Source organism: Novosphingobium sp. (assembly GCF_965228995.1).
In the GTDB taxonomy this organism is placed as follows: Bacteria; Pseudomonadota; Alphaproteobacteria; order Sphingomonadales; family Sphingomonadaceae; genus Novosphingobium.
Genome location: NZ_OZ245852.1, coordinates 1,302,156 through 1,413,999, shown reverse-complemented (window position 1 = coordinate 1,413,999; position 111,844 = coordinate 1,302,156). Strand labels below are relative to the sequence as shown.

The following is a 111,844-nucleotide window of genomic DNA, read 5'->3' as shown; positions in this document are numbered from 1 at the left end:
GCGTTCCGGCCCCGTCGGCCAGCGCGCCCGCATCGCCTCTCGCGCAGCGTAGAGCGCCTCGGCCAGCGCCCCCAGCCCTTGCGGCAGCAGCCGCTCCAGCCGCAGGCGCAGCGCCTTGGCCAGCCCCGCCGAAGCCCCGCCGGTGCCCACCGCAATAATCACCGGCGCGCGGTCAATGATCGAAGGTGTGGTGAAATCGCACAGCGCCGGCTTGTCCACCACGTTGACCAGCAGCCCCGCCCCCCGCGCGCGGATCGCATCGGCCTGGCAGGCCCCCTCATCCTCATGCGCGATGAAGGCGAGGCGCGCGCCCGTATCGATGCCTTCGGCCAGATCCTCGATCACTTTGCCGCCCGCGCGGGTCACCAGCCGCCGCTTCGCCTCCGCCGCCTCGCCATGGCCCAGCACCACCACCGGTTGCCCGGCAAGGCGGTGGAACAAGGGTAGGCTGGGGAGGGTCATGCGTGTGGCCTATGCCGCGTCAGGCCCTTCGACAAGCTCAGGGCGAGCGGACCAAAGGGCAAAACCCCGTAACCGCTCGTGCTGAGCTTGTCGAAGCACCGTGCGCAGCATCCGCGTTAAAGGAGGAAGGACGGTACGCGTTCGGCAGACAGAATGGTCGCAGGCTCGATCCGGTCCGCCACCACCGCCCACTTCGCACCATCCACCATCACTTCAGGCACCATGGGGCGCGAATTGTAGGTGTTGGCCATTGTCGCGCCGTAAGCACCAGCGGTGCGGAACACGGCAAGATCGCCCCGCGCCACGACATCAATCTCGCGCGCCATGGCAAAGGTATCGCTCGATTCACAGATCGGGCCGACGATGTTGGCGGTCATCATCTCGCCGCCCGGCGCAACCGCGCTGAAATCGTGCCAGGCATCGTACATCGCCGGGCGCGCCAGATCGTTCATCGCAGCATCGACCACCACCCAGGGATGCAGCGCCCCCTGCTTCACGCGCACGACTTCGGTGAGCAGCACCCCGGTGTTGCCGGTGATGACCCGGCCCGGCTCGAACATCAGCGTCGCGTCCCAGTCCTGCGTCACGCGCGCGACCATCGCGGCGTATTCATCGGGCTGCGGGAAGATTTCCCCCGCCCGGTAAGGCACACCCACCCCGCCGCCGAGGTCCATGTGCGTCACTGCAAAGCCCTCGGCCCGGATCGCCCGCATCAGCGCCCCGGCCTTGATGAACGCCGCCTCGAGCGGATCGAGCTTGGCCAGCTGGCTACCGATATGGAGCGCAAGGCCGCGCAGATTGAGCCCCGGCAGCGCGGAGAGCCGCGCATAGATCCCCGCCGCCCGGTCATAGGGCACGCCGAACTTGTTCTCGGCCTTGCCGGTCGAGATCTTGGCGTGCGTGCCCGCATCGACATCGGGATTGATGCGCAGCGTCGCTGTCGCGGTCAGCCCCATGGCATGGGCGATCTCGGCCAGTTCGAGGCCCTCTTCCTCGCTCTCGAGGTTGAACTGCCCGCACCCCGCCTCGAGCGCACGGCGCATTTCCGCTGCTGTCTTGCCCACGCCCGAAAACACCACGTCCGCCGCCGGAATGCCCGCCGCGAGCGCCCGCTCCATCTCGCCTGCCGAGACGACATCGGCGCCGTAGCCTTCCGCCGCCAACACCTTGAGCACCGCGAGGTTGGGGTTGGACTTCACCGCAAAGGCGAGGTGCACGCGTGGCAGCACCTTCAGCGCATCGCGAAACACCCGCGCGTGGCGGGTCAGCGTGGCGCGCGAATAGACGTAGACGGGCGTGCCCACTTCGGCAGCGATCACGGGCAGCGGCACGTCCTCGGCATGAAGCACGCCGCCGCGATATTCGAAATGATCCATCGGGTATTCCTGAATTTGGGCTCCGGCCAAGGTCCGGAGAGAAAACCTGTTACTCGGGAGGCAGATCGAAGGGATCGTCCTCGCGGTCCTCCGAGCGGCTGCGCAGCTCGATGTTGCGCTGGGGTTTCGCCTGTACCGGCGGCATCAGCAGCATGTCGGGACTGGGTTTGTCCTCACGGCCATAGGGCGCAGGCGGCAGGGCATGGTCCTTGAGCGGCATGAGCTCACGCCGCGCACCGCAGCCCGCCAGCGCGGCAGCCATCCCGGCCAGCAGCAATAGGGTGCGAAGGGTGCGCATCAGGCTTCGATGTCCTCTGGCAGCCCCAGCGCCACGCGCGCCTCGGCGACACGTTTCCTTACCTCATCGGGCGCAGTTCCGCCATGGCTGGCACGCGCCGCTACGCTCGCTTCGACCGAAAGCGCGGCGAACACGCGCTCATCCACCCGCGGATCGATGGCCTTGAGATCCGCCAGCGCCAGCTGATCGAGCGCCACGCCCCGGCTTTCCGCCAGCTTCACCGCGCTGCCGGTGATGTGGTGCGCTTCGCGGAAGGGGATGTTCGCCTGCCGCACCAGCCAGTCGGCCAGGTCAGTCGCGGTTGCATAGCCCAGCTCTGCCGCGCCGCGCATGCGTGTCGTCCGGAAGGTCGCCTCTGCCACCATCCCGGTCATCGCCGCGATCGAAAGCGCGAGCAGCGAAGCCGCCTCGAACACCGGCGGCTTGTCGTCCTGCATGTCCTTCGAATACGCGAGCGGCAGGCCCTTCATCGTGATCATCAGCGCCGTCAGGCACCCCACGATCCGCCCCGCATGGCCGCGCACCAGTTCCGCCGCATCGGGGTTCTTCTTCTGCGGCATGATCGAGCTGCCGGTCGAAAGACTGTCCGGCAAAGTCACGAAACCGAACGGCTGGCTCGCCCAGATCACGAACTCCTCCGCCAGCCGCGAAAGGTGCAGCGAGCACTGCGCCGCCGCCATCAGGAAATCGAGCGCGAAGTCCCGGTCCGATACCGAATCGAGGCTGTTTGCCGTCGGCCCGTCAAACCCGAGCGCCGCCGCCGTGGCATGCCGGTCAATCGGAAAGCCCGTCCCCGCCAGCGCCGCGCTGCCCAGCGGGCACTGGTTCATCCGCACCCGCGCAGCGGCAAAGCGCGACCGGTCCCGCCCGATCATCTCGTAATAGGCCATCAGGTGATGGCCCAGCGTCACCGGCTGCGCGGTCTGCAAGTGCGTGAAGCCGGGCATGATGCTTGCCGCATGCTCGCCCGCGCGGGTGACCAGCGCGACCTGCAGGGCTTCCAGCGCCGCGCCGGTCTGGTCCACCGCATCGCGCACCCACAGCCGGAAATCGGTCGCCACCTGATCGTTGCGGCTGCGTGCGGTGTGGAGGCGCCCCGCCGCCGGACCGATCAGTTCGGCAAGCCGGCTCTCGGTCGTCATGTGGATGTCTTCGAGGTCCCAGTTCTCGGGCACCCCGCTCGCCTCATACTCCGCCGCGACCTGATCGAGCCCCTGCGCAATCAACGCAGCGTCCTCAGCCGTCACGATCGCCTGCGCGCCGAGCATGGCCACATGAGCCTTTGACGCGGCGATGTCCTGCCGCCACAAGGCCTTGTCGAAGGGAATCGAGGCGTTGATTTCGCGCATCACGGCCGAAGGGCCCGCCGCGAAGCGCCCGCCCCACATCTGGTTGGAGCCTGAATTGCCGCTCATATCGCCGCGTCCGCCTGCTGTTCTGGTCCTGCCCCTGGCGCTCCTTGCCACCGGGCTTCTCGCCGGGTGCGATAGGCAAACCCCGCCGGACACGCAACCGCAGAGCACAGCTTCGGCCCCTGCCGCTGCGGCAGAGGGTGCGGGACCTTTCAATGGCACGCTCGATATCTCCAGCCGCGGCGCCGCGCTTCCTGATTTCACCTTCACCGACCCATCAGGCAAGAAGGTCCGCACACTTGATCTCAAGGGCAAGCCGCTGCTGATCAACCTCTGGGCCACATGGTGCGGCCCCTGCGTGCTCGAAATGCCCACGCTGGATGCGCTGGCCGCCGCAAAGGCTGGCAAGCTCACGGTCCTCACTGTCTCGCAGGATCTTGATCAGGCCAAGGCGGTGGATGCCTTCTTCAAGGAGCGCAAGCTCACCCACCTCGCGCCCTGGCTCGATCCCGACAACGCGCTCAGCCAACATTACAACACCGGCGTGCTGCCCACGACCGTGCTCTACGATGCCAACGGCAAGGAAGTCTGGCGCATGATCGGCTCGCACGATTGGTCCGGCCCGCGCACCGATGCGATGTTGGCCGACACGGTGCACTGAAGACGCAGGCCATCCGTTTCGGCATGCGCCGCCAATAAGCAAAGCCTCTGGCCATGATGGCTGGAAGTGGGCGCATGGTGGGCGGTGAGGGGCTCGAACCCCCGACCCTCTCGGTGTAAACGAGATGCTCTACCAACTGAGCTAACCGCCCGGCGTGCCGGAAGCGGCGCTATTGCTAGGTTTTTCCGGTTCGGTCAACAGGAACCGAGCGGCAGGGAGAGGCAGCAAATTGCGTCCTGCGGCGCGGAAAGATGCCATCGATCCCCATTGGCTGAGTGACTTCGGCGCCATCGGCATTGTTGTGCTTGCGGTGCCCGTGGAACCCCTTCCCGCTTTACGCTTCCCTTACGCGGTCGGCGCCGAATGCCTCGCGCGGCTTAACGGGCATTTGTCCTAGGCGGTGGGTCCTAACCACCAAGAGGCCGCCCAATGTCCCTCGACCTAATCCTCGGCGCAATCACGCTCGCTGTCGTCCTGATCTACCTCCTCGCCGTGCTGGCGCGGCCCGAGCGGTTCTGAGGGGGCACGGGCAATGACACTCGCCGGATGGAGCATGATCCTCCTCTTCACCGCGCTCGTCGTGGCGCTTGCGAAGCCCGCAGGCGACTGGATGCATGCGCTTTATGCGCGCGAAAGCCTGCCGGGCGAGCGCGCGCTCTATCGCCTGGCCGGGATCGATCCCAAGGCTGACCAGACCTGGACCGGCTATGCGGTTTCGCTGATGCTGTTCAATCTGCTTGGCATCGCGTTCCTGTTTGCGGTGCTCAAGCTGCAGAATGTGCTGCCGCTCAATCCGCAAGGGTTTGGCAGCGTCGAGACGCTGCTCGCGTTCAACACCGCAGTCAGCTTCGTGACCAACACCAATTGGCAGAACTATGGCGGTGAAAGCACGCTGTCGCACCTCTCGCAGATGCTGGGGCTGACGGTGCAGAACTTCCTGTCCGCCGCCACCGGCATCGCAGTCGCCTTTGCGTTGATCCGTGGTTTCACGCGGCGGCAGTCTGCGGGCATCGGCAACTTCTGGGTCGATCTGACCCGCGTGACGCTCTATCTGCTGCTTCCCGCCAGCATCGTGCTTGCGCTGGTTTATGTCCTGCTCGGAGTGCCGCAGACTTTTGCGGCCTCCGCCACCGCAACAACGGTCGAAGGCGCAAAGCAGGTCATTGCACTCGGGCCAGTCGCCTCGCAGCTGGCGATCAAGATGCTCGGCACGAATGGCGGCGGCTTCTTCAATGCGAACTCGGCGCATCCGTTTGAAAACCCGGGCGCGATCAGCAATTTCATCCAGATGCTCAGCATTTTCGGGCTGGGTGCGGGGCTGACGATCACGTTCGGCAAGGCGGTCGGCAATGTGCGCCAGGGCTGGGCGATCCTGGCCGCTATGCTGCTGCTGTTTATCGGCGGGGTTGCGGTGACCTATGGCGCGGAAGCTGCGGGCAACCCGCTGCACCACGCGCTGGGCCTTGCCGGCGGCAACATGGAAGGCAAGGAAGTGCGCTTCGGCGTCGCGGCTTCGGCGCTCTTCGCCACGATCACCACCGCCACTTCGACCGGCGCGGTGATCGCCGCGCACGATAGCCTCACCCCGCTGGGCGGGATGATTCCCATGTTCAACATGCAGCTGGGCGAACTGGTCATCGGCGGGGTCGGCTCGGGGCTCTATGCCGTGCTGATCTACGCGATCCTGGCGGTGTTCATCGCCGGGCTGATGGTGGGCCGCACGCCCGAATACGTCGGCAAGAAGATCGAGGCGCGCGAGATGAAACTGGCCGTCATCGCTATCGTGGTGCCGCCACTGATGATCCTCGGGCTGACGGCGATTGCGGTCGTGCTGCCAGCCGGGCTGGCCGGGCCCCTCGCCAAGGGGCCGCATGGGTTCAGCGAGATCCTCTATGCCTTCACCAGCGCGGCGGCGAACAACGGTTCCGCGTTCGGCGGGCTGAGCGGTAACACCCCGTTCTACAATCTGCTGCTGGCGCTCGGCATGTTCGTCGGCCGGTTCGGGGTGATCCTGCCCGTGCTCGGCATTGCCGGAGGGCTTGCGGCCAAGCGGGTGATCCCGGCGGGTGCGGGCTCCTTCCCCACGACCGGTGCACTGTGGATCGGCCTTCTCGCCGCCGTGATCCTCATCGTCGGCGGGCTTACCTTCCTGCCCGCGCTCGTGCTCGGGCCAATTGCCGATCAGGCGCAAGTTGCCGCCGGCACGCTGCTTTAAAGGCTATTTGACATGGCAAACCAAACCTCCCCCGCGACTGGGCTGTTCACCGGCCCGCTGATGGCCGCCGCCGCGCGCGATTCCTTCGTGAAGCTCGATCCGCGCACCCTCGTCCGCAATCCGGTGATGTTCGTGACCGGGATCGTTGCGGCGCTTTCCACCGTGCTGCTGCTTAAAGGCATTGTCACCGGCGGCACCGGCCTCGCCTTCCAGGCGCAGCTCGTGTTCTGGCTGTGGCTGACCGTGCTGTTCGGCAATTTCGCCGAAGCGATGGCCGAAGGGCGCGGCAAGGCGCAGGCGGCTTCGCTGCGCTCGACCAAGGCCGATCTCGTCGCCAAGCGGTTGATCGGCAAAGGCGGCGGTTATGAAACCGTCGGTGCGGGCCTGCTCGCGGTGGGCGATCTGGTGCTGGTCGAAACCGGCGATCTGATCCCCGCCGATGGCGAAGTCGTCGAGGGCGTCGCCAGCGTCAATGAGGCGGCGATTACCGGCGAAAGTGCGCCGGTGATCCGCGAAGGTGGCGGCGACCGGTCGGCCGTGACGGCGGGTACGCGCGTCATTGCCGATTGCATCACCGTGCGCGTCACCGCCGCGCAGGGCCAGGGCTTCCTCGACCGGATGATCGCGCTGGTCGAAGGCGCCAGCCGTCAGAAGACGCCCAACGAGATCGCGCTGACCATCCTGCTGGCCGGTCTCACGCTGATCTTCCTGATCGCCGTGGGCACGCTGCCCGCCTTCGCTGCCTATGCCGGGGGCGCGATTGCCGTGCCGGTGCTGGTCGCGCTGTTCGTCACGCTGATCCCGACGACGATTTCCGCGCTGCTCTCTGCCATCGGCATCGCCGGGATGGACCGGCTGGTGCGCTTCAATGTCTTGGCGAAATCAGGCCGCGCGGTGGAAGCGGCGGGCGATATCGACACGCTGCTGCTCGACAAGACCGGCACCATCACGATCGGTGACCGTCAGGCGACCGCGTTTCTGCCTGTCCCCGGCGTTGCGGCAAGCGAACTGATCGCCGCCGCGCGCCTTGCCAGCCTTGCGGATGAAACACCCGAAGGCCGCTCGATCGTGGTGCTGGCAGGTGCCGGAGAGGCGATGCCCGTAGGTGCCGAGCCGATCAAGTTCACCTCGCAGACCCGCGTTTCGGGCTTGCAGATCGGGGAGCGCAGCTTGGTCAAAGGCGCGGTCGATGCGGTGCTGCGCCGCCTTGCGGGTCGCGTCGATCCGGCCGCTGCGGCAGCGCTCACGCTGATCTCGGACGAAATCGCGCGCTCGGGCGGCACGCCGCTCGCGGTTGCTGTTCAGGGCGCCGATGGCGCGCGGCTGCTCGGCGTCGTCCACCTCAAGGATATCGTGAAGGCAGGCATCCGCGAACGCTTTGGCGAACTGCGCCGCATGGGCATCCGCACGGTGATGATCACCGGCGACAACCCGCTCACCGCCGCCAGCATCGCCGCTGAAAGCGGGGTCGATGATTTCCTCGCCGAAGCCACGCCCGAGGACAAGCTGGCACTGATCCGCAAGGAGCAGGAAGGCGGCAAGCTCGTCGCGATGTGCGGCGACGGCACCAACGATGCGCCCGCATTGGCGCAGTCCGATGTCGGCGTGGCGATGAACACCGGCACGCAGGCCGCGCGCGAGGCGGGCAACATGGTCGATCTCGACAGCGATCCGACCAAGCTGATCGAGATCGTCGGCCTCGGCAAGCAGCTCCTGATGACCCGCGGCGCGCTCACCACGTTTTCGATCTCGAACGATGTCGCCAAGTATTTCGCGATCCTGCCAGCGATCTTCGTGGTGCTCTATCCGGGCCTCGGCGCCCTCAACGTGATGCGGCTGGGCAGCCCGGAAAGCGCGATCCTTTCGGCGATCATCTTCAACGCGCTGATCATCCCCGCACTCGTACCGCTGGCGCTCAAGGGCGTGAAATACCGCCCTGCGCCCGCCGGTGACCTGCTGGCGCGCAACCTTGCCATCTACGGGGTCGGCGGACTGATCGCGCCGTTCATCGGGATCAAACTGATCGATCTGGCCGTTACCGGCCTCCACCTCGCCTGAGGACCAGGACAATGTACAATGAACTGCGCAATGCGTTTCGCCCCGCCATCGTTCTCCTTCTCGCGTTCGCCGCGATCACGGGCCTTGCCTATCCCGCACTCATCACCGGGGTAGCCCAACTCGCCATGCCCGCGCAGGCGAACGGCAGCCTCATCACGGAAAACGGCAAGATCGTGGGTTCCGCGCTCATCGCACAGGGCTTCGCTGGCCCGGGCTATTTCCACCCGCGCCCTTCGGCAGCGGGCAAGGGCTATGACGCAAGTTCGTCCTCCGCATCCAACCTTGCGCCAGGTTCGAAGGATTTGCGCGATGCCATCGCAGCGCGCGTCGCCGAAGCGCGCGCTCAGGGCATGACCGGGGTTTCTGTTCCGCCTGACCTGGTCACCACTAGCGCCTCGGGGCTCGATCCCGATCTCAGCCCCGAGGCGGCCCTTTCGCAAGTGTCGCGCGTCGCCAGGGCGCGCGGCCTTGGTGAAGCGCAAGTGCGCGCGCTGGTGGAAAGCGCCACCGAATATCCCTTGCTGGGCATTATCGGCGATCCCCACGTCAATGTCCTGCTGCTCAATCGACAGCTCGACCGGATTGGGGTTACTTCAAAGGGATGACCGAGCCCGCCCGCCCCTCGCCGCAAGCGCTGCTGAAAGCCGCGAAGAAGGAGGCGCGCGGGCGGCTCAAGATCATTCTTGGCGCGGCCCCCGGCGTCGGCAAGACGTTCGAGATGCTGCGCGAGGGCGCGGAACTGCTCAAAGCCGGCACCGATGTGGTGGTCGGCGTTGTCGAAACGCACGGGCGGGCCGAGACCGAGGCGCTGGTCGCTCCGTTCGAAGTGCTGCCGCGCCGCACGATCGAACACGGCGCGCACCGGCTCGACGAATTCGATATCGACGCCATGCTGGCGCGCAGGCCCACCGTTGCGCTGATCGACGAGTTTGCCCACAGCAATGCCCCGGGCAGCCGCCACCCCAAGCGCTGGCAGGACGTGGAGGAACTGCGCGACGCAGGCATCCATGTGCTCACCACGCTCAACATCCAGCATCTCGAAAGCCTGAGCGATGTGGTTGCCGGGTTCACCCGGGTGCGGGTGCGCGAGACGGTGCCCGATGCCGTACTCGATGATGCCGACATCGAAGTGGTCGATCTGCCGCCAGACGAGCTGATCGAACGGCTGAAGGCGGGCAAAGTCTATGTGCCCCAGGAAGCGACGCGCGCACTGGGGCATTTCTTTTCCAAATCAAACCTTTCCGCCTTGCGCGAACTGGCGCTGCGGCGCGCGGCGCAGGCGGTCGATCGTTCGCTGCTCGATCACGTCGATCTCGCGGGCGAAGGCGGCAATTGGGCGGTCGGCGAACGCATTGTCGTGGCCATTGGCGATCAGCCCGGCGGCGAAGCGCTGATTCGCGCGGCCAAGCGCTTTGCCGATGGCATGCACGCCACCTGGACTGCGGTCAGCGTCGAGACCCCGCGCAGCGCGACGCTCAGCGAAGCCGCGCGGGACCGGATGGCAAGCGCGCTCAAGCTCGCGGCCAGCCTCGGCGCGGGGATCGCGACCGTGCCTGCACGCTCGGTGTTCGAGGGCCTGCGCGCGCATATCCTCGAAACGCGCGCGACCGCTGTGGTGATCGGCAAATCGCGCCGCAGCTGGTGGTTTCAGCTGCAGCACGGTTCGGTGGTCGATCAACTGGTCCGCGAACTCGAAAACGTCGCAGTCCATGTGGTGCCGATCAACCTTGCCCCAGCCCCCGAAGGCGAAACCTCGGTGCAGCGGCCTCCGGCCCTGCGCGGCATCGCCGCTGGGTTGGGGATGGTGGCAGCCACCACCGCCGGAGCGGTTGCGGTAAGCCCCGTGGTCGGCGCAAACTCGATCGATATCATCTATTTACTGCCCGTCATCGCCGCGGCCACGCTGTTCGGCTTGCGCGCTTCGCTCGTTGCCAGCATCGCGGCGGCGCTGGCCTACAACTTCTTTTTCCTGCCCCCGCTCTACACCTTCACGATCAGCGATCCGCAGAATGTTGTGACCCTGCTGGTGCTGATTGTTGTCGCCGTGGTCGCAAGCCAGCTGACAGGCCGCCTGAAGCGCGAGGCCACCATCGGCGCGCGCACCGCAACTGAAAACGCGGCGCTCGCAGCCTTCGGGCAGCGCCTCGCCGCCGTATCAGACGATGCCGGCACCGCCGAGGCCGTGTGCGAAGAAGTGGCGCGCTTGCTGGGTGTGGCGACGGTGCTGCTCGCGCGCGAGCGCGGCGGTATCGAACCGGTCTCCGCCAGTCCGCCGGGGCCGCTGCTTGGCTCGCTGGACATCGCTGCCGCCGAATGGGCGTTCGATCGCGGCGAGATGACCGGACGCGACAGCGGTACGCTGACCGCGAGCGACTGGCAGTTTCACCCGCTCGAAACCGCGCTGGGCGTGCTGGGCGTGCTCGGGGTGGCGCGGCAGGGCGGCGGGGACCCGGTGCCTCCCGATAAGCGCATCCTGTTCACCACGATGCTGGGGCAGGCAGCGCTGGCGCACGAACGACTTAAATTGGAGGCCAACGCCCGCGAAGTCGGCGCTCTCAAGCAGCGCGATGATCTGCGCGCAACTCTGCTGTCCTCGATCGGCCACGATCTCAAGACACCGCTCACCGCCGTGGTCGCCGCAGCGGATGAACTGGCCGCCGAGCACGGCGAAAGTGCAACGTCCGCCACGCTCAAGAGCCAGGCCCGCCGCCTGCGCCGGGTTTTCGATGATCTCGTCGAAATGACCCGCATCGAAGCAGGCGCGCTGGTCGTGAAACGTGAGGCGACCGACCTCACCGATGCAGTGGCCGCCGCCGCGCAGGACTTGCGCGCCGAACTCGCGGGGCATCCGCTGGTGCTCGATGTCCCGCCCAGCTTGCCGCTCGTCGATGCCGATCCGCGGCTGCTCCACCACATCCTGATCAACCTTTTGGGCAATGCCGCCAAGTTCTCGGCAGCCGGCAGCGAAATCACCGTGCGGGCGCGCCGGTCGCCCGATCATCTGGTGCTGGCGGTACTTGATGCAGGGCCGGGACTTCCGGTCGGCCGCGAAAGCACGCTGTTCGACCGCTTCATCCGTGTCGATGGCGATGATCGCAGCGGCGGCACCGGCCTTGGCCTTGCTATCGTCAAGGGCTTTGCCGAAGCAATGGGGCTGCGCGCGTCGGCGCGCAACCGGGCCGACGGCGGCTCGGCATTTGAAATCACCTGGCCCGAAGCCCAGATCCGCCGGCCCCCGAAATGAGCGCCCCGCAATTGAGCAACCTCGCATGACTGGCCGCATCCTGATCGTCGATGACGAACCCGCAATCCGGCGGCTGGTGCACGGAGCGGCCCTGCGCGCGGGCTACACCGTCAGCGAAGCCGGCACCGCCGCCGAAGCGCTGGCATTGGCTCAGCGCGAAGGCTGCGAGCTCGTCGTGCTCGACCTTGGCCTGCCCGACCGCGACGGCCTCGAGCTGGTGGCGTTGCTCAAAGCCATGGACCGCTCGGTTGTCGTGCTCACGGCGCGCGACGCCACTGCCGAAAAGGTCGCCGCGCTCGATCTCGGCGCGGACGATTACGTGGTCAAACCCTTTGATACCGAGGAATTGCTCGCACGGATGCGCACCGCCCTGCGCCATCGCGGTCCGTTCGGCGGCAGCGCCGCACCGCTGGCCATCGGAACCATCACGATCGACCTTTCAGCCCGCCGTGTGATGCGCGCGGGCGAAGAAGTGCGCCTGACCCGCAAGGAATACGCCGTCCTCGCCGAACTTGCGCGCCATCTCGACAGGGTCTTGACCCACGCAGCTTTGCTCCGCGCCGTCTGGGGCGAAGCGCATGTCGATGACGTCGAGTACCTGAGGGTCACGATGCGCGGCCTTCGGTTGAAACTAGAGGAGGACCCCGCGGCGCCGAAATTGTTGCGCAATGAGCCAGGGGTTGGCTACCGTTTGATTGCCTGAATTCGCCGACTGTTATCGCGCGGACCAGACCGGCAGCAATCTCTTGGCGAGCGGCCCACGAGCGGCGCCAAAATCAACGACCAACGGCGCGATCGCTGGCCTTTGGCGCGTCGTCGCGGCGATGAACGTCATCGCCGCTCACTCCGACGGATCGTCACCTCAGTGCACTTGCGCTTGCACCTTGGTTCAGTTGAGTCGCTCGGTGAAAACTTTATCGCGACACACTTTGTAACAAAAGTGGGTGGCGAAACATGACATTCGGTAAGGTGCAATTGATGGCAACGACCCTGCTCGCGGCAGGGCTTTTTGGCTCGGTCCCGGCGCTGGCGCAGGCCGCGCCTGATGCCCCGCCGCCCGCGCAGGCCGAAACCAAGTCATCCGAGCCGATCATTGTCACCGGTTCGTTGCTGCGCCGCAAGGAGACAGACGGCGCGCTGCCGATCACCTCGCTCTCTTCGTCGCAGCTGCAGGATCGCGGCATCAACACGATCGCCGATGCGCTCCAGTCGCTCGCCAACAACAATGCCGGCGCGCTGCCCACCTCGTTCAGCGCCAACGGCGCGTTCGCGGCCGGCGCATCCGGCGCTTCGCTGCGCGGCCTGACGACGTCCTCGACCCTCGTGCTGTTCGATGGCCTGCGCGCCGCCTATTATCCGCTGGCGGACGACGGCACGCGCAACTTCGTCGATCTCAACACCATTCCCGATGCCATCGTGGATCGCATCGAAGTCCTGAAGGACGGGGCTTCCTCAACCTATGGCGCCGACGCTGTCGCGGGCGTGATCAACATCATCATCAAGAAGGAAATCAAGGGCTTCCACGCTGATGTTTCGGCCGGCATCTCGGGCAAGAGCGATGCGGCCGAACGGCGGGCCTCGCTGACCTATGGCTATGGCGATCTCGTCGAGCGCGGGTTCAATGTCTACGTCAACGCCGAGTACCAGAAGAACGACGCGCTGCTCAACCGCGACCGCGGCTTCCCCTACAACACCTCGGACCTGAGCTCGCTTTGCGGCACCAGCGTCACCGATGGCTCACGAACTTGCCGCACCAACAACGTGACGAACGGCATCCAGGCCGACGGTTCGTTCCTCACGCCCGGCAATCCCACTTTCGCGACCACGGTGCCGGTGGTGCGTCCGATCGATGCAACCGGCATGCCCGCGGGCGCCTTCCAGCTGCTCAACCCCGCTGCTGGCTGCGGCGCGCTGCGTCCCGTTACGCTCACGCCCGATCAGCAGAACACCGATCCGGCCAATCCCTTCGCTGCCCAGCAGTGCCAGCAGGACAATGTCGCGCAATACGGCGTGATCTCGCCCAGCCAGGAACGCTTCGGCGCCACCGTGCATCTCACCGTGCAGACGGGTGACAACTCAAAGGCCTACGCGCTGTTCACCTATTACCAGAACCGGGTGGAATCGACCGGCACGCCGGCGAACGTGCTCAATATCACGCCGCCCGCCGCCTCTGGCGTGACGTATGACACGCGCCCCGGCTCCTCCACGCTGCTCACCCTGCCGGTCTATGTCTGCGCCGCGCGGGCCAATTGCAGCGCGGCCAACGGCACGCTCAATCCCAACAATCCCTTCGCGGCGGCAGGCCAGACGGCCGAGCTGCATTACATGCTGGCGGGTCCGCTGCCCGATACGATCACCTTCAGCCGCACCTATCGCGGCGCGGCGGGAATCACTGGCAGCTTCGGCAAGGATTGGGACTACACGCTTGATCTCACCGGCATGCGCACCGATCTCACGCAGACGACCACTGGCCAGATCTTCGTGCAGCATCTGCTCGATGTCGTGGCCGACGGCAGCTACAATTTCGTCGATCCGGCAGCCAATAGCGCGCAGATCCGCGATTATCTCACGCCCACCAACGTCAACCGCTCCAATTCGCAGCTCTTCCAGGCGCAGGCGAGCCTGAGCCACGCCTTCTTCACGCTGCCGGGCGGCGATCTGCAGGTCGGTGTGGGCGGCTCGGTCCGCTATGAATCGATCACGGCCCGCAGCGCCAACCCGGATAGCCCGCAGGGTCCGACTTACCGCTACTTCATCATCAATCCGGTCGGCGCGATCGGCCACCGCACTGTCGCCTCGGCCTACTTCGAAGCGGATGCGCCGGTCTTCAAGCAGCTCGATCTCAACGTCGGCGGCCGCTACGATCACTACAGCTCGGGCCAGAGCGCGTTCTCGCCCAAGTTCAGTGCGCGCTTCACCCCGATCCCCGAGATCGCGCTGCGCGGCGCCTATTCCCGCGGCTTCCGCATTCCGAGCTTTGCCGAATCGAATGGCCTGCCGACCACCGGCTTCATCACGGTCAACGCTCCGGCCGATTTCCAGGCGCAGCACGGCAACAACACCTACGGCCAGAACTACTACCTTGGCCTGACGACCACCGGCACCCAGGGCCTGCAGCCCGAAAAGTCGCGCAACTTCACCGGCGGCGTCGTGCTCACGCCCAAGCCCTGGCTCAGCTTCACGGCGGACTACTTCGATATCAAGAAGACCAACCTCATCGTCGGGGCAGACTACAGCACGGCGATCAACGCCTACTATGCCGGCCAGCCGATCCCGGCGGGCTTCGTCGTCACCCCCGATGTGGCGGATCCGCAGTACCCCAATGCCAAGCCGCGCATCCAGTTCATCCAGTACGGTTTCGTCAACGCCAACAGCCTCAAGATCAACGGCGTCGACTTCTCTGCCAACGCGCGCATTCCGCTCGGCCACGGCGCGCGGCTGACAAGCTCGCTGTCCGGCACCTATGTGATCAAGTACACCCAGAACGTGGGCGGCTCGATCCAGCGGTTCGATGGCACGCTCGGGCCCTATGTCATCACCTCGGCCTCGGGCACGCCGAAGTGGAAGGGCAACTGGCAGACCACGCTCGATACCCAGCGTTTCACCTTCACCACCACGGTCAACTACGTCAGCGGCTATGAAGGCGTTGCCGAAGACGTCGGCGGCACGCGGGGTGATTGCTTCGGCAGCGCGGCCAACACCGGCGTGCCGACAACCTATCGCGATGGTGTCACGCCGGTCGCCTGCCGCACCGGCTCCTTCATCGATGTCGATATGGTCGGCACGATCAAGGTGAACGATCGCTTCCTGCTCGACGCGACGGTCCTCAACGTGTTCGGCGCGAAGGCTCCCTACGATCCGACCACCTACGGCGGCTACCAGTATAACCCGGCCTGGGCCAATTCCGGCATCGTCGGGCGCTACTTCCGCATGGGCGCGCGCGTCAATTTCTGATCCGGCAGCGGGTGCCGCCCCGGCGCGGCACCCGCACGCCGAGTTGCCCCAAGAATAGTACTTGGGGATCAAACCCTTGGCATAAGCTTCACGCTCTCTCTCTTCGCGGAAATCGGGGTGCGAGACGGAGATCATCGCCCTCGTCCGCCCGGCGGCCGTCAAGGACTTGCGCGCAAGACACAATTCGTCACGAACCAGACGATTGCAGGCAATCAAATGTCATCATCGGAGCGGCAGTCCTACTTGCCATGGAGTCGCTCATGTTGCTTGCCTCGCTTCTTCTCATCTCGGCCCAGCCGCTGACTGCCCCCGCCACGGTCCATGCCGCGGCCGTGCCCTGCAATCCCGATGCCATGAAGAGCATCGCCTGCACGGCCCGCCGCCACAGCCCGGCCCCCCGCACTGCGGCGGCTCTGCCGGTGGTCTGCAATTCCGATCCGCTCAAGGGTGCCGCCTGTCATGCCCACCAGGCGCAGGCCCGGGCGGAAACGCGCAGCACCGGCACGCGCGGCGAAGAACTCGCGGCAGCTGACTGAACGACCCGCGCCAGGGGGGGCTTGCCGCCTCCCCTGCCCCCCTCTACGTTCGGACCCCGGCCATGACTGCACCTTCCATTCTGCTGGTTGAAGACGACGTTTCGCTGCGCATGCTCACCGCGCGGGCGCTGCGCGAAAATGGCTATGCCGTCCGCACTGCCGCCACCGGCGCCGAAATGTGGGTCATGCTGGAAGCCGAACCGGCCGGACTCGTGGTGCTTGACATCATGCTCCCCGGTGCCAGCGGGATCGAACTGTTCCGCAAGCTGCGCCGCCAGAGCGACGTGCCGATCATCTTCGCTTCCGCGCGCGGCAGCGAGGAGGACCGCGTGCTCGGCCTCGAACTCGGCGCAGACGATTACATCGCCAAGCCCTACAGCGCGCGCGAACTGATCGCGCGGATCGGCGCGGTGCTGCGGCGCGGCGGCGGCGAAGGCCTCAACAAGGGCGACGAGCGCACCAGCGAAGTCCATTTCGAGGGCTGGACGCTCTCGCTCTCGCGCCGCGAACTTCGCTCGCCCAGCGGCGCGATGGTCGATCTTACCGGCGCCGAATTCGATCTCCTCGCCACGTTCGTCAGCCACCGCCAGCGTGTGCTCGGGCGCGAGCGGCTGATCGAGCTCTCGCGCACGCGCCTTGGCGATAGTTCCGACCGCAGCATCGATGTGCTGGTCAGCCGCCTGCGCCGCAAGCTGTCGGCCAGCGGCAGCGAACCGCCGATCGTGACGGTGCGGGGGGTGGGCTACATGTTCAAGGCGGAAGTCCGGCGCGGTTGAAAGGCCCCAAACGCCTTGGCCTGCGCCGCCTTGGCCTGCGCCGCCTTGGCCTGACCGAGCGGCTGCTGACGATCCTGCTGCTTGTGGCGGCGGTCGATTTCCTCGCCAATACCTTCCTGTTCGATTCCGCCACGACGACCGCCGTCCAGCGTGACGATGCCGCGCGCATCGGTGAGCACCTCACTCTGGCTGCCAGTGTCATCACCCACGAATCGCCCGGCAGGCGGCCCGAAACGGTCAGCGCGCTCTCGACCCCGCGGTTCGAACTCGAATGGCAGCCGCGCGCGCCGGACGCGGCCGCCACCTCGCAAGACCCCGCTCTGGCGGCACGCATCCTTGCCGCAGGCCCGGCTCTGGCAGCAGGCGGCCAGCGCCTCTTCGTGGAGCACACACACTCCAGCCGCGATGTCTCCGGCACGCTGGTCCTCGCCGATGGCAGCGCGCTGCGCTTCCGCACATATGCCGGCGAAGTGCGGTTGCAGCTCTCGCTGTGGCAGATCCTGCCGATGCTGCTGCCCACGCTGCTGCTTGGCGCGCTGGCTTGGCTGATGTTCCGCGCCACGATGCGCTCGCTCCAGCGCCTCGTCAGTGCGCTTCGGAATATCGAGACCCCGAGCCCCGGCGGCCTGCCCGAGCAGGGACCCGATGAAGTGCGCCGCCTGATCCGCGCCTTCAACCAGATGCAGCGCCGCATCCAGCGCCAGCAGGCCGAGCGCACCCAGTCCATGCTCGCCATTGGCCACGACCTGCGCACGCCGCTGGCACGGCTCCAGCTCCGGCTCGATGGCGCGCGGCTGGAAGACGATACCCGCGCCGAACTCGAACACGATATCGGCGAGATGCGCCAACTGCTCGAATCGCTTCAGGCTTTCGTCGAAGCTGGCGGCACGCAGATCCCGCCGCAACGCATCGATATCGCGATCATGGCCGCCACGCTGGTCGATAGCGCCGCCGATCAAGGCATGGATGCGCACTACGATGGGCCGGAAAGCCTCGAGATCATGGCCCGCGCGGTATCGATCCGGCGCGCGCTGGCAAACCTGATCGACAATGCGCTGCACTATGCCGGCAACGTCCGCGTCTCGCTTTCGCAAGAGCCCGACGCCGTGGTCATCCGCATCGAGGACGATGGCCCCGGCATTCCGGAAGACCGTATCGAGGACGTGTTCCAGCCCTTCTTCCGGCTCGATACAGCCCGCACGCGCGATACACCGGGGATGGGGCTAGGGCTCTCGATCGTGAAGGCCGCGATCAGGCTCGAGGGTGGCTCGCTCGCCCTCATCAACAAGCGCCGCCAGGAGGATGAGGGCAGCGGGCTCGCCGCTGTGATCCGCCTGCCCCTGCCGGAAGACGCGCGGTCCGGCTGAACCGGCAGCTGTTGCAAAAACACCGCAGCATACGTTTTTTGCACCGCAGCAAGCTCAGCAACATTAAGACACCGCCCAGCAATCGAGCAGCAAACACGTTACCGTACGTTGCACGTCACCGAACAGGACGTGGCACCGGATGTTGAGATGCCACGCGAGCAGCGGCCGCAGGCAGGAACGGTATCCATAATCTCGGGCTCGGTCCCAGGGAGGTCGTTCCACATGAAGTTCCGTCTTGCCACCATGGCGCTTATGGCCGCCGTTTCGTCACTGGCAGCCACTGCGGCTTGCGCCGAGGAAACCGCGCCTCCCCCGGCCATTACCGTTTCGGGCAGCGTCGCGCTGGTCTCCGATTACCGCTTCCGCGGCGTCTCGCAATCGAATGGCGGCGCGGCCGTCCAGGGCGGCATCACTGTCAGCCATGAAAGCGGCGCCTACGCGGGCTTCTGGTCGTCGAACCTCGCCGGTTGGGGCACCTTCGGCGGTCCGAACCTCGAACTCGATCTTATCGCCGGGTACAAGTTCCCGGTGACCAAGTCTGTCGCGCTCGACCTCGGCCTGACTTTCTACACGTATCCCGGCGGCTCCAGCAAAACCGCTTTCGCTGAGCCCTATGTCAAGCTTTCGGGAACGGTCGGTCCGGCCAACCTGACCGCCGGCGTCGCCTATGCGCCCAAGCAGGAAGCGCTGGGCAAGTGGTACAACTCGGGCGCCTCGGCCGTTGCCGGTGTCTATGACAATCCGGGCGACAAGAAGGACAACCTCTACGTCTGGACCGATGCCGCTGCCGGCATCCCCTCCACGCCGATCACACTCAAGGGCCACATCGGCTATTCGAAGGGCAACTCCGGCCTCGGCCCCAACGGCACCAGCGTGGCACCAACGGGCAAGTACATTGATTGGCTGCTTGGTGCCGATGTCGCCTTCGGCAAGCTCACTCTCGGCGTCGCCTATGTCGATACGGACATCAGCGATGCCGAAGCCGCCTATCTCCAGCCCAACTTTTCCTCGACCAAGAACGGCAAGACAATCGCCGGCTCCAAGGTCGTGGTCTCGATCAGCGCGGCATTCTGATCGCATTCACGAGGTACGCAGCCTGCCCCCGGTTCCGAGCGGACCGGGGGTCTTTTTGTGCGGCAAGATGACCCTGTCCTACAGGTGCACCTTCGCAGTATGGCTGCGCAGATGGCTGCCAAACCTTGTAATTTCAGCGGAAAATGCCGCTCGGGCCATCGCCTTGCAGGTGCGCGCACGGGGCCGCAGGGTTCCGCCTCAGAACTGTGTCAACTGTGTCAACCTGACCTGAATCGGGCGGGCGGAGGTGGGTGCAAAGACCAAGGTGCGAACCTCCCGGTGAAGCGGGGGGGACCGAAAGGCTCGCACCCAGTTGCGACCGCGAAGAGGAGCTTTGCTCCATCGACCCGATGGTCAACAGGTGGGCTTCGGCCTCCCGGCTCTCAACCTGTCCCGGAGGGCAAAAGCAGCCGCGATGCAGGAGCGTTCAGAGCCCCGCTTCGATCGCCATGCGGATGGCATCCGCGCTGGTGCGCACACCCAGCGCCCGCAGCACGGCCGCGCGGTGCAGCTTCACGGTTCACTCACTCAGGCCCAGTTCATAAGCAATCTGCTTGTTGAGCCGCCCTGCCGCGATGCATTCGAGGATTTCGCGCTGGCGCCGCGAAAGCGAGGCGACCTTCTCGCGCGCCTCGACCGCACGCGCGCTCGGCACCGCATCGGCCGCGCCGGCGATTTCCACCTGGCTGCCGAGGAACCATTCAAGCTCGCCCGCCGCATCGAAGATCGGGGCGATCATCACCGCATTGCGAAACGGCGTTCCATCACGCTTGTAGTTGAGGAGTTCGACCATCACCGGCACACGCGCCGCGATCCCTTCGCGCAGCTGCGCGGTGAGTTCCGGTTCGGTGCCCGGGCCGCGCAGGAAGCGGCAGTTGCGGCCGATGATCTCCTCGCGGCCATAGCCGGTGAGCTCCATGAATGCCGCGTTGCAATCCACTATGGGATTGTCCGGTAGCCGCGGGTTGCTCACCACCGCAGCCACCAGGCTGTTTTCGATCATTGCGCCAATTGCCATATTTCTTCCCTTCGGCTCCGGCGCGCCGCGCGCAATTGCCCTTAGGTCCATGTTCCCAAAAACCGGCCCCGTCCCGATCCTTAGACCCAAGATTGCTGCATGGGTAAACCCATTTGCGACGGTGCTGCAAGATGTGCCGCGCGGACTTCCGCCCTTTTTCAGCAGCAAGTGCGTCGCCCACCTTGGCACGCAATCACCCTTTCGCCACGGAGCGCACGCATGAATTACGTCAACCACGAGTTCGAAGCGCGCGACGAAGATGGCAAACTGATCGTTCCCGAACCGGTTCAGGAAGCCATCCGCACTCTGCTGCGCTGGGCTGGCGATGATCCGGAGCGCGAAGGCCTGACCGATACGCCCGCCCGCGTCGGCCGCGCCTGGCGTGAGTATTGCGCCGGCTACGATGAAGATCCCGGCATCCACCTGCGCCGCACGTTCAGCGAAGTGGCAGGCTACGATGAGGTCGTCTTGCTGCGCGACATTCCCTTCCAGTCGCACTGCGAACACCACCTCGCCCCGATCACGGGTACGGCTTCCATCGCCTATCTCCCCCGGAACCGCGTCGTCGGCATTTCCAAGCTCGCCCGCGTGCTGCACGGCTTCGCCCGTCGCCTCCAGATCCAGGAGCGCCTGACCAGCGAAGTTGCCAACTGCATCTGGGACAATCTCCAGCCGCATGGCGTCGCCGTGGTGATTGATGCGCAGCACGGCTGCATGACCGGGCGCGGCGTGCGCACTCCCGGCGTCGGCATGGTCACCAGCCGGATGCTCGGGTGCTTCCTCGAAGATGACAGCAGCCGCAAGGAAGTGCTGTCGCTGATGGGCCGTAAGTAACGGTTGCCAGAGAGATGCCGAGCGTTGCCATCGTCGGGGCCGGAATTGCCGGTCTCTCCTGCGCAGACATGCTGGCCGAGCAAGGCTGGCAGGTTACACTGTTCGACAAGGGCCGCAGGCCCGGCGGGCGCATGGCCTCGCGCCGGATCGATACCGCGCACGGCGAGGCCAGCTTCGATTTCGGCGCACAATACTTCACCGTTCGCGATAACGCCTTTGCCGCCACTGTCGCGCGCTGGGCCGAGGCCGGGCTCGCCGTGCGCTGGCCCGAAGCGGGCGCGGATGCGTGGATCGGTGTTCCGTCCATGAACGTGGTTGTCCGCGATATGGCGGCGCGGCACGATGTGCGTTTCTCGCACCATGTCAGTGGCCTTGCCCGAGAGGGCATGCACTGGCGCCTGCTCGGTGAAGGCATGCCGACCGAGCATTTCGATGCCGCAGTGCTCGCGCTTCCCGCCGAGCAAGCCGCGCCGATTCTCACGCTCCACGATTTTGAACTCGCCCGCACGGCGCTTTTCGCCCGTTCGCAGCCTTGCTGGACCGGTATGTTCGCTTTCGAGCAGCCCCTGCCGCATGGCGAGCACATCCTGCGCAATCACGGTATTCTCGCGTGGGCTGCCCGCGACAGCGCCAAGCCGGGCCGCGCCGGACCGGAAAGCTGGATCGTCCAGGCCACTCCGCAATGGTCGACCGCGCATCTCGAGCGCCAGCCCGAGGAGATTGGCCCCCACCTGCTCGCCGCGCTGCACGAGGCAACCGGCGGCGAGGCGCTCGCCCCGCTCGCGCATTCGATCCATCGTTGGCGCTATGCCCTTTCGGCCGGCACCGGCCTCGGCTGCCTGTGGAATGCGAACCAGCAGATCGGCGCCTGCGGTGATTGGCTGCTCGGCCCCCGCGTCGAATGCGCGTGGGTTTCAGGGCGCATGCTTGGCGAGCGCATGCTCGGCGCCGCGCGCGAGGCCGCCTGACAACCGGCACCGGGCACTACCGGATCGCTCACATTCTCGCCACAAGGCCGCGCAATGCAGCCAGACGGCGGGAGTACCAGGCATGACACACAACGAGACAGGCGATGAGATCAGCATTCGGCCGGCAAGCGCCGCCGACGGCGATGAAATCGCAGCCCTTCACTGCGCAAGCTGGCGCGATGTCTATGCCGATGTGCTTGATCGGGCGTATCTTGCGGGACCGATCGAAGCCGATCGCCGCGCGGTCTGGAGCGATCGACTCGCGCACCCGTGCGCCGCGCAGTCGGTGCTTGTCGCGCAAACTCCGGAGCAGGCTATTGCCGGGTTTGTTTGCCTCTTCCGGGAGAGCGATCCGCGCTGGGGCAGCCTGATCGACAATCTCCATGTGCACCCCGCGCTGCGCGGCAGACATATCGGCGAAAGACTTCTTCACGCCGCCGTTGCCGAACTCGAGCCTGATCAGCCTTTCCACCTTTGGGTCTTCGAAGCGAATGTGGCCGCTACCCGGTTCTATCAGCGACTGGGCGGCGTAATCTCCGAACGCGCTCTCGACGACATGCCCGCTGCACGGGGCGCACCGATCCTGCGGATAACATGGCCCGGTGCGGCAAGCCTGCTCGTGCGGGATTGAGCAAGCCGCTCTGCGAAGCTAGACCATGCGCCATGTCCAACGCCCCAACGTCCCTCAAGCTCAAGCTCCAGATCCTGTGCGGTGATGCCATCGCCATGGGGCCGGGCAAGGCGGACCTGCTCGACGCGATCAGCGCCGAAGGCTCGATCTCCGGCGCAGGGCGGCGGCTTGGCATGAGCTATCGGCGCGCGTGGCAGCTGGTCGATCTGATGAACCGATGCTGGTCCGCGCCGCTGGTGGAAACGTCCCCCGGCAGCGCCCGCGGTGGCGGCGCGCGGCTGACTGCGGACGGCACCGAAATTCTCTCTGCCTACCGCGCCCTGCAAGCAGCGCTTGAGTATCGCGGCGCGGGGCCTGAGCTCACGGCGCTGGAAGCGAAGCTGCGGGCTAGGCCGCTCCGCAGCCAGGCCGACCGCAGCGAACTGGCGGACGAGGACTGAGCACCAAGGCCTTAGCGTCAACTTCCGGCCCAGACCAATCACGCGGTCCGTCCGCGCTCGTTGCGCCCACCCCGGCACCACCGGGCCGCCGCGTCCGCTTTCGCGAATCGAACGCGCTATCTTCGCCGCACGATTGCGAACCGGCCCACGGGGTACTCCGGAAAACTGAGGCACCCCGCCACGTCAGACCAAAGTCGCGGCTGAAGTGCCAAGTTCGGCGAAGTAGCGCGCCATGGCATCGGCAGCCTTGTCGGTCAGCGTGATGAAAGCGCGGCGGCGATCCGTTTCATCGTCGACGCGCTGGAGCAGGCCGGCATCTGTCATCTGGCCGATCCAGCGCAGCGCAGTCGTCGGCGGGACGCCCGAGGCGATGCAGAGCGAGGTGACCGACACACGGACATGTTCGGCGCGCGCGGCGGTCAGATCGAGCAGCATGTCCCAAGCGGGATCGGCGAAGAGATCGCCCTCGAAGAAGCGTGCACGCAGCTGGCGCTGGCGGATGATCTTGCGCACGAGGCGCGGATCGGGAAGCGGCGGGCGCGCTGCGCGAACGAGGCGATCCGTGCCATCATCAAGCCGCGCTTCTTCACCGGCTCCGTCGAAACGAAATGCCGAAGGTTGCGCCGCAGCCCCGCCCGAACTTGACGAGAGCGCCTCAAGCTTCTGAGCGATCTGGCCGACCTGCTCGGTCAGGCGCAGCAGCGCCAGCCGGTCCTCTTCCGAGAGTTCGCGCACGCGGTTGCCTGCGCGGGCGAGCGTACGACCCAGCGCGATCACCCGGTCCGCACGGGTTGGCGTGACGAGGATCTGCGCTTCGCTCTGGTCAAGGCAGCCGAACACATCATCGAGCGAGCCGATGCTCGTCGAGACGACAAGGTGCGAGCCGCTCTTGGCAGCGCGCAGATCGAGCCGCGCCAGTGCTGCGAGTTCCGCCCCGTCGATCACCGGACAATCGACAAGTACCAGATCACCAAGCGCAGGCCCGGCTTCTGCGCCAAGCAGGTTGCCGAGATCGGCCGTCTGCGCGATGCGCAGACCGGCGGCCACGGCATCTTCCTCCATCTCGGCACGCAGATAGCTGCGATCGGCAAAGATGGAGACCGCCAGCGCAGAGGTGCCGCGATCCTGCACCCGCCCCAAGGCACGGTCATGCCCCCGATCGCGCATTTCCACGACGCGAGGAGCCTGCGCATCGCCATCGCCATAGTCGAACTGCCTGGCAGCCTGTCCCATCGAAACCACACTCCGTAAATGTCCGTATGCGAACAAGAGTGGAACAAAACAGGCTCAGGTCAAGATCATATGCCTCCAAACTGGATGAAGGTGGCGCGCAGACCCCCCGGAGGTTCGCTTCAACCCGCGCAAATCCAACAATTTATGCAGTGCAGCGCGGATGCATTCCGCGCTGCAGCAAAGCGCCGACTGGAAGCCGGACACACGGCTTTGTCCCCAAGCCAGGCTGGCCGGAGGACCAATCACGCCCGATTCGGCGTCCGCTGGTCAGTCGATGAAAGGATCGCGCACGAGGATCGTGTCCTCGCGCTCGGGGCTCGTCGAAACCAGCGCGACCGGCGTTTCGATCAGTTCCTGCACGCGCTGGATGTACTTGATCGCCTGCGCCGGGAGATCGGCCCATGAACGCGCGCCTGCGGTTGTGCCCTGCCAGCCGTCCATTTCCTCGTAGATCGGCTCAACCGCAGCCTGATCGGCGGCATGGCTCGGGAAGTAATCGAGGACCTTTCCGCGCAGGCGGTAGCCGGTGCAGATCCTCACCTTGTCGAACCCGTCGAGCACATCGAGCTTGGTCAGCGCAATGCCGGTGACGCCCGAGATCGCGCAGGACTGGCGCACCAGCACCGCATCGAACCAGCCGCAGCGGCGCTTGCGCCCCGTGACCGTGCCGAATTCGTGCCCGCGCTCACCCAGCCGCTGGCCCACTTCATCCTCCAGCTCGGTCGGGAAGGGCCCCGAACCGACGCGGGTGGTATAGGCCTTGACGATGCCCAGCACGAAGCCGGTCGAATTGGGGCCAAGCCCCGAACCCGAAGCCGCCGTGCCCGATACGGTGTTGGACGAAGTGACGAACGGATAGGTGCCGTGATCGACATCGAGCAGCACGCCCTGCGCGCCTTCAAACAGGATGCGTGCGCCCGCTTTGCGCACCTTTTTCAGGCGTTTCCACACAGGCTGCGCATATTGCAGCACGAAGGGCGCGATCTCGCGCAGCTCATCGAGCAGTGCTTCGCGGTCCACCGGCGGCTGGCCGAAACCGGCGCGCAACGCGTCGTGATGGGCGCAGAGCCGGTCCAGCTGCGAATCCAGCGCATCGAGGTGCGCAAGATCGCAGACGCGGATCGCGCGGCGGCCGACCTTGTCCTCATAGGCGGGGCCGATGCCGCGCCCGGTCGTGCCGATCTTGCCGGAACCGGCGGCTGTTTCGCGCAGGCCATCGAGATCGCGGTGCAGCGGCAGGATCAGCGGGCAATTATCGGCAATCGCGAAGTTTTCGGCGTGGATAGTCACGCCCTGCGCGGTCAGCTTCTCGATCTCTGCCTTGAGCGCCCAGGGATCGAGCACCACGCCGTTGCCGATGATCGAAAGCGTGCCCCTGACAATGCCCGACGGCAGCAGCGAGAGCTTGTAGACCGACCCGTCTACCACGAGCGTGTGGCCGGCATTGTGACCGCCCTGGAAGCGCACCACGGCATCGGCGCGGCTTGCCAGCCAATCGACGATCTTGCCCTTGCCCTCATCGCCCCACTGGGCGCCGATCACGGTCACGTTGGCCATGTGCCTGCTTTTTCCATCCTGCCCTCAGCGGGCCATTGTACGGTGCATCCGATAGCGCTCCAAGCTTGGAGCGTGGCGAAACGGAGGAGCGCGTCCGGGCGGCGGGAAGCCCCAATTCGGAGCGCGCGTTAGGGGCTTAAGCGCAGCCAAGTCAAGGGCGCGTGCCGTGAGGGGTGCCAATTCATGCGCCGGTAAGCTGGGGCCGTGCAATCCTGTGCGCCGCCACTGCAAATCCGGGGGTTCCATCATGCGCAAGATGTAGATGGCAGGCATTCAGGCAGGCAGATGTGCTCGCCGCTGCGCTGCGCAAGGCAGGTACCGCCGGTTTCGCTCGCGACGGCCTTCAAGGACATCTCGAAATCAAGCGGCGGCTGGGCAAGCCTGATCCCTTGCGATGGTCGTTGTCGATCTTTGGCTCAAGGCGACGTTCGCCGGATAGTTGCCGAGCAGTTGGAATGGAGTTTCGCTGCATGCTTCCCCTGCCCCACGCGGTAAACCTGCTTTCGGCGTTGGCGCAAGAACACCGGCTTGCAGTGTTCCGCCTGCTGGTGAAAGCCGGGCCGCAAGGCCTGCCTGCCGGCGTGATCGCACGCGAAGTGGGCGCGCGCCCGAACACACTTTCCACGCATCTGGCGATCCTCGATCATGCCGGACTGGTTTCCGCGCGGCGCGAGGGGCGCTCGGTGATCTATGCCGCCAATTTTGGGGCAATGCGCGATTTGCTCGGCTTCCTGGTGGAAGACTGCTGCGGCGGCAATCCGGAGATCTGCGCGCCGCTCGCCGAACTGGCGCGCGATTGCGGGGCCTGCGCATAAGTTCTCGCGGGGGCTGACGGGCGCTTCGATCGCCGCGTTCATCATCGGAAAATTGGCCGGGGCGCTCGCGGCACTTGCGGTGCCGGGCCGGCTTCTGGCAGAGGATCCGGCATGACAGATACCTTTCCCATCACGATCTACCACAACCCCAAGTGCGGCACCTCGCGCAATGCGCTGGCGATGATCGAGGCGGCGGGTTACGCCCCCACGGTCGTCGAATATGTCAAAGCCGGCTGGACGCGCCCGCAGCTGGACACGATTCTCGCGGACATGGGCGCCGCGCCCCGCGACATCATGCGCGCCAAGGGCACCCCGGCGGAAGACCTCGGCCTCACCGATCCCGGCGCGAGTGACGAGGCGATCCTTGCCGCGATGGTGGAGCATCCGATCCTGGTGAACCGGCCCATCGTGGTCAGCCCCAAGGGCACCAAGCTGTGCAGGCCTTCGGAAGTGGTGCTCGAACTGCTCGATCACCGGCCCGAAAGCTTCACCAAGGAAGATGGCGAGGTGGTGAAGCTTTAAAGCTTCACCGGATCGCTGCCGCTGAGTTCGTGCGTGCAGGCGAGCGATGCCGCGCTGTCCGCCGCGCTCAGCGCCGCCACTGTGCGCCAGCCGATGCTGCGCAGGCGGGCGGCGACATCCCGGTCGTGGCCGAGCGGCAGGAACACGCTGTCCTCGCCGCGTTCGGCATCGGCCACTTGCGCGATCAGGCCATCGGGATAGAGCGAGAAGCCGGTGGCGACTTCGCCTTCTCCGCTGCCTGCGATCCGGTATGTGCCGCCCCGGCCCAGCGCGCCGCGCACCCCATCGGCGTAGAGCGTGAAACCCAGCCACGACTGATATTCAAAGCCGTGCCGCTCCGAAGGATCGAGCGTGAGGCGCGCCGCACCGCCGAGCGCGGCGGCAATGGCACGCAGCGCGGCAATGCGGCCGGCAAGCGCCCCGCCGGCGTCGATGGCGGCGAGCTTTTCAATCGCAGTATCGAAATCGCCGGTGGCGTATAGAAGCGGAACATAAGCTTCGCCGCCTGCATCGACGAGGCCGCCCGCATCCTTGGTATCGAGCTCCCGCCGCACCGCTTCGATTTGCTCGGGCGCCAGCGGGAAGGCCTTCTCCGCCAGCGTATCGACGAGATCGGGCAGCGTGAAATCGACGCTGACGCCCTGCGCGCCCGCTGCCTGAAGCGCCTCGATCGCGATGGACACCACTTCGCAGGCCGCTGCCACGTTGTCCGTGCCGATCAGTTCGGCGCCGCATTGCAACCGCTCGCGCGCCGGGTCCAGCGCATCGCCCTTGATGGTGAGCACCTGGCCCGCATAGCACAGCCGCAAGGGCCGCGCCGCGCCGGCGAGGCGGGTGCCAGCGATGCGGCCGATCTGCGGCGTATGATCGCTGCGCAGTGCCATCATTCGCAAGCTGGCCGGATCGACAAAGCGGAACATGCGCCGCTGGTTGATCCCATCCATCCGCGCGGCCAGGCTGCGCTCGAACTCGATCATCGGCGGCAGCACCCGGTCATAGCCGTGGCCATGCATGACATCCTGCAAACTGCGCATCACGCGCGTGGTCGCGGCAGCCTCGCGCGGCAGGCGGTCTTCAAGGCCCTCGGGCAGGAGATCGGGGTTCGGTTCGCTCATGACAGCCGCGCCCTAGCCCATGGCGGGCTGGATGCGAACCCCATTTGGGCGGGGTGACCTGTCGGGATTCCTTACGGTTGACACAGTTGACACAGTCCAGAGGATTGAATGCATTCGATCAGTGGGGCGAGTTTGATCGGCTGGAACGATTAATGGGGGTGTGGGCGCGGGCGTGGGCTTGCGGCATTTCCGGGCGGCCTTTGCGGGCTGGCGAGGAAAGGAAATGTCGCAGATTTGGGTGGTGTAGGAAAGCGATCAGCGTTCTGAAAAGGCTATGCCAAGGGATTACCGTGACACTTTGCCAGTCCGCCCAAACTCCGCCTCGTATCCTATGTCGGTCATTCAAATGAGGCGGCCTATCCGCAGCACTGGTCCGTCTTAGGGGTTCAGCAAGCCATCACTGCAACCTCTGATCCATTTTCCTACTCAATAAGTGACGACGACTCTTTCTTTGAACTGCCCGCTTGGTATGTACGGCGATGCGAGTACAGCTCTCCTGTCGAGAGCATAGATTCTCCGCCCTTTCCGCTGAACACGACACGGCTTCAAACCCAGCTTATCGGACCATCGCTTGCCATCTTCGGATGACGGCCAAGTTGCTATCTTATCAATATTCGGATTATCTCGAAGAAGCTGCGCAATGTATCGCAACATATCACGCATCAACATCGACCGATGGTCTGCATCATTTTCACTGCACACTTCAGATAAATATAGAACATAAACACTGGAATCATTTAGGTCAGGTATATCGCAAGGTTTTAGATTTTCTTCTTTAAGAGTTCCTTGAACGATCCTATCAAATTCGCCTTCCTTTAATGGCCATAGTGAATAATATCCTGCGATTCGCGAGATGCGCTCAGAGCCCATACCGAAATCTTCTTGCATCACTCGGACAAGAGTGCCTCGTTTCATCAATTCGAGGAAATCGGCATCGTCCATTGCTTGCTCAGGATCAAGTGTCGCGTCAAAAATTCGATCCATTCCAGCAAAATCGGTCGTTGTCACAAAACGGATTTCTGTACGCACTTTCTGGAGTGAATGAGGTGCTAGATGCGGGTGCAAAACCTCTTCAATTTGCGGCACCAGAAACCAAACGACGGCGACGGTAACAGCCTCCGCAAGCAGATATGCCGAACCGAAATAAAGTTTATCGACCGCCACCAACGGATATGCAGCCAGAGACAGACCAAGCAATACCGCACTCGCCCCAAAAGCACGACCTATGAAAACACGGGGGTTACGGTGACACTTTACTAAATCCCCAAACCCAACCATCGCCTGTGCCTCCCGGCCAACGCTCGCCAGTCTGACCGGGCGGGCGCATCACCTCAAGCCCTTTTGCACAAGCGTCGCGCCATTACCCCTCCACGACCGCCTGCAGCGTTTGTCCCCCTTCCCATATGTGCGTACCGCAAAGATGGGGAGGATCGGGTGTGGTTCGTTGCGTGCGACGTGATGGCTGGTGGGGGTGTTTGCGGCTCTGGATTCCCGCCTTCGCGGGAATGACGAGGTGGATATATTTCGGTGCGCTCAACAATGCTGCGCAATCGGGCCTGATTGCCTCTCTCCCAGCCCTCTCCCCTGAAGGGGAGGGGGGGGGGCGTCATAGCATCGGATGGAATCGTCGGCCCGGACTTGATCCGGGCCTTGGCTTTTCTTGGCGGGCGCTGCGCCGGAAGGGAAGCCTGACCCCGTGTCGAGCACGGGGTGACGGGAAGTGGGTTGGCGGGAACTCAGCGGCCCTCGGGTCGGCGCTCCGTCACCCCAGCACCGAAAAGCTGCTTGCGCGGTTGATGGGCCGCAGGCGCGAGAACGCTGCCAAGCCCACGTCCCGGCCCGTTACCGGCAGGCGGAACTGCAGGGGTGAGCGGTCGTGGTCGGCACCGTTTGCCACGCTCTCGATCAGATGGCCCATCAGCTGGCCGACAAGGGGTGCGTTCTTGAACTGGTTGCCGCTGGTGCCGATGGCGGTGAAGTAGCCGCCCAAGTCGCTCTTGTCGTAGACCGGAATCCAGTCCTCGCTCACGTCGTAGAGCGCGGCAAAGCCTTGCGCCGTGTTGGGAATGCCGAGGTCCGGGAAGCGCAAGGCGGCGCGCCAGACCTGGTTGGTCCATTGGTCGGTGAGGCTCGTCTCGAAGTCTTCTGTATCGAGGTATTCGAGGTGGTCGCAGGCCGGTTCGAGCGAGCCGATCAGCAGATGATCGGATTGCTCCGGGCGCATGTAGATGCCGCAGTCTGCATCGGTGAGGACGAAGCGCAGGCCGGGTCCCTGCGGGGTCTGCGGCATACGGACGTGGGCCACTTCCTGCCGCAGCGGGCGGGTGCTGATCTGGTCCGGGTGGTGCGCGCCGGCGAGTTCGTTCACCCGGCGGGAGGCGGGGCCGGCCGCGTTGATGACGATGGGGGCGTGGATCATGCCGCTGTTTGCCGTGGTGAGGCCGGTGATTTTCCCGGCGGACTGGTGGATGGCCAGAACGGTGTCATTGAACCGGAAATGGCCGCCAGCGTGCTCCACCGCTTGGGCGATCTGGGCGGTGGCCAGTTGGGGATCGCTGATATAGCCGCCGGTGGGGCAGAACATCGCGCCCGTGATCGGCTGGCCCGCGGTTTCGCCGAATTGGGGATCATCGATCCGTCGCGCGGGACTGAATTGGCGCAGGTCCGCGCCGGGTAGCCATTCGTGCAGTTCGTTTTCCGCTACATCCGTGAAAGGTACGCCGACCTCGCGCATGATGGACCGCGTGCCTGCAAGCTGGCGATTTTCCGCCGCCTCGAGGACGAGGCAGCCGCATTCGTTGTAGTGCAGCGCGGCATCGGGACGATAGCCGAGGTATTCCGTCCAGTTTTGCCAGGCGAAGTGCGCTTCGAAAGCCAGCGCGGTGCCGTCGGTCGTCGAATAATAGGGCCTGATGATGGCCGCAGACCATGATGTGGAGCCGTGCCCCGGTGCGGGACCGCGATCCACGTTCAAGGTCCGGAAGCCGCGCCACGCTAGATCGAGCGCGATCGCGCAGCCGATGATTCCCGCACCGATGACAACCGCGTCGTACGCACTTCTTTCGGCCATTACAGGTGGAGCCCTTCGTTGCGGGAAAGTGTTGGGGACGCGCACTGCATCCATGCCGGGCAGTCTGAACCAGCCGGCTCGCAGCCTCAAGGGCCCTTCGCGGCTGCTGCGGCCTGATACGCTTGGCCCTTGCGCATTGCATTTATTTGTCTGATTTGTCAGATCATACCTTGCCAACCGACAAAGGACCTGCCTGATGACCTTCGACCGCCGTACCGCCATGGGCATTGGCGCCGCCGGTCTCGCCGTGATGGCCGTGCCGGGGCTCGCCGCGCCTGCGGGGTCGCGGTTCCGGGTGGAGGGAAATGCCTTTCTGCTGGACGGCAAGCCGTTCCAGATCCTCGCCGGTGAGATGCACTATCCGCGCATCCCGCGTGCGCTCTGGCGGGACCGGCTGCGCAAGATGCGGGCGCTCGGGTTCAATACGCTGAGCGCCTACATGTTCTGGAACATCCATGAGCAGACGCCGGGCGTGTTTGATTTCGCCGACAACCTCGATGTCGCGGCGTGGGTGCGCATGGCGCAGGAGGAAGGGCTGTTCGTGTTGCTGCGGCCGGGGCCCTATGTCTGCGCAGAATGGGATGGCGGCGGGCTGCCCGCCTGGCTATTTCCCGATAGCGGCACACCGGCGCGCGCGCTGGATCCGAGGTTCATGAAGCCCTCGGCGCGCTGGCTGAAGCGGCTTGGCGAGGAGCTGGCACCGCTTCAGATCGACCGCGGCGGGCCAATCATCATGACGCAGATCGAGAACGAATATGGCGCTTTCGGCAGCGATCAGCGCTATCTGCTCGCGCTGCGCGATGCGACGCGGGCCGCCGGTTTTGCGGGCCAGCTCTATATGGTCGACGGTGCCTCCGTGCTCGACAAGGGCACGCTGCCGGGGATACCGGCGGGCATCAATTTCGGCACGTTCACGCAAGACGAGGCCGAGCGCGCGTTCAAGGAGCGCGCCGAGAAGGGCTTTGGCGGACCCGATTTCTGCTCGGAATTCTGGGCTGGGTGGTTCGACCACTGGCACGAGACCCATGCGACAACGAGCACGGAGAATGTCGTCGCCAATCTCAAATGGATGCTCGAGCGCAAGATGTCGGTGAGTTTCTACATGTTCCACGGCGGCACCTCGTTCGGGACCTGGGCGGGCGCCAATTTCGACCTGGACAAGAACCACTACGAGCCGACGATTTCGAGCTACGATTACGACGCGCTGCTCGACGAGGCGGGGCGGCCGACCGCCAAGTATGCGGCGGTGCGCAAGCTGCTGGCGGACTATCTGCCGGCGGACCGCTTCGGCGAGCTGCCGCCAGCGGAAAAGGCGCTGACGGTTGCGCCCTTTGCGCTGGATGAGGCTGCGCCGCTTGCGCAAGTGCTGGGCCCGGCGCAGCTGGCCGAGGACCCGCGGACGCTGGAAGGCTGCGGGCGCACGGCGGGGATGCTGCTCTACCGGCACCGCCTTGCCGAGGCGGTTTCGGGCGAGCTCAGCCTGAGCGAAGTGCGCGATCTGGCGCTGGTGAGTATCGACGGCAAGCCTGCTGCGACACTCGATCGCCGCCGCCATGATACCGGCTTCGCGATCGATGCGCCGGCGGGGGCCACGATCGAGGTGCTGGTCGATGCGATGGGCCATGCCAATTACGGCAAGGGCCTCGGCAAAGACCAGAAAGGGCTGATCGGCCCGGTCGCGGTGAACGGCGCACAGCTGAAAGGCTGGGAACATCGCCCGGTGCTGATCGAGGAACCAGGGCGGCTGGCGTTTGCGAAGCGGCGGGGGGCGGAGACTGGCCCGGCGTTCTACCGCGGCGCCTTCACCATTTCCGAGGCGGGATTCACATTCCTCGACATGCGCGGCTGGGGCAAAGGCTATGTCTGGGTAAACGGCCACAATCTCGGGCGGTATTGGTCAGCCGGACCGCAGCGCGGGGTGTTCGTTCCAGCGCCGTGGCTGAAGGTGGGCCGGAATGAAGTGGTTGTGCTGGACCTGTTCGGCCCGGCCGAAACCATGCTGGCCGGCGTCACCGAAATGATCTGGGACAGGGCTGCGAAACTGCCTGAGGCCTGATCCGCAGCCCCGGCCGATCAGTGGAAGATGTCGGTCCAGAGCATCCACTTGCCGTTCACCAGCTTGTAGACGACGACAGCGGTGACGTTGGCGTGGACCGACTTGTCACCCTTGGTGTCGTATTCGACGCGCGAGATTTCGCGGATGTAGGTGGGTGAGAGGCGCTCGGTTTCGAGGACGGTGAGCTTGAGATTGGTGAGCGCGCCGGTCGCGCCAACCCAGAAGGCGGTGATGTCTGCGCCCTTGTAGAGCTTGTTGTCGCCGGGGAGCATCGTGGCATCGGAGGCGTACATCGCGCCGACGGCAGCGCCATCGCCCTTGTTGAACGCGGCGGCGAGCGCGTCATCCGCTGCCTGGATCATCGCGTTATCGTTGGCGAGCGCCGGCGTGGCCGAAAACCCGAGCATGGCCGCGGCGAGAAGTATCTTGCGCATGAAGTAAACCCCCTTGGGAATAGTCCCCGAAGGCGGAGGCTATGGGGCTTTGGCGGCCGGGTCAAATGGCGCGCGTGGTTCGGCCCTTTTGGGCGGGTGTTGTCACGGGTGCTTAGACAAGCTCAGCATGAGCGGTTTCAGTTGGTATGAGCCCAACCCCGCTCATCCTGAGCCTGTCGAAGGATGCTGACGCTACGCCGTGATCAGAACTTCAGCGCGCGCACAGTGCGCACGCCCGGAACGGTGCGGGCTTCGGCCAGCACGGCCTCGCTCACGGGGCTATCGACCGAGAGCAGCAGCACCGCCTCACCGCCTGCCTCGCGGCGGCCGAGGTGGAAGGTGCCGATGTTGATGCCCGACTTGCCGAGCAGCGTACCGATCGAGCCGATGAAGCCCGGCGCATCGGTGTTGACGATGTAGAGCATGTCACCCGCGAGATCGGCTTCGATGCCGATGCCGAAGATCTCGACCAGACGCGGCTCGCCGTTGCCGAAGAGCGTGCCGGCAACCGAGCGGTCACCCTGCGCGGTGCCGACGGTGACGCGCACGAGGGTGTGGTAGATGCCTTCACGGTCATGGCGCACCTCGCGCACATCGAGCCCGCGTTCCTTGGCGAGGAAGGGTGCGTTGACCATGTTCACGGTCTGCGAATACTGCTTCATCAGCCCTGCCAGCACCGCGCCGGTGATCGGCTTCTGGTTGAGCTGCGCGGCGGCACCTTCCACTTCGATGGCGATCTTGGTGAGGTTATCGTGCGCCAGCTGGCCGACGAGGCTACCGAGGCGTTCGGCGAGCGCCATGTAGGGCTTGAGCTTGGGCGCTTCCTCGGCCGAAAGCGAGGGCATGTTGAGCGCGTTGGTAACACCGCCGGTGGTCAGGAATTCGCCCATCTGCTCGGCCACTTGCAGCGCGACGTTGACTTGCGCTTCGGTGGTGCTGGCGCCGAGGTGCGGGGTGCAGATGAAGTTGGGCGTGCCGAACAGCGGCGATTCCTTGGCAGGCTCGGTCTCGAACACATCAAGCGCGGCACCGGCGATGTGGCCGGCATCCATCAGCTCCTTGAGCGCGGCTTCATCGATCAGGCCGCCGCGCGCGCAGTTGATGATGCGCACGCCCTTCCTGGTCTTGCCGAGGTTTTCGCGGCTGAGGATGTTCTTCGTCTCACTGGTGAGCGGCGTGTGCAGCGTGATGAAGTCTGCCTTGGCGAGCAGCGTATCGAGATCGGCCTTCTCAACGCCCATCTCGATTGCGCGTTCGGGCGTGAGGAAGGGATCGTAGGCGACGACCTTCATCTTGAGGCCAAGCGCGCGGCTGGCAACGATCGAGCCGATATTGCCCGCGCCGATCAGGCCGAGCGTCTTGCCGGTAACTTCGACGCCCATGAAGCCGTTCTTCGGCCAGAGACCGGCTTGCGTCTGGGCATTGGCTTCGGGGATCTGGCGCGCGAGCGCGAACATCAGGGCGATGGCGTGTTCGGCGGTGGTGATCGAGTTGCCGAACGGGGTGTTCATCACCACCACGCCCTTGCCCGAGGCATAGGGGATATCGACGTTATCGACGCCGATGCCGGCACGGCCAATCACCTTGAGGTTGGTTGCGGCATCGAGGATCGCCTTTGTCACCTTGGTCGAGGAGCGGATGGCAAGGCCATCGTACTCACCGATGCGGGCGATCAGCTGTTCCGGGGTTTCGCCGGTGATGACATCGACCTGGCAGCCCTTTTCTTCGAAAATGCGGGCGGCGTTGGGATCCATCTTGTCGGAAATCAGTACGCGGGGCTTGGTCATGTTTAACTCCCTCTCCCCTTCAGGGGAGAGGGCCGGGGAGAGGGGAAATGGTCTCGTCCGGCCCTGTGATGGTTGGAAAAGTGGGGAGGCTGGGGTTCATTCCCCTCTCCCAACCCTCTCCCCTGAAGGGGCGAGGGCTATTCTGGTTCAGGCGGGTGCGTGGACTTCGGCCCAGGCCCAATCGAGCCAGGGGCCGAGATCGGCGATATCCGCGGCATCGACAGTGGCGCCGCACCAGATACGCAGGCCCGGCGGGGCATCGCGGTAGCCGGCGATGTCATAAGCCGCGCCCGCCTTTTCGAGCAGGCCGGCAAACGCCTTGATCAGCGCCTCGTCCGCGCCTTCGACGGTGAGGCACACCGAGGTCATCGAGCGCGAAGCGGGATCGGCCGCGAGGTGGCCGAGCCACTCACGCTCCTGCACCAGCTTGTCGAGCGCGGCGGCATTGGCGCCGCAGCGGGCCTTGAGGCCTTCGAGCCCACCGACCGACTTGGCCCATTCGAGCGCGAAGATCGCGTCCTCAACGGCGAGCATCGAGGGGGTGTTGATCGTCTCGCCCTTGAACACGCCCTCGGTGAGCTTGCCCTTGGAAACGAGGCGGAACACTTTGGGGAGCGGCCAGGCGGGGGTGTAGGTTTCGAGGCGTTCAACGGCGCGGGGGCCGAGGATGAGAACGCCGTGGCCGCCTTCGCCGCCCAGCACTTTCTGCCAGGAGAAGGTGGCGACATCGATCTTGTCCCACGGAATGTCGTAGGCGAAAACCGCGCTGGTGGCGTCAGCGAAAGTCAGGCCCTCGCGGTCGTCGGGGATCCAGTCACCGTTCGGGACGCGGACGCCCGAGGTGGTGCCGTTCCAGGTGAACAGCACGTCGGTCGAGAAGTCGATGGCGGAGAGATCGGGCAGCTGGCCGTAATCGGCGCGCACGATGGCGGGATCGAGCTTGAGCTGCTTGGCGGCGTCGGTCACCCAGCCCTCACCGAAGCTTTCCCAGGCCAGCGTTGTCACGCCGCGGGCGCCCAGCATCGTCCACATCGCCATTTCGAAAGCGCCGGTGTCGGAACCCGGGACCACGCCGATGCGGTGCGTATCGGGCAGCTGCAGCACCTCGCGCATCAGGTCGATGCACAGCTGCAGGCGCGTCTTGCCGATCTTCGAGCGATGCGAACGCCCGAGCACTTCGGTGGCGAGTTTGGCGGGATCGTATCCGGGCGGCTTGGCGCAGGGGCCGGACGAGAAGTGAGGACGCGCAGGCTTGCGCGCCGGGGTAGGTGCAGTCATGTAGTCTCTCCTTGCAGAGAGCACGCGCGGCGTTGGGACCGCGTGGCCCGGCGCTGTTCATAGTGGCGGGGGGCAAACTGTCAACCTGCGTTAGCGGGCGGGCACTCCTTAAGGATCAGGCTAAGCCAAACTTAACCATACCGGGCGCAGACTCGAACCATGGTCCGCCGCCCCACTTCGAAGCTTGCCGCCATGCTGTCGCTGGCCCTGCCGGTGCTGCTGGCAGGCTGCGTGGGCGCGCCCGAGCCGGCCCGCAGCCCGGTGCGGAACGCAACTGCCTGGACCCCGCCCGCAGCGCCCGAAGGCCGCATGTGCCTGGCCAATCTCAGCCGCAATTATGCCAGCTTCACCCCCCTGCCCGATCAGTATTATGGCGCAGGCTGCTCCGCCATCGGCGCAGTGCGACTCGCTTCGCTGCGCAGCGATGAGGGGATGCTGCAGGTTTCGAACCTTGGCCCGATCACCTGCCCGCTGGCAAACACGCTATCCGGCTGGGCCCGCTTCGGCGTGGACCGCGCGGCGAGGTCCATCCTCGGCAGTCCGCTGGTGCGGATCGAGACGATGGGCAGCTATTCCTGCCGCACCATCGCAGGCACCTCGCGCCTTTCCGCCCATGCCAGCGCCAATGCGGTCGACGTCAGCGGCTTCGTACTGGCGGATGGGCGGCGAATCACCGTGTTGCACGATTGGAGTAGCGAAAGCCCGCAGATCCGCGCCTTCCTCCAAACCATCCGCGACAGCGCCTGCAAACGCTTCGGCACCGTGCTCACCCCGCAATACAACGAAGCCCACCGCGATCATTTCCACCTCGAAGTGGGCGGCGGCCGGCCTTTCTGCCGCTGACCGGCGGTCCGGTTCGCGCCAGACCAGCCACCTCAGATCGAAACGCGGGAATTCCCTTACCTGCCGGGGCGCGCTAACCTTTGCATATGGCTCTTTCCCTGCTCGCAATGGCCCTTTCGGCCGCCACACCGCCCACCGCCGAGCCGACGAAGTCTGCGGCGGACGAGCCTTCCGTTTCCGTCAGCGAGAGTGATCCATTGGCCGCGCCCGAGCCCAAGCGCGTGGTCATCGGCCGGGACAATGTCGACCTTGCCGGAGCGGGGCGACTGGAATTTACCCCCGATGCCGGTCCGGTTATCGCTTCCTTGCCCAGCGGACCCTATCTGAACGTGCTGACCAGCCTCGGCGAAGGCGAGATCGCGTTCAATTCCGGAGGGCGAGCGATTGCTTGCATATCGGGGTCATCCGGAAAGCAGGGCCGCGCCATGGAAGTCCTCTGCCAGCAGATCGAGGCGCGGGCGCGGTTTCGTCGCAACGACGGGTTCGCTTTGCCCTACGAAGTCGGACGGCTGGCCTTTTCAGTCAGGGTCAAGCAGGTGCTTGCCCCGCGGAAGCCAATTGCCCTGCTGCCGCCGGGCAAGGGCTACGGACTTACGCTGGTGACGACCGGAAAGCCGGGCGTGGCAGGCTGTTCCATCCTGGGCAACCCGTTCAGCGCGGCTGACAGCGAAGCGATTTGCCAGACCTGGATCAGCGCAGGGCGGCCCGGTCTCGGCGCCGCACCGCCGCCACCGCCCGCCATGATGCGCAAGCGCTCGGGACTACCCGCTCCGGCCAGTGCAGCACATCGCCGGCCGGCAAGCGCTGCAGCGCGACCTGTAGCGCGACCGGCACCACGCCCGATCGTCCAGCCGCCAGCCGAGATGCCGAGCGGCGGCGATCTGGCCAATGTCGCGGTTCAGCTTGGCCATCCGAAGCAGGACCTCATTCTGGAAGAACGGATGATCTGGCGGGATGTGGAGATCGTCTACCCTGCCGTTCCGTTTGATGAACGCCCACCCATTGGCACAGGCAACGGTATGCTGGGAAACACGATCACCGCAGCGGACTATCCGCGCCTTGCGTTGATCGAGGAAATCGGAGGGCGGGTGAAGGTACTGATGGGATTTGCGCGCGACGGGTCGCCCGAGAGTTGTCGGCCGGTGGGATCGTCAGGTACGGCCTACCTCGACAACGTGACCTGCGAGGTCGCGATGCGCCGCCTGCGCTTTGCCTTCAGCAAGCGGATCTCCGACTTTTCGGGCTTGCGCTACTATGTGACAGATGTCCGCTGGCTCGTTCCTCTGGACTAGGTGCGAGCCCAGCCCCAGCTGCTCGGATACGGATCGAGCATCCCCGCAGCAGCCAGCCAGCCAGCCAGCGCCGTGAAGTCTACTCTTCCCTAGGCCGCAATATCTCCGAGCCCCGTGGCTTCGATGCGCAGGCGGACGGCTTCGGCGGCGTGGCGGGCGCCCAGTTTGCCCATCATCTTCATGCGGTGGATTTCCACGGTGCGCGGGCTGATTTCCAGATCGCGCGCGATGGCCTTGTTGCTGCACCCTTCGGCCAGCCGATCGAGCACTTCGCGTTCACGCATCGAGAGACGGGCGATGCGCTGGCGGGCTTCGGCGGCGCGGGCACGTTGCTGGCGCTGGGCGTCTGCCTCCCGGGCGCAGCGGGCGACGGCTTCATTCAGCGGGGCGATCTGTTCGGGCACGGTGAGATAGTCAAGCGCGCCGGCCTTGATCGCCGAGACCACTGCATTGATCGTGGGCTCCTCGGCAATCGCGATGATCGGCAGCCATTGCCCGACGCGCATCATCGCGGCGACTAGGCTGGCCACGCCCTCCCCCACCGGCTCATCCTGCGCGAGGACAAGTCCGCCCGACGGCGCATGGCTGAGCAGCTCATCCGCGTTGGCGTAGATTTCCGCATGATGCCCTGCGGCAAATGCGAGACGAGCGAGCTGTGCACGGCGGGCAGAGTCGCTATCGAGGATGTGGAGGGTGGCGCGTTCGATCATGGGTTAACCAAACCACAAGCACCGGCCCGAACGCCAACGAGGTTAGTTTCGTTCTCGATCCACAAGCGCCGCCTTCGCGGCACTCCTGCCCCGATACCTTAGGGAATTATACTCGGGAATGGACATTATTGCCCCGCATTGGCGCTAAGTACGGTCCCTTGGGCGCCGCCCGGATCGTGAACCGATATGGATAAGTATTTGCCCTAAGCGCGACTGCGTTAACCAAGCGGAGGGCAGTTCAGCTGACCTGATCGTCGAAGCTGTAGTCGGGCAGCGAGTAGAACGCCGAACGCAGCGCCTCGCCCCAGCGCGAAGAGATCAGCTTGAAAAACGGATCCTCGGCGGTGATCCGCTTGTGGTGCAGCGGCTCGAACTGATCGCGCTCGATCACCATGAGATCGAACGGCAGGCCGACCGAGAGATTGGCGGCGAGCGTCGAATCGAACGAGACCATCAGCAGCTTGACCGCGTCTTCGAAGCTCATGCCCTTGTCGTAGCCGCGCACCAGGATCGGGCGGCCGTACTTGGTCTCACCGATCTGGAAGAAGGGCGTATCGAACGAGGCTTCGATGAAATTGCCTTCGGGGTAGATCAGGAACAGGCGCGGTTCCATGTCCTTGATCTGGCCGGCGACGATCATCGAGGCGGTGAAGCGCGGTCCTTCGGTCTGGCCGCCGGCGCCCTGCATGCCCGCATCCTGCCGCCCCTCGATCACGTCGCTCAGCAGCCGGCCGACGATCGTCGCGATCTGGAACATCGTGGGCGCTTCAAGGATCGAAGGCCGCCGATCGCCGGGCGCCTTGGTGCGCTCCTCCAGCTGGCTGATCACCGCCTGCGTGGTGGCGAGGTTGCCCGCGGTCATGATCGAGATGATCCGCTCCCCCGGGACCGACCAGGTGAACATCTTGCGGAACACCGAGATGTTGTCGACGCCCGAATTGGTGCGCGTGTCACTCATCAGCACGAGGCCCTTGTCGAGCACCATCCCCACGCAATAGGTCATTGGTCCTGCCCCCTCATCCGTTCGCGCGCGCGGGTTCACTGTTCCACACGCTGCTGGGCGACGGCAAGCTTCACATGCAATGTTTCGTCATAGGCGCCGTAGCGAATGCCGGTGACGGGCGCAGCATCGCGGTAATCCCGCCCGGTTGCGACGCGGACATAGTGCGGATCGGGCGAGATGCCGTTGGAAATGTCGAAGCCCACCCAGCCGAGCCCATCGACCATGGCTTCGGCCCAGGCGTGGCCCGCATCCTGCTCGACCCGGTCCTTCATCATCAGGTAGCCGCTGACGTAGCGCGCCGGAACGCCCAGCGCGCGCGCTGCGGCGATGAATACGTGGGCATGGTCCTGACACACGCCGTGCCCCGCGGCGAGGACAGCCTCGGCGTTGCTTGCGGTATCGGTGTGGCCGGAGGCATATTCCACCGAGCCGCGCACAAGGGCGGAGAGCGTGTGGAGCTTTTCCAGCGTATCCTGCTTGCCCGAAAGGCCCGCAATCATCGCACGGAGGCGCGGGCCGCCGCTGGTGAGTTCGGTCGGCTGGCGGAAGTGCCACAACGGCAGATAGCCCGCGTGGCCGCCGACAATGCCCGCCTTGTCGTTGGTATCGACCACGCCCTCGCAGCGGATCGTCACTTGGGTTACGCCCGGTTCAAATGCGATCAGGGTAACGTGGTTGGCGTTCTCGTCGTCATATTCGACTTCCTGCCGCGCGCCTTCGAGCCCGATCTTCCACGCGACGATCGACTGCCCCGCGCTCGTCTTGGGTGTGAGGCGCAGCCGCTGCAGCCCCCGTGCGGCAGGGGCGGAAAACGTGTAATGCGTGGTGTGATCGACCCAGAGCCGCACTTGTTCGATATCCTTAGTCGATGAAGCGATAGTCGTGCTGGATCTGGTTGGCGAGCCGTGTGTTGCGGCTGATGAATTTTGCGATGTATTCGTGCAGGCCCTGCTCGAAAATCGCGTCGATCGTGATCGTATGCAGATCGCAATCCGCCTCGCTCAGGATCGCATGGGCATCGGTTTCGCAGCCATACTCGCGCGCGAGATGCGCGAGGTTGCTCCGCAGCTTGCCGTAGCAGAACGCGAGGCTGCGCGGGAACCGGCTATCGAGGATAAGGAACTCGGCAATCCCGCGCGCTTCCATGCGGCCGGCGTTGAGCCAGCGGTAGGCGCGCTCCCCGGCGAGCGAGCGCAGCACGTTTTCCCACTGCACGTTATCGAGGCTGGAACCGACGTAGGAAATCGAGGGCAGCAGCACGTAGTACTTCACATCGAGAATGCGCGCGGTGTTGTCCGCCCGTTCGATGAAGCTGCCGATGCGCGCGAAATTGTAGATCTCGTTGCGCAGCATGGTGCCTTCCATCGCACCGCGCACCTGGGTCGATTGGCGGCGCAGCGTATCAAGCACATCGCCCAGCCGCGTTTCGGTGACGGGCCGCGCGAGCAGATCCCGCATGCGCAGCCAGCTGTCGTTGACCGATTCCCACACTTCGCGCGTGATCCCGGCGCGGACCATGCGGGCATTGGTGCGCGCGAGTTCGCACATGGCGAGGACGTTGCCGGGGTTGTCCTTGTCGCGCAGGATGAAGTTGATCACGTTCGGTCCGGCATAGTCGGTGCCGAACTTCGCTTCGTAGAGCGAGCGCAGCCCGAGCGTGACGATGACCGAGCGCCACTCGTCACTCGCGTCGCGCGCATCGCGGGTGAGCGCCATGCGGAAACCGGCCTCGATCAGGCGCGCGGTGTTCTCCGCCCGCTCAAGACTGCGGAACAGCCAGAAAATGCCGTTTGCACTACGGCCTAGCATGGGGTGGCCAGCATATCAGTCATCCAGCACCCAGCTGTCCTTCGTCCCGCCGCCCTGCGAGGAGTTCACCACCAGCGAACCCTTCTTGAGCGCGACGCGGGTGAGGCCGCCAGGGGTGATGTCGATCCCGCCGGGGGAGACGAGCACGAAGGGCCGAAGATCGACATGGCGCGGGGTGAGGCCCGAGCGGCCGAGGATCGGCACGGTAGAGAGCGACAGCGTGGGCTGCGCGATGTAGTTGTGCGGCCGCGCGGCGAGCTTGGCGGCGAAGGCGGCGATTTCCTTCTTCGACGAGGTCGGCCCGATCAGCATGCCGTAGCCGCCCGAACCGTGGACTTCCTTGACCACCAGTTCGCTAAGATGCTCGAGCACGTACTTCAGCGCGTCCGGCTCCGAGCAGCGCCAGGTCGGCACATTGGGCAGGATCGGCTTCTCGCCAGTGTAGAACTCGACGATTTCGGGCATGAACGAGTAGATCGCCTTGTCATCGGCGATGCCCGTGCCCGGTGCATTGGCAATGGTGATCCCGCCCGCGCGGTAGACGTCCATGATGCCCGAAACGCCGAGCTTGCTTTCAGGCTTGAACGTCAGCGGATCGAGATAGTCATCGTCCACCCGGCGGTAGAGCACATCGATCGGCGTGTAGCCCTGCGTCGTGCGCATGGCGATGCGGCCGTTTTCGATTCTGAGATCGCTGCCCTCGACGAGTTCGGCGCCCATCTGGTCCGCCAGAAATGCGTGCTCGAAATAGGCCGAATTGTAGATCCCCGGCGTGAGCACCGCGACGACCGGCTGGTGCCCCTTGGCAGCGGGCGGGAGGCAGGCGGCGAGGCTGCGGGCAAGGCGGCGCGGATAGTCCGAAACCTCGCGCACGCGGACCCGGGTGAACAGTTCCGGGAACATCGCCATCATCGTCTCGCGGTTCTCCAGCATGTAGGAGACGCCGCTGGGCGTGCGCGCATTGTCTTCGAGCACCATGAAATCGTCCTCGCCGGTACGGACGAGATCGATGCCGACGATGTGGGTGTAGACCCCGCCGGGCGGCGTGAAGCCGACCATCTGCGGCAGGAACGCCGGGTTCTTTTCCAGTAGGCGCGCGGGCAGGCGGCCCGAACGCACGATTTCCTGCCGGTGGTAAAGATCATGCAGGAACGCATTGAGCGCGCGCACACGCTGCTCGATCCCGCGCGAGAGCCGGCGCCACTGGTGCGCGGTGATGATGCGCGGCACCATGTCGAACGGGATCAGCCGCTCTTCGGCGTCCTCGCTCCCGTAGACGTTGAACGTGATCCCGGTGCGGCGGAAGAATGCTTCAGCCTCCGTCCCCTTGCGGCGCAGCAGATCGGCAGGCTGATCGGCATACCATTCTTCGTAGCCGCGATAGGCCGGGCGCACCGAGCCATCGGCGGCAAACATCTCGTCGTAGGAGATCCCCGGTGACGGGGGCGAGGCGTTGGTCATGCGATCATCCCGATGCGCACGAAGCTTGCACAGCCCGCAGGCTTTGCCAAGCGTGATGCTGCACTTGCGAGACAAATTTGTAACCGATCCGCCCCGCAAAGCGTTTCCACGCTTCGCGCTTGCCATCGCCCTGGCATGGTGACACGTTTAATCGCACGGCTAATTTCCGGGAGAGAGCAAGCCATGGGCGAGATCCATCACCGCACCTGCCATATCTGCGAGGCCAATTGCGGCGTGCTGGTGGAGGTGGAAGGACGCCGCGTCCTCTCGATCAAGGGCGATCCCGATAACCCGCTCTCGCGCGGGCACATCTGCCCCAAGGCCACCGCGCTCGAGGACCTGCAGAACGATCCCGACCGCCTGCGCGCCCCGCAAAAACGGGTGGGCGAGGACTGGCACGAAATCAGCTGGGAGCAGGCGTTTCGCGAAATCGGCGAGCAGACGCGCGCCATTCTTGCGCGTGATCCCGCCTCTACCGCAACCTACATCGGCAATCCCAACGCGCATTCCTATGGCAACGCGCTCAACGCGCATCACCTCACCAAGGCGCTGGGAACGAAGAACCAGTTTTCCGCCAGCACGGTGGACCAGATGCCGCACCAGGTGGCGAACCTGCTGCTTTACGGCCACGCGAGCATGTTCGGCATTCCCGATATCGACCGGACCGAGACGCTGGTGATCATCGGCGGCAATCCGATGGCGTCCAACGGCTCGGTCTGGACGGTGCCGGATTTCCGCAATCGGGTGCGCGCCTTGAAGGCGCGCGGCGGCCAGCTTGTCGTGATCGACCCGCGCCGCACCGAAACCGCGAAGATCGCCGACCGGCATCTGTTCGTGAAGCCGGCCAGCGACGTGTTCCTGCTGATCGCACTACTCAGGGCGGTGATGGCGCGGCGGCCGTTCCAGCCGGTGCAGGATTTCGTGACCGGGCTGGACGAAGTGGCGGCGCTGCTTGCCCGCTTCGATGATGCGGCGTGCCTTGCCGCATCGGGCGTGGCGGCCGAAGAGGTTGCGTGGCTTGCCGAACGGCTCACCGCCGGACCTGCTGCGCTCTATGGCCGGCTCGGTATCGCGACGCAGCGGCATGGCACTTTGAACGCCTGGCTCATCGCGCTGATCAATATCGCCGCCGGGCAGCTTGACCGCGAGGGCGGCACGGTCTTTCCGATCCCCGCACTCGATACGCTTGCGATGCTGCCGCGCGGCTCGCTCGGCAAATTTACCTCGCGCGTTTCGGGCTACAAGTCGGCGCTGGGCGAGTTTCCCGCCGCCGCGCTCGCCGAGGAGATCGAGACGCCGGGCGAAGGGCAGATCAAGGCGCTGTTCGTGGTGGCGGGCAATCCGGTCCTCTCGACCCCCAACGGCCCTCGGCTCGACAAGGCGCTGGAGAGCCTCGAGCTGATGGTCTCGGTCGACATGTACCGCAACGCCACCAGCCGCCGCGCGCATTATATCCTGCCGCCTACGGGCCCGCTGGAACGCGATCACTACGGCCTGTTCCTGCTGCCGATGGCAGTGCGCAACGTGGCGGTCTATTCGCAGCCCACGCTGGAGCGCGAAGACCCGGCCTCGTTGCACGACTGGGAAATCCTGCGCGGCCTTGCGCAGGCGATCAATGGCAAGCCGGTGCAAGAGCCCACCCCGCGCGAGGCGCTGGACGGGATGCTGCGCGGCGGACCCTACAAGGTCTCGCTCGCCGAACTCGAAGCCGCGCCTTCGGGCCTCGATTTCGGGCCGCCCAAAGCGGACGTGCTCCCCGAGCGCCTGCGCAGCGACGACCAGACGGTGCGCTGCGCCGTGCCTGCCTTCATGGAGGCGCTTGCCGCGATCGAGGTGGAGATGCCCGAGACCGGCAAGCTCACCCTGATCGGGCGGCGGCACTTGCGGACCAACAATTCCTGGCTCGCCAACAGCCACCGCCTGACCAAGGGGCCGAACCGCTGCACGCTGATGATCCACCCGCTGGATGCCGCGCCGCTGGGCCTCGAAGACGGCGACATGGCCACGGTGCGCTCGGCATCGGGCGAAGTGACCATCCCCGCCGAAGTGACCGATGACATGATGCCCGGCACCGTTTCCATCCCCCATGGCTGGGGTCACGATCTGCCCGGCATGGCGATGCAGGTCGCAAAGAGCCGCGCCGGGGTCAGCGCCAATGCACTGACGGAATCCGGCGCGCTCGATCCGCTATCGGGGAACGCCGCGCTTTCGGGCGTGCAGGTGGAGGTGGAAGCGGTGGCGGCTTAGCCAACCGCGCCGGACTTGCCCTCTTCCTTGCCGGTGCATTCCCCGTTGTGCTTGGCGCTGAGGTCCATCTGCATGGACATGGCCTTGCCCTGTGGCCCCATGCCATTGATCGACATCGTCATCTGGTAGGTATCGGCGGTATAGTTGCCCACCATGGTCATGGTCTGAGGGCCCTGCTCGGCCTTGCAGGTCATCTTCGCATCGATCTTGCCGCCGCCCATGCTGAAGCTGTCATACTTGCAGCGCTCGTCGGCCTGGCCGAAGAACTTGGCATCGGGCTTTTCGGCTTCTTCCTTGGTCAGGCAGCTGGCGAAGGTGCGGCCCTTGCCGAGCATCTTGCCCATCATTTCCTTCGCCTCGGGCGGCATGCCTTCCATATCGAGCTTGACGAACTTCATCGTCGATTCCCACCGGCCCGGATTGAAGTGCAGCCCGGCGTCGGACACTTTCTTGGCCACGTCCGAAACGCTTTCATTGGTCGCGGTCACCGTCTTGCCACTGCCGCACCCGGCCAGCGCCAGTGCAGTCGATAGGGCCATAAGAGGCAGAATAGGCAGGCGCATGGGTTCGGGTCCTCTCCTCGTTTCATGACAGGGCTAACACTCGCGCCGCAGTTTTCCAATGATGCGCATCACACCTTCTGCCGATTGCATGGACGCGGTTTGTTCCCCATATCAGGCGCATGGCTGAACTCGTGATCCGCAGGGGCTTGGAAGAGCCCGATACTTCCGCCAATTTCGTGCCGCACAAGCCGGCGCGGCCCGAGAAATCGGAGGGCGGGAGGCCGTTCAAGGTTGTCTCCGAATACCAGCCGGCGGGCGACCAGCCGACCGCGATTGCCGATCTCGTCGCCTCGGCGCTGGACGGCGAGGTGACGCAGGTACTGCTCGGCGTGACGGGTTCGGGCAAGACCTTCACCATGGCCAAGGTGATCGAGCAGCTGCAGCGCCCGGCGCTGATCCTCGCGCCCAACAAGATCCTTGCCGCGCAGCTTTATGGCGAGATGAAGAGCTTCTTTCCGGAGAACGCGGTCGAGTATTTCGTGTCCTACTACGACTACTACCAGCCCGAGGCCTATGTGCCCCGATCAGACACCTACATCGAGAAGGAAAGCTCGGTGAACGAGGCGATCGACCGGATGCGCCATTCAGCCACGCGCGCGCTGCTGGAGCGCGACGATGTGATCATCGTCGCCTCGGTCTCGTGCCTTTATGGGATCGGCTCGGTCGAGACGTATTCGGCGATGATCTTCGATCTGAAGGTGGGCGACACGGTCGACAACCACGAGATCATCCGCAAGCTGGTCGCGCTGCAGTACAAGCGCAACGATGCCGCCTTCCAGCGCGGCAATTTCCGCGTGCGGGGGGACAACCTCGAAATCTACCCCTCGCACTATGAGGACATGGCCTGGCGCGTCTCGTTCTTCGGCGACGAGATCGAGGAAATAGCCGAGTTCGACCCGCTGACCGGAAAGGCCGGAACCAAGCTTTCCAAAGTGCGCGTCTACGCCAATTCGCACTACGTGACGCCGGGGCCGACGATGAAGCAGGCAGCGGACGCGATCCGCTTCGAGCTGACCGAGCGGCTCAAGGAACTGGAGGCGGAAGGCAAGCTGCTCGAAGCCCAGCGGCTGGAGCAGCGCACCAATTTCGATCTCGAAATGATCCATGCCACCGGCAGCTGCGCGGGGATCGAGAACTATTCGCGCTTCCTCACCGGGCGCCTGCCGGGCGAGCCACCGCCGACGCTGTTCGAGTATCTGCCGGACAACGCGCTGCTGTTCGTGGATGAAAGCCACCAGACCGTGCCGCAGATCGGCGCGATGTCCAAGGGCGACCACCGGCGCAAGATCACGCTGGCAGAGTACGGCTTCCGCTTGCCGAGCTGCATCGACAACCGCCCGCTGCGCTTCAACGAGTGGGACGCGATGCGCCCGCAGACCGTGGCGGTTTCAGCGACGCCGGGGCACTGGGAAATGGAGCAATCGGGCGGCGTGTTTGCCGAACAGGTGATCCGCCCGACCGGGCTGATCGATCCGCCGGTGGAGATCCGCCCGGTGGAAGACCAGGTGCAGGACTGCATCAACGAATGCCGCAAGACCGCGCAGGCCGGGTACCGCACACTCGTCACCACGCTGACCAAGCGCATGGCCGAGGACCTCACCGAGTTCATGCACGAGGCGGGGCTGCGCGTGCGCTACATGCATTCGGACGTCGAGACGCTGGAACGCATTGAGCTGATCCGAGACTTGCGCCTCGGCGTCTATGATGTGCTGGTGGGCATCAACCTGCTGCGCGAGGGGCTCGATATTCCCGAATGCGGGCTGGTGACCATTCTGGACGCGGACAAGGAAGGCTTCCTGCGCAGCGAGACCTCGCTGATCCAGACCATCGGCCGCGCCGCGCGCAATGTCGATGGCCGGGTGATCCTCTATGCCGACAGGATGACCGGCTCAATGGAACGCGCCATCGCCGAAACCGATCGCCGCCGCGAAAAGCAGCGCGCCTATAACGAGCTCCACGGGATCACGCCCGAATCGATCAAGCGCGACATTCACAACATCGTGGCGGACACCGCGAGCCGCGACGGCGTGCTGGTCGAGATCGAGGCGGAAGGCGGGGCGAACAACCTCGTCGGCCACAACTTGCGCGCTTACATCGAAGAGCTGGAACGCAAGATGCGCGCGGCGGCCGCAGATCTGGAATTCGAGACGGCAGGGCGGCTGCGCGATGAGATCCGCGCGCTGGAAGCGACCGAGCTGGGCCTGCCGGATGGGGAACGGAAAGCGCCGATCGTGGGGCGGAGCAACGAGGGCAAGCCTGGGACGCGCAAGACGCGGTATGGGAAATCGCAGCGCAAGTGGGGGAAGTGATGCTTGCAAAATGCATGCATTTTTGCTAAATATCGCTTGCAAGGAGACCCCGAATGGCAACGCTCACAGTTCGCGGAATTGATGACGGTGATCTTGCCGCACTGGCCGAGGCGGCCAGGCAGAACAACCGCTCGCTTTCCGCTGAGGTGCGCGTGATGATTGCCGAGCGCACCCGCAAGCAAAGCCGCGAGCAGGCAACTGCCGATTTCCTGAGTTTCACGAAACAGAACCCGCTGCGCTTGCCCGGGGGCATCACGAGCCTCGATATACTTCGCGCCGAGCGTGACAGCTGGTGACGGTGATCGACGCCAGTGTGGCGGTGAAATGGTTTGTCGAAGAAGCTGCAAGTGATCAGGCGAGGACCTTGCTGGAAACGATGCAGGGCCACTTGCATGTTCCCGATATCTTCGTTGTCGAGGTTTCCAGCGTGCTGGTTCGAAACGCCAATAGCGCCAAGGCGGAGCAAAGCTACTATCGCGCTGCACTGTGGCGCATGCTGGATCTGATCGACAGGCAGGCACTACTGCTGGAGCGCACATCACCGGGTGAAGTAGCCGATGCCGCCGGTCTCGCACTCGATCTTGGCCATCCGCTCAAAGACTGTATCTATCTTGCGCTGGCTATGAAAATGGGCTGCGAACTCGTGACCAGCGATCGGCGCTTTGCGGAAAGAGCGTTGGGGAAATGGTCAGGGATTCGGGTACTTGAAGGATAAGGCTGTAATGTCGCATGCGCCAAAGGGCCTGGTGCCCCCCCTGCTTGTGCTGCTGCTGGCGGCCTGTTCGGCATCGTCCGCGACGACGACCGCGGGCAAGGACGGTCCCGTCGATGCAGTGCGGGTCGCCATGCCGGTCGATAGCCCGGCGCCGCCGGCAACGCGCGCCAAGGATGCGAAGGGTGCATGGGCCGAAACGCCGGACGGCGCGCGTTTCGGCTATCCGGGCGAGGCACCGCTGCTGAGCCTCGAGTGCCACCAGGGCGCGCTTGTGGTGACCCGCAATGTCGCGGCGCCCATCGGTGCCGCTGCGCTGTTTGCGCTGCAGGGGAGCGGATATATCCTGCGCCTGCCGGTGGATGCGACTGCCGTGCCGGGCCGGCAGGGCTATGTGTGGCAAGGTGCGATCCCGGCTGACGACAGGCGCCTGACGCTGTTCAAGGCGAAGTTTGTCGGCACGCTCCCCGGTGGGGGCCATATCGAAGTGCCCGCAAGCGCGGTTCCGGGCGCTCTGGTCAGGCGCTGCGCGGGGACCTAGAGCTTGCCGAACTTCGCCTCATAGGCCGACGTATCGCCGCTCGATAGAAGCTTGGCCTGCTCGATCCAGTTATCGCGTGTAGCGCGGCCGGCAAACGCGCCTAGCTGCGCATCGATCCGCGCGACGTCGTCCTCACTCCACGCCGCAATCTCGGCATAACGTGTGACGCCGAGAGCCCGGAGCGCGGTGCTGATCTTGGGGCCGAGGCCCTTGATGCGGGTCAGGTCGTCGCCCTCATCCGCTGCCACGGGCGGCGCATCGGCGAGAACCGGCGGAGGCTCGATCGCGGCGGCGGGCGGCGCATCGATCAGCGCCGAATTGCGCGCAGCGGGCGCGGCGCCTTCGGAGAGGACATCGCGGTATTCGCGCTTTTCCGGCAGGGCCTTGCCGCGGCGCAGCAGGAATACCAGTGCCAGCACCAGCAGTACGGCAAGTGCGCCGACCAGCACCGCGTTTGCCTGAATCCATTCCATCATCGTCCATCCTCAGCCTTGCCGGATACACGGCGGCCTTTCCCACGCGCAGCAGCGAAAGCCAAGAGGGCGCGCCCTCCGCCCCCGGCACAGCCCGCACCGGGCCGGTTCAGAGCGCCTGCTTCTTGAACAGGATACGGTCTTCCGGCCCGAACCCGCGCCGCCAGATCACCGCGCCGTAAACCCCGAGAATCGCGGGGATACCGATGGCGAGCTCGATCCATTCGGGCATGAGCTTCATCAGCGCGCCGACCAGCACGGCAGGCGCGGCGGCCCAGATCAGCGGCCAGCGCCAGTTGCTGATCCGTTCGCCCAGCAGGCTGCCAAGCAGCAGGGACTTGGCCAGCGAGGCGCAGGCCAGCGCAATCGCCAGCGCCGCTGCCGCCCCGGCCGCCTGCATCAACGGATCGAGCCCGGCCCGGCGCGCTGCCACCATGAAGCCCACCGTCAACACACCCTGCAGCGCGATGGTGCCGAGGCTGATCCAGAGATTGCGCAGCCGCGCGATGTAGATCAGCGCCGCCTCGCTCACGACGGCGGTGGCGGCGGCCACTTCGGCGGCAAGCAACAGCCCGAGCGCTGCCGTACCCGCCACGAAGCCCGGGCCGACCAGCCCCATCACCGCCGCGCCCGGAATGCCCAGCGCCAGCGCCACACCGGCCTGCGCCGCGATGATCCAGAAGCCGACCTGGCAGACCTGCCGCGCTACGGCGGGGAAATTCCCGCTCTGCAGATTGCGCGTGATCACCGGGCCGAGGATCGGCTCGAAGCTCGTCTTCAGCTTCTGCGGCAAAGTCGCAACCTGCTGCGCGACGTAGTAGACACCCACGACCGCCGGGGGCGACTGGAACACGCCGAGCAGGAACAGATCGAGCTTGCGCGTGCCCCATTCGATGGCGTCCGCACCGGCCAGCGGCAAGTTGCTGCCCGCCAGCCGGAGGAGATCGATCGGGCGCGGCGACCACTGGCGCGGCAGGCCGTAGCTTCTGAGCAGGGGAACGAATGCGGTCATCGTCGCGGCGAAGATGGAGGCGACGTAGGCAAGGATCAGCCCGGATTCGCGGATGGGCAAAAGCGTAAAGCCCGCCAGCCACACCAGCCCCGCCACGATGGAAAGCGTCCACGGCTCCACCACCGAACGTGCCCGCACCGTTGCCCCCACATCGAAGCGATAGGCCAGCGCCGCCAGCGCGATATCGCCAAGCGCGATGGGCAACACAGTCAGCGGCAGGAGGCGCTGGAGCGGCGTGAAGTGTCCGCTCGGGAACATCGGCGCCGGGAAGGCATAGAGCAGCGCCGCCAGCACGGCTGCAACGAAGCCCGAAAGCAAGAGAGCATCGGCGACCACTTCGGCCCCGTCGCGATCATCGCTCGCCAGCTGCTGCGCAAGGCCGCGCTTCTGGCCCAGCGTGGCGAGCTGCGCGGCGAGTTCGACCGCAATCGTCGCAGAAGCGAACCGCCCCAGATCCTCCGCGCCATAAAGCCGCCCGGCAATGAACAGGAACGGGATGCGCGCAGCGAGCCGCAGCAGGAAGCCGAGAAAATTCGTCCGCCCGCCTTTGGCGAGCGCGGCGATGTCCTGCTGTTCGGCGGAGAGGGGCGAGATTTCAGCCAAGCGGCGCCTCCGCGCGCAGGGGGCGGGCCAGCAGCTGCGCGACCAGCGCGCGCGGCGAAATCCGTCCATCGAGCAGGGCGGCGACACCTTCGGCAATCGGCATGGCGATGCCGCGCTCGGTTGCGAGGCTTGCCAGCACCGGCGCGGTGAATGCGCCCTCTGCGACCGTACTGCGCTCCGCGAGCAAGCTCGCCGCGCCGCCGGTCTGATCGCCTTTCGCGCCCAGCGCCTTGCCGAGCGCAAAGTTGCGGCTTTCGGAGGAGGAGCAAGTGAGCACGAGATCGCCAAGGCCGGAAAGCCCGGCCAGCGTTTCCGCCTCCGCGCCCATTGAAATGCCGAGGCGCTGCATTTCGGCAAAGCCGCGGCTGATCAGCGCCGCACGGGCATTGGCGCCCAGCCCGAGCCCTTCGACCACGCCGCAGGCGATCGCGAGCACGTTCTTTACCGCGCCGCCAATCGAAGCGCCGACCACATCCGCGGAGTAGTAGGGCCGGAATGCCGGACGCGCGATGACGGGTGCGAGCCGAGCCCACTGCGCCTCTCCGCCCGCGCAGGCGAGCGTGACGGCAGTGGGCAGCCCATCCGCCACTTCATGCGCGAAAGTCGGCCCAGAGAGCACCGCCAGCGCCGCACCGGGCGCAGCGGCGGCGGCAACGTCGCTCATCAGGCGGCCCGTGCCTTGCTCGATGCCCTTGGCGCAAAGCACCACGTCCGCGCCGCGCGGGCCAAGTTCGCCCAGCACGGCGCCGAGATGCTGCGCCGGTGTCACCATCAGCAGCACCGGCAGCGCGGAGAGATCGGCAAGCGCGCCCGTCGCGCGGATCGAGGGATGCAGGTTCGCACCCGGCAGAAAGCGCGGATTGCGATGATCGGTGTTCACCGCCTCGACCACATCGGCCTCACGCGCCCAGAGCAGCACGGCGCGGCCATCGCTCGCAAGGACCTGCGCCAGCGCAGTGCCCCATGCGCCGCCGCCGACCACGCCGACCCCGGCGCCGACCTGAGGAACCGCGCTCACGCCTTCACCCCCGCACCGCGCACCGGCGCCGCATCCGGATCGAGCGGCCAGCGCGGGCGCGCCAGCACGTCGAGCGGATCGGTCAGCCCGGCGGCAAGGCGCTCGGCCCCGGCCCAGCCGATCATCGCGGCATTATCGGTGCACAGCTTCGGCGGCGGCGCGACGAGCGGCAGGTCCGCCTCATCCGCCAGCGCCATCAATGCGCCGCGCAGGGCCGCGTTGGCAGCGACACCGCCCGCGACGACGAGCGCCGTCACCGGCCCCGACATCGCCATCGCGCGCCGGGTCCGGTCGATCACACAATCAATCGCCGCCTGCTGGAACGAGGCGGCAATATCCGCCGAACGGTGGATACCCGCATCGCGCGCGCGCATCACCGCGCTCTTGAGACCCGCAAACGAGAAATGCGGCTCCGCGCTCCCCATCAGCGGGCGTGGCAGCGGGACGGCCTTCGGATCACCCTCGCGCGCCAGCCGCTCCACGGCAGGGCCGCCGGGAAATCCGAGCCCGAGGATCTTGGCGGTCTTGTCGAAGGCTTCGCCCAGGGCATCGTCGATCGTCGTGGCGAGGCGGCGATACTGGCCGAGCCCGCGCACTTCGAGGATCTGGCAATGGCCGCCCGAGGCGAGCAGCAGCAGATAGGGATAGGCGAGGCCCGGCTCCGCCAGCCGCGCAGACAGCGCATGGCCTTCGAGGTGGTTGACCGCCAGCAGCGGTTTGTCCGCCGCCATCGCGAGCGCCTTGGCCGTTACCAGCCCCACCATCACGCCGCCGATCAGGCCTGGCCCGGCCGTGGCGGCAATCGCATCCATGTCTGCCAATGTCAGCCCCGCATCCGCCAGCACCGCGCCGACCATCGGCGCGAGCGTTTCGGCATGGGCCCGCGCGGCGATCTCAGGCACGACCCCGCCATAGGGGCGGTGCTCTTCATCCTGCGAGGCAACGCGCTGCGCGACGATGCGTGCGGCGAGCGTGGTACCCGCCCCGTCGATCACGGCGACGGCGGTTTCGTCGCAAGAGGATTCGATGCCGAGGATCAAGGCCATGGGAGACTTTCCCTTAGAGACATTCCCGGTTACGGCAAGTCACGCATGAACACGCCCATAACACCTACCGCTGCAAACCCGCTCAAGCTGGGTACGCGCCGCTCCCCTCTCGCCATGGCCCAGGCCGAGGAAACCCGTGCCCGGCTCTGCGCCGCGCATGGCTGGGAGGAGGCCGCCGTCGAACTCGTGACCGTGGTCGCCAGCGGCGATCAGGTGCTTGATCGCCCGCTGGCCGAGATCGGCGGCAAGGCGCTGTGGACCAAGGAACTCGATGCCTGGCTGGCCGATGGCAGCATCGATTTCGCAGTCCATTCGATGAAGGACGTCGAAACAGAGCGCCCCGCAGCGCTGATGATCGCCGCCGTGCTCCCGCGCGAGGATGTGCGCGATGTGCTCGTCGGCGCGGAGAGCGTCGCCGCCATTCCCGCCGGGGCCCGTGTCGGCACCAGCGCGCCGCGCCGCGCTGCGCAGATGCTCCATGCCCGGCCTGATCTCACTGTGGTCGGCTTTCGCGGCAACGTCGCGACCCGTCTCGGCAAGCTCGAAGCGGGCGAGGCGGACGTGACGCTGCTGGCCGCTGCTGGCCTCAACCGGCTGGGCCAGAACGGCATCGGCAGCCCGCTGCCGGCGGACACCTGGCTGCCCGCCCCGGCGCAGGGCGCCATCGGCGTCGAATGCCTCGCCGCCCGCGCCGATCTCGTCGCGCTGCTTGATGCCATCGACGACAAGCCGAGCCACGCGGCCGTGATGGCCGAGCGCGGCCTGCTGCGCGGGCTTGGCGGCACTTGCCACAGCCCGATCGCGCTGCTGACCACGGCGGAGGGCACAAACCTCACCCTGCGCGCCGCGCTCTACAGCCCGGACGGCGCGGAGCGGGTCGAAGCCAGTGCGACGTTCCCTGCGGGCGACACCGAGGGGCCTGCCGCGCTTGCCCGCACGCTGCTTGCCGGCGCGCCCGAGGCGATCCGCCGCCACTTCACCGGCAGCTGAGGCCCCCGGGCATGCTCCCGGTCCTCGTCATCCGCCCCGAGCCGGGCAACGCAGCCACCGTGGCCGCCGCGCGCGCGCTCGGGCTCGATGCTCGCGGCTACCCCTTGTTCGATATGGCCCCCGCACCGTGGACCGTGCCCGATCCCGCGCCTTACCGCGCGCTGCTTGCGGGCAGCGCCAATGTCTTCCGCCTCGGCGGCGAGGGCCTTGCCCGGCTCCGGCGCCTGCCCGTCCACGCGGTCGGCGCTGTCACGGCAGACGCTGCGCGCGCAGCGGGCTTTGCCGTCGGCGCCATTGGCGAGGGCGGCTTGCAGCCGATGGTTTCCGCCCTGCCCCCGGGCCGCTACTTGCGCCTCGCCGGGGAGAAGCGCGTGCCGCTCGCCCTGCCCGCCGGCGTCGAGGTTGACGATATCGTGGTCTATGCTGCCGCCGGTTTGCCGATGCCGCCCGCGCTCGTCAGCGCGCTCGCCGGGCCAGCCGTGGTCCTGCTGCACTCGGGTGAGGCCGCTGCCCATTTCGCCGCAGAATCGGCGCGGCTTGGCGTTAGCCGTAACGTGATCGCACTGGCCTGCCTCGCCCCGCGAATCGGCCAGATGGCTGGCGATGGTTGGCAACATGTTGAAATTGCAGAGACACGCAGCGATCAAGCAGTGCTGGCACTCGCCGTTCAAATGTGCAAGAAAGTGTCACCTAGAGGACACTAACAACTGAAAAATGATCCTATGCAGGACATGACCTTTGGTTCGCCACTGGCTCTCCAGCGCTCCCGAACTGGTCGCGGTCGGGTTGTGCTGGTTGTCCTTCTCATCCTGGCAGCCCTTGCTGGCGGCGCCTGGTACGGCTGGAAAACCGGCTGGCTGGAGGTGCACGTCTCGAGCCTGTCCGTCTCTCCGGCACCATCCCCTTCAGCCTCGATGTCGCAGGCCGCCGCGCAGACCACCGCCAATCTTGCCGCAACCGATGCGGCGCTCACTGCCGCCGCCGCGAAGGTTTCCGCGCTTGAGCAGCGCCTTGCCGAACTCAACCAGCAGGCCACCGCCGCCGCCGGGCAGGCGAGCCAGGCCGAAGCCTTGCTGGTGGCTTTCGCCTCCCGCCGCGCGATCGAGCGGGGCCAGCCGCTCGGCTACCTTGAAGCACAGCTGCGCGTGCGCTTCGGCGCGACCCAGCAGGCCGCCGTGGACCGCGTGATCGCCGGGGCGCAGAAGCCGATGACACTCCCGCTGCTCAGCGAAATGTTCGAAAAGCTTGCCCCGCAGTTGATTGGCGGCGCGAAAAGCGAAGGTACGTGGGACTGGATGACCCGCCAGATGAGCGAGCTGTTCGTGATCCGCCACGCTGACAGCCCCTCGCCCACAGCCGAAAGCCGCGCAGAGCGCGTGCGCGAAGCCCTGGCCGGGAGCCGCATCGATGCCGCCATCGCCGAAGTGGAGCACATGCCGGGCAAGGATGCCGCGACCGAATGGCTTGCCCATGCTCGGGACTTTGCCAGCGTCGAGCATGCGCTAGATCAGCTGGAAACCGCTGCGCTTTCGTTCCCGCCGACGCCTCCGGTAGCCAAGCCCGATGCAGCGGCTCCTGCGGTCAGTGCTTCGCCGGTGGCGGACGCTTCGGACGCGTCGACCTAACGGGTTCGCGCAGAGGCGCGGAGGCGCAGAGTGACGCTGCGCTTTCCAGTCAGGCGGCCGAAGGCCGAACCAATTGATCGGCCTTTCGGATTCAAAAGCGGCATAGCCGCAAGTCCATTCTCTCTGCGCCTCTGCGCGAACACTGGTAACCCTAACGTTACTGCAAGCGGATCAGGCCGATTGCAGCAGGCTCGGCAGAGCGCCGCTCATGCCGCGGGCTTCGTCCATGAAGAAGCGCTTGAGCGCCGGGATGCGCTGCACGCCCGCCATGCCCAGCCGCCGGATCGCAGACGGGATGCGGCCCGGCACGCCGAACAGCCGCGTCAGCACATCGGTCGCAGCTGAGACCATGAAAGTATCCGCCGCACGCCAGCGCTCGTAGCGGGCGAGGAGCTGTGCATCGCCCGGATCGAGCCCAAGCCGCATGCCATCGGTCAGCACTTCCACCAGCGCCGCAACATCGCGCAGGCCCAGGTTCAGCCCCTGCCCGGCAATCGGATGCATGCCGTGCGCGGCATCGCCGACCAGCGCGAGCCGGTTCGAGACCATGCGCGCGGTGTGGTGGAAATTGAGCGGCCACGAAGAGCGCGGGCCCATCAGCCGCACTTTGCCCAGCACATCGCCCATGCGCTCCTGCACCGCGCTCTGGAACGCGCCATCGGGCAGCGCGAGAATGCCGGGCGCGTCCTTCTCGCCCACCGTCCACACCAGCGCGGAGCGGTGATTGCCCTCGGCATCATCGAGCAGTGGCAGCAGTGCGAACGGGCCGGCGGGATAGAAGATTTCCCACGCGACATTGCCGTGCGATTTTTCGTGCGCGAGGCCCACGATCATCGCGCGGTGGCCATAGCTCCAGCGCGCGGGGGTGAAGCCCGCCTCGTCACGCGTGGGCGAAGCGCGGCCCTCGGCGCCCACCAGCAGGCGGCCCTTGATGACACGGCCATCCGCCAGCGTGACACCCACGCCGTGGTCGTCCCGCTCGCGTGTCGCCACACGCGCGTTGGGCAGGAACGTGATCAGCTCTTCCTTCGCCGCCGCATCGTACATCGTGACCCGCAAGTCGCGGTTGGCGAACATGCGGCCGAGCGAGCCATCGCCGGGCGCGGGCTGGAAATCGATCCGCCCGGGCTTCATCCCGTCGGTCACCGCGATCGAATCGATCGGGCAGCCCAGGGGCTCGAGCGCAGCGGCGATGCCGAGATGGCTGTAAAGATTCCAGCTCGCGGTCGAGATCGCCGAGGCGCGGCCGTCGAAGCCTTCTGCCGTCTGCGCGGCGGGATCGGAGTTATCGATCACCACGCTCGGGATGCCGGCCTTGGCGAGGCCGATTGCCAGCGTCATGCCGACAAGTCCGCCGCCGAGGATGACGATATCGGACGTCAGGTTTTCGCTCATGGCTTTGCTCCGCACGTATCGCCGGTGCCCGCATCGAGATCGAGGCAGCGCCCGTCAAAAGCGCCGGCCGGAACCGGCAGGCCGATCAGTGCCGCAAGCGTGGGGGCGATGTCCACCGTCTCGACCGGGCTGGGCTGCTCGAACCCGGTCATGCCCTTGCGCCAGAACAGGATCGGCACGCGGCGATCATAATCCCACGGCGAGCCATGCGTGGCGACATAGCCGGGACCGGGCGTGGGGATCGGCACGACGCCGCGCTTGAGCATCAGCACCAGATCGCCCGAACGCGGGGCGTAGAACGAGGCCTTGGCGCGCGCGATCAGGGGCCATGTTTCGGGCGAGCCGGTGGGCGCGGGCGCGGCGGCGATCTCATCGGCGGTGAAAGCCGCGGCGACGTCAGGATTGGCAAGCAGCTCGGCCTTGAGCGCTTCCAGCGCGCGGGACTTGTCCGCCGGTGCAAGATCGCGGCGCAGCCAGATATCGCCGGAGGCGCCATCGGACAGCACGAGATCCTTGGCATCGAGCCCGGTCTTCGCTGCGACCGCCGCGCTGAGTGCTTCGGCCAGCAGGCTCTTGTTGACGCGGTGCGCGGCGGGCAGCGCCTGCTCGCCGAGCCGCTCGGGCAGATCGAACCCGCCGTGGTCGGCGGTGAGCACCACTTCGTAGTCGATCCCGCGCTGATCGAGCGCGATGAAGAAATCGCCGAGCGCCAGATCGAGCTGCTGCAGCTGAATGCACATCTCGGTGCCTTCGGTGCCATAGCCGTGGCCGACGTAGTCCGTGGCCGAAAGGCTGACCGAAAGCACATCGGGCGTCTTGCCCTTGCCGAGATGGTTTTCGTCGAGCAGTTCGGTTGCCAGATCGAGCGTGGCGCGGTCGATGCGCGGTGAGGCGCGGAAGCCGTTCTTGTCGCCCGGCGCCAGCGCAAAGCGGCCCGTGCCGACCGAGAACGTCGTGCTCAGCGGCACGGCGCGGTCCTTGCCCTTGCACCAGTCCGGCAGCGGAAGTTCGGGTGCGCCCGCGCTCAGCACATCGGCGAGCGACTTGTTCTCGTTGACTGCCGCCGGGGTAAGCGTGCGCCCGTCGAGCGAGGTGAAGCCCGCGCCCTTCCACCAGTAGACCGAATCGATCACATGGCCGCCCATCATCAGCGCGGCGCGGTCCTTGCCGGAGACGGCGACATTGCGGCTCGTCGGCCAGAGCGCCTTGACCCGCTCACCCAGCGTCGGGACGAGGAGATGGCCGACCGACGCGACATAATCCTTGGGGTCCGCTGCCGCCTTGGTCTCGTCCTCGGCGCAGTAGACTGTCTTCTTGCCGCGCGCGACGGACTGGTCGATCCAGGTATTGGCGATAATCCCGGTGCGCGCGGGATGAACGCCGGTGAGGATCGTCGAGTGGCCGGGGCAGGTTTCGGTCGCGGCATGGCTCTGGTAGCCTGCCGGAAACACCGCGCCGGACGCGAGGCGGGCAAAGCCGCCGGTGAAGTGCGAACGGTACTGCGCGAAGAGATCGGCGGAGAACTGGTCGATCGAGATGGCCACGATCAGCTTCGGCGCACCGGGCGCGGGCTGGACCACAGGCGCAGGCAAGGGCACCGGCTTCACGGCGGGACGGGCGATCCCGCCCGTGGGAAGGATCATCACGGCGGCGAAGGCGGCTGCTCCCAGAGCGGCGGACCGGAACTTGCGAAGCGACATATGGGTAACCTTTCTCGGTACTTGGCCGAACCGGACTCGCCTGCCCCGGCACGAACCGCAGCGTGATGGCCCCGGCAGCGCAGACGCGCAAGGGGCCTCGCGATGGCTCCTGCCCGCAGAGGCAACGCGCGCACCGTGGCCGGTGGGCAGGTGGTCAAAGTGATCGGGTTGGGATAGACGCGGCATATGGCAATCCTGCGAAACGTTTTCCTGCTGCTTGCAGCGTGCTGGCTCGTGCTGGTGGGTGCGCCCGCGCTCGCCCAGCTCGCGCAAGGCCCGGCGCATATCCGCGCCTCTCTCCTTGCCGAACGTCCGGCCGCACCGGGCGAGACGGTGACGCTTGCGGTGCTGATGCAGCCCTCCAAGGGCTGGCACGGCTACTGGACCAATCCGGGCGACGCGGGCCTGCCGATCACTCTCGAATGGACTTTGCCGCCGGGTGCGGGCACCGGGCCGCTGGAATTTCCCGTGCCGCAGACGCTGCTGGTGCAGGGCCTGATGAACCATGTGTACGAGCATGACTACGCCGTGCTCGTACCGTTTACAGTGCCCAAGGATGCCGCCCCCGGCACCACCCTGCCAATCAGCGCCAAGGCCAACTGGCTGGCCTGCACCGAAGCGATCTGCGTGCCGGAAAGCGCGACGTTGCAGGGCACGGTCACCGTGGGCAGCGGGCCCGCCGATGCCCGTTTCGATGCCTGGCGCGCCGCGCTGCCTGCGCCGCTTGACCGGCAGGGGACTTTCGCCGCCTCACCCACCGGGTGGCGCATCGCCGTGCCTTTCCCGGCGAGCGCCGCGATCGGAAGCCCGCACTTCTTCATCCAGTCCGAAGGCGTGGCCGACTATGCCAAGCCGCAGGCCTTCAGCCGCGCTGGCGATACGCTGGTGATTGAACTCGCCAAGGCCGCCTTCCCCGCGCCAGAGCCGCCCGCGACGCTTTCGGGCGTGCTTTCGCTGGGCACCGGCGCAAAGGGCGAAACGCTTGGCGGCATCGCCTTCACCGCCGCGCCGGGCCCGGTGCCGACGGGGGGTACGCCGCTCGGCAAGGGTGACAGCCCGGCGCCTTTCTCCGCCGCCACGCTGGCGCTCGCCATCCTTGGCGCGATGGTGGGCGGGCTGATCCTCAACGTGATGCCCTGCGTGTTTCCGATCCTCAGCCTCAAGGCGATGGCGCTGGCCCGCGCGGGAAGCCACAATGCGCATGTCGAAGGGCTTGCCTATACGGCGGGCGTGATGCTGGCCTGCATGGGCCTTGGCGCGGCGATGCTCGCCTTGCGCGCGGCGGGGACGCAGGTTGGCTGGGCATTCCAGTTGCAGGACCCCGGCGTTGTCGCGCTGCTGCTGCTGCTCGCCGTCGCGATAACCGCAAACTTCGCCGGGCTTTACGAACTGCCGGGCCTTTCAATCGAGAGCGGCAGCGGGACGGCCAAGGGCGGCTGGGTCGGCGCGTTCGGCACCGGACTGCTGGCAGCTTTCGTCGCGACACCTTGCACTGGGCCGTTCATGGCCGCTGCCGTGGGCGCGGCGCTGGTCCTGCCCGCCTGGGCCGCGATGGCGGTGTTTGCCGCGCTTGGCTTCGGGCTGGCGTTGCCGTTCCTGCTGCTGGGCTTCATCCCTGCGCTGCGGCGCCTGCTGCCTAGGCCCGGCGCGTGGATGGAACGGTTCCGCCGCGCCATGGCGGTGCCGATGGGGCTGACGGTGCTCGCGCTGTGCTGGCTGGCATGGCGGCTGGGCGGACCAGTCTACGCTGCAGGTGCCATTGCGCTAGCCGTGCTGGTCGTCGCGCTGCTGATCGCCATCGGGCGGACACAGCGGCAGGGCCTTGGCACCGCGAAGTGGGCGCTGCCGGGGAGCTTGCTGCTCGCAGCGCTGGCGCTGGCCGCCACGCCCCGCCTCGCTACGGCAGGCCCAGGCGGAACGGTCGAAGCAGGGCTGCTCGATGCCAAGCCTTTCAGCGAAGCCGCGCTCGCCGAGGCGCGCGCGCAGGGCAAGCCGGTCTTCGCCTACTTTACGGCAGACTGGTGCCTTTCTTGCAAGGTAAACGAGGCCGCGGCCATCGAGCGCGAGACAACGCGCGATGCCTTCCGCAAGGCCGGCGTGGTAGTTCTGGTGGGCGACTGGACGCGGCGCGATCCGAAGATCACCAGCTTCCTTTCGCAGCAGGGCGCCGCGGGTGTGCCGCTTTATCTGTGGTATCCGGCCAAGGCGGCTGAGCCGCAGAAGCTGCCGCAAGTGCTCAGCGCGGATTTCATGGCGGCGCTGCCGGGGGGCTGAGCACCCGGCTGCACCTGACACCCCACTCGTCATTCCCGCGAAGACGGGAAGCCAGGGCACCACGCACAACCGCCCTGGATTCCCGCCTTCGCGGGAATGACGAAGAGAGGCGGCGTGGTGGCTTGGGGAAAATAGGGACTGTCCCTATTTAAAGGCTCTGCCCGTCATCCACCGTGATGTGCGAGCCGGTCACCTGCCGCGCAGCGTCGCTGGCGAAGAACACCATCGGCTCGTCCAGCGCGGTGATGTCGGTCAGGCGGCGGCGGGGCCAGGTGTTGATCTGGGCTTTGCCGCCTTCTGTATCGAACCAGTCGCCGGCGATTTCGGTGCTGATGTAGCCGGGCTGGATCGTGTTGACGCTGATCCCCAGACGCGCCCATTCCTGTGCGAACTGTCGGCCGAGGTGCTGCACCGCCAGCTTGGTGGCAGCGTAGGAGGCATCGCCCTGCCCGGTCATGTGCGAGGTGATCGAGCCGATGAGGATGACCCGGCCCTTCTCGCTCTGCTTCGATCCGGCAGCGATCATCCGCCGTGCGCCTTCGCGGGCGGTGAGGTAGACGCCGGTAAAATTGGTTTCGACCACGCTGCGGATGCCTTCGGCGGGCACATCGATCGCCCGGCCCGGCACCACGATCCCGGCATTGGCGACGACCACATCGGGCACGCCGATCCGGGCTTCCGCCGCATCGAAGGCCGCGATGATCGAGGCTTCGTCGTTCACATCCAGCGCCACGGCCAGCGCCTTCCCACCGCCGGCATTGATTTCATCCGCCAGCGCCGCGATGCGCTCCACGCGCCGCGCACCGATCACAACCGCAGCGCCCTCGCCCGCATAGAGCCGCGCGAAATGCGCGCCGAGGCCCGAGGAAGCGCCGGTGATCAGCGCGATGCGTCCAGCAAGTCTGTTACCCGTCATACGAACCTGTTGTCCCTCGGAAAGCCGGTGGGCGGCAAGCGCCCAGCCGCGCCGCGCGCGACCTTCCACGGCAGAAGGTCCTTCTCGGTGCGCGTGCGTCCGCTTTCTCCGCCCATCGTCCACGAAAGGCCATCCGCAAAAGTGAGCGTGATGGCATCGGCGAGCCCGCCATCCTTGTAGCGCTGCAAGGTCACGCCCTGGCCCTTTGCCAGCACCGGCACCTCGCTCAGCGGGAAGATCACCAGCTTGCGGTTCTCGCCCACCACCGCGACGTGATCATGCTCGGCAGCAATCTCGCGCACCACGGTGAGCTTCACGCCCGGCTTGGTGGTGACGACGCCGCGCCCTTTGCGTGTTTCAGCGAGCAGTTCGTCCATCTCGGCCGCAAAGCCGCGCCCGCTATTGGCGGCGAGCAGCAACTGCCCCTTGGCCTTGTGCACCACCAGCGCGGCGATCTGCGCTTCGGGATCGATATCGAGCATGGTCCGCACCGGTTCGCCAAACCCGCGCGCGCCGGGGAGCTTGTCTGCGCCAAGCGTGTAGAACCGCCCGTTGTCGATGGCGAACAGCAGCTTGTCGGTCGTCTGGCAGTGGAGCGCGAAGGCGGGGCCATCCCCTTCCTTGAACTTGAAATCACCGTCCAATGCCAGGTGGCCCTTGGCTGCGCGGATCCAGCCGCGCGCCGAAAGGATCACCGTGACCGGCTCCTTCTCGATCATCGCGTCCATGCTGAATTCGCGCGTTGGCGCGGCTTCGAGCAGCGTGGTGCGGCGCGCGCCGAGCGCAGTCGTCTCGGCATATTCCTTGCGCAGCGCCTTCAAATCGGACTTGAGGCGCTTCTTCTGGAGCTTGGGATCATCGAGCAGCGCCTGCAGGTCGGTCTGTTCGGCGATCAGCCCATCGCGCTCTTTCCGAAGCTCCATTTCCTCCAGCTTGCGCAAGGAGCGCAGCCGCATGTTGAGGATCGCCTCGGCCTGCCGGTCGGTCAGGTCGAACTCGGCCATCATGATCGGCTTGGGCTCATCCTCGGTGCGGATGATCTCGATCACCCGGTCGAGATTGAGGTAGGCGATGATGTAGCCGCCGAGCAGTTCGAGCCGGTTCGCGATCTTCTCCAGCCGGTGGCGCGAACGGCGCAGCAGGATGTCGATCTGCGAGATCACCCATTCCTGCAGCAGGAGCTTGAGCCCGAGCACGCCGGGGGTGCGGTGCGCATCGAGCACGTTGAGATTGAGCCCGAAGCGCACTTCCAGATCGGTCAGGCGGAACAACGATTCCTTGAGCAGATCGGGATCGACATTGCGGCTCTTGGGCACGAGCACGATGCGGATCGCGGCATCGCTTTCATCGCGGACGTCCTCAAGGATCGGCAGCTTCTTGTCGGCAATCAGGGCGGCCATCTGCTCGATCAGCTTGCCCTTCTGCACCTGATAGGGGATCTCGCTGAGCACGAGCTGCCATTGCCCGCCGCCCAGCTTCTCGATGCCGGTGTCTTCCCAGCTGCCATCGTCGAGCGGCCCGGTGGAGAACCGGCCGCGCACGCGAATCGCGCCCTTGCCGCTTTCGTAAGCGGCGCTGATTGCGGCCTTGCTATCGACCACGAGGCCGCCGGTCGGGAAATCGGGGCCGTGGAACACGTCCATCAGCTCGGCATGGGTGGCCGCCGGATTGTCGATCAGCATCAGCGTGGCATCGACGATCTCTGCCACATTGTGGCTCGGGATATTGGTCGCCATGCCCACGGCGATGCCGCTGGAACCATTGGCGAGGAGATTGGGGAAGAGCCCTGGGAAGATTTCGGGCTCTTCCTCCTCGCCGTTGTAGGTGGGGTGGAAGGTGACGGTGCCTTCCTCGAGCCCCGCCATCAGCCGCATCGCAGTGCGCGTCAGCCGTGCTTCGGTGTAGCGGTAGGCGGCGGCATTATCCCCGTCGATATTGCCGAAATTGCCCTGCCCTTCGACCAGCGGGTAGCGCAGCGCAAAATCCTGCGCGAGGCGGACCATGGCATCATAGACCGAGGCATCACCGTGCGGGTGATACTTGCCGATCACATCGCCCACCACGCGCGCGGACTTCTTGAACGCACCGGTGGGATCAAGCTTGAGCTGCTGCATCGCCCAGAGCAGCCGCCGGTGCACCGGCTTCAGTCCATCACGCAGATCGGGCAGCGAGCGCGCGGTGATCGTGGAGAGCGCATAGACGAGGTAGCGCTCCGAAAGCGCGGCATCGAAGGGCGCATCGACGATGGCATCGAAGGGATCGGGTTCGGCGTCGGTGGTGGTCTTGGTCATGCGGAGCGAGCCATAGCAACTGCGCCCCGCTTCCGGAACCGCCCGGAACCCCGGCATCCCCCGATCATTACCCTTAGAGTTCCTCCCCCCACAGAAGGCATATCCCCATGGTCAAGCGCGTCCTCATCATCGCGACCAACGGTTTCGAGCAATCCGAGCTCATGGAACCCCGCAAGCTTCTCGAAGCTGCGGGCATCAAGACCACCCTCGCCAGCCCGACTGCCGGCAAGATCCGCGGCTGGAACCATGGCGAGTGGGGCGAGGCCGTCACCGTCGACAAGGATATCGAGGAAGTCTCCGCCGACGACTTCGACGCGCTGCTGCTCCCCGGCGGCCAGATGAACCCCGATATTCTGCGCATGGACGACCGGGTGATCGAACTGATCGAGAACTTCGATTCGGACGGCAAGCCGATCGCGGCGATCTGCCACGCGCCCTGGCTGCTGATCGAGGCCGATCTCGTTCATGGCCGCACTGTCACCGGCTGGCCCTCGATCCACACCGATCTCGAGAACGCGGGTGCCGACGTTGTCGATCAGGAAGTGGCGATTGACGGCAATCTCATCACCAGCCGCAAGCCGGACGATATCCCTGCCTTCACCCAGGCGCTGATCGAGGCACTCGAAGCCGCGGACGAGGACGAGGACGAGGACGAGGATGAGGACCCCGAGGACGCCGAGGAAGGCGAGACCGAAGAGCTCTGAGACCCGGCCCTCCCGATCAGCGCTGCCGGGCTGATCGGGAGAGGCTCGCCGCCCCTCATGCCGTTGCCAGCCGCTCCGCCGCCTGGCGCGCTTCGGCCTCACGTTCGGGCATGATCTGGGCAAAGCGCGCGTTGTAGGCCGCCAGCACGGCAGCCGGCGCGGTTGCGGGCGTCCCCGCATCGAACGGCGGTGCGGGGGCGTATTCGAGGCCGAGCTGCAGCAACTGCGCCAGTTCGGGGCCGCCAAGTTCGGCAAGGACGGCCAGCGCGAAATCGATCCCGGCGGTCACGCCGCCGCCGGTGATCACGTTGCCATCGCGCACCACGCGTGCGCCATCGGGCTCTGCGCCGAACAGCGGCAGCAAGTGGCGCCAGGCCCAGTGGCAGGCGGCGCGCTTGCCCTGCAGCAGCCCGGCGGCTCCCAGGATCAGCGATCCGGTGCAGACCGAAGTGACATAGCGCGCGCCGAGCGCAAGGCGGCGGACTTCGCCGACAAAGACTTCATCGAGCGCCGCCGCAGTCGCCGGGACTCCGCCGGGCACGCAGATCAGATCGCAGCGGTCGATATCGGCAAGCCGCGCGGTCCCGGCAAAGATCAGGCCTTCAGCGGGGACTTCCCCGCCATCGCGGCTCGCCACCAGCGTTTCGCTGCCGGGCATGCGCGAAAGGAACTGGTGCGGGCCGGTGAAATCGAGCTGGGTCATGCCGGGGAAGACGGCAAAGACGATGCGGAACGGCGCTTGGGTCATCATGGGCTCCTCGGTTGCGAACAGCGCCTTCATCCCGCAGCGCGGGCGTTGACGAAATGACAATGATCCCTCATTTTGAGCCATGCCTCGCACGATCGGCCTCTACTTTTTCGACGACTTCCAGCTGCTCGATGCCTCAGGCCCGATCACCAGCTTTGAAGTGGCTGGCCGACTGGCGCGCCGGCCTTACCGGCTCGTGCTGCTCTCGGCGTCCGGCGGCCCGGTGCGCAGTTCGGCGGGCGTGGTGATCGAGACTGTGGCGGCAAGTTCCACGCTGGCGGACGGCCCGCTCGATACGCTCATGGTCGTGGGCGGCGACGGCAGCCGCCGCGCGATGCGCGATGCCGAGACGCTGGCCTATCTGCGCGCCGCAGCAAGCGAGGTGCGGCGGCTGTGCAGCGTCTGCTCGGGCGCGCTGGTGCTTGCGGGCGCGGGCCTGCTCGACGGGCGGCGCGCCACCACACACTGGCGCCGGGCTCCGCAGCTTGCGCGGATGTTCCCCAAGGTCATCGTCAAGCCCGACCGCATCCACGTGCGCGATGGGCCGATCTGGACTTCGGCCGGCATCACTGCGGGCATCGACCTTACCCTCGCGCTGATCGCCGAGGATCTGGGCGAGGCCACCGCACGTGCTGCCGCGCAGGAAATGGTGGTCTATTATCGCCGTCCGGGCGGGCAATCGCAGTTTTCGGCGCTCGTCGATCTGGGCGGGGAGGCAGGGCTGTTCGCGCCATTGCTCGACTGGATCCGCGCGCATCTCGCAGAGCGGCTGACGATCGAGACGCTCGCTGCCGAAGCCGCGATGAGCCCGCGCAATTTCTCGCGCGCCTTTACTCGTGAGATGGGCCTGAGCCCGGCCAAGGCGATCGAGCGGTTGCGGCTCGAAGTGGCGCGCGAACGCGTCGAAAGCAGTTCCGTCCCGATCGAGCAGATCGCCGCCAACCTTGGCTTCCATGATCCCGAACGCATGCGCCGGGCGTTTCTGCGCGCGTTCGGCCAGCCGCCGCAGGCAATGCGCCGCCTGGCCCGGAAGGGGTGAGCGCCCCCTTAGCGGCCCTGCATATCGCGCGCTTCTTCCGGCACGCGCACTTCGAGTCCGTCAAGCGCGTCGGTGAGCACGATCTGGCAGGAAAGGCGGCTGGTCCGCGTCACCCCGGCGGCGAGATCGAGCATATCTTCCTCGTCCTCGCTGGCGGGAGCGAGCCGGTCGAACCATTCTGCCGCCACGACGACATGGCAGGTCGAGCAAGCCATTTGCCCCTCGCACGTGCCCTCAAGCGGCATCCCGGCGTTCTGGCCTACTTCGAGCAGCCGCGTTCCAGCCGCCGCTTCGGCGCTGATGCGCTGGTCCTGCGCGGTGATGAAAGTGACCTTGACCATGGCTTATGTCGCTCCCTGCAGCCCGGCGCGCACAGCGCGCCGCGCGCCTACTGACCCTTCGCGGCTGCGTTGATCGCAGCGGCGGCCTGTTCAAGCTCCTCAACCCTCGTATAGCGCCCGAAGCCGATCCGGATCGCGGTTTTTGCTTCCCTGTCCGAAAGTCCGAGCGCGCGCAAGACATGGCTGGGCCGACCCGAGCCGCTAGCGCAGGCAGATCCGGCAGAAAATGCGAGACTGCGGCAATCCGACATCAGTCGCGCCACATCGAGGCCATCGCGGCGGATATTGAGATTGCCATGCCAGCGCTGGTCTGCATCGCCATTCAGTGTCCACCCGGCGAACAGCGCGCGGGCCGTTTCCCACAGGCTTTCCACATGTTGTGCATCGCTTGTCCGCCGCTCCATGCACAGTGCGGCAGCCGCGCCGAAGCCGGCACAGAGCGCGGGGCTGAGCGTGCCCGAGCGCAGGCCCTGCTCCTGCCCGCCGCCGTGGATCAGCGGCGTGAGCGCCAGCCCATCGCGCACCCAGAGCGCGCCGATGCCCTTGGGGCCGTGGAGCTTGTGCGAGGAAATCGCGATCATGTCCGCATTCGCGGGCGCCGCGAACTTGCCCGCCGCCTGCACCGCATCGCACAGGAACAGGGCGCCTGCCGCATGCGCCGCTTCGGCCAGCGCTTCCACCGGCTGGAGCGTGCCGATCTCGTTGTTGACCTGCATCACCGCGACGAGCCGGGTGCCGGGCGGAATGGGCGTCTGCGGATCGACCAGCCCGGCCCCGCTTACCGGCAGCAGCGCACAATCCGGATCGGCAAAGCGAGCGGTATCGAGCACGGCCGCATGCTCGATGGCGGAGACGGCCATCCGCTGCGCCCCGGAGCCGAAGATGGCGAGATTGAGCGCCTCGGTCGCGCCCGAGGTGAAGATCACGCGGCCGCCCGGCGGCAGCAGCGCCGCGACTTGCTCGCGCGCGACTTCCACCGCCGCCGCCGCCGCGCGGCCCGGGCGGTGCGGACTGTGAGGGTTGGCGAAACCCCCAATGTCGTCGGCGTCGGATAGCCAGCGGAGCATGGCCTCCCGCGCCTCGGGGGCAAGCGGGGTGGTGGCCTGATAGTCGAGGTAGATCATCCGCGGATCTCCCGCCAGGCGGCCAGAAACGCGTCGATCTCGCCTTGCGTCGTCTCCCGCCCGATCGAAACGCGGATCACTTCGCCGGCATGAGGGTAGCCCATCGCGGTGAGCACGGGGCTGGCCTTGAGCGAGCCGGAGGAACAGGCGCTCCCCGCCGAAACCGCGATCCCCATGCCATCGAAGCGGATCAGCTGCGCATTGGCCGAGCGGCCCGGCATGCGGTATCCGGCGATGGTGGGCAGGCGCTCAGCATCCTGCGCAATCACTTCGCCGCCTGCCGCGATAATGCCTTCGTCGAGCTTTAGGCGCAGCTGCGCGGCCTCCTCCAGCCACGCGCTGCCTGCCTCCAGCGCGGCGGCCATCGCCATCGCACCGGGGAGGTTTTCCGTACCGCCGCGATAGCCGCGTTCCTGCCCGCCGGTGGGCTTCAGCATGGCCCAGTCGCGCACGAGCAGCGCGCCCACGCCAATGGGGCCGCCGAACTTGTGTGCGCTCACCGCGATCATGTCGGCCATGGGAAGTGCAATCTTGCCCGCAGACTGCGCGCAATCGGCAAGCAGCAGGCCGCCCGCTGCGCGCACCGCTTGGGCCACATCGTCCAGTGGCTGGATCACGCCAGTCTCGTTGTTCACCTGCTGCACGGCGACGAGGCCAGAAAGGTTTCCATCAAGCGCCACGCGCCCCACCGCATCGACCGGCAGCCGCGCGGCGCCCCCGGCCCAGCGCAGCGCCGCCTCATGCTCCACCGTAGAAATCGCCGAGACCGGGGTAGCGCAGTGCGTCATCGCCAGCGCCAGCGCCTCGCTCGCGCCGGAGGTAAAGATCAGTTCTCCCGGCCAGCCCAGCGCCGCCTTTACCCGCGCCCGCGCGCCCTCCAGCGCGGCCCGCGCCGCGCGGCCAGCCTTGTGCGGGCTGGAAGGATTGGCCCAGAGCGCAAAGCCTTCGAGCATGGCCTCGCGCGCCGCGGGGAGCAGCGGCGTGGTGGCGGCATGATCGAGATAGATAGGGTGCATGGCATGCTCTGGCGGGAATGATTGCTTTTGAGGCAACCGTTTCTATATAGCGGCCTCTCGCTTTTCCCAGCCCCGGCGTGCCGCGCGGCCCCTTGGCCCCACGACAGGGCTCGGTAAATCAGGACAGTCCATGCCCGCAGTCATCTTTCCCGGTCCCGATGGTCGCCTCGAAGGCCGCTTCCAGCCCGCCTCACGCCCGCGCGCGCCAGTCGCCATGATCCTGCACCCGCACCCGCAGGCGGGCGGCACGATGAACGACCGCATCACGCAGGCGATGTACAAGACCTTCGTGGCCCGCGGCTTTGCCACCCTCCGCTTCAACTTCCGCGGCGTGGGCCGCAGCCAGGGGAGCTTCGACAACGGCATCGGCGAACTTTCCGATGCCGCTGCTGCGCTCGATTGGGTGCAGTCGATCCACCCCGAAGCCACCACCACATGGATCGCGGGCTACTCGTTCGGCGCGCTGATCGGCATGCAGCTGCTCATGCGCCGTCCGGAAATCCGGGGCTTCATCTCGGTTGCGCCGCCGGCCAACATGTATGATTTCAGCTTCCTCGCCCCCTGCCCCGCCTCGGGCATCATCGTGCAGGGCGCGGCCGATACGGTGGTGACGCCGAACGCGGTGCAGAAGCTGGTCGACAAACTGCGCACCCAGAAGCACATCACCATCCACCACGACGAAATCCCCCGCGCCAACCACTTCTTCGAGAACGAACTCGACGAAATGATGCGCGCAGTGGACACCTATCTGGACATGCGCCTCTCGCCGGATTGCCCGATCCGCTGACCTTCCTCGCCCCCTCCTCTTCAGAGGAGGGGGTTGGGGGTGGTGCAGATCAGAACTGCACGCGCTTGGTGTAGCCGCCATCGACGACGATGTTCGCGCCCGTCATTGCGAGGCAAGCAGGCGAGGCGACGAACACGATCGCCCGGGCCAGCTCTTCGCCCGTCGCCATCCGGCCGATCGGGATCTTTGCCAGGGTGCTTTCGTAGAACGGCGTCATCTTTTCCTTGATGTAGGCCCAGGGCCCATCTTCGGTCATGATCGGGCCGGGCGTGATGCAGTTGACGCGGATGCCCTCTGGAGCCAGCGCCTGCGACAGGTCTGACGAATAGACCATCACCGCCGCCTTGAGCGCGTTGTAGGGCTGCACGCCCATGAATTCCTCGACCGCGCCGGTCGAGCTCATGCAGATGATCGAGCCGGCATCGGACTTCAGGAGGTGCGGCTTGGCCGCCGCGACGCCGCGGCGCATGGGGAGGATATCGGCCTGCATCACGGCATCCCAGCCGGCATCGCTATCCTCGCCGAGATTGGCCGAAGTGAAGCTGATGAAAATGTCGCAGCCGCCGAGCGCTTCGGCCGCCTTGTCGACAAAGGCCGGAACCGCCTCCGGATCAGTCACGTTGAGCGCCTCGGCATAGACCGTGACGCCGGTTGGGGCGAGCTCACCGACGATCTTGTCGACCTTCACCTGCGTGCGCCCGCACACCGCGACATGGCATCCCTCTGCCGCCAACGCGAGCGCCACCTGCCGCCCGATGCCGCCATTGGCGCCGACCAGAATCGCCTTCTTGTCCTTGAGCCCCAGATCCATTGCGCGTTCCTCTCTTTGCGTGATGTGATGCGCGACCATGGGTAAGCCACGCCGCCCCGGCCACTCCCGATTTGGGCAGGGGGTGTCGTGCATTACGGGATGGGTTGCAATGAGATTGCGCCCCCGGTTCCGGCCCGGATGATGCAAGCCGACTGGCTGCCCGGGGAGGGTGCGCCCCTTCCCCCGCAAAGGGAAGGGGCGCACCGGATCCGATCAGAACTTGATCGTCGCTTCGATACCGAACTGCTGGCGCGGGGCGACGACGCCGAAGTAGAACAGGCCCGCATCGAGCACGTTGGCAAGGCGCCCACCCTTGTTGAGCAAATCGCGCGCATAGGCCGAGACGCGCAAGTTCTTGAGCGTCGAGCCTTCGTGGAGCAGCGCGATCGAGGCATCGAGCGTGCCGTAGGCCGGGATCACATCGCGCCGGGCGCCGGTGGTATCGGCGAGCGGCGAGGCGGTCAGGTCGTCGATGTAGGCGTAATCGAGCGTGAAGGTCAGGCGGTCCGCGGAGCTGACCTGCATCCCGTAATCAACCCCGGCGTTGAACGAGAACTTCGGCGCGCGGCGGAAGTTGCGCTGGGACGAGACGTCGATGAACTGGCCGGGGTTGGCAAGGTCGGGGATCAGGAACGACTTGTACTTGGCATTGAGGTAGCCGCCCGAGGCACGCAAGGTGAGATCGGGCGTGGGGCGCGCCTGCATTTCGAGTTCGAGACCCCAGATGCGCGCCGAAGCCGCATTTTGCACCACCGTCTCGGTACCGGCACCGGCGGCGCGGATGATGTCTTCCTGCTTGTTGTCGTAGTTCACCCAGAACGCGGTCGGGTTGAAGCGCAGCTTGCCGCCGAACAGCTCGCTCTTCACGCCCGCTTCGTAGCTGTCGACCCGCTCGGGGTTGTAGGGCCCGATCGAGGTGGGCGATGTGGCGCGGCCGTTGAAGCCGCCCGAGCGAAAACCGCGCGACCAGCTGGCATAGAGCATCGTATCCGGGTTCGGCTTCCAATCGAGGATGACGCGGCCGGTGGGATCGCTGAAGGTCTTCTTGGCCTTGGCCGAGAACGCGCCGGGCACGGTGAAATCGATGTTGAAGTCCTTGGTTTCCCACGTGTAACGCCCGCCGACCGTGAGGCGGACATTGCTGCCCAGCTTGAAGATCGATTCGGCGAAGACCGCGAAGGAATCGAGCCTTTGCCCGGCGGTGAAGGTCTGCACGGGGCCATTGAGGATGTAGGCCTGCGCGGCAGCCACGCCGTTGTAGGGATAGGGTTTGATGAAATAGTTGGTGTGCAGGTAGTAGGCACCGGCGACGATATCGATCCGGTCGGTGATGTTCCCGCTGACGCGAACTTCCTGGCTGAACTGCTTGTAGGACTGGTCACGCGCGGCAACGAACAGCGGCAGCGCAACGCCGGGCGCCACGGGGATCGGCGGGGCGCCGGTGTTTTCCTCGAGCAGCGAGTCGGTGGTATTGCGGTAGCCGGTGATCGCGGTGAGCTTGAAGCCGCCGAGCTTCGTGTTGATCTCGAGGCTGCCGTTCACCCCGTCGATGAAGCTGCGGAACGGCAGCGAAGTGTTGGCGATCGTGTAGTTTTCCTTGGCCTGCTTCAGGTAGCCTTCGGAGGCGCAGCCGAGTTCCTTGAGCGGGGGAACCGCCGCAAAGATGGCATTGGTGAAATCGCAGATGTTGCCGCCCTGGCCGAAGGGAAGGCCGCTGGCTTGGGTGAGGTTGACCGTGGAAGGATAGCCGGAGCGATCCTTCTGATAATCGACCGAGAGCAGCGCGGTGGTATCGGGCCCGAGATCCAGCAGCACCGAGCCGCCGACATTCCAGAAATCGCGGCCCTTCTCGCGCTCGCCGGTGTAGCGGTTGCGGGTGAAGCTGTCGCTCTTGCGTAAGAGGCCGAAGAGCTTGATCGAGGCGACGTCACCGATCTTGGGCAGGTTCACCACCGCATCGAGATCGTAGGTGTTGTAGCTGCCGTAGCGGCCATGGATGGTCGCACCGAGTTCGCCGGTCGGCCGGGTGTGGCGCATGCTGATCGTGCCGCCGATGGTGTTGCGGCCATAAAGCGTGCCCTGCGGCCCGCGCAGCACTTCTACGGATTCCAGATCGAAAAAGTCGACGTTCGCGCCGGTGTTGGTGCCGAGGAACACGCCATCGATCGAGATGCCGATGGCGGGGTCGAAGGTCTTTTCAAGATCGGCGAAGCTCACACCGCGGATCGAGGCGGCAAGCGCGTTGCCGGCAAACGAAATGCGCGCGAGCTGCACGTTGGGAAGGAACTTCTGGATGTTCTGCACGTCGAGCAGGACGGAATTCTGGATGATGTTCGAATTGAGCGCGCTAACGGAGAGCGGCGTATCCTGAAGCTTCTCGTTGCGGAAGCGAGCGGTGACGACGATGTTGTCGACCCCGGTGGATGCGGGCTGGCCAGCGCTTGCGCCCTGTTCGTCCGCTGGCTGTGCCTGTGCCATGGCTGCGGCCGGAATGAACGCGCCGCCGATCATCATGAGCTTGAAAAAGTGCGCACCTTTGGCGCGTGCCAATTGCTTCATGCTGCCTCTCCCCACTTTTGTTTATTTCGGCGAGCAGCAGCGAGGCCGAACGCCGTGGGGAGAAGCTGAACCGGATCGGACCCTACGGCCACTGAGGATTTGAGTAGGGGGAAGTGCGGCGAAACGGGTCCGCCAGCTCGCTTTCAGAGCACGAAATGATCGCCCGAAGCGCGGACTGTGACTTCGGAGATCGAGACGCCCCAGGGCTGGTTGATCGCGTAGATGATGGCATCCGCGATGTGGTCCGGTGCCAGGCTGGCGTAGTCGATGGAATCGGGGCTCAGACGCTCGACGGGGAAAGTGCCGGCCCCCATCTGCTGCACCATATCCATGAATTCCGGCATGTTATGCGCCACGATGCCGACGCCGGCGGCGGGATTGACCACCGTGCCGGAAAGGCCGGTTGTGGGAACGCCGGTGGGCTTCACCGTGGTGACCTTGATCTTGCCCCGGCTTTCTACACGCAGCGATTCCGAGAGGAAGTTCACGGCGGATTTGGACGCGCCATAGACAGCCGCGCCGATGACCGGGAAGTTGCCGTAGATCGAGGAGAGATTGACGATCTGCCCGCGCCCGGCCGCGATCATCGGATTGTAGGCGGCGACCATGCCATTGAGCACGCCCTTGATGTTGATATCAATGCAGCGCTCCCACGCAGCATAGGCCGCCTCGTGATCCGAGAAAAACGCGAGCGGCATGATGCCGGCATTGTTGATCATTACATCAATGCCGCCATGGGTCTGGACAGCGCGCGCGACCAGCGATTTCACCGCAGCAAGACTGCGAACATCCGCTTCGACCGCAATGGCCGCGCCGCCCGCGCTGGTTACCGCATCAGCGGTGGCCTGCGCGGCGGCAAGGTCGATGTCGCCACAGGTCACCCTGGCGCCGAGCGCAGCAGCCTTCTGCGCAACAAGACGACCAAAGCCGCCACCCGCACCGGTGATGACGATGGATTTGTCGGCGATGTGGTCGGTCATGTGCGCTTCTCCCGGAACGGCCTGGCGCTGGTCTAGCAGCCCATCGCCGGTTTCCAAGCGGGAGCAGTCGCAATGGTCTTGCGAGGGTCAGCGCGCGGCGCTGGCGGCGAGGGTCTGGCCGCCCGTGGTTGGCAGCGACCAGATCACGACATTGGTGATCATCACAGCGGCAAGGATCGCCATCAACGCCGGGCGCTGGCGTTCGCCTCTGCGCCACAGAAACACCGCGCCCGCGATGAGGGCGAGCGCGGTGAGCATGCCGAGGGACAGCGCAGCGTCAGTCATGCAGGTTGGGCAGGCTGGCCGTCAGGACTTGAACAGGCCGGAGGCGAGGCCGCCAAGATTGCCAAGCGGGTTTTCGCCTTCCTTCCCGCCAAGCAGGCCGCCGAGCGTGTTTGCCGCATCGGGGTGCTGGGCGAGCATCGTGGCGAAGCTGGCGAGCGAGCCTTCACCACCGATATGGCCGACGATCTGCTGGAGAATGCCGGAATCGATGCCGGTATTGGCAGCGGCGGTTTCCACCGTATCGGTGGGTGCGGCGTGCCCCGCGGCGAGGCCGGCGATGGCGGTTTCCACTGTCGACGGATCGATGCCGAGCTTGGTGGCAAGGTTCTTCACATCGACGTTGCTGCTGATCTGGCCGAGGATCTGGTCGAAAATGCTCATGCGCCGAACTCCCTTGAAGGTAGAAGTGGCACATTAGCCCATGCCGGCTGCGAAGCCATCACCAAAGTCGGCCAACGGCACTTTGGCGCATGGCGCGCGCAGCAGCGGCACAGCGCGCTCTTTCAAGCGCGCTGTGCCGCCGGTCTGCAGCCATCAGATCACCACGACATCCGGATGGATGTTGCTGAGCGTCAGGGCCTGAATGTGCCCTGCGGCATCGTTCAGCAGGAACGTGGTGCCATCGAAGGCACCGCCCTTGACCTCGTAGTAGCTGCCCTTGGTGGGGTTCGCCTTGAGGAAATTGGCGATCGCGTTGACGTCTTCCTGACCGTCGATGAAGTAGGAACCGGTGCCCTTGCGCGACATGCCGAGCGTGCCGAAGATATCGTCAAACCCGGTGATGCGCACATTGTCACCATCGGCGAAGGTCAGGTCTGTCACCGTGACCCACTGCCACACCTGCGTCACGCCGTGGCCGCCGGTGAAGCTGAGCGGGGCGAAGCCTTCCGCAGAGCGGAACACGAACTGATCCGCGCCAGCGCCGCCGGTGAGCGAATCCTGGCCGCCACCGCCCTTGAGAACATCGTCCCCTTCGCCGCCGTAGAGAAAGTCCTTGCCGGCGCCTCCGTAGAGCATGTCGTTTCCGGCACCGCCCAAGATCACATCCTTGCCCGCACCGCCCGTAATCAAATCAGCCCCTGAGGTGCCCGTGATCAGATCATTGCTTTTCGTTCCGTTGATTGTCGCCATCTCAATCTCCAATACTATCACAACTGAGAGCCATTAGCTCCTGTCCGGAATTAAGGACCGATTCTCGCAATTATTAATTCCGTTTTAAGGATAGCACATTTGATCTTTACTTCTCTATACGTGGTAACCGCGAGTGTATTGGCCGTGATCAGGCTGGATGATGGAGCGTGCAGCGGATTTCCCGCAGCCGGGGCGGCATAGCGGCGTCCATCTTGCGCGCCGCGTGGAAACAGGTTCAGTTCCGAACAAGTTTGCGCGTCAAACGGTGGCACGCGCCCGGCCGAAACGCCCGGACAGCCTTTGCAGTGTGATGCGCGCAGGCGAATTGCCGGGTGCCAGAACGTGGCGGGCAAGCCAGGCGCGCAGCGGCTCATCGAACCACACGAGCACCGCCCAGGCCGCGCCGAGCAGAACCGGCACGAGCAGAAGTGCCGCCCAGTGCGATCCGGCATGCTTCCCGCCATACTTCATCAGCCCCGCAGTGAGCGCGAGCAGGGGGACGTGCGTGCCATAGAGCGGGTAGGACAACCGGCCGAGCAAGGCGCCTCCCGGCAGCACAGCCTCACGGCCGGACGCAATGGCAATGAGCATGACAGCCGGCAGGCAGACGAGCACGATCAGGAGCTGCCATGCCAGCACGGCCAACGGGAGAACGAGGAAGTATACCAGCGCCGCGACCGCGAAACCGGCAGGGCCGCGCCCCATCTGCGGCAGAAGCCCCCGGGCGCGGTGCAGCAGCAGACCGGTGCCGAACCCGAAGCCGACACGCGCGAACCCTCCGGCCAGCGAGACCGTTTGCCAGCCGATGTCGAGCGTGCAGAAGCGAAGGCCCAGCACGACAAGCAGCCCCGCGCTGGCAGCGACGAGGCCGCACAGAACCCGCGTGCTGCGCCCGGCCAGAAACGCGGCCCAGATGAAGTTGACCGCCACTTCGAAGAACAGCGACCACAGCGGGCCATTGGCCGGGTACATTTCCCACGCCGTGGCGCGGCCATACCACAGCTTGGGCAGAACCAGCAGATTCAGCAGATTGCCGCCGATCACTTCGAGCATGGGATCAGAGCGCCCGGGCGCCGCGAAGGCCCGCGCGATCAGATAGGCGCCGCCGATGAGTGCCCCTAGCATGGCAACCGGCGCCATGCGGATCAGCCGGCGCGCGGCGAAGTTGGCGAAAGACATGCCCTCGGCAAGGCGCGCTTCATAAGCCTCGGCAATCACGAAGCCGCTGAGCATGAAGAAGAAATCGACCGCGAGGAAGCCGTTGGGCAAGATCGACGGCCCACCGCCGCGCGTGCCGATGTGAAAGACGAGCACGGCAAGCGCCGCGATCCCGCGCAGTTCATCGAGTAGCCGATAGCGATCATGGCCTACCATCGGCAGGGGTTCTCCTTCGCTGGCAAGGAAGGCGTCGAAAGGGCGCGCAAGTCCACGCCGGGTTGGTCCATTATCGAACCATTGATTCATTCGCCGCGGCGCACGCCGAGGCTTTGACACCGGGCAAGTCGTGGGACACTGTCCTGCACATGACACAGCAAGCATCTGACACCGCCGCTTTTTCCTCCTCACTGACGCGCCGCGAGGCCATCACTGGTCTTGCCGCTGGCGCCGCCGCCATGGCGCTGCCTGCGCACGCTCAAACGGCAGCAGCGCCCTCCCCGGCCGCAGCGCTGCTCGACGATGCCGCGTGGCGGCTGCTGGCGCTGAAGCCCGAAAGCGCGACAACGCTGGGCCTCGATACCGGAGCCCACGCCGCCTTGAGAGGCGTTCTGGAGGACCGCTCGGCAGCCGGGCAGGCGGCAGTGGCCGCGCTGGTCCGCAGCGATCTGGCGCGGGTCGAGGCTATTGCCGATGCGGGTCTCGATCCCGTGACGCGCACAAGCCTTGCCGTGGTGAAGAGCGCCTATCGCACCGCACTGGACGGATTTGCGCTGCCTTATGGCGACGTGACGGTCGGCGGGTGGCGCAACACGCCGTATGTCGTGATCCAGAACGTGGGCGCCTACATCGATGTGCCGCGCTTCCTCGATTCGGACCATCCTGTGAACACTGCGGCGGATGCCGAGGCCTATCTGGCGCGGCTGGCGCAGTTCCCGGCGGTGCTGGAAGGCGAGACGGCGCGGCTCAAGGCCACCGCCGCGCAAGGCGTAATCGCGCCCTCGTTCCTGCTCGACAAGGCGATCAAGCAGATGGGCGCGAGCCTTGCGGCGATGAATGCGGGCGGCGGGCTCGCCGAATCGATCGAGCGGCGCACGCACGCAAAGGGCATTGCCGGTGACTGGGGCACCCGTGCGCGCGAGATCGTGACGAAGCAGGTCGCACCGACGCTGGAGCGCCAGCTCGCCGAACTGATCGCGCAGCGCAAGCTGGCGGTTCCGGCGGCCGGCATGCACACGCGCCCCGGCGGCGATGCGTTCTACGCCTGGGCCCTGCGCGCGAGCACGACGACGCGGATGACGCCCGACGAGATCCACAGGCTGGGGATGGAATCGCTTGCAGAATTGCAGGGGCAGATGGACCCGATCCTCCGCAAGCTCGGTTACACCGGCGGCACGGTCGGTGAGCGGATGACCGCGCTGGGCAAGGATCCGCGGTTCCAGTTCCCCGACAACGACGAAGGCCGCGCGCAAATCATCGCCTTCATCCAGAAGCGGCTGACGTATATCCGGGCGCAGATGCCGCGCGCGTTCTCAAAGCTCGTGCGCGGTAATCTCGAAGTGCGGCGCCTGCCCCCGGCGGAGGAGCCGGGCGCACCCGGTGCCTATGGTGGGCCAGGTTCGATCGACGGCACGATCCCCGGCAAGATGTGGATCAATCTCGGCACCACGCGGCTCCACAGCACCTACAGCCTGCCGACGCTGGTGCATCACGAGGCGATCCCCGGCCACGTGTGGCAGGGTGAATATTCGAATCAGTTGCCGACGATTCGCGCGATGCTGGCGTTCAACGCCTATTCGGAAGGCTGGGCGCTCTATTCCGAAACGCTGGGCGACGAGCTGGGCGCCTATGACGACGATCCGGTGGGCAAGCTGGGCTACCTGCAGTCGATCGCTTTCCGCGCTTGCCGTCTGGTGGTCGATACCGGCCTCCACGCGCGCGAATGGACCCGCGAGCAGGCCATCGACTGGTTCGCCAATACCAACGGTTCGGGCCGCGATGAGGTGACCAGCGAAGTCGAGCGCTATTGCAGCTGGCCGGGGCAGGCCTGCGGCTATTTCATCGGCCGCAGCGAGATCCTGCGCCAGCGCGCGCGGGCTCAGGCGGCGCTGGGCAAGGCCTATGACCTGCGCGATTACGACAACGCCGTGGTCGAGGGCGGGAACGTGCCGCTTGACGTGCTGGCGGCCAATATCGACCGCTATATCGCGGAGAAGCGGGCCAGCTGAAAAGCGGGCGCGCCTTGCGCTTCAATCGCGGTCCGGCGCGCCCAGCGGAAAATAGGCGCGGTAGGCGCGCGCGTCCTCGACGCAGCGCGCCACCGGCGGCAGCGCGAGCAGATAGGCGCGGTAGGCGGCCAGGCGCGGGCATGATGCAGGGATCGGCAGGACCCAATCGGCATAGAACAAGGATGGTGCCGCAGCGCATTCGATCAGGCTGATGGCCTCGCCCGGTGCGTAGTGCTCAAGCCAGCGTTCCAGCCAGCGATAGGTCCGCTCCAGATTGGCGTGTGCCCGGGCGATGCGCACCTGATCCATCCCGCCGCCGGGCAGATGTTCGTCGACGACAGCCTGCATCGAACCCATCACGTAGTTGTCGAAAACCCGGTCGATCATCCGCACCTGTGCTGCTTCGGCAGGATCGGCGGGCAGCAAGTGTGCAGCGCCGGGATGGTGGAGCCAGAGATGCTCGATGATCGAGGTCGCCTCGAACACTTCGGCATCGCCATCGATCAGCAGCGGGAACTTGCCGAGCGGGCTTGCAGCGGCAACGCGCGCGCCGTTTTCCGGGTGATCGGGGCCGAGCATCCGGAAGGTGAACGGCGTTTCGCTGGCGTAGAGCGCAATCAGCGCTTTCCACGTGTAGGACGAAAACGGGTGGCCATAGAGTTCGAGCATCAGCCTGCTCCGGTCCGCGCCGCCTCGATAGCGGCGATATCGATCTTGCCCATGGTCATCATCGCATCGAACACGCGCTTGCGGGCGGCGGGATCGGGATCGGCCATGCCGCGCGTAAGCGCGCGCGGGGTGATCTGCCAGGAGAGGCCCCACTTGTCCTTGCACCAGCCGCAGCGGCTTGCGCTGCCGCCGCCCGAGACGATCGCATCCCACAAGCGGTCGGTCTCTTCCTGCGTATCGGTCGGCACCTGAAACGAGAACGCCTCGCTGTGCTTGAAATAGGGCCCGCCATTGAGTCCGATGCAGCGAAAACCGAGCACGGTAAACTCGACTGTCAGCACGTCGCCCTGCCTGCCATCGGGATAGTCGCCCGGCGCGCGGTGAAGGCCGGTGACGCGGCTGTCCGGAAAAGTCTCCGCGTAGAACGCTGCGGCTTCTTCTGCCGCGCCTTCATACCACAGGCAGAGGACGGCGTCCGTCACCCTCTCGCGGCCTTGATCAGTTCGCGGTCGATTGCCTTGGCCGCCTGGTAGCCGGCGCGGGTGCGGATCCGGTCGGCATAGGCCGCGAAGCTGGGCAGCGGCGGGATCGAACCGAAATTGAGGCCCCAGTCGATCTGGCTGCCGACATAGACATCCGCCATGGTGAAGCGCGCACCGCAGACCCAGTCGCGGCCGGACAGCAGGCCGTCCATCACCGCGATTGTGCGTTCGTAAGTGCCGAACCCCGCCATGCCTGATTTGCCTTCGGGCACTTCCCAGCCCATCGCGCGGCTGACCACTGCCTGTTCGAGCGGGCCGGCGGCAAAGAACAGCCAGCGGAAATAATCGGCCTTTTCCGTATCGTGGGGGAGGATGTCCGCTTCGGGATGGACGTCCGCCAGATAGGCGCAGATGCCCGCGCATTCGGTGATCACCCGGTCCCCTTCCGGCGCGTGATGGATCAGCACCGGCACCTTGTTGATCGGATTGGCGGCAGTGAGTTCGGGCGGGCGGCTGGCCCAGTCGACCAGCACCTGCTCGTAATGCGCGCCCGCTTCGTGCAGCGCCCAGCGGGCGATCTGCCCGCGCGACATGGGGACGGTGTAGAAGGTGTAGTCCGCCATGGCTCAGGCTCCTCTTTGGCCGACAAGCGCAAAGCCCGCGCCTTGGGGATCGGTGCCGGACAAAGTCCAGTCGCCGCCCGGAACCTGGTGCGGGCCGTTGGTCACTTGCCCGCCTTTGGCGGCAACCGCGGCGGCGGCGCGGTCGATATCATCGACGCGGATGTAATAGATCCAGCCCCTGCGCGGCCAGCCCGGCGGGGCTTGCATCGCCGCACCGATATCGATGCCGTTCTGATCGATGAAGCAGTAGTCCCCAAGCTCCCCCATCGGCATCGTGCGCAGGAATTCGAAGCCGAAGTGGCGGGCATAGAAGTCCTTCGCTGCAGCGAGATCGGGGGTGACCAGCTCGTTCCACGAAACGTGCTGCGGCGTGGTCCGATCATAGCAGGTGCTGACCGCATCGGGCATGTCCGCCGGCGGGACGGGGTGCATGATGTAGAAGGGCATGCCCCGCGGATCGGTGACCAAGGCAAAGCGGCCCTGCGGAATATCCTGCGCGGGCATCAGCATGCGCCCGCCCTCGGCCAGAATCGCGGCGGACTTTGCATCGACATCGTCAACGTGGAAGTAACCCAGCCACGTGGGATGCGCCCCTCCCGCGATCATTTCCTCCGAGAGGCGAAGCGCTCCGCCGGTCGCACCGCCATCGGCGCGCATGATCATGCGGTAGAAATCATCGCCCGGCTGCTCGCCTGGGCCATCGATCCGCCAGCCGACCACGGCATCGTAGAACGCCTTGGCGCCGTCGAGATCGGGCGTCATCAGTTCGTACCAGATGAAGCTGCAGGGCACGCTCATGTCCGTTCTCCCATCGACAGCAGCTGTTCGAAGCCGCCCATGATCATGCGCCGTGAATTGAACATTGTCATGTCACCCGCATCGGCCATGCGCGGATCGGCAAAGGCGGTCTTGTGGCCGGCTGCGGCAACTTCACGGCTGGGCCAGACGATCAGCGAGAACACGATGCCTTCACCCGGTTCGGCCGCCACCGCGCGGTAGAAATCGGTGATCTCGCCATGGGGCACATCTGCGCCCCAGCTTTCGACGACTTGCGTGGCGCCGTGAGCAAGGAATATCCGGCCCACCTTTTCGGCCATCGCGGCATAATCGGCGCGGCGCGCCTCGGGCACGGGAATCACGAAGCCGTCAATCCAGGTCATGTGCAGTCTCCCGTCCGCCAATGCCCGCCGTTCACTTGCCTACACGATCTTCACCCCGGCGCCCGGTTGGCTGCGATCAGGCGGTGGCAAGATCAGGCAGGATGCGCTGCATCAGCGTAGCTTCCTTGTTTGCAACAATTTGCCATGACGGGCGCGCCAGGGCGCGGGCATGCCACGCGGCGGTCTTCGGATAGGCCGCCGCATCGGGACCGTGGCCGACATAGCGCAGCGTGCACAGGATCGAGACGACCGTGATATCGGCGATGGTGAAAGCCTCGCCCAGCAGCCAGCCCTCTTCCGGAGCCACGCTTTCGATATAGGCGAAGATGCGCGGCAATTCGGCCTCGCCCTCAAGGGCAAGCGCTTCATTGCCGGGGAGGCCGAGGAAGCGCGGACAGACCACGCGGTTGAACAGGATCTTGAGGCCCGAAGCGGCGAAAATCGTATCGCCGAACTCGTCGTACCAGACCGCCCGGCCGACCGCCTCGGGATCGGTGGGGATCAGGGCCGGAGAGGGGTACTTTGCATCGAGATAGTGCACGATGGCCGACGAATCGGCGAGCGTGAAGCCATCGTCATCGATCGCGGGGATCTTGGCGAAAGGGCTGACGGCAAGGAACTCCGGATCGGTGTTGCCGGGGCCGCCACGCGCCGGCGTGTAGTCCACGCCCTTTTCGGCCAGCACCACCGCAACCTTGCGAACGAAAGGTGACAATAGGGCACCGTAGAGTTTCATATCCTGCTCCCGTTTCAAATAGCGCCCCTCAAAGCTTATTGCAGCCTTTCGCCGCCCCGTATAGGCGATGCAGGCGATGACCGACATTCCCAACCTGCAGGCCGACACCCGCGCCACCACCGTCCTTGCCGCCCCCGATACCACGCTCAGCGTGCGGGAGACTTTCGGCATTCCCATCGACATGACCGTGCCGGCCTTTTCCGTGGCCGACGAGCGCGTGCCGGATATCGATCCGAACTACGTGTTCGATCCCGATACCACGCTGGCGATCCTGGCGGGCTTTGCCCACAACCGCCGCGTGATGGTGCAGGGCTATCACGGCACCGGCAAATCGACACACATCGAGCAGGTGGCCGCGCGCCTCAAGTGGCCGTGCATCCGCATCAACCTTGATGCCCACATCAGCCGCATCGACCTCATCGGGCGCGACGCGATCGTGCTGCGCGATGGCCTGCAGGTAACCGAGTTCCGCGAGGGCCTGCTGCCCTGGGCGCTGCAGACCCCGACCGCGCTGGTGTTCGACGAATACGACGCGGGCCGCCCGGACGTGATGTTCGTGATCCAGCGCGTGCTGGAAACCGAAGGCAAGCTCACACTGCTCGACCAGAACCGCGTGATCCGCCCGAACCCCTACTTCCGCCTGTTCGCAACGGCCAACACCGTCGGCCTTGGCGATACGAGCGGGCTTTATCACGGCACGCAGGCGATCAACCAGGGCCAGATGGACCGCTGGAACATCGTCGTCGCGCTGAACTACCTGCCCGCTGCGACTGAAATCGACGTGGTGACCAAGAAGGTCGCCGGGCTCGACGCCAAGACCGCCGCAGACATGGTCCGCGTGGCGGACCTCACCCGCAAGGGCTTCATCGCCGGCGATATCTCGACCGTGATGAGCCCGCGCACGGTGATCAGCTGGGCGCAGAATACCGGCATCTTCGGCGATACCGGCTTCGCCTTCCGCCTCTCGTTCCTGAACAAATGCGACGAGACCGAGCGGGTGCTGGTGGCCGAATACTACCAGCGCGTGTTCGGCAAGGACCTGCCGGAGAGCGTGGTGGGCAAGGTGTGAGAATAGAACGAGGGGCGCCCCACAAGGCGCCCCTTTTTCCTGTCAGGCCTTTTTCCTGTCAGGCGGTGGTCGGCACCACCAGATACTTCTCGCCCGTCCGGCGCGCGTTGTATTCGGCGACGGCGGCCGGCTCCAGCATGCCTTCGAGGCTCACTTCGGCCTTGTAGTGGCTGGCGAACGTGGTGGTGAGATCGCGCGCGACGCGGGCGCGCATGCGGCCCACGGTGTCCATCCCGGCCTTGGCCATGAACGGTGTCAGCAGCCAGCCGGCGAGATCCCAGGTGAGCCCGAAGGCGCGGTTGAGGATCGTCGGCCCCAGATCGAGCGCGCCGTAGATATAGACCTTCTTGGCCACCGAGGAGCCATAACGGCTGAACGCGGCGCCCCGGCTGGCGGAAGACTCCATCGCAGCGAGGATCTGCCCTGCCAACGTGCCGCCGCCAATCGGATCGAAGCCGAGCATCGCGCCGGTTTCATGGATCGCATCGGTCAGCGCGGCCTGGAAGCCGGGCTCGGTCATGTTGAGCACATGCGTCGCGCCGAGGCTCTTGAGCAACGCGACCTGCTCTTCGCTGCGGACGATGTTGACCAGCGGCACGCCATCTTCCTGGCAGATGCGCACGAGCATCTGGCCAAGGTTGGACGCAGCAGCAGCGTGGACGATGCCGGTGAAGCCTTCCATCCGCATCGTCTCGACAAAGCCCAATGCCGTCATCGGATTGACGAAGCTGGACGCGGCCTGCGCCGGGGTCACGCTATCGTCCACCGGAAGGCACATGCCGCTTTCGGCATAGGCGTAGCTGGCATAGGCCGTGCCCGGCACGCAGGCGACGCGCTTGCCCATCAGCGCCTGCGCGGCAGGGCTGTCCCCGGCGGCCACGACGACACCTGCCGCCTCGTTGCCCGCAGGCATATCGAGCCCGTGGCGCGCGGTCATCGCGCGGGTGGCGTTGTCAGGCATCTTCGCCACGACCTTGCCGGGGGTGTAGACGGCATTGGCGGTATCGGCCGAGGCGAACAGCAGGCCGAGGTCCGAGGGGTTGATCGGCGTCGCCTCGACAGCCACGAGGACCTGGCTGCCGGTGGGCGCGTCCCACGTCTTGGGCACGATCTGGACGGTCAGGGTGCCGTCCGCATCGAGCCGGGTGGTGAGCTGCTTGCCAGTAAATGCCATGATTCTCTCCGTGTGGCTGCCGCGCTGGAAGTGCTCCGCGCGGGTTTCATTCCGCAACTTAACGCCTCAATCGCCGGGGTAAAGCGCGCCCATGAAATAGAGGCCATCAGGCGGCGCATTGTGGCCAAGGGCGCGGCGATCCGCTGCCTCCAGCGCATCGCGCAGATCGGCGGCTGTCCAGCGCCCCTCGCCCACCAGCGCAAGGCAGCCGACCATCGAGCGCACCTGATGATGCAGGAAACTGCGCGCTTCCGCCGCGATGATCACATGATCGCCCTCACGCCGCACCGAAAGGTGGCGCAGCGTCTTCACCGGGCTCGCCGACTGGCACTGGGCCGAACGGAAGGTGGTGAAATCGTGGCGGCCGACCAGCACTTGCGCCGCGGCATGCATGGCGTCTGCATCGAGCGGCTGCGCGATCCGCCACGCGCGCCCTGCCTCGAGCACCAGCGGCGCGCGGCGGTTGGCGATGACATATTCGTAGGAGCGCCCAAGGCACGAGAAGCGTGCGTGCCAGTCCTCCGGCACCTCGACGCAGTCCAGCGCGGCCACAGCCTGGTCTGCCAGCCTGAGGCGTGCATTGATCGCCTCGCCCATACGGAAGGGGGGGAGCGGCTTCTCGCTGTCAAAGTGCGCGCGCATAGCCCGCGCGTGCACGCCTGCATCGGTGCGCCCGGCGGAATGCAGGGTCACCGCATGGCCGACGACACTTCCCGCCGCCTCCTCGAACGCCTGCTGGACCGAGGGGCCATGCGCCTGCCGCTGGAAGCCCATGTAGGGCCTGCCATCGTATTCGAGGGTGAGCGCGTAGCGGGTCAGGGGCGCTGGATCACCCAAGGCGCGTTCCCGCCGGGATCGTACGTCCGCGCAGCAAGGCGGCTGTTTCCATCGCCGGTTTGCCCGCGCGCTGGATCAACGTCGGCACCAGCGCGCCCTGACCGCAGGCAATCGTCAGCAATGCATCAAGCGTGGTTCCCGCAGCCCCGCTGCCCTCGGCCAGCTGCGCCGCCAGGACGCGGTAGCGCTCGCCCTCAAGCTCGAAAAACGCACCGGGCGCGGGCGCAAAGGCGCGCACCTGCCGCTCCACCTCCACCGCGCTGCGGGTAAAATCGAGGCGGCTCTCCGCCTTCTCGATCTTGTGGGCATACGTCACACCCTCCTCCGGTTGCACCACCGGCGGATGCGCCGGAAGATCGGCCAGCACCGAGACCATCAGCGCCGCGCCCTTTTCCGCCAGCTCGGTAGTCAGTTCGCCCGCCGTCTTGCCGGCCACCGGCGTCTCCACCGTGGCCAGCATCGGCCCGGTATCGAGCCCGCGCTCCATCTGCATGATCGTCACGCCAGTCAGCGCATCGCCCGCAAGGATCGCGCGCTGCACCGGCGCCGCCCCGCGCCAGCGCGGCAGCAGCGACCCATGGACATTGAGGCACCCCAGCCGCGGTGCATCGAGAATCGCCTGCGGCAGGATCAGGCCATAAGCGGCAACCACCGCGACATCGGCCTCCAGCGCGGCGAACGCGGCTTGTTCCTCAGCGCTTCGCAGGGAAACCGGCGTGCGCACCGCAATGCCCAGCGCTTCCGCTACCTGGTGCACCGCCGAGGGCTGCAGCTGCTTGCCCCGCCCCGCCGGACGCGGCGGCTGGCTATAGGCGGCCACCACCTCGTGCCCTGCCGCGACCAGCGCGCGCAAGGTCGGCACCGCGAAATCCGGGGTTCCCATGACGACGATGCGCATAACGCTCAAAAGGGCCTTTCGTTTATGTGCGCTCGCCCTATCTCTCACCCCATGGCATCGCAAGAGATCGAGGCGCTGGCGAGCGCACTGGCGCGGCTTCCCGGGCTGGGCCCGCGCTCGGCGCGGCGCGCGGTGCTGTGGCTGATCAAGCGGCGCGAGACGAGCCTTGTCCAGCTCGCCGAAGCGCTTGAAGGCGTGCGGGCGCGGCTGGTGGAATGCCAGACCTGCGGGAATGTCGATACCATGGATCCCTGCAGCATCTGCACCGATCCGCGCCGCGATGCCCGCGCGCTTTGCGTGGTGGAGGAAGTGGCCGATCTCTGGGCGCTCGACCGCGCGCGGCTGTTTACCGGGCGCTACCACGTGCTCGGCGGGCGGCTTTCCGCACTCGAAGGCGTGGGGCCGGAAGACCTCTCGATCGGCAAGCTGCTGGCGCGGCTGGAAGCGGGCGGGATCGACGAAGTGGTGCTCGCGATGAACGCCACGCTGGAAGGCCAGACCACCGCGCACTACATTGCCGAACGGATCGACACCCTGCCACTACGCGTGACGCAATTGGCGCACGGCCTGCCAGTGGGGGGCGAGCTCGACTACCTCGACGAGGGAACTTTGGCGCAGGCGCTGCGCGCGCGGCGGCCGGTTGGGTAGGACCTTGCGAGTCGCGCGCGCGTTGCTTATCTGACCGCCATGGCTATCCGCGAAATCATCGAAGTCCCCGATCCGCGCCTCAAGCAGATCTCCGCGCCCGTCACCGTGTTCGATGAGGAGCTGAAGACGCTCGTCGCCGACATGTTCGAGACGATGTATGCCGCGCCGGGCATCGGCCTCGCCGCCGTGCAGGTCGGCGTGCCGCTGCGCGTGCTGGTGATCGACCTGCAGCCCGACGATCCGGATGCCGAGCCGGTGCCCTGCGCGCACGATGGCCACCACCACCATCACCAGCCGACGAAGCGCGAACCGCGCGTGTTCATCAATCCCGAGATCCTCGATCCTTCGGCTGAACGCCGCGTCTATAACGAAGGCTGCCTCTCGGTGCCCGAGATGTATGCCGAAGTGGAACGCCCCGCGCGCATCCGGGCCCGCTGGCAGGACCTTGATGGCAATGTCCACGAGGAGGACATGGACGACCTCCTCGCCACTTGCCTGCAGCACGAGATGGACCACCTCGAAGGCATCCTGTTCATCGACCACCTCTCGCGCCTCAAGCGGCAGATGGTGCTGCGCAAGCTGGAAAAGATGCGCCGCGCGGCGTGACAAGCTGCGGCTTGCGCCGCCGGTAGAGTCAGGATAAATTCACGCTTCGTTCCGGTTTTGGGAGTCGGCGTGGATACCACCCTTGTCTTTGTTTTCCTGATCATTGCGCTGCTCGCCGGCCTTGCCGTCGGCTGGTTTCTCGGCGCGCGCCCGATTGGCGAGCTGCAGGCGCGGCTCACGGCGCGGGAGGGTGAGGCGCGGGAACTGGACGAGAAGTTTCGCCGCGCGATCACGGAACTGGCTGCCGCCAGCGTCAAGGCCGGGCAGCATGATGCGCTGGCCGCCGAAGTGGGCACTGTGCGCGAGGAGCGCGATACGCTCGCCGCGCAGTTCGCTGCGGCGCAGGAACGCGCTTCGGAGGCGGACCGGATGCGCCCCGAACTCGCCGCACTGCGCGCCGACCGGGAGGCTTTGCGTGCCGAGCTCGAGCGGCTCAAAGCCGATGCCGAGAACTTCGCAGAACAGAAGCGTCTGCTGATCGAGGCGCAGGACATGCTGCGCAAGGAATTCGAGAACGCCGGGCACAAGGTGCTCGAAAAGGCGCAGGAAGCCTTCCTCGCCCGGGCCAATGCCCGCTTTGCCGAAAGCGAGAAGACCAGCGAGGCGCGGCTGCAGGCTGTGCTGGAGCCGGTCGGCGCGCGGCTGCAGAAATACGAACAGCAAGTGCAGGAGCTTGAGTCCAAGCGGGTTGATGCCTTCGGGCAACTGACGGGGCTGATCGAAGGGATGCGGCAGGGCCAGGAAGCCGTGCGCACCGCCGCGCTGCAGCTCGGCAACTCCTTGCGCAATGGCCCCAAGACGCGCGGGCGCTGGGGCGAATTGCAGCTGCGTAACGTGCTCGAACAATGCGGGTTGGCCGAGCATACCGATTTCGTCACCGAGCATTCGGTCGATACCGAAGATGGACGGCTGCGCCCCGATGCGATCGTCAAGGTGCCGGGCAACAAGATCCTCGTGATCGACGCCAAGGTGTCGCTCAACGCCTATCAGGATGCCTTCGAGGCGGCGGATGACGATGCGCGCGGCGTGGCGCTGGCGGCGCATGTCCAATCAATGCGGGGTCACATCCAGACGCTCGGCGCGAAAAGCTATCAGAGCCAGTTCGATGAAGCGCCGGACTATGTGCTGATGTTCGTGCCGGGCGAGCATTTCATCGCCGCCGCGCTCGAACGCGATCCGGGCCTGTGGGACTTCGCCTTTGAACGGCGCGTGCTGCTCGCCTCCCCCACCAACCTCGTCGCCATCGCGCGCACGATCGCGCAAGTCTGGCGGCAGGACGGGCTGGCACGCGAAGCGCGCGAAATCGGCAAGATGGGCGGCGAACTTTACGACCGGCTGGCGGTGGCGGCAGAACACCTGAAGCGCGTCGGTTCGGGCCTCGACAGCGCAGTGGGACACTACAACAAGTTCGTCGGCAGCTTCGAACGCAACGTGCTTTCTGCCGGGCGGCGCCTGCGGGACAAGCACATCGAGATCGGCAAGCGCGAGATCGAGGACGTGCCGCTGGTCGAAACCGCCCCGCGCCACGGCGATGCGGAAGGTGGCCCGAAGCTGGCACTAGCCGAGCCGAACGACGACGAGGCGGCGGCATAGGCAACCGCATCAGCAGTGCGCCCAGATGGCATTATGCCCGCAGGGTCAACCCAACCCTCGTCATCCCCGCGCAGGCGGGGATCCAGGGTTTGCAGGCTCTGAATCCCCGCCTGCGCGGGGATGACGATTGCAGTGGGCGAGCGCTTCAGCCCTCCAGCGCCGCCAGCACTTCATAGGCCAGCACCGCTGCCGCGACTGCCGCATTGAGGCTGTCGGCCCGCCCCTTCATCGGCATCGTCACGCGCAGGTCGCAGGCCAATTCATATACTTCCGGCAATCCGCGCGATTCGTTGCCGACCAGCACGAAGCACGGCGCCGCATAGGCCGCGCCGCGATAGGGCACCGCCTCCCGCAACGACGCGGCCACCAGTTGCCCCGGCCCGGCGCGCAGCCACTCCTGGAATTCCTCCCACCGTGCCTGCGCCAGCGGCACGGTGAACACTGCGCCCATGCTCGCGCGCACGGCTTCGACCGAGAAGGGATCGGCGCAATCATCGAGCAGGATGACACCCCCTGCCCCCACCGCATCGGCGGTGCGCAGCATCGTGCCGAGATTGCCGGGATCGCGCATCGCCTGCGCCACCAGCCACAGCGGACTGCGCGCGCGGTCCAGCGCTTCGAGCCGGGTATCCCACTCCGCAAAAACCCCGGCTACCGCCTGCGGGTTGTCCTTGCCCGTCACCTTGGCGAGGAGGTCCTCGGGCATTTCGATCACGTCGCCGCCTGCACGCGCCACCGCCGCTTCGAGCGCATCAAGCAGCGGATGCCCCTCGCGCCCCTCGGCCATCAGCAGCAGTTCGGGCAGGCGACCGCTTTCACGCGCGTCCGTCAGCAGACGTAAGCCTTCGGCGAGGAAGCGGCCCTCACGCTTGCGGTGCTTCTTTTCGCGAAGGGCCCGGACGGCCTTGATGGTCGGGTTTGAAAACCCGGTGATCTGGCGGCGGATCATCGGACGCTCGCGCTCAGTCTTCGCCGAAGCCGTCCTTGACGAGCCCGGCGACTTTCATGAGCACGCCATGCGCGTCAGGGCCGGTGACGACGATCTCGACCGAATCGCCCTTTGCCGCGCCGAGCATCATCAGGCCGAGGATCGAGCCGCCCTGCGCCTCGGTCCCGTCCTTGATCACCCGCACATCGACGCCCTCAGGCAGGCGCGCGACGGCGTTGACGAACTTGGCGCTGGCGCGCGCATGCAGGCCGCGCTGGTTGATGATGAGAACCGTCTCACGCGCCGTGGTTACAGATGCGTCGGCGGCGTCTTCGGTCATGCTCAGGCGTCCTGCCCCAGGAATTCGGATGCGATGGTGATGTAGTTGCGGCCCGCATCGCGCGCGGCGGCGGTTGCTTCGCGCACGCCCATGCTGCTGCGCGCCTTGGCGAGGCGGATCAGCATGGGCAGGTTGATGCCCGCGATAACCTCGACCTTGCCCGCTTCCATCAGCGAAATCGCGAGGTTGGAAGGCGTCCCGCCGAACAGGTCGGTCAGCACGATCACGCCCTCGCCGCTGTCGACCCGGCGAATGGCTTCGGCGATTTCCTTGCGGCGGCGCTCCATATCATCATTGGGGCCGATGCAGACCGCGACGACATCGGGCTGGCGCCCGACGACGTGCTCCATCGCGTGGATGAATTCGTCGGCAAGGGCGCCGTGGGTGACAAGGATGAGACCGATCATCTGGGGGTATGGCTCCGAAGGGCGATCCGGCGATGCGCCGCGATCAGGCTGGGCAGTATCCGCTGAGGCTGGCGCCGCATCCGGCTGAATGCCCGATCGGTCCTGCCATCTTCCAGTGCATGCCCATTCCCCTGATTCCTGCCTTTACCCCTGGACGGCAAGCAAGCGTCTCTGTTTTTCATGTCTGCGCGCCTTCGACCATGTCGGCAGCGCGCGAGCCCAGGTTGCGATGCAACAATGTGGGAGAAAAACCCTCATCGCGCAAGGCTGAAGCGATCTGCTCGGCCATGAACACCGAGCGGTGGCGCCCGCCGGTACACCCGAAGGCAATGTTCACATAGGCCTTGCCCTGCGCCTGAAAGCGCGGAAGCAGCAGCAGGAGGAGATCGCGGATCCGCGAGAAAGCCTCGCTAAATGCCGGATCGCGGCGGATATATTCGCCCACAGGCGCGTCCTTCCCGGACATCGGCCGCAAGACATCGTCCCAATGCGGATTGGCGAGGAAGCGCATGTCGAACACCAGATCGGCCAGCGGCGGCGTGCCGCGCGAAAAGCCGAAGCTGCTGATGGTGAGCGTGGTGCGCTGCGGCGTATGGCTGCCGAACTGTTCGCGAATCGCCTGCTGCAGATCGTTGGTCGAAAAGTCGGTGGTCGAGATGACCACGTCCGCCCAGCGGCGCAGCGGCTCGAGCAGTTCGCGCTCAGCGGCGATGCCGGTGGCGGCGGGCTTGTCCTCGCTCATCGGATGGCGGCGCCGGGTTTCGTTGTAGCGGCGTTCGAGTTCGGACCCGCCGCAATCGAGGAACAGCGTGGTGAGCGCGAGATCGGTGCGGGTGCTGAGGCGCTTCACGCGCTCGATGGTCCGCGCCGGATCGAAACCGCGCGTGCGGGTATCGAAGCCGATGGCGAGCGGTGAGCCTGCATCGAGCTGCGCCGAACCCGGCTCGGTTTCCAGCAGGCGATCGAGCAGGCGGATCGGGAAGTTGTCGATGGCCTCCCAGCCCATGTCTTCGAGCGTGCGCAGCGCGGTCGTCTTGCCCGCACCGAGCACGCCAGTGACGAGCAGGATACGCTGCGGTGCCTCTTCGGGTTCCGACTCAGCCGACATGGCGGGTGGTTTGCGCCAGCCGCGGCGCGAAGGAAAGACCGCACGGGTGCAACGAACGTGGGTAAACGTCCGGCATTGTTTCGCTTTGCGACACCCGCCTCATGCCGGGAGGCCATATTGGCGCAAGGCAAGTTCGGCGCGCAGGTGCAGGACGGGACTGTCAGGCCAGAGGCGGACGCAGGGAATCGGCACGCCTTCTCGCATGATGTTTTCGGCCGCCTCGATGAAGCGGGGGGCCTCGCGGCTGAGTTCGATCACGAGCGCGACGGGGATACCGGACAGGACGGGCATGGTCACCAAGCCCAGGCCGCGCACTTCGAGCAGCCCGGCCGTGGCGGGAACCGGACTTGCCAGCAGCCGCGCACCGCCGCGCGCAAGCGTGACGCTGTCATCGCCCACCAGCACCGCGCCGCGATCGATCAGCGCAAGCGCGAGGCTCGACTTGCCCGCGCCGGGCGGGCCTTCGATCAGCACCGCGCGGGGCCCGATGGCCACGCAGGTTGCCTGATGCTTCACTCCTCGTCCTCCCCGGCCATCGGCAGTTCGAGCACGAGCTGCGCGCCGGGCTCGCCGCCGGGGCGGTCGGTGATGGAGAGCGTCCCTTCGTGCGCCTCGGCAATGGTGCGCGCGATGGCAAGGCCGAGCCCGCTGTGCGCACCGAAGGCTTCGCTGGCGGGGCGGACCGAGTGGAAGCGTTCGAACACTTTCTCGCGCTCGGCAGGGGGCACACCCGGGCCATCGTCGGTGACCGCGAGGAAGACCCGCCCCTCGCTACCCCAGACGACGACTTCGACCATGCCGCCGGGCGGCGAGAACGAGACCGCGTTGTCCAGCAGGTTTTCCAGTACGCGCTCCAGTTGCAGCGCATCGCCGCGGACCATGGCCGCGCCGCCGCCGCGCACCATGTGGATCGGGCATGCTTCGCGGTCAGGCCGGGCGCCGCGCGCGCCGACCACATCAGCGGCGAGCCCAGCCAGATCGAGCGGCGCGAACGTGGCGCGGCTCAATTGCGCATCGATGCGGCTGGCATCGGCGATCTCGGTGATCAGGCGGTCGATGCGCTGGACATCGTGCGCGGCGATGGCGGCAAGCTGCTGGCGCAGCGCGGGATCGTCCACCTTTTCCATCGTCTCGAGCGCGCTGGATAGTGAGGCGAGCGGGTTCTTGAGCTCGTGCGCGACATCGGCGGCGAAGCTTTCGACTGCGTCGATGCGCTGGCGCAGCGCCGTGGTCATGTCGGAGAAGGCGCGGGCGAGGAGGCCGATCTCGTCGCCGCGTTCGGGTAGGCGCGGCACGACCACTGCGCGGTCGCGGCCCAGCCGCACACGCACCGCCGCGCGGACCAGTGCGCGCAGCGGCTGGACGATGGTGCGCGCGAGGAACAGCGAGAGCTGGATCGAAAGCAGGAACGCAACGCCGATGATGATGCCGAGCGACTGGCGCGCATCGCGGACCGACTGAGTCACGTCGGTCGCGTTGCGCAGCGCGAGCAGCATTTCGCCCTTGCTGCCGACCGGAGTGGCGGCGGTGATGACCGGCGTGCGATCGGGGGCATAGCGCAGATAGACTTCGGTCGCCTGTGCGGTGCGGGCGCGCGCGATCTCGGGCCAGTTGGCCGCACCCGTCTCGGGCGGCTCGCGGTAGCGCTCGATATTGGGCGCGCCGACGATCACATCGACGCCGCGATCGAGCAGCCGCGCGGCGGTCGTGTACCAGGCCTCCTGGTCTGGATCGGCGAAGGCGAACGGAGGCGGCGCGAGGCGGAAGCTATCGGCGATGAGGCCGCCCTTTGCGTCGTAGAGCGTGAGGCGCAGCTTCTGCGCGACACCGATTTCGGCGAGCACTTCGCGCGCCTTGGCGGGGCGCGCTTCGGTGAGCGCGATGGCGGCGATTTTTGCCTCGGCGCGGGCGAGCTTGAAGCGTTCGGCGAGCAGCTGCTTGCGGTAGCTATCGAGGTAGAAGAACGAGCCGGCGAGCAGCGCCAGCGCGATGACGTTGACCGCGAGGATGCGCGTTGTGAGCGAAACACCGCGCACGCGCCATGAGCGGCGGCGCGCACCCGCTCGGGCAGGACCGGGGGGAGCCGGTTCAGGAATCGGTGAAGCTGTATCCGGCGCCATAAAGCGTTTCGATGGCGGCGAAGCCGGCGTCGGCGGCGCGGAACTTGCGACGCAGCCGCTTGATGTGACTGTCGATCGTGCGGTCATCGACGAAGACGTCGTCGTGATAGGCCGCGTCCATCAGCTGGTTGCGCGTCTTGACCACGCCGGGGCGCAGCGCGAGCGCTTCGAGGATCAGGAACTCGGTGACAGTGAGCGAGACCGCCGCGCTGTCCCAGGTCACGGTGTGGCGCGCAGGGTCCATCACGAGGCGGCCGCGGCGGATCGGCTCGGGCAGCGGCTCGCTATCCTCGCTGGCTTCGGCGGGATCGGCCGCATCGCTGCGGGCAAGTTCGGAGCGGCGCAGGATCGCGCGGATGCGGGCGATCAGCAGGCGCTGGCTGAAGGGCTTCGCGATATAGTCATCCGCACCCATCGAGAGGCCAAGTGCTTCGTCCGCCTCGGCATCCTTGCTGGTAAGGAAAATGACCGGAAGCTGGCTCTTCTCGCGCAGGCGGCTGAGCAGTTCGAGCCCGTCCATGCGGGGCATCTTGATGTCGCAGACGGCAAGGTCAGGGGGGTTTTCGATGAGCGCCTTCAGCGCGGCGGCGCCATCATAATAGAGCCGAGTAGCGAAGCCCTCGGCCTGCAGCGCGATGGAAACCGTGGTGAGGATGTTCCGATCATCATCCACCAGCGCAATCACCCGGGGATCATCGCCGCGCGGGGCCGCGCGGGCGGTGGAAGAAACCTGTGGTTGCAAAGCTTCGGACAGGGGCTTTTCCGGTCTGGCTGACGGCGGGTCGGGGGCCAAGGGATTACCGGCTCGCGCCGTCACTGGCAACCGGGGCCGGCAACGGGGCCGGTATCCCGTTGCAGTTGTACGCGGTGCAACTTGCTGCGCAAAAAACTTGGTTGCCGCGAGGGCATTTGACGCAGCAAGGCGGGGTGGCTATGCGCCGGAACGGACTCAGCGCATTCGTATGCAGTCATGCTGCGGATTCGCCGTCGGACGAAAGCATCTGGGTGTGATTGCAACGCGGGCCATGCCTCGCCCGGAGCCGAAACCGGCCCGGACAACTGGCAGACCTGCCAAGGGAGACCGATCTGTGTCTGATACCGCATTGAACGTGAGCCTGGCCGAACAGGGCCTTCCCGAGCCCGCCCAGATCTTTGCCAACCTCGGCACCGCGCCGCTGGTCGAACATGCGATCCGCAACGGCGAGGGCGTACTTTCGGCAGACGGCCCGTTTGTCGTCGCGACCGGCAAGCACACCGGGCGCAGCGCCAAGGACAAGTTCTTCGTCCGCGACGCGGAGACCGAGAACACGATCTGGTGGGGCAAGACCAACGTCAGCATGACGCCGGAGCAGTTCGCCGTACTCAAGGCAGATTTCCTCGCCGCGCTCGGCGGGCTCGACAAGGCCTACGTGGCAGACCTCTTCGGCGGTTCGCAGCCCGAGTATCGCGTTTCGGTGCGCGTGATCACCCAGTACGCGTGGCATTCGCAGTTCATCCGCACTCTCCTGGAGCGCCCGACGGCGGAAGAACTGGCGAACTTCGCCCCCGAATACACGAACATCGATATCCCGGGCTTCCGCGCCGATCCGGCCCGCCACGGCTGCCGCAGCGAGACGGTGATCGCGGTCAACTTCACCGAGAAGCTGATCCTCATCGGCGGCACCGCCTATGCGGGCGAGATGAAGAAGTCGGTCTTCGGCATCCTCAACTATCTGCTGCCGGTGCAGGGCGTGATGCCGATGCACTGCTCGGCCAATATCGGTGCGGACGGCACTACCGCAGTGTTCTTCGGGCTTTCGGGTACCGGCAAGACGACGCTTTCGGCCGATGCCAGCCGCACGCTGATCGGCGATGACGAGCATGGCTGGTCGGATACGGCGGTCTTCAACTTCGAAGGCGGCTGCTACGCCAAGATGATCCGCCTCTCGGCCGAAGCCGAGCCCGAAATCTTTGCGACGACCAAGCGTTTCGGCACGATCCTCGAGAACGTGGTGATCGATCCCGAGACCCGGACGATCGACCTCGATGATGCCTCGCTCGCGGAAAACAGCCGCGGTTCCTACCCGATCGATTTCATCCCGAACGCGAGCGAGAAGAACCTGGGGCCGGTGCCCGCGAACATCATCTTCCTCACCGCGGATGCCTACGGCGTGTTGCCCCCCATCGCGCGGCTGACGCCTGATCAGGCGATGTATCACTTCCTTTCGGGCTACACCGCGCGCGTGGCCGGCACCGAAATCGGCGTGACCGAGCCGGAAGCCACGTTCAGCACCTGCTTCGGCGCGCCGTTCATGCCGCGCCATCCTTCGATCTACGGCAACCTCCTCAAGGAGCGCATCGCCAAGGGCGGGGTCAAGTGCTGGCTGGTCAACACCGGCTGGTCGGGCGGCCTCGCCACGATGCCGGGGATCAAGCGCATGCCGATCAAGGCGACTCGCGCGCTGCTCAACGCCGCGCTCGACGGCAGCCTTAACAGCGCCGATTTCCGGATCGATCCCAACTTCGGCTTCGAAGTGCCGGTGGCCGTGCCGGGCGTGGACAGCGCGCTGCTCGATCCGCGCGGGGCCTGGGCCGATCCGGAAGCCTATGACCGCACCGCCGGGGAACTCGTGCGCAAATTCATCGACAACTTCGCGCAATTCGCCGATCACGTGGACGAAAGCGTGCGCAACGCGGCACCAATCGCGGCATAAGCAAGAAGACGACAATCCCATCTGGCGTGAGGCCTCGCCCTGTGCGAGGCCTCTTTTTTTGTGCTTGGGCAGAACGCCGGAGCTACTCCGAGAGGTCTTCCCAATGCCCGCGCATTCGATCCGACTCTTTTCCGATGATGCGGCGGTGCGCCACGTGGGCGAAGGGCTGCTGGCGCGCACGCTGCCCAAGCCGGAGTGGACGCACGAGGCGCATCTGGCCGCGTGCTTGTGGCTCATCCGCGAACGGCCGGACTTCCTGCCCGAGCGCGACATGCCCGGCACGATCAGCGCCTACAACGTGGCGGCGGGCGGCGAGAACACCGATAGCGCGGGCTATCACGAGACGCTGACCCAGCTCTATATCCGCGGCGTGCGCGCCTTTGCGGAGACGCTGCCGGAGGAGACATCGCTGGCCGATGCGGTGAATGCACTGCTCGAAAGCGAGATCGGCGACCGCCAGTGGCCGCTGTGCTTCTATTCCAAGGAACGCCTGTTCAGCGTGGAAGCGCGGCGCGGGTGGGTCGAGCCGGATCTGGCGGCACTGGACGACTGAGCCTTCTCAATTATCACCCGAGCAATTCCCAAGACCGCTCATGCTGAGCTTGTCGAAGCATCAGACCCGGCACTCGCGCCAGCACCCTTCGACAAGCTCAGGGTGAGCGGGGTTGGGGGTTCAGAGTGAAAGGGAATCCATGTGCCGCCCTCACCCCGTCCGGCGCGGAACAAACGGATAGGTCCGCCGCTCGATCACTTCCTGCACCGCGCGGTGGGCTTCCTGGATTGCGGCATCGGTGTGGGGGCTGGCGGCGGCGTCGCTGTTGGCGATGCTGACGAGGCCGAAGGGCTGGCGGCCGATCACGCAGGGGCGGTTCGGGCTTTCGCTGTAGACCCATTCCACCGGATCATAGATCGAGTTGTAGGTGTAGGAATAGCCATGGCCCCAGCGGTTTACGGTGATCCCGGCAATGTCGCGCGCGGCGTCGAAGCCCGCGCCGCCAAGCATGCGCTGGAGTTGCCGACGGGTCTCACGCTCGAAGGTCTCGAAGCTCATCGCCAGCAGCTCAGCGCGGCCGGTGCGGTGCTGGTCGCGGCGCGGGAGGCCGGGCTTGTTCATGTATTTGACGAGGTGCAGCACGACCGGCTCGTCCGGGCTCTGCGGGTGCTTGAGATCGCCGAGGCTGACCGCTTCGGTGAGGCCGACCTCCTGATGGAACATCGTCGGGCAATGGAAATTCGCCGCGCCCAGCTTCACGAAGGGCCGCCAATTGGTGACCGCGACGCTGGTGTAGACCATCGGGCCCTTCACCCCGTAGGCGAGGGCTTCCTTCTGCGCGGCCGGGAGTTCGGGCATCACATAGGGGATCGCCATGTTCCAGCAGGCCATGATGACGGCCTTGCCCCGCACTTCGACGAGCTTGCCTTCCTTGGCATAGTGCACCGCGACTTCGCCCGCGCTGGCCGGATCACCCTTGTGCGCGACATTGAGGACAATGCTCGAGAGGCGGATGCGGGTGGGCGCGCCAGAGCGGTCGAGCGCGGCGTAGTCGATCACCGCGGTGCCCATGTCCTCCTGCGTGCGGCCCGCTGTCGCCTCGGGCACCAGCTTGGCAACCAGCAGCCGTGCCAGCGTGGCGTTGCCATCGGGGAAATGGATCGACTTGTCGCCCTCACGCTGGCGGCCGTGCTGCCCGCCGGGGAGATCGGCGAAAAGATCGGCGGGCACTTCGCCCAGTGCCATGCCCGAAAAGCCCGGATAGCCCTGGACCCAGCCGAACAGCGCCGGGACCGCATCGCCGCCGACGCAGAAGCTTGCCTTGCCGATGTCCTGAAACAGCCAGTAGACTTCGGGATCGACGCCGACCTTCTCGATGAGGAAGTCCTTGTAGGAGTGGCGCGCCAGCCAGTCCTTTTTGGCCGCCTGATCGAGGCCGGGGAGATAATCGGGCTGCGGCTGGGCGAACAGGCGGGCCAGATCGGCGCGCGCCTTGGGGCTGAGCGGGGCCTTGTCCAGCTTGTCGGGCTCGATCGCGCCGCCTCGCCAGCCACCGCCCATCGCCAGCACCACATCCTTGCCGCCGAACGTCTCGGCATCGAACACCATGCCGTGTCCCATGCCGAGCGACTTGTAGAGAGTAGCGTTGGCGGTGTTATCCCGCTCATACCGGGCGATGTCGACGCCGATGTCGTCCAGCAGCACGCGGGACCACTTGTCGTAGCGGCTGGGGCTTTCGATGTTGAGCGTGCCGCCGTTGCAGAGCAGCAGGCGGCCGTTCACGCGAAATTCGTTGCGCTTGGCGTGGCCACCGAAATCGTCGTGATTGTCGAGCACCAGCACCTTGGCTCCGGGGCCGACACGCTTCTGGAAGAAGTGCGCGGCGGAAAGGCCGGAAAGCCCGCCGCCGACAACGATGAGATCATAGGTTTCGCCGCTGTCCTCCGCGTCCGCAAGCTTGAGCGTGCCATCGCGCAGCATGTGCGCCGCCTCGAACGTGCCGGCGTGCGAGCCGCGCATGCCCTGCCGCGCCGGGGGATAGGGATTGGGATCGATCTCGGGCGTGATGACGGCCTTGGCGCGCGCTGCTGCGGCCAGCGCATCGGCAGGGGCAGTAGCAGCGAGCGCGCTGGCGGCGACGCCATTGACGAAGTCACGCCGGGTGATCGCCCGGTCCATCCCCAACTGCCGGTCTTCGCTCTTCATGCGCCTGTTCCCCCGCTCGCAATGCCTGCCAGCTTTGCGCCGCGCGGAGGGCTTGTCCAGCCCTACCCGGATCAGGCGTTGAACGCGGAGGTGGAGCGCAGCAGGTTGTAGGCGTCGATCACGGCCTGCAAGCGGCCTTCGTGCGCGCGGTCCCCGCCATTGCGATCGGGGTGGAAGCGGCGGACGAGCTGCGAATAGCGCGCCCGCAGCGCCTTGCGATCCGCATCGAAGCCGAGGCCCATCGTCTCGTAGGCCTTGCGCTCCTCCGGCCCGATCCCGCGCCGGGCCGCTTCCTGACGGTGCAGCGCATCCTCGCGGCGCACCTTGGCGCGCTGGGCGATGGCATCGAGCGGATCGGCGAAATCGTTCCAGCGCGGGGCCTGATCGATCCCGGCAGTCGGCCGGAAGGCGCGGGTTTCCGTCGCCCAGGCAGCGAGCGGAGACTGCGCGGCCATGATCTCTTCCTGCGTCATGCCCGCGAAGAAATCATAGCCCGCGTTGAAGGCGCGCACGTGCTCAAGGCACATCCAACGGTAATCGCCGGGGCCATCAAAGCCCGAAGCGCGCGGGCCGGGGGCGCGGAACTCACCGGCTTGGTTGCAGCCGGGCACGGCGCAGGGGCGCCCGCTATCGGGGACGCGGCCGTGGAAACGATCATGGGGTCTGGCTTGTCGCATTCGGCTTTTCACATGGAGATGGATCGGCCAAGATGGAAGCCATGACCGGACCCATTGCCCAAGAAATCACCCAGCTCCTGACCGAAGCCTTCGCGCCCGAGCACCTCGCCGTGATCAACGACAGCGCCCGCCACAGCGGCCATATGGGCGACGACGGATCGGGCGAATCGCACTTCACCGTGGAGATCACGAGCGCAAGGTTCGCCGGCGTTTCACGCGTGATGCGCCAGCGCCTGGTCAATGCCGCGCTGGGCGATATCCCGGGCCAGCGGGTGCATGCGCTGGCGATCAAGGCGCGGGCGCCTGATGAGTGACGGGGCGCTGAGTGATACGCCGCGCCGCGTCCGCCGGGCCGCGCGCATCCTGCTGATCGACGAACACGAGCGCCTGCTGCTGATCCGCTTTGCCCCGCCTGCCCGCCGCGCGTTCTGGTGCGGCGTGGGCGGCGAATGCGATCCGGGCGAGGATTTCCACGCGGCGGCGGTGCGCGAATTGTTCGAGGAGACCGGGCTCAGCATCGAAAGCTGTGGGCCGGAGATTGCACAGCGGACCGATGATTTCATCACGCTGGAGGGCGAGCCGGTCACCTCGGATGAACGCTTCTTCCGCGTGCGCACCACCAGCTTCACGCCCGATCATGCCGGGCACACCGCGCTCGAACGCCAACTGATCAAGGAATTCCGCTGGTTTAGCGCCGCCGAACTGGCAGAATGGCACGAACCGGTGTTTCCGGTGAACATCCTCGACCTGCTGCGGATGGAGGCGGCACGATGAGCGAACCCGTGATCCAGACCCTGACCCCGGTCACGCACGACCTGGGCGCGTTTCAGGTGCGGCGCGTGCTGCCGGCGCGCGAGCGCACGATGGTGGGGCCGTTCATTTTTGTCGACCAGTTCGGCCCCGCCGTGCTCCCAGCCGGCACCGCGATGGACGTGCGGCCGCATCCGCATATCAATCTGGCCACGGTCACCTGGCTGTTCGGCGGCAAATATGCTGGCGCTATCGATCACCGTGACAGCCTCGGCACATTCGCGACGATCCGCCCCGGTCAGGTCAACCTGATGACGGCCGGGAGCGGCATCGTCCATTCCGAGCGCAGTCCGGTTGCCGAACGAGAGGGCGGCCCCGCGCTCTATGGCATGCAGACCTGGCTCGCCCTGCCCGACGGTCGCGAGGATATCGACCCGGCTTTCGAGCAGCAGGCGGACCTGCCCCTGATCGAGGACGGCTGCACCACCGCGCGGGTCATCATGGGCACGCTCTGGGGCAGGACCGCGCCGACCACGCAGCACAGCCAGACGATCTATGCCGAGATCCTCTTCGCCCCCGGCGGTGCGATCCCCATCGATGCATCGGCAGACGAGCGCGCGGTCATGCTGGTAGGCGGCGAGGCCAGCGTCGATGGCGTGCCGCTCGCGCTTTATAACCTTGCGGTGCTGGCGCCGGGCACGACGCTGAAGCTTTCCTCCGAAGGCGGCGGACGCGTGATGTTGCTCGGCGGGGAGGCTTTCACGTCGCAGCGCCATGTCTGGTGGAACTTCGTGAGCTCCAGCCGGGAGCGGATCAATCAGGCCAAGCACGATTGGGACGAAGGGCGCTTTCCCAAAGTGCCGGGTGATGAGGACGAGTTCATCCCCTTGCCCAAGGTGCCCAAAACGCGCGCCAATCTTTAACAGAACCAAGAAAACAAGGGAGAGACAGCATGGCATTTGCCGGAGAGGTGGCATGGATCACCGGGGCATCATCGGGGATCGGCGCGGCAATGGCGCGGGCGCTGGCGGCGGAAGGCGCGCATGTGATCCTTTCGGGCCGCAATGCCGAAGCGCTCGCCGAAGTGGCGGCGGAATGCGCCAAGGGCAATGCGACCGCTCTCGTGCTGCCGTTCGAGGTGACGGACTACCCGGCCGGACTTGCCGCAGCCGAGCAAGCCTGGGCCTGGGCTGCGGAACGCAGCGGGGGCATCGATCTGCTGTTCAACAACGCCGGCATTTCACAGCGCAGCCTTGCGGTCGATACCGACTACGCTGTCTACGAGCGGATCATCGCGGTCGATCTGCTCGCCCCCATTGCGCTGACGCAGGCGCTGGTCGGGCGCATGGTAGCGCGGGGTAAGGGCCGAATCGCGATGGTATCGAGCGTGGCGGGCAAAGTCGGCGTGCCGATGCGCACCGCCTACAGCGCGGCCAAGTTCGGCCTGATCGGCTATGCCGATGCACTGCGCACCGAAGTGACCGGCGAGGGCCTGCACGTCCATGTCATCGCGCCGGGTTCGGTGCGGACCAATGTCTCGCGCAATGCGCTGAACGCCGATGGCAGCCGCCGCGGGGTGAGCGACAAGGCGATCGACAAGGGCATCGATCCGGCAGAGGCAGTCGCCGCGATCATCGCCGCGATGGCCGCGGGGGAGCGCGAAATCATCGTTGCGCGCGGGTTCGAGCAGGAAATCGGCGAAGCCTGCCGCACGCCCGAAGCGATCTTCGACAAGATGGCTGCGATGGTCGCCGATGGCTATGCCAGGAAGATGGAGCAGGCCAGTGTCGAGTGAACTGACCCGCGTGAAGCTGGCGAACGGCATCGAACTCGATGTTATCGATGTCGGCCCGCGCGATGCGCCTGCGCTGGTGTTTCTGCACGGCTTTCCCGAATCGCACCGCACCTGGCGCCATCAGATCGCGCACCTTTCGGACCGCTACCACTGCATCGCGCCCGACCAGCGCGGTTATCGCGGCTCCTCGAAACCTGAAGGCGCGGAGAACTATTCGCCGGACAAGCTGATCGGCGACATCTTCCTCCTCGCCGATGCGCTGGGCGTGGGGCAGTTCACCGTGCTTGGCCACGATTGGGGCGGCGCGATTGCCTGGGGCGTTGCGCTGATGGGTCAGGGCACGCGGGTGACGCGCGCAGTGGTCGCCAATGCGCCGCATCCGGGGATCTTCCAGAAGCTGCTCTGGCTGGATCCGGTCCAGCGCGGGGCGAGCCAGTACATGCGCGCTTTCCGCGATACCGCCAACGATGCGCTGGTGCGCGAACACGGCCTCGGCGCGCTGCTGCAGCAGGCGCTCAACGTAGGTGAACTCGCGCCGGCGATGGAAGAGGCCGAACGTGAGGCCCTGCTCAAGGACTGGTCGAACCCCGACAGCGCGATTGCCATGCTCAACTGGTACCGCGCGAGCCCGATGGACGTGCCCACCATGGACGCGCCCTTTGCACTACCGGAAGGCTACACCCCGCCGCCGCTACCCCCGCTGATGATCCCGACATTGGTGATCTGGGCGATGGACGACAAGGCTCTCCCGCCCTCCAACCTCGAAGGTCTGGGCGACATGATCCCGAACCTCACGCTGGTGGAGGTGCCCGATTGCGGCCACTTCGTGCCGTGGGAAGCACCGGACAAGGTCAACGCCGCGCTGGACGCGTTTTTGGGGTAGCCCGGTGGTTGAAGGCACGTCCGCACACTGCTCCCTGCTGCGTCAGCACGGCGGCGGGCCTGCGCCGGTCAGCTATCTCGAGCTGTTCTTCGATCTCGTCTATGTTTTTGCCATCACGCAGATTTCCCATGCGCTGCTGGTGAACCTCACCTGGCGCGGGCTGGCCGAGGCATCGGTGCTGTTCCTCGCGGTATGGTGGGCCTGGATGTATACCACCTGGGCGGCAAACTGGGCCAATCCTGACCGCACAGCGGTGCGGATCATGCTGCTGCTGGGCATGCTGGCGAGCCTGCTGATGGCGGTTGCGCTACCCCATGCCTTTTCGCGCGGCGCGGAGGACAATGGCCCCTTGTTCGTGGGCAGTTACCTTGCGCTCCAACTGGGGCGCACGCTGTTCATGGCGGTGATCATGCGCCGCGATGATCCGCGCGGCATGATGAACATGCTGCGGATTTCAAGCTGGTTCGTCGTCTCGTCGCTGCTCTGGGTGGCGGGGCTAGGTGCTACCGGCGATGCACGGCTCGCGTGGTGGCTGGGCGCGCTGGGCATCGAGTATCTCGGGCCGCTCGCGGGCTTCATCACCCCGTTCCTGGGCCGCTCGCTGGCAGCGGACTGGAATATCTCGGGCAGCCACATGGCAGAGCGCTGCGCACTGTTCATCATCATTGCGCTGGGCGAAGGGATCGTCGTCACGGGCGTGAACTTCGGCAGCGGTGCCCCCACGCCGGAGCGGATCACCGCATTTGTCTGCGCCTTTGCCGGATCGGTGCTGATGTGGTGGATCTACTTCGACCTAGGCGCCGAGCGCGGCGCGCGGCATATCGAAAACCACGCCCAACCGGGCCGCGTGGCGCGCGAGGCCTATACCTACCTGCACATGCCGATCGTGGGCAGCATCGTCGTCAGCGCCGTTGCGGATGCGCTGGTGCTTGAAGGTTCGCAAGGCGGCGCTGCGCCGGGCCTGATCCTCACGCTCTGCGGCGGACTGGTGACCTACCTCGCCGGCGTCGGCCTGTTCAAACGCTTCAGCAACGCGCTTGGCAACTTCCCGCTCTCGCACACCGTGGGCTGCGTGCTGCTGCTGGCGCTGGGCGGGTGGGCCTGGCTGCGCCCCGTGCCTGTAACGTCCATTGCCGCCGCCTCCGTGCTGGTGCTGCTGATCGTCGCGGTATGGGAATGGGGCTCGTACAATGGCGGCTGGCGCGAACGGCTGCTGCGGCTGTTGCCGGATCAGGCCAGTTCCACCCGGTAGAAGTGCGTATCGACGGGCATGCGCGGGAAACCTTGCGGCAACGCATCGGGATCGACAAGGACGAACCCGTTCTTCTCGTAGAACCGCCGCGCGGCATGGAGCTTCTCGACCGTGCCAAGGGTGATCCCCCTGATGTCCTTGGCGCGCGCATGCCCGACCAGGATATCCAGCAGCCCCGCCGCCACCCCAAGCTCGCGCCCGCGCGCCTCGGCCGCTACGAACATCTTGCGTAGCGCGCCCTCGCTGGTGCCAAAGCCGATGAGGCCGATGGTACCGACGATACGCCCGTCCATTTCGGCGACCCAGAACCCGCCGGGGCCGGACTGATAGACCTCCGCCACCGCGCGCAGATCGGGTTGCTCCTCGGCAGTAACCGGCACGGCAAATTCGCCCTGCTGGATGGCAAGGATATGCGCAAGGACGGCGTCCTCATCGGCCTTGGCATAGGAGCGGTAGGTAACTTCGGGCATGGTCAGAGCGTCTTGTACCCATCCGTCTCGGCCGAAAGAGCCTCCAGCCACTTTGCCAGCAGATCGCGGCGCGCGGGCATCAGCGCCTTGCCGGCAGGCGACAGCACGCGCGCCGGAACATCGCGCAGATTTTCCTTCAGCATCGGCAGCACGGCGGGGCCATCGGGCTGGCCGCCGTTGGGATCGGCCAACGCCATGATCCGCGCCGCGCCGATCGCGCCGAGCCAATCGAGCGCATCGGCGTCGTGAAGATAGAGCGATTCGGGCACGGTCGGCGTGCGGTAGTACATGTGCTCGCGGATCGCGGCTTGCACCTTGGGCAGCTTCTCCATGGGGAAGCCCATCGGCGCGAGAATGCCGCCCACGAGATCAGCGCCGACATCCGAGTGATCGAGATCGGGCTTCTCGTAGGGCTTGAAACCCGCGATATCGTGGAGATAGGCCGCGGCGAAGAGCACGTCATCATCGAGCGTGACCTTGTCGGTCGCTGCCATCGCCTTGGCCAGCGCATAGTCGCGGTCGGAATGCGAGGTGCCCCAGGCCGGGTGCTTGCAATGCTCGATATTGAACGCGCGCACCTTCTCGCGCCAGCCAACCGGCGGGGAATCGGCAAAGGCGGTGGCCGGAATGGCGGCAAGCGCAAGGGCGGCAAGAAGCAGTTTCATCGGGCGCATGAAGGGTCTTTCTACGCTGGTTTGGCGAGACGCTAGCACGCGCGGCGGCTGGCGCAATTGGTCCCTGCGGCCATTCTAGCCATCACCATGCCAGACCACCCACGCGCCGTGGGCATGCGCCTCGCCCAGCAGCACCGGCTCGCCGCCGCCGGGCCAATGGCGCACGGTGAGTTCGTGCCGGAAGGTCTCGCGGTTGGTTTCGAGCATGATCCACGCAATCCGGCCGCCAGCTTCGCCCGCCTGCGTGATGGCAGCAGTGATCCGCGCGCGGGTTTCGGGCGGCAGATATTGCCAGACGATCGAGTGATAGAACACGCGGGTGGTGTCCGCGTCCTGCGGCGCGGCGAGGCGCTGATCGACCCAGGCACCGGCATCCATCTGAACGAGATCCGGCGCCCGCTGGCCCGCCAGCGCGATGGACGCGTCGATCCGTGCCAGCCGCTCGGTCACTTCCGCCCAGACGTAGCTCTTGAGGCGCAGCGCCTCGGCGGGATCGGCCATGTTGACCGGCGCGCGGTCGCAGCCCCTGATCGCGGTGATTTCCACGGGCGCAGGCACCGGTGGCGGTCCGCGCCATTCAGGTGCGATCCGCATCGGCGAATCGCCGGGGCCGACTTCGGCCCCCCCCAGATCATAGTGATAGCGCTCCATCATCGTGTTGACCCCGGCGCTTGCACCCAGTTCATTGAGCTCGAACCGGGGCCCCACGCGCGGGGAAAGCCACAGCAGCGCCGCCATGATCGAGGCTGAACGCCCGGCTTCGTTCGTCTGCGGCGGGCCGTCGAGCCATGGCAGCAGCGCCGCATCGTGCTGCGCGGTCAGGTCCACGATCAAGGCGTCGACCGCATCCTGATCGGTCACTTCGCCGCGATAGACCGCGCCGAGCCGGGCATCTGCGCCCGAGAGCACGAGATGGTGGAAGCCCCCCGCCAGACGCAGCGGCAGCGCATCTTCAAGCGGAATGCCCGGCCAGTTCGCCAGCCGGCGCCCCGTCTCCGTTTCACCGGAAAGCAGCGCGAGCTGCGCCCGCACCACCCGCGCGGTGCAAGGCGCGCCGTTGTTTGCCGCATGATCCGCCTGCCATGCAATCGCCGAGGCGACATCGCGCGCATCCATCACCATGCCGTGACCCGTTCCATACAGTTGCCCTTTCCGGCCCTTTGCCATAGGGGCTGGCGCGCCATGACCGCGCCGACACCTATCGTTTTCGCCCTGCCGAAGGGCCGCATCCTCGACGAGGCGCTCCCGCTGCTCGACAAGGCGGGAGTCGTGCCCGAGGCGGACTTCTTCGACAAGGCCTCGCGCAAACTGAGCTTCACCACCAGCCGGTCGGACGTGACCATCATCCGTGTGCGCGCTTTCGATGTCGCGACGTTCGTGGCGCACGGCGCGGCGCAGGCCGGGATCGTCGGTTCTGACGTGATCGACGAGTTCGACTATGCCGATCTTTACGCCCCGGTCGATCTCGATATCGGACACTGCCGCCTCTCGGTGGCAGAGCCCGCCGATGCAGTGGCCGGCGGCGCCACCGCGCGCGAAAGCCACGCCCGCGTTGCCACCAAGTACCCCAGCCTCACCCGCCGCCACTTCGAGAAGCTCGGCGTCGCGGCTGAAGTCGTGAAGCTCAATGGCGCGATGGAGCTTGCGCCTTCGCTCGGCCTTGCCAGCCGGATCGTCGATCTCGTCTCGTCGGGCCGCACGCTCAAGGACAACGGGCTTGTCGAGACCAGCCGGATCATGCCGGTTTCGGCGCGGCTCATCGTCAACCGGGCGGCGCTCAAGACCGATCCGGCACGGATGGGCGCATTGATCGACACCTTCCGCGAACTCGTCGCGCGCGGGAAAGCCGCCTGATGCTGCGCCTCAGCACTCGCGACGCGGGCTTTGCCGCCGCCTTTGCCGCCGTCGTCAGCGACCGGCGCGAAAGCGATGCCGATGTGGCGCGGGACGTCAGCGCGATCCTTGCTGACGTTCGCGCGCGCGGCGATGAGGCGCTGGCAGACTACACCGCGCGGTTCGATGGCCACGAGCTTGGCGAGGATTGGCGGATCCCGGCGGAAACCTGCCGTGACGCGTTCGACGCGCTCGACCCGCCCTTGCGCGCCGCGCTCGAGCTCGCGGCGGAGCGCATCCGTGCCTATCACGCTGCGCAGCTGCCCGAGGACCGTGACTATGTCGATGCCGCCGGCGTGCGGCTCGGGGCGAAGTGGCACCCCGTCGATGGCGCGGGGCTCTATGTTCCGGGGGGGCGCGCGGCCTATCCCTCCTCGCTGCTGATGAATGCCATTCCCGCCAAGGTTGCGGGCGTTGGCCGCCTAGTTGTCACCACGCCCACCCCCAAGGGGCAGATCAATCCGCTCGTCCTCGCCGCCGCGCATCTTGCCGGCGTCGATGAGGTGTGGCGCGTCGGTGGGGCGCAGGCGATTGCCGCGCTGGCCTATGGCACTGATCGCATCGCGCCGGTCGACGTCATCACCGGGCCGGGCAATGCCTGGGTCGCCGAAGCCAAGCGCCAGCTTTATGGCGTGGTCGGCATCGACATGGTGGCGGGCCCGTCCGAAATCCTCGTAATCGCCGATGGCGCCAACGATCCGCAGTGGATCGCCGCCGATCTCCTCAGCCAGGCCGAGCACGATCCCGCCGCGCAGGCGATCCTGATCACCGACGATGCGGCCTTTGCCGATGCTGTTGCCGCTGCGGTCGAGGCCGAAATCGCCCTCCTGCCGACGGCAGCGGTCGCCCGCGCCAGCTGGGATGCGCACGGGGTTATCGTGATCGTCGATTCGCTGGAGGAAGCCCCTGCCCTCGCCAATGCACTGGCAGCGGAGCACGTGGAAATCGCGACGGCCGATCCCGAAGCGCTGTTTGCCAAGATCCGGCACGCGGGATCGGTCTTCCTCGGCCGCTACACGCCCGAAGCGATTGGCGACTATGTCGCGGGTCCGAACCACGTGCTCCCCACCGGGCGGCGCGCGCGCTTTGCTTCCGGCCTTTCGGTGCTGGATTTCATGAAGCGCACCAGCTTCCTCAGCGTGAGCGAAGGCTCGCTTGGTGCGGTTGGCCCGGCCGCGGTAGCGCTGGCCGAGGCAGAAGGGCTTGCCGCGCATGCCCGCTCGATCGAATTGAGGCTTGGAATATGACCCGCTCGAAGGCCCCCAATCGATCTGCCGCGCGGCTCGCCGCCGTGCAGGCACTTTACCAGCTCGAAATGGAGCAGTCCCCGCTGCACCTGCTGCTCGACGAGTTCCACATGCACCGGCTCGGCGCGGAGATCGAAGACGACCAGTACCTCGAGGCTGACGTCGCCTTCTTCGACGACGTCGTGCGCGGTGTCGCAGCGCGGCGCGAGGAAATTGATGGCGCGCTGACCCGCCGCCTCGCCGATGGCTGGTCGATCGCGCGGCTCGATCGCACGATGCTCCAGATCCTGCGCGCCGGCGCCTACGAGCTGATGGCCCGCGCCGATATCAACGTGGGCACCGTGATCGGCGAATACCTCGATGTCGCCCACGCCTTCTTCGACGCGCGCGAGACGAAGTTCGTCAACGGGCTGCTGGATGCCGTGGCGAAGGACGTGCGGTGAGCGGCGCTGCGCTCAGCCCGCACCCAGAACGCGGGCAGCGGCCGTCGGGGCATCTTCCGGCCGGGCGATGAGGCCCACTGCCGGAGCCGGGGACTGCTG

At 66.1% G+C, this 111,844-nt stretch carries 108 protein-coding genes, 1 tRNA gene and 1 pseudogene (2 of these 110 only partly in view); 49 read left to right on the top strand and 61 right to left on the bottom strand.

Translation table 11 applies throughout. From position 1 onward, the window contains the following. The 4 genes from ACO056_RS06600 to argH form a co-directional block, all read right to left on the bottom strand. Window positions 1-462: the 5' portion of an NAD(P)-dependent oxidoreductase gene (locus tag ACO056_RS06600; RefSeq protein WP_421853611.1), read on the bottom strand. It extends 318 nt beyond the left edge of the window; the window shows 462 of its 780 coding nt (coding positions 1-462); the start codon lies at window positions 460-462; its stop codon lies off the left edge, out of view. 116 nt (window positions 463-578) lie between these two features. Next, window positions 579-1,838, bottom strand: a complete 1,260-nt coding sequence (lysA, locus tag ACO056_RS06595; RefSeq protein WP_421853608.1) for a diaminopimelate decarboxylase — start codon at window positions 1,836-1,838, stop codon at window positions 579-581. 49 nt (window positions 1,839-1,887) lie between these two features. Then, window positions 1,888-2,136, bottom strand: a complete 249-nt coding sequence (locus ACO056_RS06590; protein WP_421853606.1) for a hypothetical protein — start codon at window positions 2,134-2,136, stop codon at window positions 1,888-1,890. Continuing rightward, entirely contained in the window at window positions 2,136-3,551 is a 1,416-nt protein-coding gene (gene argH, locus ACO056_RS06585; RefSeq protein WP_421853603.1) for an argininosuccinate lyase, read from the bottom strand. Before argH ends, ACO056_RS06590 begins: the two co-directional genes overlap by 1 nt. Between argH and ACO056_RS06580 the strand changes: the two genes are divergently transcribed. After that, window positions 3,541-4,149, top strand: coding sequence for a TlpA family protein disulfide reductase (locus ACO056_RS06580; RefSeq protein ID WP_421853600.1), 609 nt, complete (start codon window positions 3,541-3,543; stop codon window positions 4,147-4,149). The genes argH and ACO056_RS06580 overlap by 11 nt on opposite strands. A gap of 75 nt (window positions 4,150-4,224) precedes the next feature. On the opposite strand, the gene ACO056_RS06575 is transcribed toward ACO056_RS06580, so the two are convergent. Further along, a tRNA-Val gene (locus ACO056_RS06575) sits at window positions 4,225-4,300 on the bottom strand. A gap of 278 nt (window positions 4,301-4,578) precedes the next feature. On the opposite strand from ACO056_RS06575, the gene ACO056_RS06570 reads away from it, so the two are divergent. From ACO056_RS06570 to ACO056_RS06520, 11 genes are all read left to right on the top strand, one after another. After that, window positions 4,579-4,668 (top strand): potassium-transporting ATPase subunit F, encoded by a 90-nt coding sequence (locus tag ACO056_RS06570; protein WP_421853597.1) that lies wholly within the window; start codon window positions 4,579-4,581, stop codon window positions 4,666-4,668. A 13-nt stretch (window positions 4,669-4,681) separates the two neighbouring features. Next, window positions 4,682-6,364, top strand: coding sequence for a potassium-transporting ATPase subunit KdpA (kdpA, locus tag ACO056_RS06565; protein ID WP_421853594.1), 1,683 nt, complete (start codon window positions 4,682-4,684; stop codon window positions 6,362-6,364). Window positions 6,365-6,376: 12 nt separating this feature from the next. Beyond that, complete coding sequence (gene kdpB, locus ACO056_RS06560; RefSeq protein ID WP_421853591.1) at window positions 6,377-8,422, top strand: potassium-transporting ATPase subunit KdpB; 2,046 nt, start codon at window positions 6,377-6,379, stop codon at window positions 8,420-8,422. A gap of 11 nt (window positions 8,423-8,433) precedes the next feature. Next, on the top strand, window positions 8,434-9,027 hold the full coding sequence (gene kdpC / locus ACO056_RS06555; RefSeq protein WP_421853588.1) for a potassium-transporting ATPase subunit KdpC: 594 nt from the start codon (window positions 8,434-8,436) through the stop codon (window positions 9,025-9,027). Continuing rightward, window positions 9,024-11,666, top strand: coding sequence for a DUF4118 domain-containing protein (locus ACO056_RS06550; RefSeq protein WP_421853585.1), 2,643 nt, complete (start codon window positions 9,024-9,026; stop codon window positions 11,664-11,666). The genes kdpC and ACO056_RS06550 overlap by 4 nt, the downstream gene beginning before the upstream one ends. Before the next feature lie 25 nt (window positions 11,667-11,691). Then, window positions 11,692-12,369, top strand: coding sequence for a response regulator transcription factor (locus ACO056_RS06545; RefSeq protein WP_421853582.1), 678 nt, complete (start codon window positions 11,692-11,694; stop codon window positions 12,367-12,369). A gap of 275 nt (window positions 12,370-12,644) precedes the next feature. After that, window positions 12,645-15,620: a TonB-dependent receptor plug domain-containing protein gene (locus tag ACO056_RS06540; protein WP_421853579.1), complete on the top strand. Its 2,976-nt coding sequence runs from the start codon at window positions 12,645-12,647 to the stop codon at window positions 15,618-15,620. A gap of 260 nt (window positions 15,621-15,880) precedes the next feature. Beyond that, window positions 15,881-16,156 (top strand): hypothetical protein, encoded by a 276-nt coding sequence (locus ACO056_RS06535; protein ID WP_421853576.1) that lies wholly within the window; start codon window positions 15,881-15,883, stop codon window positions 16,154-16,156. Window positions 16,157-16,218: 62 nt separating this feature from the next. Next, complete coding sequence (locus tag ACO056_RS06530) at window positions 16,219-16,932, top strand: response regulator transcription factor (protein WP_421853573.1); 714 nt, start codon at window positions 16,219-16,221, stop codon at window positions 16,930-16,932. Then, window positions 16,929-18,299 (top strand): ATP-binding protein, encoded by a 1,371-nt coding sequence (locus ACO056_RS06525; protein WP_421853570.1) that lies wholly within the window; start codon window positions 16,929-16,931, stop codon window positions 18,297-18,299. The genes ACO056_RS06530 and ACO056_RS06525 overlap by 4 nt, the downstream gene beginning before the upstream one ends. Before the next feature lie 222 nt (window positions 18,300-18,521). Beyond that, complete coding sequence (locus tag ACO056_RS06520; RefSeq protein ID WP_421853567.1) at window positions 18,522-19,373, top strand: TorF family putative porin; 852 nt, start codon at window positions 18,522-18,524, stop codon at window positions 19,371-19,373. A 427-nt stretch (window positions 19,374-19,800) separates the two neighbouring features. Here the strand turns inward: ACO056_RS06520 and ACO056_RS06515 are convergent. Further along, window positions 19,801-20,391 (bottom strand): annotated as a pseudogene (locus tag ACO056_RS06515) (LuxR C-terminal-related transcriptional regulator). Between the two features lie 219 nt (window positions 20,392-20,610). Between ACO056_RS06515 and folE the strand changes: the two are divergent. The 4 genes from folE to ACO056_RS06495 all read left to right on the top strand — a co-directional run bounded on the left by folE (window position 20,611) and on the right by ACO056_RS06495 (window position 23,264). Next, the gene (folE, locus tag ACO056_RS06510) at window positions 20,611-21,225 is read left to right on the top strand and encodes a GTP cyclohydrolase I FolE (RefSeq protein ID WP_421853564.1); all 615 of its coding nucleotides are present in this window, start codon (window positions 20,611-20,613) and stop codon (window positions 21,223-21,225) included. A gap of 14 nt (window positions 21,226-21,239) precedes the next feature. After that, on the top strand, window positions 21,240-22,193 hold the full coding sequence (locus ACO056_RS06505; RefSeq protein WP_421853561.1) for an NAD(P)/FAD-dependent oxidoreductase: 954 nt from the start codon (window positions 21,240-21,242) through the stop codon (window positions 22,191-22,193). Between the two features lie 82 nt (window positions 22,194-22,275). After that, window positions 22,276-22,824: a GNAT family N-acetyltransferase gene (locus ACO056_RS06500; RefSeq protein WP_421853558.1), complete on the top strand. Its 549-nt coding sequence runs from the start codon at window positions 22,276-22,278 to the stop codon at window positions 22,822-22,824. Between the two features lie 32 nt (window positions 22,825-22,856). After that, on the top strand, window positions 22,857-23,264 hold the full coding sequence (locus tag ACO056_RS06495; RefSeq protein WP_421853555.1) for a winged helix-turn-helix domain-containing protein: 408 nt from the start codon (window positions 22,857-22,859) through the stop codon (window positions 23,262-23,264). A gap of 183 nt (window positions 23,265-23,447) precedes the next feature. Here ACO056_RS06495 and ACO056_RS06490 read toward each other — a convergent pair whose 3' ends face one another. Both ACO056_RS06490 and ACO056_RS06485 read right to left on the bottom strand, forming a co-directional pair. Then, entirely contained in the window at window positions 23,448-24,431 is a 984-nt protein-coding gene (locus ACO056_RS06490) for a winged helix DNA-binding protein (protein WP_421855333.1), read from the bottom strand. A gap of 333 nt (window positions 24,432-24,764) precedes the next feature. Continuing rightward, window positions 24,765-26,054, bottom strand: coding sequence for an adenylosuccinate synthase (locus tag ACO056_RS06485; protein WP_421853552.1), 1,290 nt, complete (start codon window positions 26,052-26,054; stop codon window positions 24,765-24,767). A gap of 470 nt (window positions 26,055-26,524) precedes the next feature. Here ACO056_RS06485 and ACO056_RS06480 point away from each other — a divergent pair, with 470 nt between their 5' ends. Together ACO056_RS06480 and arsC are read left to right on the top strand one after the other, a co-directional pair. Continuing rightward, the gene (locus ACO056_RS06480; protein ID WP_421853549.1) at window positions 26,525-26,869 is read left to right on the top strand and encodes an ArsR/SmtB family transcription factor; all 345 of its coding nucleotides are present in this window, start codon (window positions 26,525-26,527) and stop codon (window positions 26,867-26,869) included. Between the two features lie 111 nt (window positions 26,870-26,980). After that, window positions 26,981-27,391, top strand: coding sequence for an arsenate reductase (glutaredoxin) (gene arsC, locus ACO056_RS06475; RefSeq protein ID WP_421853547.1), 411 nt, complete (start codon window positions 26,981-26,983; stop codon window positions 27,389-27,391). Here the strand turns inward: arsC and ACO056_RS06470 are convergent. The 3 genes from ACO056_RS06470 to ACO056_RS06460 form a co-directional block, all read right to left on the bottom strand. Further along, complete coding sequence (locus ACO056_RS06470; RefSeq protein WP_421853544.1) at window positions 27,388-28,506, bottom strand: ATP phosphoribosyltransferase regulatory subunit; 1,119 nt, start codon at window positions 28,504-28,506, stop codon at window positions 27,388-27,390. The genes arsC and ACO056_RS06470 overlap by 4 nt on opposite strands. A 426-nt stretch (window positions 28,507-28,932) precedes the next feature. Next, on the bottom strand, window positions 28,933-29,784 hold the full coding sequence (locus tag ACO056_RS06465) for a hypothetical protein (protein WP_421853541.1): 852 nt from the start codon (window positions 29,782-29,784) through the stop codon (window positions 28,933-28,935). 484 nt (window positions 29,785-30,268) lie between these two features. Then, window positions 30,269-31,576 carry an NAD(P)/FAD-dependent oxidoreductase gene (locus ACO056_RS06460; RefSeq protein ID WP_421853538.1) on the bottom strand — a complete coding sequence of 436 codons (1,308 nt, stop codon included), beginning with the start codon at window positions 31,574-31,576 and terminating at the stop codon, window positions 30,269-30,271. A gap of 196 nt (window positions 31,577-31,772) precedes the next feature. Between ACO056_RS06460 and ACO056_RS06455 the strand changes: the two genes are divergently transcribed. Continuing rightward, window positions 31,773-33,632: a glycoside hydrolase family 35 protein gene (locus tag ACO056_RS06455; protein WP_421853535.1), complete on the top strand. Its 1,860-nt coding sequence runs from the start codon at window positions 31,773-31,775 to the stop codon at window positions 33,630-33,632. Window positions 33,633-33,649: 17 nt separating this feature from the next. On the opposite strand, the gene ACO056_RS06450 is transcribed toward ACO056_RS06455, so the two are convergent. From ACO056_RS06450 to ACO056_RS06440, 3 genes are all read right to left on the bottom strand, one after another. Beyond that, complete coding sequence (locus ACO056_RS06450; RefSeq protein WP_421853531.1) at window positions 33,650-34,066, bottom strand: DUF4440 domain-containing protein; 417 nt, start codon at window positions 34,064-34,066, stop codon at window positions 33,650-33,652. Between the two features lie 203 nt (window positions 34,067-34,269). Next, a complete protein-coding gene (gene serA / locus ACO056_RS06445) occupies window positions 34,270-35,853 on the bottom strand; it encodes a phosphoglycerate dehydrogenase (protein ID WP_421853528.1) in 1,584 nt (527 codons plus the stop codon). Window positions 35,854-36,000: 147 nt separating this feature from the next. After that, complete coding sequence (locus ACO056_RS06440) at window positions 36,001-37,131, bottom strand: phosphoserine transaminase (protein WP_421853525.1); 1,131 nt, start codon at window positions 37,129-37,131, stop codon at window positions 36,001-36,003. A gap of 159 nt (window positions 37,132-37,290) precedes the next feature. Here ACO056_RS06440 and ACO056_RS06435 point away from each other — a divergent pair, with 159 nt between their 5' ends. Both ACO056_RS06435 and ACO056_RS06430 read left to right on the top strand, forming a co-directional pair. Further along, window positions 37,291-37,974 carry an extensin family protein gene (locus ACO056_RS06435; RefSeq protein WP_421853522.1) on the top strand — a complete coding sequence of 228 codons (684 nt, stop codon included), beginning with the start codon at window positions 37,291-37,293 and terminating at the stop codon, window positions 37,972-37,974. An 86-nt stretch (window positions 37,975-38,060) separates the two neighbouring features. Next, window positions 38,061-39,266 carry an energy transducer TonB gene (locus tag ACO056_RS06430; RefSeq protein ID WP_421853519.1) on the top strand — a complete coding sequence of 402 codons (1,206 nt, stop codon included), beginning with the start codon at window positions 38,061-38,063 and terminating at the stop codon, window positions 39,264-39,266. An 89-nt stretch (window positions 39,267-39,355) separates the two neighbouring features. Here ACO056_RS06430 and ACO056_RS06425 read toward each other — a convergent pair whose 3' ends face one another. From ACO056_RS06425 to ACO056_RS06405, 5 genes are all read right to left on the bottom strand, one after another. Then, a complete protein-coding gene (locus ACO056_RS06425; protein ID WP_421853516.1) occupies window positions 39,356-39,976 on the bottom strand; it encodes a response regulator transcription factor in 621 nt (206 codons plus the stop codon). A 238-nt stretch (window positions 39,977-40,214) separates the two neighbouring features. Continuing rightward, a complete protein-coding gene (locus ACO056_RS06420; protein ID WP_421853513.1) occupies window positions 40,215-40,979 on the bottom strand; it encodes a peptidase in 765 nt (254 codons plus the stop codon). A 35-nt stretch (window positions 40,980-41,014) separates the two neighbouring features. Beyond that, window positions 41,015-41,827 carry a transglutaminase family protein gene (locus ACO056_RS06415; protein ID WP_421853511.1) on the bottom strand — a complete coding sequence of 271 codons (813 nt, stop codon included), beginning with the start codon at window positions 41,825-41,827 and terminating at the stop codon, window positions 41,015-41,017. A gap of 13 nt (window positions 41,828-41,840) precedes the next feature. Beyond that, entirely contained in the window at window positions 41,841-42,788 is a 948-nt protein-coding gene (locus ACO056_RS06410; protein ID WP_421853508.1) for an alpha-E domain-containing protein, read from the bottom strand. Between the two features lie 15 nt (window positions 42,789-42,803). Then, window positions 42,804-44,249 carry a circularly permuted type 2 ATP-grasp protein gene (locus ACO056_RS06405; RefSeq protein WP_421853505.1) on the bottom strand — a complete coding sequence of 482 codons (1,446 nt, stop codon included), beginning with the start codon at window positions 44,247-44,249 and terminating at the stop codon, window positions 42,804-42,806. 183 nt (window positions 44,250-44,432) lie between these two features. Here ACO056_RS06405 and ACO056_RS06400 point away from each other — a divergent pair, with 183 nt between their 5' ends. Next, the gene (locus tag ACO056_RS06400; protein WP_421853502.1) at window positions 44,433-46,496 is read left to right on the top strand and encodes a molybdopterin oxidoreductase family protein; all 2,064 of its coding nucleotides are present in this window, start codon (window positions 44,433-44,435) and stop codon (window positions 46,494-46,496) included. Here the strand turns inward: ACO056_RS06400 and ACO056_RS06395 are convergent. After that, entirely contained in the window at window positions 46,493-47,059 is a 567-nt protein-coding gene (locus ACO056_RS06395) for a DUF3617 domain-containing protein (RefSeq protein ID WP_421853499.1), read from the bottom strand. The genes ACO056_RS06400 and ACO056_RS06395 overlap by 4 nt on opposite strands. A gap of 119 nt (window positions 47,060-47,178) precedes the next feature. Between ACO056_RS06395 and uvrB the strand changes: the two genes are divergently transcribed. From uvrB to ACO056_RS06375, 4 genes are read left to right on the top strand one after another with little or no spacing between them, the layout of a single operon-like run. Beyond that, on the top strand, window positions 47,179-49,368 hold the full coding sequence (gene uvrB, locus ACO056_RS06390) for an excinuclease ABC subunit UvrB (RefSeq protein ID WP_421853496.1): 2,190 nt from the start codon (window positions 47,179-47,181) through the stop codon (window positions 49,366-49,368). A 53-nt stretch (window positions 49,369-49,421) separates the two neighbouring features. Continuing rightward, window positions 49,422-49,664 (top strand): FitA-like ribbon-helix-helix domain-containing protein, encoded by a 243-nt coding sequence (locus ACO056_RS06385; RefSeq protein ID WP_421853493.1) that lies wholly within the window; start codon window positions 49,422-49,424, stop codon window positions 49,662-49,664. Beyond that, complete coding sequence (locus ACO056_RS06380) at window positions 49,661-50,083, top strand: type II toxin-antitoxin system VapC family toxin (protein WP_421853490.1); 423 nt, start codon at window positions 49,661-49,663, stop codon at window positions 50,081-50,083. The genes ACO056_RS06385 and ACO056_RS06380 overlap by 4 nt, the downstream gene beginning before the upstream one ends. A gap of 7 nt (window positions 50,084-50,090) precedes the next feature. Further along, window positions 50,091-50,621 (top strand): hypothetical protein, encoded by a 531-nt coding sequence (locus tag ACO056_RS06375; RefSeq protein ID WP_421853487.1) that lies wholly within the window; start codon window positions 50,091-50,093, stop codon window positions 50,619-50,621. Here the strand turns inward: ACO056_RS06375 and ACO056_RS06370 are convergent. The 4 genes from ACO056_RS06370 to tsaD form a co-directional block, all read right to left on the bottom strand. Then, window positions 50,618-51,097: a hypothetical protein gene (locus ACO056_RS06370; RefSeq protein WP_421853484.1), complete on the bottom strand. Its 480-nt coding sequence runs from the start codon at window positions 51,095-51,097 to the stop codon at window positions 50,618-50,620. The genes ACO056_RS06375 and ACO056_RS06370 overlap by 4 nt on opposite strands. Window positions 51,098-51,203: 106 nt before the next feature. After that, a complete protein-coding gene (locus ACO056_RS06365) occupies window positions 51,204-52,709 on the bottom strand; it encodes a lipopolysaccharide biosynthesis protein (protein WP_421853481.1) in 1,506 nt (501 codons plus the stop codon). Beyond that, on the bottom strand, window positions 52,702-53,727 hold the full coding sequence (locus ACO056_RS06360; protein WP_421853478.1) for an NAD(P)H-dependent glycerol-3-phosphate dehydrogenase: 1,026 nt from the start codon (window positions 53,725-53,727) through the stop codon (window positions 52,702-52,704). The genes ACO056_RS06365 and ACO056_RS06360 overlap by 8 nt, the downstream gene beginning before the upstream one ends. Further along, window positions 53,724-54,773: a tRNA (adenosine(37)-N6)-threonylcarbamoyltransferase complex transferase subunit TsaD gene (tsaD, locus tag ACO056_RS06355; protein ID WP_421853475.1), complete on the bottom strand. Its 1,050-nt coding sequence runs from the start codon at window positions 54,771-54,773 to the stop codon at window positions 53,724-53,726. Before tsaD ends, ACO056_RS06360 begins: the two co-directional genes overlap by 4 nt. Before the next feature lie 45 nt (window positions 54,774-54,818). Here tsaD and hemC point away from each other — a divergent pair, with 45 nt between their 5' ends. The 3 genes from hemC to ACO056_RS06340 all read left to right on the top strand — a co-directional run bounded on the left by hemC (window position 54,819) and on the right by ACO056_RS06340 (window position 57,388). Beyond that, window positions 54,819-55,763, top strand: a complete 945-nt coding sequence (hemC, locus tag ACO056_RS06350; RefSeq protein ID WP_421853472.1) for a hydroxymethylbilane synthase — start codon at window positions 54,819-54,821, stop codon at window positions 55,761-55,763. Between the two features lie 11 nt (window positions 55,764-55,774). Then, window positions 55,775-56,467 carry a uroporphyrinogen-III synthase gene (locus tag ACO056_RS06345; protein ID WP_421853469.1) on the top strand — a complete coding sequence of 231 codons (693 nt, stop codon included), beginning with the start codon at window positions 55,775-55,777 and terminating at the stop codon, window positions 56,465-56,467. An 84-nt stretch (window positions 56,468-56,551) separates the two neighbouring features. Continuing rightward, window positions 56,552-57,388, top strand: coding sequence for a hypothetical protein (locus tag ACO056_RS06340; RefSeq protein ID WP_421853466.1), 837 nt, complete (start codon window positions 56,552-56,554; stop codon window positions 57,386-57,388). Between the two features lie 171 nt (window positions 57,389-57,559). Here the strand turns inward: ACO056_RS06340 and ACO056_RS06335 are convergent, their stop codons facing one another. Continuing rightward, entirely contained in the window at window positions 57,560-58,783 is a 1,224-nt protein-coding gene (locus ACO056_RS06335) for a UbiH/UbiF/VisC/COQ6 family ubiquinone biosynthesis hydroxylase (RefSeq protein WP_421853463.1), read from the bottom strand. Further along, on the bottom strand, window positions 58,780-60,483 hold the full coding sequence (locus ACO056_RS06330) for an alkaline phosphatase family protein (protein ID WP_421853459.1): 1,704 nt from the start codon (window positions 60,481-60,483) through the stop codon (window positions 58,780-58,782). The genes ACO056_RS06335 and ACO056_RS06330 overlap by 4 nt, the downstream gene beginning before the upstream one ends. Before the next feature lie 186 nt (window positions 60,484-60,669). Here ACO056_RS06330 and ACO056_RS06325 point away from each other — a divergent pair, with 186 nt between their 5' ends. Next, window positions 60,670-62,757, top strand: coding sequence for a protein-disulfide reductase DsbD family protein (locus tag ACO056_RS06325; protein ID WP_421853456.1), 2,088 nt, complete (start codon window positions 60,670-60,672; stop codon window positions 62,755-62,757). Between the two features lie 148 nt (window positions 62,758-62,905). On the opposite strand, the gene ACO056_RS06320 is transcribed toward ACO056_RS06325, so the two are convergent. Both ACO056_RS06320 and parC read right to left on the bottom strand, forming a co-directional pair. Beyond that, window positions 62,906-63,673 carry an SDR family NAD(P)-dependent oxidoreductase gene (locus tag ACO056_RS06320; RefSeq protein ID WP_421853453.1) on the bottom strand — a complete coding sequence of 256 codons (768 nt, stop codon included), beginning with the start codon at window positions 63,671-63,673 and terminating at the stop codon, window positions 62,906-62,908. Beyond that, entirely contained in the window at window positions 63,670-65,964 is a 2,295-nt protein-coding gene (parC, locus tag ACO056_RS06315; protein ID WP_421853450.1) for a DNA topoisomerase IV subunit A, read from the bottom strand. The genes ACO056_RS06320 and parC overlap by 4 nt, the downstream gene beginning before the upstream one ends. A 107-nt stretch (window positions 65,965-66,071) precedes the next feature. On the opposite strand from parC, the gene ACO056_RS06310 reads away from it, so the two are divergent. Continuing rightward, window positions 66,072-66,668, top strand: coding sequence for a type 1 glutamine amidotransferase domain-containing protein (locus ACO056_RS06310; protein WP_421853447.1), 597 nt, complete (start codon window positions 66,072-66,074; stop codon window positions 66,666-66,668). A gap of 55 nt (window positions 66,669-66,723) precedes the next feature. Here the strand turns inward: ACO056_RS06310 and ACO056_RS06305 are convergent, their stop codons facing one another. Beyond that, the gene (locus tag ACO056_RS06305; protein ID WP_421853444.1) at window positions 66,724-67,416 is read right to left on the bottom strand and encodes a DJ-1/PfpI family protein; all 693 of its coding nucleotides are present in this window, start codon (window positions 67,414-67,416) and stop codon (window positions 66,724-66,726) included. Between the two features lie 82 nt (window positions 67,417-67,498). On the opposite strand from ACO056_RS06305, the gene ACO056_RS06300 reads away from it, so the two are divergent. Next, complete coding sequence (locus ACO056_RS06300) at window positions 67,499-68,455, top strand: GlxA family transcriptional regulator (RefSeq protein ID WP_421853441.1); 957 nt, start codon at window positions 67,499-67,501, stop codon at window positions 68,453-68,455. Between the two features lie 8 nt (window positions 68,456-68,463). Here the strand turns inward: ACO056_RS06300 and ACO056_RS06295 are convergent, their stop codons facing one another. The 3 genes from ACO056_RS06295 to ACO056_RS06285 are packed head-to-tail and all read right to left on the bottom strand — an operon-like array spanning window position 68,464 to window position 70,936. Further along, window positions 68,464-68,796, bottom strand: a complete 333-nt coding sequence (locus ACO056_RS06295; RefSeq protein WP_421853438.1) for a 2Fe-2S iron-sulfur cluster-binding protein — start codon at window positions 68,794-68,796, stop codon at window positions 68,464-68,466. 47 nt (window positions 68,797-68,843) lie between these two features. Continuing rightward, entirely contained in the window at window positions 68,844-69,920 is a 1,077-nt protein-coding gene (locus tag ACO056_RS06290) for a cysteine desulfurase family protein (protein WP_421853435.1), read from the bottom strand. Beyond that, window positions 69,917-70,936, bottom strand: coding sequence for a cysteine desulfurase family protein (locus tag ACO056_RS06285; protein ID WP_421853432.1), 1,020 nt, complete (start codon window positions 70,934-70,936; stop codon window positions 69,917-69,919). The genes ACO056_RS06290 and ACO056_RS06285 overlap by 4 nt, the downstream gene beginning before the upstream one ends. Window positions 70,937-71,066: 130 nt before the next feature. Here ACO056_RS06285 and ACO056_RS06280 point away from each other — a divergent pair, with 130 nt between their 5' ends. After that, the gene (locus ACO056_RS06280; RefSeq protein ID WP_421853429.1) at window positions 71,067-71,723 is read left to right on the top strand and encodes an alpha/beta hydrolase; all 657 of its coding nucleotides are present in this window, start codon (window positions 71,067-71,069) and stop codon (window positions 71,721-71,723) included. Window positions 71,724-71,772: 49 nt separating this feature from the next. On the opposite strand, the gene ACO056_RS06275 is transcribed toward ACO056_RS06280, so the two are convergent. The 7 genes from ACO056_RS06275 to ACO056_RS06245 all read right to left on the bottom strand — a co-directional run bounded on the left by ACO056_RS06275 (window position 71,773) and on the right by ACO056_RS06245 (window position 78,863). Then, window positions 71,773-72,534 (bottom strand): SDR family NAD(P)-dependent oxidoreductase, encoded by a 762-nt coding sequence (locus ACO056_RS06275; protein ID WP_421853426.1) that lies wholly within the window; start codon window positions 72,532-72,534, stop codon window positions 71,773-71,775. 213 nt (window positions 72,535-72,747) lie between these two features. Beyond that, a complete protein-coding gene (locus ACO056_RS06270; RefSeq protein ID WP_421853423.1) occupies window positions 72,748-75,093 on the bottom strand; it encodes a TonB-dependent receptor in 2,346 nt (781 codons plus the stop codon). A gap of 143 nt (window positions 75,094-75,236) precedes the next feature. Next, complete coding sequence (locus tag ACO056_RS06265) at window positions 75,237-76,073, bottom strand: SDR family oxidoreductase (RefSeq protein ID WP_421853420.1); 837 nt, start codon at window positions 76,071-76,073, stop codon at window positions 75,237-75,239. An 87-nt stretch (window positions 76,074-76,160) separates the two neighbouring features. Next, entirely contained in the window at window positions 76,161-76,358 is a 198-nt protein-coding gene (locus tag ACO056_RS06260; protein WP_421853417.1) for a hypothetical protein, read from the bottom strand. 21 nt (window positions 76,359-76,379) lie between these two features. Beyond that, complete coding sequence (locus ACO056_RS06255) at window positions 76,380-76,739, bottom strand: hypothetical protein (protein ID WP_421853414.1); 360 nt, start codon at window positions 76,737-76,739, stop codon at window positions 76,380-76,382. A gap of 153 nt (window positions 76,740-76,892) precedes the next feature. After that, on the bottom strand, window positions 76,893-77,489 hold the full coding sequence (locus ACO056_RS06250; RefSeq protein WP_421853411.1) for a calcium-binding protein: 597 nt from the start codon (window positions 77,487-77,489) through the stop codon (window positions 76,893-76,895). A 258-nt stretch (window positions 77,490-77,747) separates the two neighbouring features. Beyond that, on the bottom strand, window positions 77,748-78,863 hold the full coding sequence (locus ACO056_RS06245) for an acyltransferase family protein (RefSeq protein WP_421853408.1): 1,116 nt from the start codon (window positions 78,861-78,863) through the stop codon (window positions 77,748-77,750). Between the two features lie 149 nt (window positions 78,864-79,012). Here ACO056_RS06245 and ACO056_RS06240 point away from each other — a divergent pair, with 149 nt between their 5' ends. After that, window positions 79,013-80,872 (top strand): DUF885 domain-containing protein, encoded by a 1,860-nt coding sequence (locus ACO056_RS06240; protein ID WP_421853405.1) that lies wholly within the window; start codon window positions 79,013-79,015, stop codon window positions 80,870-80,872. Window positions 80,873-80,893: 21 nt separating this feature from the next. On the opposite strand, the gene ACO056_RS06235 is transcribed toward ACO056_RS06240, so the two are convergent. The 6 genes from ACO056_RS06235 to ACO056_RS06210 all read right to left on the bottom strand — a co-directional run bounded on the left by ACO056_RS06235 (window position 80,894) and on the right by ACO056_RS06210 (window position 84,542). Next, complete coding sequence (locus ACO056_RS06235) at window positions 80,894-81,541, bottom strand: glutathione S-transferase family protein (RefSeq protein WP_421853402.1); 648 nt, start codon at window positions 81,539-81,541, stop codon at window positions 80,894-80,896. Further along, a complete protein-coding gene (locus tag ACO056_RS06230; RefSeq protein WP_421853399.1) occupies window positions 81,541-82,023 on the bottom strand; it encodes a VOC family protein in 483 nt (160 codons plus the stop codon). Before ACO056_RS06230 ends, ACO056_RS06235 begins: the two co-directional genes overlap by 1 nt. After that, the gene (locus tag ACO056_RS06225; protein ID WP_421853396.1) at window positions 82,020-82,646 is read right to left on the bottom strand and encodes a glutathione S-transferase family protein; all 627 of its coding nucleotides are present in this window, start codon (window positions 82,644-82,646) and stop codon (window positions 82,020-82,022) included. Before ACO056_RS06225 ends, ACO056_RS06230 begins: the two co-directional genes overlap by 4 nt. A 3-nt stretch (window positions 82,647-82,649) precedes the next feature. Further along, window positions 82,650-83,444, bottom strand: coding sequence for a VOC family protein (locus ACO056_RS06220; protein WP_421853393.1), 795 nt, complete (start codon window positions 83,442-83,444; stop codon window positions 82,650-82,652). Next, the gene (locus ACO056_RS06215) at window positions 83,441-83,806 is read right to left on the bottom strand and encodes a DUF1428 domain-containing protein (protein ID WP_421853390.1); all 366 of its coding nucleotides are present in this window, start codon (window positions 83,804-83,806) and stop codon (window positions 83,441-83,443) included. The genes ACO056_RS06220 and ACO056_RS06215 overlap by 4 nt, the downstream gene beginning before the upstream one ends. A 76-nt stretch (window positions 83,807-83,882) precedes the next feature. Continuing rightward, window positions 83,883-84,542, bottom strand: coding sequence for a glutathione S-transferase family protein (locus ACO056_RS06210; protein ID WP_421853387.1), 660 nt, complete (start codon window positions 84,540-84,542; stop codon window positions 83,883-83,885). Window positions 84,543-84,618: 76 nt separating this feature from the next. Between ACO056_RS06210 and ACO056_RS06205 the strand changes: the two genes are divergently transcribed. After that, window positions 84,619-85,611, top strand: a complete 993-nt coding sequence (locus ACO056_RS06205; RefSeq protein WP_421853384.1) for an AAA family ATPase — start codon at window positions 84,619-84,621, stop codon at window positions 85,609-85,611. A 58-nt stretch (window positions 85,612-85,669) separates the two neighbouring features. Here the strand turns inward: ACO056_RS06205 and ACO056_RS06200 are convergent, their stop codons facing one another. The 3 genes from ACO056_RS06200 to fmt form a co-directional block, all read right to left on the bottom strand. Further along, complete coding sequence (locus ACO056_RS06200) at window positions 85,670-86,785, bottom strand: zinc-binding dehydrogenase (RefSeq protein WP_421853381.1); 1,116 nt, start codon at window positions 86,783-86,785, stop codon at window positions 85,670-85,672. Window positions 86,786-86,851: 66 nt separating this feature from the next. Beyond that, window positions 86,852-87,604: a tRNA pseudouridine(38-40) synthase TruA gene (truA, locus tag ACO056_RS06195; RefSeq protein WP_421855330.1), complete on the bottom strand. Its 753-nt coding sequence runs from the start codon at window positions 87,602-87,604 to the stop codon at window positions 86,852-86,854. 10 nt (window positions 87,605-87,614) lie between these two features. After that, a complete protein-coding gene (gene fmt / locus ACO056_RS06190) occupies window positions 87,615-88,520 on the bottom strand; it encodes a methionyl-tRNA formyltransferase (protein WP_421855327.1) in 906 nt (301 codons plus the stop codon). Window positions 88,521-88,571: 51 nt separating this feature from the next. Between fmt and recR the strand changes: the two genes are divergently transcribed. From recR to rmuC, 3 genes are all read left to right on the top strand, one after another. Continuing rightward, window positions 88,572-89,168 carry a recombination mediator RecR gene (gene recR, locus ACO056_RS06185; protein WP_421853378.1) on the top strand — a complete coding sequence of 199 codons (597 nt, stop codon included), beginning with the start codon at window positions 88,572-88,574 and terminating at the stop codon, window positions 89,166-89,168. A gap of 39 nt (window positions 89,169-89,207) precedes the next feature. Beyond that, complete coding sequence (gene def, locus ACO056_RS06180) at window positions 89,208-89,774, top strand: peptide deformylase (RefSeq protein ID WP_421853375.1); 567 nt, start codon at window positions 89,208-89,210, stop codon at window positions 89,772-89,774. Window positions 89,775-89,843: 69 nt separating this feature from the next. Then, on the top strand, window positions 89,844-91,367 hold the full coding sequence (gene rmuC / locus ACO056_RS06175) for a DNA recombination protein RmuC (protein WP_421853372.1): 1,524 nt from the start codon (window positions 89,844-89,846) through the stop codon (window positions 91,365-91,367). Window positions 91,368-91,512: 145 nt separating this feature from the next. On the opposite strand, the gene ACO056_RS06170 is transcribed toward rmuC, so the two are convergent. The 7 genes from ACO056_RS06170 to ACO056_RS06140 form a co-directional block, all read right to left on the bottom strand. Beyond that, complete coding sequence (locus ACO056_RS06170; protein WP_421853369.1) at window positions 91,513-92,316, bottom strand: TrmH family RNA methyltransferase; 804 nt, start codon at window positions 92,314-92,316, stop codon at window positions 91,513-91,515. 13 nt (window positions 92,317-92,329) lie between these two features. Continuing rightward, window positions 92,330-92,635, bottom strand: a complete 306-nt coding sequence (locus ACO056_RS06165) for an HPr family phosphocarrier protein (RefSeq protein ID WP_421853366.1) — start codon at window positions 92,633-92,635, stop codon at window positions 92,330-92,332. Window positions 92,636-92,637: 2 nt separating this feature from the next. Then, window positions 92,638-93,042, bottom strand: coding sequence for a PTS sugar transporter subunit IIA (locus ACO056_RS06160; protein WP_421853363.1), 405 nt, complete (start codon window positions 93,040-93,042; stop codon window positions 92,638-92,640). A 178-nt stretch (window positions 93,043-93,220) separates the two neighbouring features. Next, a complete protein-coding gene (gene rapZ, locus ACO056_RS06155) occupies window positions 93,221-94,150 on the bottom strand; it encodes an RNase adapter RapZ (protein ID WP_421853360.1) in 930 nt (309 codons plus the stop codon). Window positions 94,151-94,249: 99 nt separating this feature from the next. Continuing rightward, window positions 94,250-94,645 carry an HPr kinase/phosphorylase gene (locus ACO056_RS06150; protein ID WP_421853357.1) on the bottom strand — a complete coding sequence of 132 codons (396 nt, stop codon included), beginning with the start codon at window positions 94,643-94,645 and terminating at the stop codon, window positions 94,250-94,252. 17 nt (window positions 94,646-94,662) lie between these two features. Further along, a complete protein-coding gene (locus ACO056_RS06145; RefSeq protein ID WP_421853354.1) occupies window positions 94,663-96,270 on the bottom strand; it encodes a stimulus-sensing domain-containing protein in 1,608 nt (535 codons plus the stop codon). Continuing rightward, window positions 96,239-97,012: a response regulator transcription factor gene (locus ACO056_RS06140; protein ID WP_421853351.1), complete on the bottom strand. Its 774-nt coding sequence runs from the start codon at window positions 97,010-97,012 to the stop codon at window positions 96,239-96,241. The genes ACO056_RS06145 and ACO056_RS06140 overlap by 32 nt, the downstream gene beginning before the upstream one ends. A gap of 346 nt (window positions 97,013-97,358) precedes the next feature. Between ACO056_RS06140 and ACO056_RS06135 the strand changes: the two genes are divergently transcribed. Both ACO056_RS06135 and ACO056_RS06130 read left to right on the top strand, forming a co-directional pair. Beyond that, a complete protein-coding gene (locus tag ACO056_RS06135) occupies window positions 97,359-98,963 on the top strand; it encodes a phosphoenolpyruvate carboxykinase (protein WP_421853348.1) in 1,605 nt (534 codons plus the stop codon). A gap of 103 nt (window positions 98,964-99,066) precedes the next feature. Then, window positions 99,067-99,516 (top strand): hypothetical protein, encoded by a 450-nt coding sequence (locus tag ACO056_RS06130; protein ID WP_421853345.1) that lies wholly within the window; start codon window positions 99,067-99,069, stop codon window positions 99,514-99,516. Between the two features lie 150 nt (window positions 99,517-99,666). Here ACO056_RS06130 and ACO056_RS06125 read toward each other — a convergent pair whose 3' ends face one another. Beyond that, window positions 99,667-101,661 carry an NAD(P)-binding protein gene (locus ACO056_RS06125; RefSeq protein ID WP_421853342.1) on the bottom strand — a complete coding sequence of 665 codons (1,995 nt, stop codon included), beginning with the start codon at window positions 101,659-101,661 and terminating at the stop codon, window positions 99,667-99,669. Window positions 101,662-101,732: 71 nt separating this feature from the next. Next, the gene (locus tag ACO056_RS06120; RefSeq protein WP_421853339.1) at window positions 101,733-102,338 is read right to left on the bottom strand and encodes a J domain-containing protein; all 606 of its coding nucleotides are present in this window, start codon (window positions 102,336-102,338) and stop codon (window positions 101,733-101,735) included. Between the two features lie 41 nt (window positions 102,339-102,379). On the opposite strand from ACO056_RS06120, the gene ACO056_RS06115 reads away from it, so the two are divergent. From ACO056_RS06115 to ACO056_RS06090, 6 genes are read left to right on the top strand one after another with little or no spacing between them, the layout of a single operon-like run. After that, the gene (locus ACO056_RS06115) at window positions 102,380-102,652 is read left to right on the top strand and encodes a BolA family protein (protein WP_421853336.1); all 273 of its coding nucleotides are present in this window, start codon (window positions 102,380-102,382) and stop codon (window positions 102,650-102,652) included. After that, a complete protein-coding gene (locus ACO056_RS06110) occupies window positions 102,645-103,112 on the top strand; it encodes an NUDIX hydrolase (RefSeq protein WP_421853333.1) in 468 nt (155 codons plus the stop codon). The genes ACO056_RS06115 and ACO056_RS06110 overlap by 8 nt, the downstream gene beginning before the upstream one ends. Further along, a complete protein-coding gene (locus tag ACO056_RS06105) occupies window positions 103,109-104,011 on the top strand; it encodes a pirin family protein (RefSeq protein ID WP_421853330.1) in 903 nt (300 codons plus the stop codon). The genes ACO056_RS06110 and ACO056_RS06105 overlap by 4 nt, the downstream gene beginning before the upstream one ends. Window positions 104,012-104,040: 29 nt before the next feature. Then, a complete protein-coding gene (locus tag ACO056_RS06100; protein WP_421853327.1) occupies window positions 104,041-104,883 on the top strand; it encodes an SDR family NAD(P)-dependent oxidoreductase in 843 nt (280 codons plus the stop codon). Next, entirely contained in the window at window positions 104,849-105,766 is a 918-nt protein-coding gene (locus ACO056_RS06095; RefSeq protein WP_421855324.1) for an alpha/beta fold hydrolase, read from the top strand. Before ACO056_RS06100 ends, ACO056_RS06095 begins: the two co-directional genes overlap by 35 nt. 4 nt (window positions 105,767-105,770) lie before the next feature. Next, window positions 105,771-107,018 carry a low temperature requirement protein A gene (locus ACO056_RS06090; RefSeq protein WP_421853324.1) on the top strand — a complete coding sequence of 416 codons (1,248 nt, stop codon included), beginning with the start codon at window positions 105,771-105,773 and terminating at the stop codon, window positions 107,016-107,018. On the opposite strand, the gene ACO056_RS06085 is transcribed toward ACO056_RS06090, so the two are convergent. From ACO056_RS06085 to ACO056_RS06075, 3 genes are all read right to left on the bottom strand, one after another. After that, a complete protein-coding gene (locus ACO056_RS06085; RefSeq protein ID WP_421853321.1) occupies window positions 106,997-107,488 on the bottom strand; it encodes a GNAT family N-acetyltransferase in 492 nt (163 codons plus the stop codon). The genes ACO056_RS06090 and ACO056_RS06085 overlap by 22 nt on opposite strands. Window positions 107,489-107,490: 2 nt before the next feature. Then, window positions 107,491-108,162 carry an HD domain-containing protein gene (locus ACO056_RS06080; protein ID WP_421853318.1) on the bottom strand — a complete coding sequence of 224 codons (672 nt, stop codon included), beginning with the start codon at window positions 108,160-108,162 and terminating at the stop codon, window positions 107,491-107,493. A 75-nt stretch (window positions 108,163-108,237) separates the two neighbouring features. After that, window positions 108,238-109,278 carry a DUF2332 domain-containing protein gene (locus tag ACO056_RS06075; protein WP_421855321.1) on the bottom strand — a complete coding sequence of 347 codons (1,041 nt, stop codon included), beginning with the start codon at window positions 109,276-109,278 and terminating at the stop codon, window positions 108,238-108,240. Between the two features lie 66 nt (window positions 109,279-109,344). Between ACO056_RS06075 and hisG the strand changes: the two genes are divergently transcribed. The 3 genes from hisG to nusB are packed head-to-tail and all read left to right on the top strand — an operon-like array spanning window position 109,345 to window position 111,745. After that, complete coding sequence (gene hisG, locus ACO056_RS06070) at window positions 109,345-110,016, top strand: ATP phosphoribosyltransferase (protein WP_421853315.1); 672 nt, start codon at window positions 109,345-109,347, stop codon at window positions 110,014-110,016. Beyond that, window positions 110,016-111,302, top strand: a complete 1,287-nt coding sequence (gene hisD, locus ACO056_RS06065) for a histidinol dehydrogenase (RefSeq protein WP_421853312.1) — start codon at window positions 110,016-110,018, stop codon at window positions 111,300-111,302. Before hisG ends, hisD begins: the two co-directional genes overlap by 1 nt. Then, window positions 111,299-111,745: a transcription antitermination factor NusB gene (nusB, locus tag ACO056_RS06060; RefSeq protein ID WP_421853309.1), complete on the top strand. Its 447-nt coding sequence runs from the start codon at window positions 111,299-111,301 to the stop codon at window positions 111,743-111,745. The genes hisD and nusB overlap by 4 nt, the downstream gene beginning before the upstream one ends. A gap of 12 nt (window positions 111,746-111,757) precedes the next feature. On the opposite strand, the gene ACO056_RS06055 is transcribed toward nusB, so the two are convergent. Further along, a protein-coding gene (locus ACO056_RS06055; RefSeq protein WP_421853306.1) for a hypothetical protein crosses the window boundary here: on the bottom strand, window positions 111,758-111,844 show its final stretch. 300 nt of this gene lie beyond the right edge of the window; 87 of the gene's 387 nt are visible here — the last part of the coding sequence; the start codon falls outside the window, past its right edge — the gene reads right to left on this strand; its stop codon occupies window positions 111,758-111,760.

Coding starts and splice junctions, on each gene's coding strand:
- lysA (WP_421853608.1), bottom strand. CDS start 1,838: ATGGATCATTTCGAATATCGCGGCGGCGTGCTTCATGCCGAGGACGTG.
- ACO056_RS06590 (WP_421853606.1), bottom strand. CDS start 2,136: ATGCGCACCCTTCGCACCCTATTGCTGCTGGCCGGGATGGCTGCCGCG.
- argH (WP_421853603.1), bottom strand. CDS start 3,551: ATGAGCGGCAATTCAGGCTCCAACCAGATGTGGGGCGGGCGCTTCGCG.
- ACO056_RS06570 (WP_421853597.1), top strand. CDS start 4,579: ATGTCCCTCGACCTAATCCTCGGCGCAATCACGCTCGCTGTCGTCCTG.
- kdpA (WP_421853594.1), top strand. CDS start 4,682: ATGACACTCGCCGGATGGAGCATGATCCTCCTCTTCACCGCGCTCGTC.
- kdpB (WP_421853591.1), top strand. CDS start 6,377: ATGGCAAACCAAACCTCCCCCGCGACTGGGCTGTTCACCGGCCCGCTG.
- kdpC (WP_421853588.1), top strand. CDS start 8,434: ATGTACAATGAACTGCGCAATGCGTTTCGCCCCGCCATCGTTCTCCTT.
- ACO056_RS06550 (WP_421853585.1), top strand. CDS start 9,024: ATGACCGAGCCCGCCCGCCCCTCGCCGCAAGCGCTGCTGAAAGCCGCG.
- ACO056_RS06545 (WP_421853582.1), top strand. CDS start 11,692: ATGACTGGCCGCATCCTGATCGTCGATGACGAACCCGCAATCCGGCGG.
- ACO056_RS06540 (WP_421853579.1), top strand. CDS start 12,645: ATGGCAACGACCCTGCTCGCGGCAGGGCTTTTTGGCTCGGTCCCGGCG.
- ACO056_RS06535 (WP_421853576.1), top strand. CDS start 15,881: ATGTTGCTTGCCTCGCTTCTTCTCATCTCGGCCCAGCCGCTGACTGCC.
- ACO056_RS06530 (WP_421853573.1), top strand. CDS start 16,219: ATGACTGCACCTTCCATTCTGCTGGTTGAAGACGACGTTTCGCTGCGC.
- ACO056_RS06520 (WP_421853567.1), top strand. CDS start 18,522: ATGAAGTTCCGTCTTGCCACCATGGCGCTTATGGCCGCCGTTTCGTCA.
- folE (WP_421853564.1), top strand. CDS start 20,611: ATGAATTACGTCAACCACGAGTTCGAAGCGCGCGACGAAGATGGCAAA.
- ACO056_RS06505 (WP_421853561.1), top strand. CDS start 21,240: ATGCCGAGCGTTGCCATCGTCGGGGCCGGAATTGCCGGTCTCTCCTGC.
- ACO056_RS06500 (WP_421853558.1), top strand. CDS start 22,276: ATGACACACAACGAGACAGGCGATGAGATCAGCATTCGGCCGGCAAGC.
- ACO056_RS06495 (WP_421853555.1), top strand. CDS start 22,857: ATGTCCAACGCCCCAACGTCCCTCAAGCTCAAGCTCCAGATCCTGTGC.
- ACO056_RS06490 (WP_421855333.1), bottom strand. CDS start 24,431: ATGCGCGATCGGGGGCATGACCGTGCCTTGGGGCGGGTGCAGGATCGC.
- ACO056_RS06485 (WP_421853552.1), bottom strand. CDS start 26,054: ATGGCCAACGTGACCGTGATCGGCGCCCAGTGGGGCGATGAGGGCAAG.
- ACO056_RS06480 (WP_421853549.1), top strand. CDS start 26,525: ATGCTTCCCCTGCCCCACGCGGTAAACCTGCTTTCGGCGTTGGCGCAA.
- arsC (WP_421853547.1), top strand. CDS start 26,981: ATGACAGATACCTTTCCCATCACGATCTACCACAACCCCAAGTGCGGC.
- ACO056_RS06470 (WP_421853544.1), bottom strand. CDS start 28,506: ATGAGCGAACCGAACCCCGATCTCCTGCCCGAGGGCCTTGAAGACCGC.
- ACO056_RS06465 (WP_421853541.1), bottom strand. CDS start 29,784: ATGGTTGGGTTTGGGGATTTAGTAAAGTGTCACCGTAACCCCCGTGTT.
- ACO056_RS06460 (WP_421853538.1), bottom strand. CDS start 31,576: ATGGCCGAAAGAAGTGCGTACGACGCGGTTGTCATCGGTGCGGGAATC.
- ACO056_RS06455 (WP_421853535.1), top strand. CDS start 31,773: ATGACCTTCGACCGCCGTACCGCCATGGGCATTGGCGCCGCCGGTCTC.
- ACO056_RS06450 (WP_421853531.1), bottom strand. CDS start 34,066: ATGCGCAAGATACTTCTCGCCGCGGCCATGCTCGGGTTTTCGGCCACG.
- serA (WP_421853528.1), bottom strand. CDS start 35,853: ATGACCAAGCCCCGCGTACTGATTTCCGACAAGATGGATCCCAACGCC.
- ACO056_RS06440 (WP_421853525.1), bottom strand. CDS start 37,131: ATGACTGCACCTACCCCGGCGCGCAAGCCTGCGCGTCCTCACTTCTCG.
- ACO056_RS06435 (WP_421853522.1), top strand. CDS start 37,291: ATGGTCCGCCGCCCCACTTCGAAGCTTGCCGCCATGCTGTCGCTGGCC.
- ACO056_RS06430 (WP_421853519.1), top strand. CDS start 38,061: ATGGCTCTTTCCCTGCTCGCAATGGCCCTTTCGGCCGCCACACCGCCC.
- ACO056_RS06425 (WP_421853516.1), bottom strand. CDS start 39,976: ATGATCGAACGCGCCACCCTCCACATCCTCGATAGCGACTCTGCCCGC.
- ACO056_RS06420 (WP_421853513.1), bottom strand. CDS start 40,979: ATGACCTATTGCGTGGGGATGGTGCTCGACAAGGGCCTCGTGCTGATG.
- ACO056_RS06410 (WP_421853508.1), bottom strand. CDS start 42,788: ATGCTAGGCCGTAGTGCAAACGGCATTTTCTGGCTGTTCCGCAGTCTT.
- ACO056_RS06405 (WP_421853505.1), bottom strand. CDS start 44,249: ATGACCAACGCCTCGCCCCCGTCACCGGGGATCTCCTACGACGAGATG.
- ACO056_RS06400 (WP_421853502.1), top strand. CDS start 44,433: ATGGGCGAGATCCATCACCGCACCTGCCATATCTGCGAGGCCAATTGC.
- ACO056_RS06395 (WP_421853499.1), bottom strand. CDS start 47,059: ATGCGCCTGCCTATTCTGCCTCTTATGGCCCTATCGACTGCACTGGCG.
- uvrB (WP_421853496.1), top strand. CDS start 47,179: ATGGCTGAACTCGTGATCCGCAGGGGCTTGGAAGAGCCCGATACTTCC.
- ACO056_RS06385 (WP_421853493.1), top strand. CDS start 49,422: ATGGCAACGCTCACAGTTCGCGGAATTGATGACGGTGATCTTGCCGCA.
- ACO056_RS06375 (WP_421853487.1), top strand. CDS start 50,091: ATGTCGCATGCGCCAAAGGGCCTGGTGCCCCCCCTGCTTGTGCTGCTG.
- ACO056_RS06370 (WP_421853484.1), bottom strand. CDS start 51,097: ATGATGGAATGGATTCAGGCAAACGCGGTGCTGGTCGGCGCACTTGCC.
- tsaD (WP_421853475.1), bottom strand. CDS start 54,773: ATGGCCTTGATCCTCGGCATCGAATCCTCTTGCGACGAAACCGCCGTC.
- hemC (WP_421853472.1), top strand. CDS start 54,819: ATGAACACGCCCATAACACCTACCGCTGCAAACCCGCTCAAGCTGGGT.
- ACO056_RS06345 (WP_421853469.1), top strand. CDS start 55,775: ATGCTCCCGGTCCTCGTCATCCGCCCCGAGCCGGGCAACGCAGCCACC.
- ACO056_RS06335 (WP_421853463.1), bottom strand. CDS start 58,783: ATGAGCGAAAACCTGACGTCCGATATCGTCATCCTCGGCGGCGGACTT.
- ACO056_RS06330 (WP_421853459.1), bottom strand. CDS start 60,483: ATGTCGCTTCGCAAGTTCCGGTCCGCCGCTCTGGGAGCAGCCGCCTTC.
- ACO056_RS06325 (WP_421853456.1), top strand. CDS start 60,670: ATGGCAATCCTGCGAAACGTTTTCCTGCTGCTTGCAGCGTGCTGGCTC.
- ACO056_RS06320 (WP_421853453.1), bottom strand. CDS start 63,673: ATGACGGGTAACAGACTTGCTGGACGCATCGCGCTGATCACCGGCGCT.
- parC (WP_421853450.1), bottom strand. CDS start 65,964: ATGACCAAGACCACCACCGACGCCGAACCCGATCCCTTCGATGCCATC.
- ACO056_RS06310 (WP_421853447.1), top strand. CDS start 66,072: ATGGTCAAGCGCGTCCTCATCATCGCGACCAACGGTTTCGAGCAATCC.
- ACO056_RS06305 (WP_421853444.1), bottom strand. CDS start 67,416: ATGACCCAAGCGCCGTTCCGCATCGTCTTTGCCGTCTTCCCCGGCATG.
- ACO056_RS06300 (WP_421853441.1), top strand. CDS start 67,499: ATGCCTCGCACGATCGGCCTCTACTTTTTCGACGACTTCCAGCTGCTC.
- ACO056_RS06295 (WP_421853438.1), bottom strand. CDS start 68,796: ATGGTCAAGGTCACTTTCATCACCGCGCAGGACCAGCGCATCAGCGCC.
- ACO056_RS06290 (WP_421853435.1), bottom strand. CDS start 69,920: ATGATCTACCTCGACTATCAGGCCACCACCCCGCTTGCCCCCGAGGCG.
- ACO056_RS06285 (WP_421853432.1), bottom strand. CDS start 70,936: ATGCACCCTATCTATCTCGATCATGCCGCCACCACGCCGCTGCTCCCC.
- ACO056_RS06280 (WP_421853429.1), top strand. CDS start 71,067: ATGCCCGCAGTCATCTTTCCCGGTCCCGATGGTCGCCTCGAAGGCCGC.
- ACO056_RS06275 (WP_421853426.1), bottom strand. CDS start 72,534: ATGGATCTGGGGCTCAAGGACAAGAAGGCGATTCTGGTCGGCGCCAAT.
- ACO056_RS06270 (WP_421853423.1), bottom strand. CDS start 75,093: ATGAAGCAATTGGCACGCGCCAAAGGTGCGCACTTTTTCAAGCTCATG.
- ACO056_RS06265 (WP_421853420.1), bottom strand. CDS start 76,073: ATGACCGACCACATCGCCGACAAATCCATCGTCATCACCGGTGCGGGT.
- ACO056_RS06260 (WP_421853417.1), bottom strand. CDS start 76,358: ATGACTGACGCTGCGCTGTCCCTCGGCATGCTCACCGCGCTCGCCCTC.
- ACO056_RS06255 (WP_421853414.1), bottom strand. CDS start 76,739: ATGAGCATTTTCGACCAGATCCTCGGCCAGATCAGCAGCAACGTCGAT.
- ACO056_RS06250 (WP_421853411.1), bottom strand. CDS start 77,489: ATGGCGACAATCAACGGAACGAAAAGCAATGATCTGATCACGGGCACC.
- ACO056_RS06245 (WP_421853408.1), bottom strand. CDS start 78,863: ATGGTAGGCCATGATCGCTATCGGCTACTCGATGAACTGCGCGGGATC.
- ACO056_RS06240 (WP_421853405.1), top strand. CDS start 79,013: ATGACACAGCAAGCATCTGACACCGCCGCTTTTTCCTCCTCACTGACG.
- ACO056_RS06235 (WP_421853402.1), bottom strand. CDS start 81,541: ATGCTCGAACTCTATGGCCACCCGTTTTCGTCCTACACGTGGAAAGCG.
- ACO056_RS06225 (WP_421853396.1), bottom strand. CDS start 82,646: ATGGCGGACTACACCTTCTACACCGTCCCCATGTCGCGCGGGCAGATC.
- ACO056_RS06220 (WP_421853393.1), bottom strand. CDS start 83,444: ATGAGCGTGCCCTGCAGCTTCATCTGGTACGAACTGATGACGCCCGAT.
- ACO056_RS06215 (WP_421853390.1), bottom strand. CDS start 83,806: ATGACCTGGATTGACGGCTTCGTGATTCCCGTGCCCGAGGCGCGCCGC.
- ACO056_RS06210 (WP_421853387.1), bottom strand. CDS start 84,542: ATGAAACTCTACGGTGCCCTATTGTCACCTTTCGTTCGCAAGGTTGCG.
- ACO056_RS06205 (WP_421853384.1), top strand. CDS start 84,619: ATGACCGACATTCCCAACCTGCAGGCCGACACCCGCGCCACCACCGTC.
- ACO056_RS06200 (WP_421853381.1), bottom strand. CDS start 86,785: ATGGCATTTACTGGCAAGCAGCTCACCACCCGGCTCGATGCGGACGGC.
- fmt (WP_421855327.1), bottom strand. CDS start 88,520: ATGCGCATCGTCGTCATGGGAACCCCGGATTTCGCGGTGCCGACCTTG.
- recR (WP_421853378.1), top strand. CDS start 88,572: ATGGCATCGCAAGAGATCGAGGCGCTGGCGAGCGCACTGGCGCGGCTT.
- def (WP_421853375.1), top strand. CDS start 89,208: ATGGCTATCCGCGAAATCATCGAAGTCCCCGATCCGCGCCTCAAGCAG.
- ACO056_RS06170 (WP_421853369.1), bottom strand. CDS start 92,316: ATGATCCGCCGCCAGATCACCGGGTTTTCAAACCCGACCATCAAGGCC.
- ACO056_RS06165 (WP_421853366.1), bottom strand. CDS start 92,635: ATGACCGAAGACGCCGCCGACGCATCTGTAACCACGGCGCGTGAGACG.
- ACO056_RS06160 (WP_421853363.1), bottom strand. CDS start 93,042: ATGATCGGTCTCATCCTTGTCACCCACGGCGCCCTTGCCGACGAATTC.
- rapZ (WP_421853360.1), bottom strand. CDS start 94,150: ATGTCGGCTGAGTCGGAACCCGAAGAGGCACCGCAGCGTATCCTGCTC.
- ACO056_RS06145 (WP_421853354.1), bottom strand. CDS start 96,270: ATGGCGCCGGATACAGCTTCACCGATTCCTGAACCGGCTCCCCCCGGT.
- ACO056_RS06130 (WP_421853345.1), top strand. CDS start 99,067: ATGCCCGCGCATTCGATCCGACTCTTTTCCGATGATGCGGCGGTGCGC.
- ACO056_RS06125 (WP_421853342.1), bottom strand. CDS start 101,661: ATGAAGAGCGAAGACCGGCAGTTGGGGATGGACCGGGCGATCACCCGG.
- ACO056_RS06120 (WP_421853339.1), bottom strand. CDS start 102,338: ATGCGACAAGCCAGACCCCATGATCGTTTCCACGGCCGCGTCCCCGAT.
- ACO056_RS06115 (WP_421853336.1), top strand. CDS start 102,380: ATGACCGGACCCATTGCCCAAGAAATCACCCAGCTCCTGACCGAAGCC.
- ACO056_RS06110 (WP_421853333.1), top strand. CDS start 102,645: ATGAGTGACGGGGCGCTGAGTGATACGCCGCGCCGCGTCCGCCGGGCC.
- ACO056_RS06105 (WP_421853330.1), top strand. CDS start 103,109: ATGAGCGAACCCGTGATCCAGACCCTGACCCCGGTCACGCACGACCTG.
- ACO056_RS06100 (WP_421853327.1), top strand. CDS start 104,041: ATGGCATTTGCCGGAGAGGTGGCATGGATCACCGGGGCATCATCGGGG.
- ACO056_RS06095 (WP_421855324.1), top strand. CDS start 104,849: ATGCCAGGAAGATGGAGCAGGCCAGTGTCGAGTGAACTGACCCGCGTG.
- ACO056_RS06085 (WP_421853321.1), bottom strand. CDS start 107,488: ATGCCCGAAGTTACCTACCGCTCCTATGCCAAGGCCGATGAGGACGCC.
- ACO056_RS06080 (WP_421853318.1), bottom strand. CDS start 108,162: ATGCGCCCGATGAAACTGCTTCTTGCCGCCCTTGCGCTTGCCGCCATT.
- ACO056_RS06075 (WP_421855321.1), bottom strand. CDS start 109,278: ATGGATGCGCGCGATGTCGCCTCGGCGATTGCATGGCAGGCGGATCAT.
- hisG (WP_421853315.1), top strand. CDS start 109,345: ATGACCGCGCCGACACCTATCGTTTTCGCCCTGCCGAAGGGCCGCATC.
- hisD (WP_421853312.1), top strand. CDS start 110,016: ATGCTGCGCCTCAGCACTCGCGACGCGGGCTTTGCCGCCGCCTTTGCC.
- nusB (WP_421853309.1), top strand. CDS start 111,299: ATGACCCGCTCGAAGGCCCCCAATCGATCTGCCGCGCGGCTCGCCGCC.